The sequence below is a fragment of the Bacteroides sp. 41_26 genome (assembly GCF_949740115.1).
Classification (GTDB): Bacteria; Bacteroidota; Bacteroidia; order Bacteroidales; family Bacteroidaceae; genus Bacteroides; species Bacteroides nordii.
On sequence record NZ_CATJGZ010000070.1, the window covers coordinates 1 to 115,343 of the forward strand.

The window sequence follows — 115,343 nt, forward strand, 5'->3', positions numbered from 1 at the left end:
ATAAAAGTTAAACAGGCTGCTACACTAGATAGCAACCCATTTAACTTATTTAACTGTTTTTTCTTGCACAAATATTTGTGCAGGTCTTAGAATTCTGCGTTTCAATAGCTCTGCATCCATCGCCTGTCGCACCTCCCCGTGCGGGAAGCACAAGCACTAATACATCAGTTCCACTTTTACCGGGAAGTGATCAGAGGGTGTGCGTGCCTCGTAGCTTTCAATAGAAATCTCTTCCGGACAATCCTTTGCATTGGCTTTTTCTATTCCTGTAGCTTTTGCGCTTCTATAAGTATCTGTCAGTACCCCGTATTTTTTTACTTTGAACAGCGGAGATATAAAAACATGATCTATCCGGCTTTCCGTGAAGTTATTCGGGTCAAAGCTGTTGAATGTTCCATTGGTAGCGTAGCGGAAGTCTGCTGTTTCATAAGAGTCAACAAGTACTCCCTTTTCGGTTAATGCTTTGTAAGAACTGTGTGTCTGATCTACATTAAAATCTCCTGTGAGGATAGCAGGGAGATTAGCTCCCAGTTCTTTCATCTTCTCTTGTACGAGGAAGGCACTTTCTACACGGGCTTTTTTACCAATGTGATCCATATGGAGGTTAAAGAACAGAAATTCGAATCCGGAATCTTTGCATTTAAAATGTCCCCAACTACAGATGCGAGGTAATACGGCATCCCAACCTATACTTGCTGTATCGGGTGTTTCCGACAGCCAGAAATCTCCTTTCTTGAGAAGATCAAATTTATCTGTACGGTAGAAAATAGCAGAATGTTCTCCTGCCTCTTTGCCATCGTTACGGCCTACACCAATGTAGGTATAACCGGGTAATGCCGCTTTCAGATCTTCCAATTGGCGAATGTATCCTTCCTGTGTTCCAAAGATATCGAAGTCGTGGTATTGTATGAGTTTGGCAATAACCGGATAGCGCGTTCCCCAACCGTTTCCGGCAATAGAGTCGCCTTCATTAGCATAACGAAGGTTATAAGATGCTGTTGTAAATGCTCCGTGTTCAATCGGTTTTTGACTTTGGCAACTGAGTAAACCTATGAGCAGGACGGCTAAAATTAAAAGATTCTTTTTCATAATAATGTATTTAAAGTAGGTTTGTTGTGTTATCTTCTCATGAAGTCTCCTTTCCCCCGATAGAAACGATAGAGTTTGAATTTGAGAGTCTGAAGGGGTTGTAACAGGTCAAATACAGGAAGAGAAAAATAATAGCGTCGGTTGTCTCCTTGTTCTGTCGCTGTCTTATTGATCACAATGGCTTGTGTAATATAGCGTATTAACCATATAAATAGAGCAATGCCGGCTGCCAACCAATGAAGGTTTAGTATTCCGAATATAATACCGGCTATACAAACGATATAAAACAACAGGCGTGAGAAGGTTTCAAAACCAAGAAAGTAGCGCTGGACACCTTTAAAATAACGTGCAGTAGCCATATAGCTCACTTTCTCCTCTTTCCAGTCTTTGTATCTTTCTACGGGTTGCATCTGTATTACAGCATTGCTATTTGTTTCTACCCGTGTATTATCAGGAGTCGCAATCTGGTTAATGAACAAGTCGTCTTCGCCCCGTTGCAGATTCAGGTGGGTAGAGTATCCTTTTTCTTTGAAAAACATCTCTTTCCGGTATGCCAGATTACGTCCCAGTCCCATATATGGTTTTCCGGCAAGAGCAAATCCCAGATAACGCAGTGATGTAAATAAAGCATCGAATGATATGCGTTTATGCAACCATCCCTTGCCACGTTCGTATCCGCTGTATCCCAATACAATCTGGGTATGAGGGGTAAAATTGCGTGCCATTAGTCGTAACCATTGGTTACTTGTAGGTTGACAGTTGGCTTCGGTGAATACCAGCCAATCGTATTTACTCGCTTTGATACCTAGTGTTAATGCCAGCTTTTTACGACTGATATACCTGGCACTTTCCGGAGTGAAACTATGATATAGATGTTGATATTTCTCTTCAAAGGCAGAGAGTACTTCTTCGCTTTCATCCGTAGAACCATCGTTGATGACAATCACTTCAAATTGTGGATAGTCTTGTTCAAGGATAGCAGGCAGAAACTGGCGTAGATTAGACGATTCATTGCGTGCACAGATAATGACCGATAGAGGAGGAAGCTCTTTGGTAAAGTGCAGTTCGTTTTTTTTATCTGCGATATTTCGTGTATGTATCCGGTTATAGATGCCCAGATAATAGAATAACTGAATCACGAGAAGAATTCCGGCTGCTGATAGTAGAATCAGTTCGAAAGTATTGAATGTAAATGCTTCCATTGATTTTTATGTCGTTTTGGTCTTGCAAAAGTACGCAATTTTTCGGGAGATTCACTGTTTTACCATTCGGTTATTTTCGTCCATCCAGATATTCCCGCTTGAACATATCAACAAAGAGGAAAAATAAGGATAAAAGTAAAGGACCGAAGATGACTCCCATGAATCCAAATAGAGAGAGGCCAATGACTACTCCGAAAATAGTAATGAGCGGATGGATGTCTGCCATTCGTTTTTGCAGGATGAAACGTATCAGGTTATCAAGCTGCGAAACAATAATGCCTCCGTAGGCTGCCAGTCCGATGGCATTGAACCAATCACCTGTAACTGCCATATATACAGCTACAGGAAACCATACCAGAGCCGTGCCTACCATTGGGATAACTGTGGCAAAACAGGTTAAGAAACCAAGTAACAAGGCATCGGGAGCTCCGAAAATGAAATAACCAATCATAGCCACTCCTCCTTGTATGATTGCAAGAAGTGGAATTCCAATGGCATTGGAGCGTACAATCATATTAATTTCATGTATCACATGTTTCGTATTTGTGGCATTGAATGGAAGAATATCGTTGATATAGGCTTCCATTCTGCTGCCACCTATCAACATGAAATATAGTACGAATACCAGTACGAACAGATTGATGGCAAAACTACTGATGCCCCCCATTACAGCTTGCCCGATGCGGGGAAGAGCCGAAACAATAAACGACACAGTATCACTGCCCAATACATCATAACCTGTTTTGGCTTTGATAATACCTGCCATCTCTTCAATGGGAGCAATGATAGATTGTGGGTCCAGATTGAAATTCTGCAATTTGTTGACTATGAGCCACACGGTAAGTGAAATAGGGACCAGAAAACATAAAATAGCTTCGGCAGTGATCAACAGAGCCGAAATGCTTCGTTTTATCTTTCGTATTTCAGTGAGGTGCATCATCTGTTTTCTAACAAGAATATAGATAGTCAATGCTCCCAGAAGACCACCCAGGAAAGGAGTGATCTGTTTGAACAGGATGATTCCTAATCCAATAATAATAGCGATAAGTGAAAATTTCCAATATTGCTCTTTTGTACTCATAGTTTAATGTTTTATCATAAATATAAACGCAAAATGAGCTATAAAGGTTTGAGATTATGGAGGTTCTATGACGAATATTGTTTTCCCGGCTGGTTTGTGGTAATAAAATAGGGGGATACTAACCATCTGTCATTTATAGATATGGGGAAGATATCAATCCATATCTGCTTTTACCCAATCTTCTATCATTGTGGGAAGCGGACCATAAGGTTGTACGCTTTCTGTTCGTAAAGGTTTCATTGTACCAAAATCTACTTTGTAGTTTTTACCTTCGGGGGTTACATAATAGACATTGTCTTTTTCTCTTTCATTAAAGGGAATATAAAACATACTTTCTTCCTCTTTAGAAACAGGATACCAGCCGGTGACAAACGGTCTGTTTTTTATATTCAGCGGATAAGTTATATAGTTGAAAAGATAGCAATAGGTATCGAAATCAATATCGTAAGGAAAGCTTAGTACATGCGCTTTGTTAGTGAATTTTTGTATCTTGATAATAGCTCTGTCCTTTTCTTTATTATACATGGCGCAGAAATCTTTTACTAATGTTTCAATTTCGTTGCTATCCACCTTCTCTACTAATATTATTTTGTTATTGGATACTTTATTCTGTGTGAGTATACAGTTTCTTCGTGTTCTTTCTGTTTGTCTTTTTTGTTTCCTTAGTCTCATTTTGTATAAGTCCCAGTACAGAAAGAGGATAAATGCGGCTATTGATGTAAAATATGCTATGGCTGCATGAGAATATTGTGTCTCTGCAAACATAAGCATACAGATTGCCATTCCCAATGAGCCTACAGGTAATCCGATGTTGTCATTCTTTTCCGAGTTACGGTACAATTCTTTGAAGTGAGGACAGTAAATCCATAAGAAGCTGATGAGTGCACTGATCCCAAATAAAATGAGAGTCCCATATTGTTTCGATAAACTTGAGGGAATTTCCAATCCACTCATTCTGAACAGAGTTACCAGAATGATCCAGCTGCCTGTCATTAACGTGTTGACACGTATGAATGGCAATACATATTGCTTTAATGTATTTAGTTTTTCCATATATACTGTTTGGCTTGTCTTGTGGGTAAAGTTAAATATTTTTGTTCTATATCCAATTGATAAAAGAAAAAATATTCATATATGTTGATTCTAATGTCTCTTGACATTCTCTCCTTGTCTACAAAATAACACTGTATGTCTCATTTCCGAAGATCAGTTTTTATCTTGCTTTACCTTCGCAGCAGAATTAAAAAAACAAAAAGAATGAATAAGACAGAATTACTGGCGGCTATGTCCACACAGTCTGATATGAATGTAGACGATTGTAGCCGGATGTTGAAATCTTTAAAAAAGGTTGTAAGTGATGAATTATCACAGAAACTTCGACGGAGTGGCAGCTGGATTTTATTAGGAATAGCTTTATTGGTGTCTGTTTGTGTGTTTGGTCAGGAGAAGGCAATGCGGGCTCCTGTACAGATCATCCGTGGAATAGTTATTGATGGTGCATCCCGTCATCCCATTCCTTATGCTACGGTTCAATTGACAGATAAACCGGAGATGGGTACTGTAAGTGATTTCAAGAATACATTGTTTATTCTTTTTGGCCACAAATAAAAGCGTCACAACCCTTTTTTACTGTAATCATGTTGATAGATTATATTTCTGCACTCTTGATGACTACACTTTGTATGGTAGGAGGTTCTATGACTGTTTTATTGAAACTATGGATAGTTAATAATCAGCGTATTGCACAGTTGGAGAAAGCACATGTTTTATCAGAGGTAGAACAACTGAAAGAACAAGTCAGCCCCTCACTTTTATTTAAAATATTAAACCGTTCGGGGCATCTGGCTCTTACTGATCCGATCAAAGCTTCAAAGATGTTAATGAAACTTAGCCAATTACTACGTTATCAGCTGTATGATTGCAGTAGAGAAAAGGTGCTGCTTGGAAGTGAAATAAGTTTTCTCACTAATTATCTGACGTTGGAACAATTAAGTTCGGAGCGGTTTGAGTATAGCCTCTCTTCGGATGGAGATGTGAATTGTACCTTTGTTCTTCCTTTGCTTTTCATTCCTTTTGTGCAATATGCGGTAGAGCAGATGTGTGAACAGGGCATTTCATTTATATCTGTACATATCCGTCTGAAGGCTGATGTCGACGATATTATATTTGTCTGTTCCTGTCCGGGCATTGATTTCTTTGTAGGTGACGAACGAGGATTAGAGCGAATCAGACAAAGGCTTGATCTCCAATACGGGCAGTATTATGATCTGCAATTAGAAAAGGAAAATATTCATCTGGAGTTGAGAGGAGGTGAGGTATGGAGAAGAAAATAGATGATGGGGTTGTTTCCGATTTCTTGTTAGGTCCTCGTTGTAGGCTTTACCGGCATCTGCTACTACAGCTTGTGGTTTTACTGATAACCGTAAATGTACTTTGGTACGAACCTTTGCAGTCTCTTACGATCCTGCATCGTTTATTGGGATGGGTTATTTATTGGGCTACAATCGATTTTGTAATTTATACTAACATATATTGGCTGGTTCCCCGATTTTTGCAAAAGAATCGCTTAGGACTTTATTTGCTCACGGTCCTGGGAGTGATTTTTCTTGCTATACTTATCACGGTTGTTTATCAGGATATACTATATGCTTCTGCGATGCCCAGTCAGTATCCCGGTAGTTTTGCTATGTTCGTCAATGCTTTTTCCGGAATTCTCACAATTGGTTTTATTACTGCCGGTACGGCTGCTATTATGCTATTTCGGCATTGGATACTTTTTAAATTGGAGGATTTATTGCGTTATCAGATGAATGATAGCTCTCGTGAGAATGTTTCTCTTAGCTCTGATATTCGTTTTTTGAATGATTATCTGAATCTTGAAAAGATACGTCGTGACAAGTTTGAGTATACCCTTATCCAAGAGGGAGACATCGATTCTGTCTGGCTTCCGCCTTTATTGTTTATTCCTTTTGTAGAAAATGCAGTGAAGCACAATTCAGACAGTGAGAATCCTTCTTATGTTCATGTTTCTTTTAAAGTTTGTGACGCGCATCTGGAGTTTCAGTGTGAAAACTCAAAGCCGGTTATAGTGAAAGAGAAAGGTAGGGTAGGAGGTATCGGACTTGCAAATATCCGTCGCCGATTGACTTTGTTATATCCCGGGCATTATCTTTTAGAGAGAAAAGAAACCAAAGAAAACTATACTGTAATTTTATATTTGGATTTATGAATTGTATTATTGTAGATGATGAACCACTGGCGCGAGAGGCGATGGAATTGCTGATTGCAGATACCGGCGTACTCAATCTTATGGGAACTTTCAACAGCGCGGTGTCTGCTTCCCGTTTCATGGAAGAGTATTCGGTTGATCTTATCTTTCTGGATATTCAGATGCCCGGTATTACCGGTATTGAGTTTGCCCGTACCATCTCCAGGAAGACACTTGTTATTTTCACTACTGCTTATACAGAATATGCCCTTGATAGTTATGAGGTAGATGCTGTTGATTATCTTGTCAAACCCATTGAACCGGAACGCTTTAGAAAAGCTGTTGACAAAGCCGTTTCCTATCACTTACTTTTATTGAAAGAAGAAAAAGAGGCTATTGAAACCATTAAAGCTGCTGAATACTTCTTTGTCAAGGCAGACCGCCGTTACTTTAAAGTGAACTTTGCTGATATTCTTTTTATTGAAGGGCTAAAAGACTATGTAATTCTACAACTTAACGACCAGCGTATTATTACCCGCATGACTCTGAAAGCAGTTTTTGACCTTTTACCGGAAAACACTTTTATTCGGGTAAATAAGTCTTATATAGTTAATACCCGGCATATTGATTCTTTTGATAATAACGATATCTTTATTAAATCCAACGAGATAGCTATCGGTAATAGTTACCGTGATGCTTTTTTTGAAGAGTTTGTATTACGAAAGAGAATCAGATAAGTTTGTTTGTATATTGTTTCTTTGAAAAGGTGATACGTTTAGACGATATTGGATAATAAAATAACTAAATTAGAACATATAAGCAGGTAAAGTATCATAATTTTGTCAGAACAAAAATAGTATACTATGAAGAATAAGTTTTTGATAAGTTCTTTACTGTTGTCTTCAATAGGAGGTAGTACAGTTGCCGGCACTGTTCCGGACAAGGAATATCCTAATATTATTGAAAGTAAGAGCTTTGGAAAAGAAGTGGAACCGATGGGCAGAACAACAACACGTTTTTCCTTTTGAATACCGTCCTTGGGGAGAACGTATTAAATACTATAAAACATTGAATCCTGATCAAAGCGGGAAATAACATTAGGGTCTATAGATGGAATTATTTTTTTTGAAGTGCATCTTTTGCAGAGAGATGTATTGGTACTGAGCACCCCATTGTTATGTATTCACATTCTTCCATGATTAATTCAGCCAACGAATGTTATAAAAGAACAATAATCAACACATTATGGTATTTACTGTTTTAATCACCGTATCTTGCAGGATATGAAGAATAGACTCCCGCCTATTTTATCCCGCCTCAGTATAAACTATTCTAAAAAAATGAATCATGAAAGGTAAAGAAAGAAAAAAAGAAGCCAAGAAAGAGAAGTCAGACAAAGCAGGCTCAAAAGTTCTGACTGAGTATCAGAGAGAGAAACAAAGTAAGAGTGAAAGCAAAACGTTCGTAATGCCCAAAACTTAATGGTAAAAATCAAAAGGGAAGGCGTAATACTTGAAACGACTTCTCTTGAGTTTGAAAATGAAAGTGTGATGAATCCGGCAGTAATTGCCGAAGGAAATACGGTACATATGTTCTATCGTGCCGTGAGAGAGGGTAATCATTCCACCATTGGTTACTGTCGTCTTGAGGGCCCCTTGAAGGTGGTAGAAAGGAATACAGTTCCATTGCTGGTGCCTGAGTTTCCGTATGAATGTCAGGGGGTGGAAGATCCCCGTATCGTACAGATTGAAGACATTTATTATTTAACCTATACAGCTTATGACGGTTTCAGTGCTGTAGGTGCTTGGGCTGTCTCTTCTGACCTAAAACATTTTGAGAAAAAAGGAGTTCTCACTTCTCAGATTACGTATCCTCGTTTTAAGGAGTTACTTCGTTCGCAACCGGCTGTTATAGCCAAGTATTATCGTTCCTATAACAAACGGGAAGCCGTAAATGACAAAGGGAAACCTTTGTATCTAATGGATAAAAATTTGGTGTTTTTCCCCCGTAAGATAAACGGGAAGTTTTATTTTATGCACCGGATCCGTCCCGACATCCAGTTTGTAGCTGTAGAGCAATTGGAAGAACTTACTGTAGCCTTCTGGAAACAATACTTCTTGAATTTTGCATCTCATATATTGCTGGCTCCTCTCTATGAGCATGAGTCAAGTTATATTGGTGCAGGATGTCCTCCCATAGAAACACCTGTCGGCTGGCTGCTGATATACCACAGTGTATATGATACTCCTGCCGGATATGTGTACTCTGCTTGTGCTGCCTTGCTGGATATAAACGATCCGTCCGTTGAACTGGCACGCTTGCCGTATCCTTTATTTTCTCCTACAATCGGATATGAACTTTCCGGTGTAGTCAGCCGGGTGTGTTTCCCTACGGGTACAGCTTCGTTTGGCGATACACTTTATATCTACTATGGAGCGGCTGATAAACAAGTGGCTTGTGTGTCGGTACAACTGACTGAGTTATTGAATGAGTTAATAAGTCAAATTAAATGAAAAAGATAATATGCATAACTACTTATCCTCCTCGTGAATGTGGTATTGCTACTTTTGCACAAGACCTGATTCGGAATATAATGACTAAATTTGGTGATTCTTATTCTATAAAAGTGTGTGCGGTAGAATCCGATACAGAAAAGCATGTTTATTCAAAAGAGGTGGAATATACGTTGGATACATCAGACGCTGCTGCCTTTGGTGCACTTGCTGTACAACTGAATACAGAGCGGGAAGTGGAGATGATACTTGTACAACATGAGTTCGGACTGTTTCATGAGAATAGAATGGCCTTCCTGCAATTGTTGGAACAATTGTGTAAACCGGTAGTTTTAATTTTCCATACGGTGCTATCCCATCCTTCTTCTGGGTTGTACGCCTATATAGGGCGTATGGCGGTTGCCTGTGATTCTCTTGTGGTGATGACGTATACTTCTTATAGTATTCTTGAAAGAGAATACCATGTTCCTACCGGGAAGCTGACAGTTATCCCCCATGGTACTCATTTGGTTTCACTTCGCGATAAGAAGAAATTAAAGGAAATATATTATGTTTCCGGTAGGAGGATACTCTCTACCTTTGGTCTGCTGAGTGCCGGAAAGAGTGTTGAAACTACGCTGAAAGCCCTGCCGGAGATTGTGAAAAAGAATCCCACTGTATTGTTTCTCATCATAGGGAAAACACATCCTATGGTGCTTAAGGCAGAAGGAGAGGCATATCGTGAAATGCTTAAAGCGCAGGTTGCCAATCTGGAACTGGAAGAGTATGTCCGGTTTGTCAATTGCTATCTTGAGCTTCCGGTACTATTGGAATATCTGCAACTTACTGATATTTATCTCTTCACCTCCAGCGATCCTTGCCAGGCGGTAAGCGGCACTTTTGTTTATGCACTGAGTTGCGGATGCCCTATTGTGGCTACGCCTATACCGCACGCACTGGAATTGTTGAGTGATGAATCCGGTGTCATCTTCGATTTCAAAGATTCTGCTCAACTGGCCATTGCGGTTAATCGTTTGCTTGCCGATGAGGCATCGCGTTCGGAGATGCAGATTGCCGGCTTGCAAAAAACAGCCGGTACTGCCTGGGAAAACTCAGCCATTGCCTATGCTTTATTATTTCGTACTATCGGTGAAAAAGAGAGAGAACCTCTTGTCTACTCTTTGCCGCCGATTAATATTCGTCATATATTGCGGATGACCCGTCAGTGGGGAATTGTACAATTTGCAAAGGGAAACCGTCCCGATTTAAAAACGGGTTATACACTGGACGACAATGCGCGTGCGTTGATTGCACTGTGCCAGATTGTCGCTTCCGGGATAAACGGATCTTGTACTCGGTATATTAAAACTTATCTTGAACTTATCTGCTACTGCCAGCAACCGGATGGTTCTTTTCTGAATTATATAGATAAGAATCATACCTTCACAAATCAGAATAAAGTGGTAGGACTTGAAGATTCCAATGGCCGGGGTATTTGGGCACTGGGATACTTTATTTTTTATGGCAGGCTTTTTCCGGACTCTTGGGTAGAAGAAGCTCGGGTAGTGCTTCAAAATACTTTTCAGCAAATCAGATGGATGAAGTCTCTCCGTAGCATAGCTTTTGCACTCAAAGGTTTGTATTATTATAACCTGATGTACCCCTCTGATGAGGTACAAGAACTGATCCGGTTATCGGCAGATAAGCTGGCTCGGTGTTACCGGTTGACGGCAAAGGGCAAATGGAACTGGTTTGAGACTTACCTCACTTATGATAACAGTATTCTGCCCGAGGCGATGTTACTGGCTTATCTGGCAACGGAAGACGACACATATAAGACGATAGCACGAAAGTCGTTCGATTTTTTATTGGAGAAACTATTTCCTGAAGATCATATCCGGGTAGTTTCCAACCAGGGCTGGATGCATAAGGAAAAGGAATGCCATAAATATGGTGAACAGCCGGTGGATGTGGCAGGGTGTGTCATTGCATTATCTGTTTTTTATCGGGTATTTCCGGAAGAAGAATACCTAATTAGACAGCGAATTGCCTTTAATTGGTTTTTGGGGCACAATCAACTGCATCAGATAGTTTACAATCCTGCTACAGGAGGCTGTTATGACGGGTTGGAAGAGAATAATGTTAACTTGAATCAGGGAGCCGAATCTACTACTTGCTATCTCATGGCAAGGATGTCTTTGGAGTGAGGAGTAATGCTCTGTTACCATATATATGGTGCCTCATTATAATATATTTTAACGAGGCACTATATATGGGCGTTTTTATTTACAGATGATTATTTCTATATAGCTTCCATTTTTTATTTCTTTTCTAATAGAAACTCGTCTACTATTTTAATCAGCTGATCTTTGGGCATTGCTCCTTGTAAAATTTTTGGTTCTCCTTTTACTGGAATCATTAATAAGGTGGGGATACTTTGGATACCGAATGTTCCGGCGAGTTCAGACTCTTTATCCACATCTATTTTATATACATCTATTTTCCCGGCATAGTCTTTACTTATATTATCCAAAATGGGTGCCATTGCTTTACAAGGACCACACCATGTCGCGTAAAAATCGATGATCGCAGGACGATTGCCTTCAAATTTCCACTCATTGGGATTGGCTTCGTAATTATATACTTTTTTTAAAAAGTCTGCTTTAGTTAATGCTATTACTTCCATATTGCTTTGTTCTTTTTGAAAATTAGCACTTTTATTGTCTTTATTACCTGCACAGGCTGTTGCTATAAAAGTCAGTGTGAGGGCAAAAATTGCAGTTAAGGTTTTAATTGATTTCATATACTTCCTTTTTTTATTGTTTTTACTGTTGCAAAGATAGTGCTGTCAAACATATATATAAATGACAATTTAGCTGAAATGTTTGGCGATTTTTCCCTTTTAACGCTCTTCATAAAAACTTTTCTCAAGAATTATCCTGTTATTTTACTTCCACCAGACTCTTGTAGGATATTTCATCAGAATTGAGTAATAGTTTTAAAAGCATACGTAAACGTTTTGAGGTGGGGATTATAAACGCTTATAAACTATTTATGTATATAAAAAAGACTAATGAGTCGCTTTGTACCACGCAGTCTGATATTTTTCAGTGGCATAAGGGTTAGTACTTGGATCTGAGATTGTTGCACCGGAGAATGTATTGATTTTAATCTTTCCCTTGTTCATGGTGTAATAATAATCGGTATGCCTTTTATAGGGGATAGTGCGTTCCAGTTGTTCTTCAAATCGTGCCAATAGGCCGGCGTCTGTACAGAGTTTTGCTACATAGTCCCCACAGTCGAAAAAGAGGGTGGGGGTATACCCGTCCATTGTCTGTATGGTATATAATGAAGAGGAAGGAAGAGTATATTGGTTATTTATCTCTTTCATTGTAACAGCTAAATTTTCCAACTCGGAACATACCGTTACTCCGATTGTCCCGCAAGGCATTTCTTCGTAGTTCTTATAGAACTCGTAAAATGCATCACATATGCTTTCATAATCGACTTTACCCAACAGATGCGGACCAATCTCAGCATAAGGCATACCGTAAGCCATAATCTCACAAGGGGAAGCAATCAGATAGTCGGTAACTTCTTTCAGATCATAGGCAACTTCTACAGAAGCCATGTAGCAGTCATCAAAGAGAATATACTCCATTTTTATTCCGGCATTTGCAATCCCTTCTGCAAGAGTGGTGGTGTTAGTCTGATATTCAGGACTTAATCCACCGAAATAGCGTGTCATAGGTACGCCTTCATATTCCCAGTGTTTCTTTTGGCCTATACTTCGCGCCTGTGTGGTTGGTACAGGAATCCATCCCATTCCGTGACAACCGATTGTCATGGCATAGCGGTTGGCAGGAGCGAGGGTTTTAACATCATTCAGAATGGAAGTAATGCCTGTGGCCGTAGTGAAAGCGGGGTTATGATAAATTTTCAGGGGTTTGCGTATGCATTTGCCATTATCATATGCCAACTCAAAGAGTACTGCTTCAGTGGGCGAAGTACAGAAGAATACTACAACCCTTTCGTTCTTGAGTATGTTTCGTTGTACTACACTCTCAAAGTCCGATATATTGGTTTCGAAGTAAGATTTAAGATTGCTGGACCATGGAAGATACATGAGTACGGTCTGATCCGTTTTGACAGGCCAATCCTCCTGTTCGCATGATGTAAATGCCAAGGGAATGATTAACAGTATAAGGAGCAAAAAACGTTTCATTACTTTCAGTGGGCAGGTCATTATCTTCTTCTTTTTATAACAATACATTTGTCTTTCAGATACAAACGTAAGAAATATTTCTCTAATAAGGAAAATATAGGGAGGGAATGTGGGTTACTATTCTATTTATTCATTTATATTTGCTGTTCCTATACAAGTTTCCCACAAATCACGAAGTATAAAGAAATGAAAACAGATAAAGAAAAAATGCTGGCAGGTGAACCCTATCTGGCTTTCTGTGACGAGTTGGTAGAAGATCGTGCCCGGGCAAAAGACGTTTTGTTTGAATACAACAATTTGCGTCCGTCGGACATGGAAAGACGTACTGAAATACTGAAGCAATTCTTGGGTGCAACCGGAAAGCAATTGCTGGTCGAACAACCCTTCCGTTGCGATTATGGCTATAATATTCGTGTCGGCGAGAATTTTTATGCCAATATGGGATGTACGATATTAGATGAGGCTTTGGTGACCTTTGGAGATAATGTACTGTTGGCTCCTAATGTGAGTATTTATACGGCAGGACATGCTGTAAATGTGACACGGCGCATAGCCGGTTGGGAGTATGCCTGTCCGGTAGCAATAGGGCATAATGTGTGGATTGGTGGTAATGTAGTGATACTTCCGGGAGTTTCGATTGGTGATAATAGCATAATAGGTGCCGGAAGTGTGGTGACAAAGAACATTCCTGCCAATGTCGTTGCTGTGGGAAATCCCTGTAAAGTGATTCGGGAACTTACCGAAGACGAACGGAAATAAAATACTTTAGATAAAACGGAATATGAAGAAACATTTTTTACTTGCAGCTGGTCTGTTTATGACATTTGCTGTGCAATATCAAACAATTATGGCACAAAGTCTTGAAAAGATGAATTGGTTTAATGAACCTGATAAATGGGAGATACGGGATGCACGTACTTTCTCAATGATAGTCCCTCCGAAAACGGATTATTGGAGAATATCCCATTATGGTTTTACAGTAGATGATGCACCTTTTTACTATGCTCTTTACGGTGGGGAGTTTGAAGCGAAAGTTAAAATAACGGGAAACTATGTGACTACTTTTGACCAAATGGGACTGATGATTCGTGTGGATCATGAGAACTGGATAAAAGCAGGTGTGGAGTATGTGAATGGTAAACAGAATGTAAGTGCTGTGGTGACACATAAAACAAGTGACTGGAGTGTGGTAGAGTTGGATAAAGCTCCTCGTTCTATCTGGATAAAAGCTGTCAGAAAGCTGGATGCCGTAGAAATATTCTTCTCATTGGATGATAAGAAGTATACGATGATGCGTACCTGTTGGCTGCAGGATAACTGCCCGGTAATGGTGGGATTAATGGGAGCATGTCCTGATGGTACGGGATTTGAAGCTATCTTTGAAGATTTTCAGGTGAAACAATTGCCTGATACACGTCGGTTGGAATGGGCAAAGAAGCAAAAGTAAAACTTTAATAGACTCCACTGCAGAGTAGCACGGAGCAACTGAGCTAATATTGTGCTGTGTTTTCATCGGCACACAGGATGAAACGGATAATGCGGATGACGGCGGATCGAATCTTCTTTTTCACTGATTATCAGTAAATAGAATAAAAAGATCCGTTGTCATCCGTATTGTCCGTTTCGTCCGTTGCCATAGAAGATATTTTATTTCCGGAGCTTTATTTCCGGCACAAGTATAAACCGGGTGTCCGGGAAGTATTTCTCCATATACTTTCTGATAAAGCTTTGCGTATCCTCTTGTATTGTTTTATCTTCTACTGTGGGATACAGATTATACATCACAGTATCAAGACGGATCCCCCGGTTACGTATGGCTTCAAAGCTGAGTAATGTGTGGTTGATGCTTCCCAACTTGCCGGAGGTTACAAAAATGAGCGGGTAACCCTTTTGGGCTACATAGTCGATAGTCAGCAACTCTTCGGTCAACGGCACCATCAGTCCGCCGGCACCTTCGAGCAGAACGATGTCATAACGGCGGCTGAGTTCGGCGGTGGCTTGTTCCATCTTGTTGAAGTTTATGGGGCGCTTGTCCAATTGCGAGGCAAGATGCGGCGAAGCCGGATAGGAGAAAATCTCCGGCATAGTGAGTCCTTCATGATCTTCTTCGGTGTGAGGAACTCCCATGATACGGCGGTGCAGGTCAATATCTTCGGAATAACCTACATTGCCGGTCTGAATAAATTTCTGGGTAATAGTACGCTTTCCGTTCTTATTGAGTTCGCGGGCCAGGAAACCGGTGGCATAGCTCTTTCCGGCATCAGTGTCAATGCCGGATACAAAAAATACATTCTGTTTCATTGTTTCTTCTTTTTTGCGATAATATAAATAGGGTGATAAGTAAGTGTCACGGAGCGGTTGTTACCGGATTGACGGGGATAGTCCTCGCAGAAGCGGTTTAGTTCGCGCCGTGTCCAATGGTGTTTACCGATACCCGTAACTCCTGTTTCTTTCAGATGATAGAGCACTTGCAGCGGAGTGGTAAAGGTACGGGGGACTACCTCTTCTTCTGCATAAATGATATCGTACATAGGAGCGAGCGAAGCCTTCAGGTCGTGGAGCGAACGGTAGGTAAGTCCGTGTCCGGTGACACTGCGTATCTCTTCCATGTTCTTTTGCCCGAAAGTGGTGAAAGCGAAATACCCGTTTCTACTCAGATAGTTCGTACAACGGTGAAAAAAGTGTTCCGGGTTTTCAAACCATTGAAGGGTAGAACAGGAGGTGATAAGTTCCGTATCTTCGGGAAATGCGAGTGTTTCGGCATCTCCGGCAAGGAAGGCTACGCCCTGATTGAGCAGGTCTTCACAGCAGGTCTGCATGTTGTGGCAGATATCATTCAGGAGAAGCTGTTTCGGTTGCAGGGTATGATAGAGCAGCCGGGAGTAATTGCCTGTGCCGCAACCAAATTCTACCACTTTCCCCAACGGAGTTGGAGGGAGATATTGCTGTAAGAGGCGAATCATTTTTTCGGCTATCTGTTGCTGTATATTTGCTTCCCGCGTATAAGTACCGATTGCTTTAGAGAAGCGTTCGGCTATCAGATTCTTGTCCATATTCATTTCAGGTATTGTGTAAAGAGTGGTTCGTCATAATGAGCTTCGTTACCATGGAGGATGGAAGCGGAAGTCTCTTCCCAGGCAGTATGTTGATTGGCGGGAGGGAAGATACGGTCGTTTTCACCGATGATGGCTTTCTTCCAGGAGAAGCTGGCAGGAGGAAGTGCCCGATATTGCCGGGCGATGGCGGCGAGTTCCTCTTTCAGGTCTTCTGCTGACCGTTGGGGGGCAATGTGGCGGAAGCTGTCAAAAGCACTTCCATTGGCGCACATCCGGCGCTGGAATTTCCGAAGGGATGCTTCGTTCAAACCCTCTAATGTTCCTTTGAAAATGGCAGGAGGAATACCCCGTTTCTCGTCGATAGGGAAGGGGGTGCCGTTGATCGCGACACTGCTGTTGACGGGAAGTGCAATGCGTGAGAGTACTTGTGAGGCCGCCCAGACCCCCATAGACCATGCCACAACGTCGATATGGGAGTAACGGGCTGTCGGGGAAGTGTCGAAATCGAGTGTATGATAATCGTAGCAAATCATAAAATCGCTTTCACGGGGTGTATATTGTATGAAAGGGCGTTCATCCATTCCCCAGCCTGCGAAGAACAGGAGAAGGCGATCTCGTTTCTGATTCGTTGACGTATGGATATATTGGTTCATAGGTAGATGTGATACTTAAAATAATGTTGTGTAATATTACTATTGTTGCACTGCTCGGAATACTAAAGTCTGTCTTTGTAAAGCACTGATTATTAAAGGGCTTACGGAACGCTTTTCTCCCCGGAGCCGAACAGCCTGTTCCCCGGAGCCGAAGAAGCTCTTCCCCGGAGCCGGGCTACCTCCTCCCCGGAGCCGGGCAAGGCGTACGGCTTGGGGAGAAAACTGTATGTAAAATAATGCGACTCTGCTTGAGGTGGATTCCATATTGTTTAAACTTATATATTCAGACAAAACGGAAGTAACGGTTGGCATCTTAGTATCTTCTTTTGAGGAAAATTTAAACAGGTTCTTCGACTTTTGATATTTCATTTATTAATTTCTCCATTTCACTTTCTCTGATCTCTGCCGTCAGCGAGAACCGGATACGTGAGGTGCCTTCCGGTACCGTAGGCGGGCGTACGGGCAAAGCATAGAATCCTTTGCGTTGTAGTTCTTCCGCCTTCCGGATGGCCACACAGCTTTCTCCTGTTATCAACGGCACGATGTGACTGGTTGAAGGGCAGTCATATCCTTTGTTTTTCAGGGCTTCCCTGAGTTGATTACTAAGGAACCGCAGGGTTTCACGTCTTTGCCGGAAGCCTGCCAGACGTTCCAGCATGAAGGAAGTCCACTGTACTGTCACCGGAGGCAATGCCGTGGTGAAGATGAAAGTACGCATCTTGTTAATAAGGTATTCCCGTATCACTTTCCGGCAGACGATATAGGCTCCTGCCGAAGCCAGTGCCTTACCGAATGTACCTACCAGAAAGTCGATATCGTTGATGCAATCCTGCTCTTCTGCACATCCCAGTCCTCTCTGTCCGCGTACTCCGAAGGCATGAGCCTCATCTACATACAACAGTACATTGGGATATTGTTTTTTCAAACGAACCAGTTCCCGGAGATCGGCTTCGTCACCATCCATACTAAAGATACTTTCGGTGACGACGATAATGCGTTCGTATTCCGAATGATTCACCTGTAAAAGACGTTCCAACTGGTTGTATTCATTGTGGCGGTACCGGATACATTTTGCTGCCGATAGGCGTATGCCGTCTATCAGGCTGGCATGTACCAGTTTGTCTGCTAAGATGAGCGTGTGCGTATTGCTTACTGCCGGCAGGATACCTGTATTGGCATGATATCCGCTGTTGAATGTCAATGCCGCTTCGGTGCCGAAGCTATCGGCAAGTTGCTGCTCCAACCGATCATAAATACTGAAGTTCCCCGTCAGCAGACGTGAAGAGGAAGAGGTGGGCAGAAAAGTCTCCGTGGTCAGGGTTTCCCGGAACTCCTGGCGCAGTTTCCTATCGTTTGCCAATCCTAAATAGTCGTTTGAAGAGAGGTTCAGCATCCGTCGCCCGTCTACAATAACGTTTCTGCCTTCGTGTGTAATGGCAGGAAGCTTTCGTAGATTGCTTTTCTCTTTCAGTTCCTGCAACTCTTGTTGCATCTGTTCGATGGTGGTCATAATTCTTTAACTTATTTATTAATTAGTAGTAAGTAGTCAAGTAGTCAAGTAGAAATGACTCGCCTAATGTATTCTACTTACTACTTGACTACTTAACTACTCAATTACTCATTATTTTGATAACTCCACTCGTAAGTTTACTTAATTGTTCCGGCGTGATGATAAACGGGGGCATGAGGTATACCAGCTTTCCGAAAGGACGCACCCAGATACCCTCTTCGACAAACCTCCGTTGCATGTATGCCATGTCTACCGGCTGACGTGTCTCAATAACTCCGATAGCACCCAGTATCCGTACATCTGCTACGGCCGGAAGTGAACGTGCCGGAGCCAGTTCCCGCTTCAGTTGCTCTTCGATACGGCGCACATTTTCTTGCCAACCGGACTCTAATAACAGGCGTACCGAAGCACAAGCTACGGCACAAGCCAGCGGATTCCCCATAAATGTAGGGCCGTGCATAAAAGCTCCCGGTGCATGATTGGAAATCATATCCGCCACTTCATTGGTTGCCAATACGGCAGACAGTGTCATATATCCTCCGGTCAGTGCCTTGCCGATGCACATGATATCCGGTTCTACTCCGGCATGTTCCCAGGCAAAGAGCTTTCCTGTACGTCCGAAGCCGGTAGCTATTTCATCAAAGATAAGTAACAGATTGTGCTCATGGCAAAGTTTAGCTGCCTCCTGTAAATACCGGGGATGGTAAAACCACATACCGCCTGCCCCCTGTACAATCGGTTCAAGGATAAGTGCGGCGAGCTCGTCGGAACGTGTTTCTATCAGTTCTTTCAGAGGGAGAATATCTTCCGGATTCCACTCGCCATCGAAACGTGAGGCGGGTTGAGGTACAAAATAACGTACCGGCAGTGCTGATCCGAACAGCGAGTGCATCCCTGTTACGGGGTCACAAACAGACATTGCATTCCATGTATCACCATGATATCCGCTGCGTATGGTAATGAAATTATTCTTTTCTGCCTTCCCGGCGGCATACCAGTATTGCACGGCCATTTTCAGTGCTACCTCTACTGCCACCGATCCGGAGTCTGCATAAAATATCTTCTGCATCGAGGGAGGAACCAGAGGGAGCAACAGCTTTCCCAATTCAATGGCCGGATCGTGTGTCAGTCCGCCAAACATTACGTGCGACATTTTCTCCAACTGCTCCCGTACCGCTTCATTCAATACCGGATGATTGTATCCATGTACCGCACACCACCACGACGACATTCCTTCTACAAGCACCTGCCCGTCACTCAGTGTAATTGTAGCCCCTTCTGCCCGTTCTACCTTATATACCGGCAATGGATTCGTGGTCGAAGTATAAGGATGCCACAAATGTTCCCGATCGAACCCATCCTCCCTCTCTTTCCTTCTCCCTTCTCCCTTCTCCCTTCTCCCTTCTCCCATCCCGTATCCTGCTGCACAAATCATCTGCTTGTCTTCCGATACTTTTGAGCCGAGTGTAGTTAGTAAATCTCCCACGATAGCCGAGTTGATACCGATATGTAAAGCCCGTTTCATAGCTTCCGGAGAGAGTTGTGAACGTCCTCCGGCAAAGCGCAGATAGGCTGTCGGGTTGATAAAGCGGAAAAGTGCGATAGCGGTTAATACCTCTTCTTCTGTCAGCGGTGTTGCGTGTTCCAGTGGGGTACCTGGGATCGGGCTGAGCAGGTTGATCGGGATGGACTGTACCCCAAGTTCCCGGAGGGTGAAAGCAAATTCAATACGCTGTTCCAGTGTTTCTCCCATACCGATAATGCCGCCGCAACAGATATCCATACCTACCCGGCGTGCAGCATTGAGTGTAGCCAGTTTCTGCTCTTGCGTATGCGTAGAGCAAAGTTTCGGAAAATAGGAAGGTGCCGTTTCTAAGTTACAGTGATAACGGGTGATACCTGCGTCATAGAGTACCTGTAATTCATCTTCTTCGAGGAGTCCTAAGGAGGCGCATAGCTGAATGGAAGTATGCCTGCGCATGTAGCGGGTGGAGTCACGAAGTTGAATAAGTTGTTTCGGGGAAGGTTTTCGTCCGCTGGTGACGAGTGAGAACCGGGCTATGCCCTGTGCTTCGTTGTATTGTGCCTGTCGGAGGCATTCATCTTTACTGACGAGGTCGTAAACCTCGGCTTTTGTCTGGTAGTGAGAAGATTGTGCACACCATTTACAGTTTTCCGGGCAACGTCCGGACTTGGCATTAATGATGGAACACATGTCGAATTCGCGCTGTGCACGGGCGACGGTAATCTCATGGGCAGCCGCATATAGCGCCTCCCTGTCGGCTGTATTAGCCAGCCAGGCCGCTTGTTCGGGCGTGATATCAACGCCTTGCAGCACCTGGTCTTTAAGTTCTTCAAGTGTCATAAATGTATGATAAGGGATAGTTTGAGCAGCTTTTTGCTTGGCGAGCGAACGTTCCGTCACGTTGAGATGCAACTGCCCGATGGTAACCTGGTGTCCCAGGCTGGCAAAGGCAGCATATCCCTTCCGGCTCCAACAGCGGAAACGGATGGCAGGTCTATGGATCGGACGGTTCGTTTTCATTCTTTTTTCAGGTTTTGAACGGGGCAAATGTACAAAGAAATTTTGAGTATGTGAACATAAAGACCTATCTTTGCGTACTACTAATGTCATACCTAGAATAATAGCCTTATGATTGATTTAAGCCGTAAACTCCCCATCGGGATACAGACTTTCGAGAAGTTGCGTAAAGAGGGATATCTCTATGTGGATAAGACTGCGCTTGTCTGGCAGATGGTAAGTACCAGTACTCCTTATTTTCTGAGCCGTCCCCGCCGCTTTGGGAAAAGTTTGTTGCTGTCTACTTTCGAGGCTTATTTTGAGGGGAAGAAAGAACTTTTCAAGGGGTTGGCTATCGAAGATTTGGAGAAAGAGTGGATCACCTATCCTGTGCTGCACCTCGACTTGAACGCCGAGAAGTATGATACTCCCGAAAGACTGAACAGCATTCTCAGTAACCACTTAACTCAATGGGAACTGAAATACGGAAAAGGAGTTGACGAAACTACCCTGTCGAGCCGTTTCATGGGAGTTATTAGACGTGCTTCCGAATTAACCGGGCGCAATGTCGTTGTCCTGATAGACGAATACGACAAGCCCTTGCTTCAGGCCATGCAGAATGAGGCTTTGCTGGATGAGTATCGCACGACCCTGAAAGCTTTTTATGGCGTACTGAAAAGCTCCGATCGTTACCTGCGTTTCGCTTTCCTTACCGGAGTGACCAAATTTGCCCAGGTAAGTGTATTCAGTGATTTGAACCAATTGCAGGATATCAGCCTGTGGTATGACTATGCTACTGTTTGTGGTATTACCCGGGATGAGTTAATTTCGATTTTCCAGCCTGAGCTGGAAGTGCTGGGCAGAGCTAACGATACCACTTATGAAGAAACGGTGGATGAGATGACCCGGATGTATGATGGTTATCATTTTCATCCTGCGGGAGAGGGCGTTTTCAATCCGTTTAGTGTGCTCAATGCGCTGAAAGCAAAAGAATTTAATGATTATTGGTTCCAGACCGGGACACCTACTTTTCTCGTTGAACTGCTTAAAAAGAGTGACTACGATCTTCGTATTTTGATTGATGGCGTGGAAGCATCTTCTACCGCTTTTACTGAATATCGGGTAGAGGCACGTAATCCTATCCCGTTAATCTACCAGAGTGGATATCTCACGATAAAAGAGTATGATAAGCGTTTCAAGATGTATCGTTTGGCTTTTCCGAATGATGAAGTGAAGTACGGTTTTATGAATTTCATATTGCCTTTTTATACACCAATACCGGACGGAGAACGACGTTTCTACATTGGCAAGTTCATCAAGGAACTACAGGCAGGTGATGTATCAGCTTTCCTCACTCGTCTTCAATCGTTTTTTGCCGATTTCCCTTATGAGTTGAACGAAAACAAAGAACGCCATTATCAGGTTGTGTTTTATCTGGTGTTCAAGTTGATGGGGCAGTTCACCGAGGCAGAAGTGCGTAGTGCCCGTGGAAGGGCGGATGCTGTGGTAAAGACTCCCGATCAGGTTTATGTCTTTGAGTTTAAGCTGAATGGTACGGCAGAACAAGCCTTACTGCAGATTGATGACAGGGGCTATCTGATACCTTATCTGGCGGATGGACGTGAAATAGTGAAGGTGGGAGTAGAGTTCAGTGCCGAAACACGAAATATCAGTCGTTGGCTGGTGGAGTAGTTGTTGTCAGATTATTACTTAGTGCTTTTTCCTGTATTGCTTCTTCAGATAAAAATTGAATCCTGCATATACCTGCAGTGTACCAAAGCCATTGTTTAGTGAGAAATTATTCCGGTAGTAATCATAGGTTCTGCCCACAAAGGAGGTCCCGGCAAAATATTTGCTGTTGTTGTAAACTACCCCTGCACGCAGTATGAAATCTATGTTGAAGTTTTGGTACCAGTCGTTTGTTTCTGTTTGTACTTTTTCAATCCGTGAGGTTTTGTAGGCTATGGCAGGTGTCAGTGAGAGGCAGGCGAGCCAGTTGCGTGCAAACACCCAGTTGTAGGCATAACCGAGAGTGAGGCTGATATTTGTGTATTTGATGTGTTCCACTCTCATATCTTCATTCAGGCTTTCCTGAATAGTTTGCGGCAATTTGGTAGGATCGAAGTTCAGATGATGTGTTGAGATAGAGAACCCTGCAATCATCGATCCGGCACTGCGCCTTTGGTTAGTGCTTTGGCTGAAAGCTGCCGGATAGGAAAAGCGGCGATAGTTGAATACGTAAAATGCATTCAGCCCTTTTATATCTACTTTCAATCCATCAAAACTTTCGGAATAATTATCGGGCATGTCATCAAAACCGTCCGCTTTGTGTATCCGGTAGTCGTTACCGGTGCGTCGATAGAAAATATCCACCCCTAATTTGGAACTGTAAAGACTTAAATCAAACTCCGTTCCTTTTCTTTTTCCTTTCTGTTTGCCATAAAGCCCGTCGGTGTCTATAGACCATCCCAGGAATATCCAGCGCCAACCGAAGTAGGGACCTATCTTATTGCGGGGGTTGGGAGAGAACCGTAACCGTTGTGACTGAGGAGTACTACTGCTTAAACTATAATATTCGTAGTTGGTGAAGTGGTCCAGCATCAGTGCATAGTTGTAACGGTTGGGGCTGATATAAGTAGTATCGATATCACTGGGGTTGAACAGATAGTTGAAAGCTCTTATAAATCCGTTGGGACGTTTGGTTGTCTTCACACTGTCCGGCATGACGATGTTGCTCTCTTCATTCTGAGCGAACAAAGAGAGAGGCAATATCACCAACAGACAAATTACAAGTTGTTTCATACTATTTTAATAAGTAGTTAGAATTTAGTAGTAAGTAGTTAGAATCCTTTCGGAATGACAACGCTGATATGCTACATAGATTCTAACTACTAACTACTGACTACTAACTACCAACTTCAACCTCATCATTCGCGAAATTAATACTTCCTTCCCGTTTGTGCAATCTTCCTTTAAATTTTGTTTCGTATCTTAAACAAAACAAGGCCATGTAATGTTAGATACCTCACGTAAATAAATCCTAAACCACAAGAAAATATGAGAATCAATCTACGTCTATTAGTAGCGTTTCTGGTCTTTGTTGTATCTGTATCGTTGCAGGCGGCCATACAACAGGAGAAACGTGTTTCGGGCACCGTAATATCCGACGGAGAACCATTACCCGGTGTTTCCGTACAGGTAAAAGGTGCCACTACCGGTACCATTACCGATATCGATGGAAAATATTCTATATCTGCCCCTGCCGATGGGATACTTGTTTTCCGCTTTGTAGGGTTAAAGACGGCAGAGAAGCCTGTGAACGGACGGAGTACCATTGATGTTACTCTTGAATCCGACAGTAAGGAACTGGACGAGGTCATGGTAGTAGCTTATGCCACAGCCAAAAAATATAGCTTTACCGGAGCCGCTTCTACTGTAAAAGGAGATGAGATAGCCAAACTACAGGTAGCCAGTGTTTCGCGTGCTCTTGAAGGTACTGTTTCCGGTGTGCAGGCAAGTGCTTCCAGCGGGCAACCCGGTACGGATGCCGAGATACGTATCCGTGGTATCGGGTCTATCAATGCTTCCAGTGCACCGCTCTATGTAGTGGATGGTGTGCCTTTTGATGGTTCCGTCAACGCTATCAATCCGGATGATATTGCCTCCATGACAGTGCTGAAAGATGCTGCTTCGGCTGCTCTTTACGGCTCACGTGGTGCCAATGGAGTCATTATTATCACCACTAAACAGGGACAAACAGACTCTAAAACAACCGTCAATGTAAAAGCCTCCTTCGGTGGTTCCAATCGTGCCGTACGTGATTATGACCGTATAGGCACAAATGATTATTTCCAACTCTATTGGGAAGCCTTGCGCAATCAATATGCCAAGGATACGCAGAACTATACTCCTGCTACAGCCGCCGCACAGGCGTCAAAAGATCTGGTAACCAAACTTATGGGAGACGGTCCCAACCCTTATGGACCCAATTATTCACAACCTGTAGGCACGGATGGCAAACTTGTAGACGGTGCTACCCCTCTGTGGGATTTTGATTGGAGTGATGCTATGGAACAGCAAGCTTTGCGTACGGAGCTTAACCTCAATGTATCCGGAGGCGGACAGAAGAATCAGTATTTCTTTTCCGCCGGTTATCTGAATGATAAGGGTATTGCGCTTGAATCCGGATATCAGCGTTTCAACCTGCGTTCCAACATCACCAGTGAAATGACCTCCTGGCTGAAGGGTGGTGTTAACATGAGCTTTGCGCATTCCATGCAGAACTATCCGGTATCTTCGGATACGAAGACCAGTAATGTGATCAATGCAGGACGTACGATGCCCGGTTTCTATCCCATCTACGAGGTAAACCCCAATGATGGAAGTATCATTTATAAGGATGGAAGTCCTGTTCCTGATTTCGGGCCCTATCGTCCTTCCGGTTCTATGGCAAACTGGAACCTGCCCGCTACTCTTCCGCTCGATAAGTCCGAACGGATGAAAGATGAGTTTTCGGGACGTACTTTTCTGGAAGTTACCTTTATTCCCGGTTTGAAGTTCAAGACGAGTTTTAATTTCGACCTTATCAATTACAATTCTCTCGATTTCACAAATTCCCTTATCGGTCCTTCGGTCACTACCGGAGGTGGCTCAAGTCGTGTCAACACCCGTACCTTCTCCTGGACGTGGAACAATATTGCAACTTATGATAAGACGATTGGTGAGCACCACTTCAATATACTTGTTGGGCAGGAAGCTTATTCCTACCGTTATGATGAACTTTCTGCTTCCCGTACGAAAATGGCGTTACCTAATATGCCCGAACTGGTAGTTGGTTCGCAACTCACCGGAGGTTCCGGTTATCGGATTGATTATGCCCTGGTGGGTTATTTCTCTCAGTTCCTGTATGATTACCAGGACAAATACTTCTTTTCTGCCTCTTACCGCCGTGACGGTTCTTCCCGTTTTGCACCGGAGACCCGTTGGGGTAATTTCTGGTCGGTAGGAGCTTCCTGGCGTATCGATCGTGAAGACTTCATGGTTTCTACTTCCGATTGGCTTTCGGCTTTGACTTTAAAAGCCAGTTACGGAGCACAGGGAAATGATAACTTAGGTACTTACTATGCCAGCAAAGGACTTTATGCCATTGTATCCAACCTGGGGGAGAATGCACTTGTATCCGACCGCATTGCCACTCCGAAGCTGAAGTGGGAAACCAATCTCAACTTCAATGTGGGTGTGGATTTCTCTTTATGGAACAACCGTGTATCCGGTTCGTTTGATTTCTTCCAACGCCGTTCCAAAGACTTGCTCTATTCACGTCCTGTAGCTCCTTCTATGGGATATAGTTCGGTTGATGAAAATGTGGGGGCACTGAAAAATACCGGTATCGAACTGACGCTGAATGGTACGGTGATCCATACAAAGGATTTCATGTGGAAACTTGGTTTCAACCTGACACATTACAAGAACGTAGTCACCGAACTACCTTTGAAAGACATGCCTCCGGTAGGGGTGAACAAGCTAAAAGAGGGGCGTTCCGTCTATGATTTCTACACGAAGGAATGGGCTGGGGTAGACCCGGAAAACGGAGATCCGTTGTGGTATATGGATATACTCGATAAGGATGAAAATGTGATAGGTCGCGGTACGACCAATGTGTATAAAGATGCTACTGATTATTATGTCAACAAGTCATCTTTGCCCAAGATATATGGTGGTTTCAATACAGCGTTTTCTTATAAGGGCATCGAGCTTTCGGCGATCTTTGCCTATAGCGTAGGTGGGTATATCATGAATCGTGATATCACTATGATTCTGCATAATGGTAGTGCCGAAGGGCGTTCATGGTCAAAAGAGATATTGGATCGCTGGACACCGGAGAATCGGTATACGGATGTTCCGGCATTGGGTACTACTTCCAATAACTGGACTTCCTACTCTACACGTTTCTTACAGAACAATTCCTACATGAGGCTGAAGAACCTTACACTCTCTTACACATTGCCGAAACAGCTTGTCAACCGGGCGTCGTTGAGTAATGTACAGGTTTTCGTACAAAGTGATAACTTGTTTACTATTCATCGTAATCAGGGGCTCGATCCGGAACAAGGCATTAGCGGACTGACCTATTATCGTTATCCTGCAATGAGAACTTTCTCGGGAGGAGTGAATGTGACGTTTTAGGATTCTAACTCCCAACTACTAACTACTAATTAATTTATGGTTTATGAAAAAATATATCTATCCTTATATTGCTTTCCTGCTTTTATTGGCGGGATGTAGTGGTGACTTTCTTGATAAAGAACCCACGGACTCTGTTAGTTCCGATGAGGTTAGTGTACCCGGTAATGCCGAACGATTGTTTAATGGTGCCTGGTATAATCTGTTTGAGTATGGCACAACCTATGCCAATATTGGTTATCGTGCTCTTCAGTGCCAGGACGATATGATGGCGGATGATGTCGTTTCCCGCCCTGCTTATGGGTTTAATTCATCTTATCAGTTCAATGATATAGCAATACCGAACAATAGCCGAACCTCTTTTGCCTGGTATCTCATTTATAAAACGATTGATAACTGTAATACCGCCATTGCTATTGATGGTGATTCGGAAGAATTTCTTCAGGCAAAAGGACAGGCACTTGCTTTGCGGGCGTTTTGTTACCTTCATCTGGCGCAACACTATCAGTTCACTTACCTGAAAGATCCCGCGGCTCCCTGTGTACCTATTTATACAGAACCCACTACAAGTGAAACGGTACCTAAAGCGAAATCTACTGTAGCCCAGGTGTATCAACGCGTTTTTGATGATCTTAACCTGGCACAGAGTTATTTGAAGAACTATACCCGCAAAGGGGATGGGCAGAAATTCAAGCCGAATACCAATGTTGTCAATGGACTGCTTGCCCGTGCCTATCTGTTGACCGGACAATGGGAGGAGGCTGCAAAGGCCGCCGCCGCTGCCCGTCAGGGATATTCGCTGATGACAACGACTGCCGAATACGAAGGATTCAACAACGTATCTAATAAAGAATGGATCTGGGGGCATCCGCAGACACTTGCCCAATCCGATGCTTCCTATAACTTTTATTACCTGGACGCAACCTATGTAGGTGCTTACAGTAGTTTCATGGCCGATCCTCATTTCAGGGATACATTCTCCGAAGGAGATATTCGTTTGGGATTATTCCAGTGGATGCGTGAGGGATATCTGGGTTATAAAAAGTTCCATATGCGTGCAGATGATACTGCCGATATCGTGTTGATGCGTGCCTCCGAGATGCTTCTGATAGAGGCTGAGGCTCTTGCCCGTGAAGGCTTCCCGGAGAAAGCGGTAATACCATTAAATGAATTGCGCCATGCCCGCGGATTGGGTGACTATGATTTAACAGGTAAATCACAGGACGATGTTGTCGATGAGATCCTGATGGAGCGTCGTCGTGAACTTTGGGGAGAGGGTTTCAGTATTACTGATATCTTGCGTACACAGCAGTCTGTGAAGCGTGTTGCACTTTCCGTCGAAGAGCAGGCGCAGCAAGTAGATGCCTGGCAGGAAGGAGGAGGATTTGCCAAACGCACTCCGTTAGGGCATTGGTTCCTTACATTCTCCGGAGGAGATGCATTTGTGCCAAACAGTATCAACTATCTGTATGCTATCCCGAAAGCTGAGATCGATGCCAATCCGAATTTGTAGGCTTTCGGGTGCTTCCCGCACGGGGAGGTACGACAAGCGATGATTAATTATTGAAACGCAGATGATCGCAGATTTTCGCAAAGAATATAAAGAGGAAGAACAACTGTCTCTTAATTTGCGTTAATCTGCGATCATCTGCGTTTTAATAAAACGCTGTTATAGTATGAATTAACTACTTAAACAAATAACTCTGTGGTGAAATATATTCATTACTTTTCAGCCAATAACCATGTCCATTTATGCCAGACACTTTCCAAAGGTCCTTGTTTATGTTTAGATAGCCACCATTTACAGAACCGGACTTGCAGTAAGAAAAGGACAATACCGATAATCAGACTGACTGTATAGCCACAGTAAGGAGCCAGGTAAAATCCGAACGGAAAATAAATGATAGCTCCCATGATAGATTGACTGATATAATTGGTAAGACTCATTTTTCCATAAAAACGTAGGTTTGTTACCGCCTTTCTGAATTTTTCTTTTTGATACAGGATCACAAAGGAGGCAACCAGGACAAACGTAAATGCAAACTTTTGCCACATATCAAAAGCAGTACCAACTGTCTGTTTGACTATGTCACTTTCGCTTTGCATAATCAACTCTTTTAGTGAATAGAGGGGGGCAAAACATATGGCAGCAACAATGAGCGTTTTAATCCAAAAACGAAGATGCGAGTCGGTGGTTACGAACAACTCTTTTCTGCCGATGTACAGGCCCATTAAGAAAAGTCCGGCTGTTTGCAGAAAACGTCCTGCTCCGATAGCCCAAAACAGACTGGCTTTTTGTCCCAGAGTGACATTACCTGCAATGAAATCCCAAAAGTTACCTGCTTTGGTATAATCGGCCACTTCCTGATACATTGCACCCACACCCAAATCGGGCAACGTATATGACGGATTGAATAAACTCATCAGATAATGGTACCACTCAATGGGCTGTAACAGGAAAAAGATTGCTGTGATCAGAATAGCTTTATTACTCCATTTCCGCACTAAGAACAATACAATCCCCACAATAGAGAAAAGCAGTAATACATCTCCCGCAGGAAAGAATGCGGCGTTTATGGTAGCAAAACCAACTAATAATACTAACCTCCAAAGAAAGCGATAACCAAAATCTTTTCCCTTCTTCTCTTGATTGTGGCATTGGATATAAAATGTAAATCCGAAAAGTAAAGCAAATATTGCGTAAGACTTTCCGGCAAAGAGTGAGAATACTACATTAAGTGTTCCGTTATCAAGAATGTTCAGCCATTCGGGCGAATCGGTCGGATAGACAGGAAATATAAAATGTTCTAAACTGTGTACCAATAAAATTGCCATTACGGCAAATCCTCTCAAGGCATCTATCACTTCAATACGTGGTGTTTTATTTACTGTTGGTTGCATAAAATAGTTTTTTATCTTCGTTAAATATCTTGTTGCAAACATAGTAATTAATTGTCATTCATCAGGTTCATTTTGATAAATATTTATTTTCGAACAGTTTTTTCTATTCGTTCTCAGTTATCAAAACAGTACTTATTGACTGATAATTGTCGTTGAAGGTTATGGATGGTAAAGAGTAAATATGAATGTAAATTATTGAATGACAGTGTGGTTAAATAATGTGTTCTTTATGCTGTAAAAGTACGTATTTAAGTGTGTGTTAAATACGTACTTTTATATAAGAAGAGTACGTACTCTTATCTATAAAAAGTACGTACTCTTGTTAGACTAAAATTTATGATTAAGAAACGCTGTTAATGTTGTTAATTTATTATTTCCAATGATTTCTTCGATACATAATAGCTATGCTTCATTCGATAAATGTATAGTTACCAAAAAAGTAATTATAAAGATCCTTTCAGAGGAAATATTAAGATGGAGTATGGATTCTTGATCTTATGTAATTGCTTGATTTATAACGAATATAAACCTCTTTTTAGAGGTAGGCAAAAGTGTACATTTCTGTGAGTGTTAATTGTACACTTTTGCCATACTTAACTGTACATTCCTGATGTACTAAATAGTACACTTTTGTAAAGCAAAAAATAGAGTGTTAAAAAACGTGTTAACAATATTAACAAGCCCTGTGTTTGATGAATGCATCATTTTCTTCTTTTCCTTGCCGAGCGGGCTATTTCTTTTTTTATCCATAGATAATATCCTGTCAGGGGTAAGGTAGCACCTAACAGTGAAGCTATAAAACTCAGAATCCGGGTAAACATACCTCCCCAGCTACCTACATGTACAGAGAAAATCCAGCCACGTATCTTGCCAGAATTATCCAGGTCTTTATAAAGTGTAGCCTCAGTTATTTCTCCATTTCTCGGATTAAAACTGTAACGGTCTGATGCACGTTGATTACCGAAACGGTTGAAAGAGACGTTTGCTGTACCGTTTGATACAGTGATTTGTTTATAATCGGGATTTTGAACTTTCAGTTGTTCGTATACTTTTTGCCACAAGGCGTAAGGAGAATATTCTCTGTTTCCTCTTCTTTCTTCACGATCTTCACCACGATTGTGACTTTCGCTTCGATTACGGCCTTCGCTCCGGCTATATCTTTTTTCGTCTCCTCTGTGACGTCCATCTTTGTTGCTTTCTTTGTTTCTTTCTCCCTGTCGTTCTTTATTTGATGTCTGAGAGGTCGTTTCCTGAGAAGAGGTTCCTTGTGTGGCTTCTACGCCAAATGCTTTATAGAATCCAGTGCGATACCAACCGAAAGACCAGGTCAGTCCGGTGAGAGCCAGTACGAGTAAGAAGATAAATGTGTACAGTCCACCTGCTATATGCAAATCATACCAGAATCTTCTCCAGCCTTTATTCACTGAAATTTTAAGGCTGTTTTTCAGAGCTTTGGCATTACGTGGAATCCAGATAATAATTCCGGATATCAGCACAAAGACAAACATCAACGTGCTGACGCCAACAATCATCTTACCCCAAAAGATGCCTCCATCTGGTTTCATGCTATCCAGCAACCATCTGTGTAGCTTGAACATGGTCGTAAAAAACGGAGCACGTTCATATTTTCCTTTTATTTCACCTGTATACTGATCAATATATACAGATGCCCGTCTGGGTTTGGAGAGGTTGACCTGATATGCTTTTGCCGGATCGGATGAAATGCTGATTCCCGTCACTGATATACTATCAGGCAGAGTTGCTGCTACTTTCTGTACCAGTTCTCCAGCGGGTAGGGGAGTCTCTTCTACTTTACTGACATAATAAAAGTCGTGCCGGCACAATTCCATAATTTCATTCTCGAAAACTAAAGCTGCTCCGGAGAAGCAGATGACAGTAATGATTAAGCCGAAAGGAATAGAAAGCCAGAGATGTATTTGGCGAAATATCTTCTTCATATATCTTCTTTAGTAAGGTCATGAAAGGAGCCTGCAGTACATAAGGCTTGCAGGCTCTTCAATCTGTTTATTTTATGCTATTATTTATTTTACCTTCAATCTACCAACACCGCTGACTTGTGTTGCTTCTACTGCTATACCCATTGTTGCGGTAGCATTTGTCGGGTCAATCTTGTAGATAGCAGGATGGCCGGTAGTAGTTGTAACTGTGATATAAGTGAAACCGTTTTCTGTATACGGGGTATTACCGAAACCAGAGATCTGATCAGCTGATGGCAGGCCATCTACATAAGTAAGTTTTCCGGTTGTTCCTTTGTAAATAGCCAGTTGGTTGGCAACAAAATCTTCTTCACTTAAAGGACGGTCGTACATCAACATCAGGAAATAATCTTCTGTGAGGTGCCAGCAACGGAGGAAAGACTTCCCGCCGCTTTGTGCTTCAATGCTATAATAGTAGTTCGGATCAAATTCTTCTGTTCCGGCTTTGATACGTACCACTCCGGCATCCAGTGTAGTCCGTTGACGGGCATCACTCATTGTCTTGGCATAGCTAGGGGAGAATACATAGATATCGCCGTTATCTGCGCTCCAGATGGTCTGGTAGTACTGAGACTTCATACGGCCACAGGCATAACTGATCTGTTCTGTTTTGATAAGCTTCTTAGTTGTAAGCGTCTCGTCATCAAAAATTGCTACCCAGCATTCGTTAGGGTATTGTGTCCACTGTAGTTCTCCCTTTTTATAGCTGCTACTGTTCGAACCACCATCTTCAGTTTTTACCAGATCTTCGTTACCCGGCAATATCCATTGACCCCCGTTGGCTTTTCCACCATATTGGCTCAAACCCATTGGAACTGCAGCACTATAAATTTTATTGTTATGTTCCAGGATACCTGCAAGTGTTACAAATTCGCCATTACCCAAAAAGTTTTCTGACATGTATGCTTTATTTTGGGTATTATTGGTCGTAAATGTTTCGGCTGCTACATCCAGATAAGATAATAAAAACATCTTTGGCAAATATCCATTCTCGTCAGCATATTCCGTAGGTCCGTCGCCGGTGGAAGAAGTCATGATATACTTGTCATAGATACCGTAGGTGGTAAATCTCTTGACGGCATATTCTCCTGAGCGTGCCTGTACCTCATAGTTGGCATTCATGAAATACGACCGGGTTGTGCCGGCATTTCCCTGATTGTATGTCAACCCATACAGATATTGGTCTTTATAAAATACCCATTGGGTTGCACCATCGTTCACAAGGCCATTATTTATAGTAGAAACAGTTCCTCCGTTTAAAGTTTCGGAAGTCAGCAGAACGTTAGTTGTATTTCCGGAGGCAGTGACAGAGGCTGCGATTACATATTCACCTTTGCCTACAGTACCTGCTCCATTACCCTGTTCGTCATCTGAGCAGGCTGTCAATGTCACCCCGACCATTGCTGTTGCAAATAGTCCATTCAAAAAGAAGTTTTTCTTCATGTTATTTTTAATTTAAAACGATTTGTTATTTATTTTTATCTAAGTAGTACTTCAAATTTAGTTCATACAATGATAGTGTTTTATTGAAACGCAAATGATCGCAGATTTTCGCAGATTAAATGGCTGCGCTATACTTGAGCGATGATATGCTTTGCGTGAATCTGCGACAATCTGCGTTTCAATAATAGTATCATATAATTTTGAACCATTACTTATTGTTTTTTAGTTTCCAAAATGTATGCGAACCTTTCCATAGAATGCACGTCCGGCTTTTTGAAGGCTGAAGTTATCATACAATTTCTCGTTCGTGAAGTTACGGCACTCAAACGATATATTATACCGGCCATTCTGAAGGCTATATGAGAGTGCCAGATTGTGTGAGAATTGATTGGGTACCACATAATCACCTTTATTTGAACCAAGATTGGATGAATAATAAGTGAAACTATGCAAATACTGATTGTCATAAGACATGGTCAGTGTATTGCCTTTCTTCCAGAGATTCCGCCAGTAGAAGGATACATCCGAATCGGCAAACATATAGGGTAGGTTGGGCATACGTTCACCATAGGCAAGATTGGCTGCGTTGCTGGAAATGGAGGTTTTCATGTTGTCACGTACATTCATTTGTGTGAAATTACCTCCTATACTCAACCATTTTCCGAACCCATAACGGGCGGAGATGTTATATCCTTTTGTCAATACTTTGCCATAGTTAATATAAGTAGCGGCATATTTCCCTCCACTCAGATCTGCAATATTACGTTGGATATAATCTTTTGTATTACGATATATCAACCCTCCGTCTACGTATACGGAATGCTTACCGAAAGTTTTATTATAACTCAGATTAAGGTTTAGGTTATCACTGCTCTCCGGTTTGATACCGATGTCTCCCATCTCCAGGTCTTCATCACCGAACATCTCTTCGATGGTGGGCAGACGGTAGGCTTTCTCATAAGATACCTTCACCTGTAAACCGGATAGAATGAAATAGGTACCTGCTGCTCCGTAACCCATGGAATTGATGCTACGGGTGGTACGTACATATTTATCTTGGTTGGTAGTCGTAGCTATCGGACCTGCCACAAACTGGTCGTAGTATTTACCAAATACGGAGAGATTCCATTTTTCAGATGGCATCAGGCGATAAGACAAACCGGAAATATTTTTACGGGTCTCTTTGGCAATGGCATCTTTTTGTTCTTCTTTGGCAAGCAGAGATGTATTAGAGCGATGGAAGGTATTTAACACATGATTGAAAGTCAGCATATGAGCCTTGCCGATACGATAATTAAGGGTTAAAGTACCGTTCCAGTTATTGTTATCCGCTTTTGAATACTGATTGGATTGTTCTCCCGGTGAATTCAGTAACTTCTTATCTCCATACCAGTTGTACTTATACGAAGCGGTATCCACATTCGTTGTCATATTTTTGTTGTAATTGGCCGTTAACACAACATCCAGACCTCTTGTAAACAGGTTACGCTTGTTGTACTCCAACGAGGGCATCAGCGAATGTCCTTTACGATGCTTCTGGCCATATACAATCTCCTGACGTACGCCTGTCTGGATATCTTTGTACATATTGGAGTAGGTAAAACCAAACATCAGCCGATCTGCCCATTTCTTGTCTACTACTCCGAGTTTACCGATAACGGCTTCATTATGATAGGTATCGTTGAAACGCTTCACACGCATCTTCTTATCTCTGTCAATTCTGCCGGTTTCGAAATCTTCTACAGGAGAATCCACATAGTAGTCGTTATCCGAATAGTTCTGGAAAGCATTGATTTCATAAGTAAATCCATTTTTGAAAGTCTGTCCGAAGTTGGCGTATGATTTGTGAGTATTGAACGATCCGTAAGAATAAGATGCATCCAGAAACCAACGCTGGCGTTTTTTGTTGGTGACAATATTAATGACACCACCAATGGCGTCAGTTCCAAAACCTACCGGTACTACCCCTTTATATACTTCGATGCGATCAGCAAAGTTCACGGGGATATTATTCAATCCAAAAGAGCTTCCCACACCCTCCTGAGGTACGCCATCAATAAATACCTTGACGTGTTTACCGCTGAAACCGTCAAGCATGAGTTGCATATCCGAACCTACACCACCCGATTCACGGAGTTTCATTCCCGGTGCTTTGGTTAGTGCGTCACTTAGATTCTTTGTGGTATTCTGAAGTTCTTTCGTATCTACTGCTACAGCATTAAATGCCGATCTTTTTATTCGGCTTACACCCGTAGAGGTCACTACTACTTCATCCAGTTCGGTAGTAGCCGGATTGATCATAATATTTAGTTTGTTTCTCTCATCTTGTGTCAGTTCTACTTTTTTCTCTACTGTTTCAAAACCCACAGCAGACACAACCAATGTATAATGACCGGCCGGAGCCTTTAAGTGATAAATGCCTTTTTCGTTGGTGGTACAGCCAAAGGTGGTACCTTTTAAATAGACGGTGGCAAAGTCAATGGTTTCTTTGGTTTCGGTAGATATAATTTTCCCTGACAACATTGCTCTCTGTTTTTGTGCAGAGACAGAAAACAGGCTGAGAGTTATTAAAAATAGGAGAACCAGTTTAAATCTTTTTGTTTTCAATGTGCTTTTATTATTATTTGTTTTTAAAACTTTGCAAAGGTCTTTATTATTTAGATTCTGCACAATCACTATGATTAGGTAATCTATGCATGGAAAATGTCGTGGATGTAATACGCTGCAATCACCATTAAGAGGTATATTACTTAAAATAGAATAAAACAGGTTGAAGAATAACGAACCAATATATCAACCGATTATACTATTATAGTTTAACGAAAGCTAAACTTAAGTTCTTTATATGTTTGACAACATATTCTTATTCGTTGATGTTGCTTTAATTTGCTGAATTATAGATATATAACTTTTTATATGCGCAACGTGTGTGCGCACACATTGTTGCTTATTCAGATTATTCATCTTACTTTTGCAGAAGAAAAATAGAGTTTAAGCTATTTATCCTATGAATAAAGAATCTTCAAATATTCGTATTATAGACATTGCCGAAATGGCAGGGGTATCCGTTGGTACGGTAGATCGGGTGATCCACAATCGTGGGCGTGTATCCGAAGAGAATGAGAAAAAAGTAAAGGCCATCCTTGAAAAGGCAAACTACCAGCCCAATCTGATGGCACGTTCTCTCGCTTCCAAGAAACAATATCATTTTATTGCTATCACTCCCTCTTTTGAGCCGGGAGAGTATTGGGAAGCCATTTCCGAAGGGATAGATAAAGCCGCTTCCGAGACGGAACTTTATAATATCAATGTAACCAAACTCTTTTTTAATCAGTACGATAATAATACCTTTGATGTGATTGTACGCAATCTCTTTGATGAAGAAGAGATAGATGGAGTACTGATTGCTACCTTATTTACCGATTCTGTGAGTCGCCTTTCCCGTATGCTCGATATCAGAAATATCCCTTATGTCTATGTGGATTCCAATATCGCGGGTGAGCACCAATTGGCCTATTTTGGTACAGAATCTTTTGATGCAGGATTTATTGCAGCCAAGCTACTGACGAGTCAGATTGGCAATCAACCGGACATTCTGATATCCCGGATCATTCATAATGGAAAGAATGATTCCAATCAGGGGAGGAACCGTAAAGAAGGCTTTTTACAATACCTGAACGAGAATGGATTTGGAGGAAAACTGCATGAGGTTGAGCTAAAGATTGCTAATTCTGAATATAATTTTGCAAAACTGGATAAGATATTTTGTGATAACCCCCGGATAGAAGGAGCTGTTATATTCAATTCAACCTGTTATATTTTAGGGAATTATCTCAAAGAAAGAGGGCTGAAAAATATAAAACTGGTGGGATACGACTTGATTGATAAAAACACAGAATTACTCTCCGAGGGAGTGATTACTGCTTTGATAGCCCAACGTCCCGAACAACAAGGATATAACGGCATTAAGTCTTTGTGTAATCATCTTGTGTTGAAACAAGACCCTGAAAAAGTAAATCTGATGCCGATAGATATTCTCATTAAAGAGAATCTGAAATATTATTTGAACAATAAATTATAACTTAATAAAACAGAGAATCATGAACGAATTATTTAGTGTAAAAGACAAAGTTGTTGTAATCACCGGTGGTGCCGGTATTTTAGGTAAAGGTATTGCCGCCTATCTGGCAAAAGAAGGTGCTAAGATTATAATTCTTGATCGTAGTGAAGAAGCTGGAAATGCACTTGTACAGGGCATTAAAGCCGATGGAGGGGATGCAATGTTCCTTTATACTGATGTGATGAATAAGGAAGTACTTGAAGGGAATAAAGCTGAAATTATGAAAGCTTACGGACGTATCGACGTATTGCTGAATGCTGCCGGAGGAAATATGCCGGGAGCTACCATTGCGCCGGATAAGACTTTCTTTGACCTTGAGATCGATGCTTTTAAAAAGGTGGTAGATCTGAACCTCTTCGGAACAGTTTTGCCTACGATGGTATTTGCCAGTATCATGGTTGATCAGAAGAAAGGTAGTATTGTAAACTTCTGTTCAGAATCGGCTCTTCGTCCGTTGACTCGCGTAGTAGGTTACGGAACGGCCAAAGCTGCTATCGCTAATTTTACTAAATATATGGCTGGTGAACTGGCTTTGAAATTTGGTGATGGTTTGCGCGTAAATGCAATTGCGCCGGGATTCTTCCTGACTGAACAGAATCGTACTCTGTTGACCAATCCCGATGGTTCTCTGACTGACCGTGCAAAGACTATCATTGCTCATACTCCGTTTGGTCGTTTTGGTGAACCGGAAGATTTGTACGGAACCATCCAGTATCTTATTAGTGATGCCTCCAAATTCGTAACCGGTACAGTAGCTGTTATTGATGGTGGCTTCGATGCTTTCTCAATTTAAATTAGAAGTTGGGAGTTAGTAGTTGGAAGTTGGAATGAGAGTAATCTCAATTGTAAATCGTAAATTGTCAAATCGTAAATAAATTAGTAGTTGGAAGTTGGAATGAGAGTAATCTCAATCGTAAATCGTAATTTGTCAAATCGTAAATAAAAATAGTATGTATTTATGTGAACAAACCTGGCGCTGGTATGGTCCTAATGACCCTGTGAGTCTGTGGGATATAAAGCAGGCTGGTGCCACCGGAATAGTGAATGCCCTTCATCACATCCCTAACGGAGAAGTGTGGACAGTAGAAGAAATCATGAAGCGCAAGCAGATGATTGAGGAAGTAGGTCTTACCTGGTCGGTAGTTGAAAGTGTACCTGTGCACGAACATATTAAGACCCAGACCGGTGATTACCTGAAATATATTGAGAATTATAAAGAAAGTATCCGTAATCTGGCCCAATGCGGTATTATGGTCGTTACTTACAACTTCATGCCTGTACTTGACTGGACACGTACTGATCTTGCCTATACAATGCCCGATGGTTCTAAAGCTCTTCGTTTTGAAAAGGCAGCTTTTGTAGCTTTTGACCTGTTCATCCTTAAACGCCCCAATGCTGAAAAGGATTATACGGATGAAGAGATAGCCAAGGCAAAAGTACGTTTCGAACAGATGAATGAGGACGATAAGAAACTTCTCGTTCGTAATATGATTGCCGGACTTCCGGGTTCAGAAGAAAGTTTCACCGTTGAGCAATTCCAGGAAGCTCTTGACAGATACAATGATATTGATGCGGAGAAACTTCGTTCCAACCTTATCTTCTTCCTGAAAGAGATAGCTCCGGTTGCCGATGAAGTGGGAGTGAAGCTGGTGATTCATCCGGATGATCCTCCTTATCCTATTTTAGGTTTACCCCGTATCATGAGTACGGAGGAGGATTTTGTTAAACTGATAGAAGCGGTTCCTAACGAATCAAATGGTCTTTGTCTATGTACTGGCTCTTTCGGTGTGCGTGCCGATAATGATCTTGCCGGAATAATGGAGCGTCAGGGTGATCGAGTAAACTTTGTTCATCTGCGTAGTACACAACGTGATGCTGAAGGTAATTTCTATGAAGCCAATCACCTGGAAGGAGACGTAGATATGTATAATGTGATGAAGAACCTGTTGAAGTTGCAGCAACGTCGCCAGTGCTCTATTGCCATGCGTCCTGACCATGGCCATCAGATGATTGATGATCTGAAGAAAAAGACGAATCCTGGATATTCATGCCTGGGACGTCTCCGTGGTCTGGCAGAGTTACGTGGTCTTGAGTTGGGTATTGCAAAGTCTATCTTTTAGTACTTCTTACATAAGTATATATGCCAAATGATGCATTTGAAATATATACTTTAAATAATGAATGAGATGTGTCTTCTTTAACACATCTCATTCTTTTTTTTGTTTGCTAAAGACTGTATTTATGCATTTATCGTCTATATTTGCTCCATCTATAGTTTTGAATTAAATAATAAGTAGCATTTCAAATTTAGTTCATACTATGACAGCGTTTTATTGAAACGCAAATGATCGCAGATTAAATGGCTGCGCTATACTTGAGCGATGATATTTTTTGCGTGAATCTGCGAGTTTCTGCGTTTCAATAATAATATCATATAATTTAGAACGATTACTTAGCCAATTGTGTATTACTATGAAACCACTTTATCAAGAACTTCCGTTTTCTGTGGAGAATTACATTAATTTTTATCGGGAAGATTTACCTTACTTTATTGTTCCGTGGCATTATCATCCCGAAATAGAGATTATGTGTATAGAACAAGGTAGTGGAACTCGTTTTGTGGGTGATCATATTGAGAGTTATGAAGTAGGGGATGTTTGTATTATTGGTCCTCAGCTGCCTCATGAGTGGAGAAACAATAAAGAGTTTTTTGGAGAAGAAACCGGATTGCGATCTGTATGTTTGTGTGTTTACTTCCGTAAAGAGCTATTTGAAGGAGTGATGATCAACTTGCCGGAATTTATGCATATCCGGAGTTTGATAGAACGTTCCCGACGGGGCATAAAGTTCACAGGAACGGCACGTGAGCGTATTGCCGATTTTATCCGTAATACTTTTGATTCAAATGGGGTAGTGAGGGTTACCAACCTGATCACTCTATTGGAAATGATGGCTAATACGGATGAGTATGAGTTGCTTGCTAGTGTTGGTTTTACCCAGTCAGTCAATTCTTCCGATTTTGAACGTTTTAATAAGATATACCAATATCTGGTGAAAAACTTTAATCAGCCGATAAAACTTGAAGATGTAGCCGGTTTAGTAGGACTTACCCCTACTGCTTTCTGCCGTTATTTTAAAGAACGGACAAAGAAAACTTTTGTACAATATCTGAATGATATGCGTATCGGGCATGCCAAGCGGCTCTTGATAGAAGGTAAGATGAAAATCTCTACCGTGAGTATGGAAGTGGGATTTAATAATCTATCCAACTTCATTGAGCAATTCAAAAAGACAGTTAATATGTTGCCCACTGAGTACCAGAAACAGTATGGTGTAAAAAACAAAAAGGCTATTTAACGCGTACTCTGTATTCTGGAATATTATCAATTAAAATCTATATACCTATATTAATGATAAGATAACATAATTATCGGGGAAAATAGGAGACAGGACGCCTGTGTCTATCACCTACCTTTGTTCCCATCGAATTACATGTGGAATCTTAAAATATAGGTGATTATGGAAAATAAAAAAATTATCTTTCCTGAACTGTTCTTTACCGATAAGAATTTAGTTGGACGTGATGTTTGTAAAATTTCCCGGAATTTATCTGATTTAAAAGGCATCTTTGCCGATGTGGAAGCTTTTGAGAAAATGCCTCAGGACAAGCTTGCCTACGAAGTCAGTAGTTTTTTACCCGAAAAGGAAGGGACTCCGGGAGGATTGTATTTCGGTATTACTTATTTGTATCCGGGAAAAGTCGGCAATGAGTATATGATGACGAAAGGACATTATCATGCGAGTATCGACCGGGCAGAATTTTATTGGGGCTTAGAGGGAGAAGGAATGCTTATTCTCATGGACGAACAACGCAATGTATGGGCAGAGCGGGTGTTTCCCGGCAGTTTGCATTATATTCCGGGAGGAGTGGCCCACCGGATGGCAAATGTAGGAAGTTCTCTTTTTTCATTTGCAGCTTGTTGGCCTTCGGATGCGGGACACAATTATGCCGAAATTGCCGAGAAAGGATTTTCCGCAAGGCTGATTGAAGTAAATGGTATTCCTCATTTAATCTGATTTGCGATGTTTTGTATAGCAATAGATTTAGGAGGGACGATTATTAAAATCGGTTTGGTAAAAGGAGATGAGATACTTGAATTCAGTTCATTTCCTGCCATAACTGGTAGTCTGGATAGTAATCTCCCTGCTATGGGAGGAGTAATAAACAGACTGCTGAACAAATGGAAAGTGCCGAAAGAAGAGCTCTCAGGTATTGGTCTCGCATTTCCGGGTATGGTAAATCCGAAGGAAAAGAGAGTAACTTCTACCAATGATAAATACGATGATGCTTGTGACATAGATCTGCCTTCCTGGGTTGACAGGAATTGGGGAACCTCATTTATTATCGATAATGATGCTCGTCTGGCACTTGCCGGAGAATGGTACATGGGGGCCGGGAAAAATAGCCGGAATATGGTAATGATGACTATCGGGACAGGTATTGGTACCGGAGTTGTTTTAGATGGACGGATTATTAAAGGGACTCACTATCAGGCTGGTTCATTGGGAGGACACATCGTTGTGGATTATCGGGGACGACGTTGTACCTGTGGTAATATTGGTTGTGTAGAAGCAATGGCTTCTTCTTTCTTTCTGCCGGAAATAATTCGTACCCATCCCAAAATCAGCAGTGAATATAAAGCAAAAGCTTCTTCTTATGATTTTAAGACCTTGTTTGACCTGATGAGACGGGGAGAGCCGGAAGCTACTCTGTTGTGTAAAGATTGTATGGATGTATGGGCGGCAGCCATCATCAATTATATTCATGCTTATGATCCTGAAATCGTTGTGATTGGTGGTGGCATTATGCGTAGTGCGGATATCATACTACCTTATCTCAAAGAACGGATTAATCGTCTGGTGTGGGCTCCGGAAAATAAAGTGGAAATAACAACTTCTTTATTAGGAGATAATGCAGCCCTTTTGGGAATTTCATGTACGTTGTCAACAATAAAAAAAGAAAAATGCTATGAACAGATATTTTAATGATAAATCTAATTATGATAAATATCCGGTGGTAAATGTACCGGGTATGGAAGAAGAATGCCGGGTGGGTTGGGAAGCTATTTCCGATTGTTTGAATAAAGACTTGTCGCAAATAGATAAAAAAGTAAAGATCGTAGTTCTGGAATGTTATCAGGGAGTGTTGGATGATGAGGTAGTAACGGCTTTACAGTCCTTTTTTTCTTCTTCTCACTGGTTCTTTTCGCAGGATGCTATGTTGTCACCGGAAAGGATAAATGCTCTTTTAAAACAGGATATTACAGACGATGAAATATTCGGTTATATGACTCGTCAGACAATGGATTGTTATTTTGACGAAGAGAAGTTGAAAGATGTCCGTTCGGAGATTGCTGCCGTTACCGAAGGTATTGTTTTTGTCTATGGAGTTGGAGCTGCTTATGTACAGCCGACATCCGACTTATTGGTTTATGCCGATATGGCCCGTTGGGAAATACAGATGCGTTTCCGTCGTAATGAAGTATCCAACGTTGGTGTTGAAAACAAAGAAGAACGTGCTTCTTTACAGTATAAACGTGCTTTTTTTGTTGATTGGCGTATCTGCGACCGGTTTAAGAAGAAATTGATGAAGAGATGGGATTACGTGCTCGATACGAATATAGCTGGTACTCCTAAGATGGCGACAGCAAAGGCAGTATGGAACGGATTGGAAAAAGCATCCCGTACGCCGTTTCGGGTAGTTCCTTTTTTTGATCCGGGACCTTGGGGTGGACAATGGATGAAAGAGGTGTGTGACCTGGACCGCGATGTTCCTAATTTTGCCTGGTGCTTTGATTGTGTTCCTGAAGAAAACAGCCTTTATTTCAGTTTTGGAGATGTTCGTTTTGAAATACCGTCTATTGATCTTGTTTTTGCTTATCCGGCACGTTTGCTGGGCAATCCGGTATATGGACGTTTTGGCGATGAATTCCCTATCCGCTTTGACTTTCTTGATACGATGGGAGGGGGAAATCTGAGTTTACAGGTACATCCTCTGACACAATATATACAAGAGAAATTTGGTATGCACTACACACAAGATGAGAGTTACTATATGCTGGATACCGCAGAAAATGCTACTGTCTATCTGGGTGTGAAAGAAGGCATTGATCCGCAAGAGATGATTAATGCTCTTAATGAGGCACAGGAGAGCGGACATTTTGATGCGGAGAAATATGTGGGTAATTACCCTGTTAAGAAGCACGATCATTTGTTGATACCGGCAGGTACGATACATTGTTCCGGAACAAACGGGATGGTACTTGAAATTAGTGCAACCCCTTATATTTTTACTTTCAAACTCTGGGATTGGGGACGTTTAGGATTGGATGGTCGTCCACGTCCTATCAATATAAAGCATGGTCAGGAAGTTATTCAGTGGAACCGTACAGAATCCTGGGTTAAAAAAGAAATATTCAATCGGATAGAACGAATCGCTGAAGGGGAAGGCTGGAAAGAAGAGCGAACCGGGTTGCATGAGAATGAGTTTATTGAAACCCGCCGGCATTGGTTTACGGTTCCTGTTTTGCATCGGACAGATGGTAGTGTGAATGTGCTTAATCTGGTGGAAGGAAGAGAAGCTATTGTAGAAAGTCCGACAGGAAAATTTGAGCCTTTTGTGGTTCATTATGCTGAGACTTTTATAGTTCCCGAATCTGTGAAGGAGTATACGATCCGTCCTTACGGAGAATCTGAAGGAAAGCAATGTGCTACTATTAAAGCTTTTGTCAAACATAATCCTTAATCTGCTTTTTGATATGATTTTTAATCCGGGTTTTAATATAGAACCTACAACGAACCCCATGGGGTTCGTTTATGGGGCCGATGTTTTTGGTCCTCAGGTAGAGAATCGTTTGTTGAAAGACATTCGCAAAAGTTTATCCGATCCTGATTGTGAGGGTCCGGAAGTAGTGTATGCCATTGCTATGGATGTTGGTAAAAAGATCCATGCAGAGTTATTGAAAGAGAGACATCTTCTTTATGGAGTAGTGACCTATGCAGCCGGAAAATTAGGCAAAGAACCGATACGTAGCCAGGGGCACATTCATTGGGTTTCAAAGTTCAGTCATTGGTCTACTCCGGAAGTTTATGAGATATGGTCGGGTGAAGCTATTATTTATATGCAGGAGTTTGCAGAAGACAATCCCGGACGTTGCTTTGCCGTTTATGCCCATCCCGGTGATGTTGTGATTGTACCTCCATACTGGGCACATGCCACTATTAGTGCCAATCCGGATAAACCATTGACGTTCGGTGCCTGGTGTGATCGTGATTATGGTTTTGAATATGATGGAGTCCGTAAGCATAAAGGCATCGCCTGGTTTCCCGTTTTCAACGATAAAAATGAGATAGAGTGGCAGGCAAATCCATTGTATGATAAGTCGGAGCTGATATGTAAATCTCCTGCCGGTTATTCAGAGCTGGGTATTGTAAAAGGTGAAGCAATCTATACAACTTTTGAAAAGAACCCGGATACATTTTTATATGTTCCCCGTCCGGAACTGAAAAAAGAAGTATGGGAGAATTATGAACCTTAATAAAGCAGAGAAACATTAATAAATAACCCAATTTAACTACCATGAAAACAGAGTATAATAGTAAGCTTATTTATGTCATAGCAGTAGTTGCTGCTACAGGTGGACTATTGTTTGGATTTGATACCGGAGTGATATCAGGAGCCATTCCTTTTTTCCAGAAAGATTTTGGAATCGATAATAGTATGATTGAAATAATTACGGCTTCCGGATTGTGTGGTGCTATTTTAGGAGCACTCTTTTGTGGAAAGATTACAGATACGCTCGGACGTAAAAAAGTAATATTGGTATCCGCTGTCATTTTTGCCATTGGTGCTTTATGGTCCGGATTTGCTCCCGATGTTTATCATCTGATTGCTTCACGTTTATTTCTGGGTATAGCTATCGGAGTTTCTTCTTTTGCCGTACCTCTTTATATTGCAGAAATTTCTCCTGCAAAAAAACGGGGAGCTTTGGTTTCGATGTTTCAATTGATGGTTACGATAGGAGTATTGGTTTCTTATCTTTCCGATTTATTTTTTGCCGATGAAAGTCAGATAGATTGTTGGCGGCCGATGTTTTACGTCGGGGTTATCCCGGCTATTGTTTTGTTTGTAGGTATGCTATATATGCCCGAAACTCCGCGATGGCTGATGAGTCGTGGAAGAGAATCGGAAGGATTGGCCGTTCTGTCACGTATCGAGAGTCCGGAATCGAGAGACGAGGCATTTGAAGCAATTAAGAGAGAAGTAGTCAAAAGTCGCGAGGAGAAAGCCGGGTATCGTGAATTGTTTAAACCCTGGTTACGCAACGCTGTGATCATTTGTATTGGCATTATGTTTTTTCAACAGTTTGTGGGAATTAATACAGTCATCTATTATAGCCCTAAAATATTTCTTATGGCTGGGTTTGACGGTACGGTTTCTGCTATCTGGGCTTCTGTGGGAGTGGGAGCCGTCAATCTGCTTTTTACCATCGTTTCTGTATATTTTGTAGATCGGTTGGGAAGGCGCAAACTTTTTTTCACTGGTCTGACAGGAATCACGGTTTCTCTGATTTTATTAGGTATTTGTTTCGCTTTCTCCGCTTCGTTAGGCGATGCGGGTAAATGGTTGTCCGTCACATTGGTCTTTTTCTATGTGGCTTTTTTCGCTATCAGCATTGGTCCGTTGGGGTGGCTTATCATTTCCGAAGTATTTCCTCAGAAACTCAGAGGGCTGGGTTCCTCCATCGGTTCTTTGTCCGTATGGTTTTTTAATAGTATTGTATCTTTTACTTTTTTCAAAATTGTGCATGCTTTCACTATCAGTGGCACCGAGATATATGTGGAAGGTGAGAATCTGGGAAATCCGGCCGGTGCATTCTGGTTTTATGCAGTAGTGGCTTTAGCAGCTTTGATATGGGGATACTTCTATGTTCCGGAAACCAAAGGAATCTCTTTGGAAAAGATCGAGGAGTATTGGCGCAAAGGTGGCAAACCACGCTTTCTGAAATAGAAAAACCGAACGAAATATTGGAATAATACCAATAAACAGACCTTGAAATGATTATTATGGTAAGATATCATAATTATCAGCTAAAATGGCGGAAAGAAGGTATGTTGCTTATCCGTACTTTTACATTCGTCATTCGATGCTAACCAAAACTCTTTTATTGATCGGGATATAAATAGACTATAATAAATGAAAACACAATGAATATGAAAACAGAGTATCTATGTAAGAGTCGTATGAAGCATATTTTGCTTATAGGGACTGCAATGTTTCTTATTTCTCCCATTACCCTTTATGCCGGTGTTACAGTAGACCTGAATACAAATACTGAAACCGGAATTATGAATGTGGCACAGCAACAACAGACTGTAAAAGGTATTGTAAAAGGGCCGGACGGATTGCCCGTTATTGCTGCCAATATCTCCCAGAAGGGAACTAATAATGCTACCATTACCGATTTGTATGGTAACTTTACACTGAATATTACAGGACAACACCCTGTTCTGGTTATTTCGTATATAGGATATGTCACTACGGAAGTAAATGTGTCAGGAAGGGCTTTTATTGAAGTAGTGTTACAGGAAGATGTCGAAGCATTGGATGAGGTAGTGGTAGTAGGATACGGAACCATGCGTAAGAAAGACGTTACGGGAGCCGTATCTTCAGTCCGGACAGAGGATATTACTAAGAATGCTACTTCTAATGTGATGCAAGCCATTGCAGGAAAGATGTCGGGGGTACAGGTTGTACAAAATTCCGGAACTCCGGGAGGTGATGTCTCTATTCTTATACGTGGAGTTGGTACCATAAATGATGCATCTCCTTTGTATGTTATCGATGGGGTGCCTGTCAGCGGCGGTATGTGGTATCTGAATCCTAATGATGTAGAATCTATCGATGTTTTGAAAGATGCTTCGGCTACGGCTATTTACGGTTCCCGGGGAGCCAACGGCGTAGTGATGGTTACTACTAAACAAGCACAGGAAGGGCATACGGAAATTAATTTTGATTATAGTTACGGCATACAACATACGGCAAAAACATATGACATGCTGAATGCATCACAATATGCCGCTTTACATAACGAAATGCGTACTAATGCCGGACCTGAATATTCTTTAAATCCGGCTTTCTCCGATCCGGAATCGTTAGGAACGGGTACCGACTGGATGGATGCCATTTTCCGTACTGCACCCATGCAAAAGGTGAATCTTTCCATGTTAGGTGGAAATCAGAAGATAAGCCATGCTACCTCATTGGGCTATTATACGCAGGATGGTATTATGAAGAATTCGTCTTATAATCGTTTGAGTCTGCAATCGAATATATCCTCTAAAATTGTATCAAATGTAACGGTAAGAGCAAACGTAAACCTGAGTGCGGAGAATCGTCGTACTCAACCGGTCAGCACAGTTATTCAAAATGCAATGCGTATTTTACCTTCTATTCCGATTCAGGATGAAAATGGTGAATATGCCGGTCCTACCGGTAATGCAGAATGGAATGGAAATGCACTAAATCCGGTGGCTATTATCAATGAGCAAAATTATCGGATGAAAGGATTCCGTATGTTATCCAATATTTCTCTTGAGTGGGAAATTATAAAAGGACTGAAGTTCAAAACCACAGGTGGAGCTGAGTTAGGGTATGATTATAATAATTCGTATATTCCTAAGTACAAATGGGGAATGAATGAATCGAAGAATACCATGCAAACTGTTTCTTCTGCTTATGAACAGTTGTATTTGTGGGATAATACTTTGAATTATGATAAGTCTTTCGGGAAACACCGGATAAATGCCATGGTAGGTACTTCTTATCAGGAATATAAAAAAGAGAGTGTATCTGCTTCTGGTTCCGGGCGTGCCAGCGAACTGACTACGGAACTGGATAATGCAACTAAAGCGACCGATGTAGGAGGTAATTCATTGCGCTGGGCGTTGATGTCGTACATGGCACGTTTACATTATTCGTATGATGACCGTTATTTAGTGACAGCAACTTTCCGGGCAGACGGTTCGTCGAAATTCGGTAAAGACAATCGCTTTGGTTACTTTCCCTCCTTTGCTGCCGCATGGAATATAGGCAACGAATCTTTTATGCAATCTGTGAAGCCCATCTCTCAACTGAAACTCAGAGCCGGTTACGGACAGACAGGTAATCAGAATATCGGTGCTTATGCTTTTGCCGATAAGCTGAGCGTGAACGGAGTTTACAATTTTGGTTCTCAACGTGGTTTCGAATCAAATCTGGTAAATTTGATATATCCTTATCTTTTATCCAACCCGTCAGTAAAATGGGAAGCTGTAGAACAGTATAATGTGGGTGTTGACATTGGTTTCTTAAAGAACCGTATTGTTGCAAATCTTGATTTTTACGTGAAAAACACACGTGATATGTTAACCAAAAAACCGGTTCCTCAAACAAGTGGTACTTCCTTGGAACAGGCAGATTGGCCACCGGTAAATATAGGTAAGGTACTGAATCGGGGTTTTGAATTTACCATCAATACAAAGAACTTTGTAGGAGAGTTTAAGTGGGAGACCAATCTTAATATGAGCTTCAACCATAATGAAGTTGTCTCTATTGGCGGTCCTGAAATTTTGAACGGTGTAAGCCTTATTCGGGAAGGACAACCTATAAACTCTTTCTATGGCTACAAACTGGGAGGAGTATACCAGACACTTGATGAAGTGTTCACCGGGCCTGTAATGGAAAATCGTGCAGCGGACAAAGCGTCTCACAACCCTTATAAAAACACCTCTCCCGGTGATATGTGGTTTGTTGATGTGGATGGAAACGGTGAAATTAATGATCTGGACCGTACGGTTATCGGTAATCCGTCTCCGGATTGTATTTTTGGTTTCAATAACACGTTCAGTTATAAAAACTTTGATTTGAGTATTTTCTTTCAGGGTGCTTTGGGCAATCAGGTTTGGAATGGTGTGAGAGCCAGCCATGAGAGTATGAACAGTACCTATAACCAACTGGCATCTACTTTAGAGAGATGGACGGGTGAGGGAACCAGCAGTTCTATGCCACGTGCCATATATGCCGACCCGAATAATAACTCACGAGCTTCTACCCGTTGGCTGGAAAATGGTTCTTATGCAAAGCTCAAAAATCTGACATTCGGTTATACGCTTCCGGAAAACTGGACAAACAGGGCAAAAGTAAAAGCGTTACGCCTTTATGTTAGCTTCGATAATCTCTGTACTATAACCAACTATTCAGGATTGGATCCGGAAGTCGGATTAAGTGGACTGGACTATGGAGTTTATCCTTCCGCCCGTACCTATATGTTTGGTGTATCCGTTAAATTCTAATATGATAAAGCCATGAAAAAGTATATTTATATATTCGCCTTTTTAGGACTGTCACTCTGTAGTCAGAGTTGTATGGATAAGCTGGAAATATTACCCAGTGACCAGATTATTACCGATAATTTCTTCGAGAAAGGTACGGCAGAAGAAATAGAAAGTGGAGTCAACTCCATGTACCAGCGTCTGCAAAGTTCGTATATGTACAATCTCCGTATGTGGACACTGGATATTGTGGCCGGAGAGGGTAGTGTAGGCAATGAAGCGGGAGGCAATGGGTTGGAAACTACCCAACTTGCCAATTTTATAACTACCAGTGATAACTCTGGTGCAAAAGAATTATGGCGGGGCCCTTGGGCAGGCATCAGTCGTACGAACTGGATTTTGAATAACATAGATGATGCTGTCCATGTAAGTCCGGATAAGATTACTCAATATAAGGGAGAAGCACATTTCCTTCGTGCTCTGTATTATTTCAATCTGGTACGTTTGTTTGGAGATGTTCCGCTGATTAAGACTCAGCAGACAGCAGGAGACGACTTACAGGTTCATCGTACACCCAAAGAAAAGGTTTATGAACTGATTATACAGGATTTGAAAGATGCTTCTACCATGCTGCCTGTGCAATATGAACAATCTTCCGACATTGGTCGTGCTACCAAAGGTGCTTCTTTAGGATTATTGGCAAAGGTTTATCTTACGCTGAAAAGATATGATGATACCATTCAGGCCATCGAAGAATTGAATGCTTTGAATGTGTATTCATTAAACAGAAGGTACGATTGGAACTTTGATTATTTGCGTGAGAATGGCCCCGAAAGCTTGTTTGAGGTACAGTACGAAAAAGATATAACTACCTATTCCGAATTTGACATACTTGGACAGGGAGCTTGGCACAATGACTATATGGCTCCTTTGGCTCCGGTAGCCATTGGTGGCAGATGGGGAAACTTTGGCTGGTTTGCCGTTTACCCGGAATTTGTGAATTCATATGAAGCCGGAGATTTGCGTAAGGTAGTATCTGTCTGGTGTCAGGGCGACCAGTATAAAGGATGGGCCTATAACCCTTCGGTTTCTCAAACCGGACATAATGTGAAGAAATTCTTGTGTGAAGATATTGGGCAGGACCGTGCAATGGATAGTCCTTTGAACTTTCCCGTATTGCGTTATGCCGATGTGTTGCTGATGTATGCCGAAGCTTTGAATGAAACCGGGCATACCGAAGAGGCATGTGCTCCTGCTGCTTCTTATGAAGAAGGAGGGCCGTTGAATCGTGTTCGTGTCAGGGCGGGATTACCTAATGTTACTACCGAAGACCAGGCAGAGTTGCGTGAAATCATTCGTCACGAGCGTCGTATGGAATTGGCTTTTGAAGGCGGTCACCGTTGGTTCGATTTGATTCGTTATGATGAAAACGGAGAGTATGCAAAGAATTTCTTTCATAGTATAGGCAAAACCAATTTCACTACTCCCAAACATCTGTTATTGCCTGTTCCAATGGATGATATTGATGCTAACCCCAATTTGAGACCGAATAATCCCGGATATTAATTTAAATCAGAAAAAGTATGAAAAAGAAATTTCTATTGTTAGTTGCCTTTGGGGCTCTGGCTTCCTGGATGAATGCACACGACGATTTGATTTACAGGACACAATCGGGATGGAGTTATGATATCGGCAATCAGTCTCATATTACTCAAACGGTGGATGCTGCTTTTATAGGGGGAGCTTGTGTGGGCGATTATAATGGCGATGGGTTGGTGGATATTTGTGAGGTAGAGATTAGCGGTGAAAATATAAAATGGGTATGGAAAATAAATGATGGTAAAAAAGATTGGATAACAAGCCCTTCGGTAAGTTTTGGTATCAGTGCTACCGATAAGTACGTGACTGGTGACTTTAATGGTGATGGAAAGACTGATATTGCCGTTATGCGTTCCGGAGCCGGAGGACTGGCCACCTGGTATATCGACTTTTCCCCTTGTGAGGGGAATGTCGATGCCAGAGGTCAATTCGGATTACCCGGAGATATCCCTTTATCGGGTGATTTTAACGGTGATGGGGTAGATGATCTTGCTGTTTATCGTCCTTCTACGGGAACCTGGTATGTTGCGTTCTCTTCTTTGACCGGTTATCCTGAATTCGATATGCCTTTGGCTATTAACGGAGTAGTGTTCGGTACGACAGAAGATATTCCTTTTACCGGTGATTTTAATGGCGACGGCTATACCGATATGGCTCTTTATCGTCCTTCTACCGGACAGGTTCTTATTAATTATTGGTCGGCAGACAAGCCTCGTTATGAACATTATGCCGATTCAAAAGGGTATGGTACTGTCGATGGTACTGTAATGGTACCGCTAACGGGTGTTCTTGCTGTCATGTCTGCTGATATGGATAATTCGCGTCCTGCGGCTTTGCCTTTGGCTACCTTTGAAGAAACGGGCCGGGAGGTGAATCTCCGTCACGGGTGGACCTGTATTTTTGATAATTCCTTGAATGTGGATAAATGGGCTCATAATCTGGAAGCTGTAGGAATTAATACATTGGAGTATCATCCCTGGATGAGAGCTCACGAAGAGATTGCTCCTCAAACGGAAACGTGGAACACCTATGTAGGAGACGATCGCCTTTGGACAAGCAAAGAGACAATGAAAAAGAAAATAGAGAAATTCCGCAGTATCGGAGGACGTTCTGTTTGCTATACCGGTATATATGCCGCCACTCCGGCTTTCGCTCATAATTATCCCGATTGGGCTATGCGGAATGTAGCTGACCGCAGTTTCATTACTTATGGCAACTCTTATCTTTACTTGATGTCTACCAACGAATCAGTCGATGCCTCCTATACAATAGGAGGGGAGACTTTTAAAAATTTCAATGATTATTTTGTATCTCAGGCTGTAAAGGCGCAGAAGGAGTATAACTGGGACGGATATCGTTGGGATTGGTATGGACTACCTGAGAACTATGTTTGTGACGGAACTTCTGCAGCTTGCAACTTTTCATCCGAAATGGCTCCATTGGTTAATCGTTTGGATTTGGCAGTGAAAGAGGTACGTGCAGATGTCACTACTACGGCTTTGCAACTGCCTTCTACAAGTGGAAATATTCCCCATTATACTACGGGAGCCGTAGCCAACCATCAGTTTATGGAGCTTTGGCCTTTTGGTACGGGAACCAAATATACAGACCTCTACCGTGATATTTATGAAGCAAAATCACGCTATCCGGATAAGCCTGTATTTGCCAATTTTTATCCGCCTGCTGAGATGAATTTAACGACTGGCTGGCCCAAACAGAATATCGATTATCAATTTGCTACCTGCCTTTCTGCCGGTGGTTATCCGGCTGCACAGGTCGTAGACGGAGTGGCAAGCTTTACAGATCCCGTACCTTTCCATGCTGTAAATTATCCGGTGGAAGTACTCGAACGGATAGCCAGCTGGAATAAGTTTACAGAAGCTTACGGAGCCTATCTGTATTATTCCAATCATGCCTATGTGATTGCCGATTATAATTATTCGGATTTATCATTGAGTAATGCCACCGGTATCTATGCCAAGTTAAAGAGACGCTGGGACAAACGAACTCGCCGGATGGATGCTTTGATTGTCGATTTGGTAAATTATGGTTCTACAGTAGATTTACGCTGGGATGCAGTTAATGCAGTCCCTCAGACAAAAACAGTAGAGGTATCTTTTACACTGCCGGACAATGTGACTCCGACAGACCTTTACTGCATTACTTTGGAAGAAAGCCGGAAAGTGGATTATACCCTGGAAGGTACTAAAATACGGGTGTCACTTCCTTCATTGGATACATTTGCCACCTTGGTACTGAATCTGAATAATACGGTTGGAATACCGCAGGAACCCGGAAAAGAGGCTGCTACATTTGATCTGTTTCCTTTCCAATACGATGCCAAAGGAGAAACCCTACGCTCCGGAAAAGTCAGTGCTATTACAGTTCTTGATGATCAGGAACCTCTCATCGTATCCAATGATTATAACGGTAATGTATCTCATGCCGATGGGATAACGGATGCATTTACAGGTGAGAGAGCATTGCAGGTAACTCCGGGAATGATTCGTTTCACCACCACTTCGGATGGTGCCATACGTGTACCTATTGATCAATTCAACCGCTTTAAAATAGCGATTCGTTCTCACAACACCACGGCTTGTTGGTTTGGTTTCCGTCTGATAAAACCGTCTGCCAGTTCTCCTGTATGGGAAACGAAAGACATATTCTATCGGGTAGGATATTCTCAACCGGGATTGGCTTACCTTACATTGACACCCGTAAAGCCCAAAGATGGTGAATGGGTGGAATATGAAAGGAATATCCAGCAAGACCTCATCGGATTGTGGGGAGAAGACTGGGCGGACGCTATCGTAATATCTGTTTTCATGGGACCGGTAGACAGGAATAGTGCCGACTATGATAATTTGATTTTCATGTCTGACGGGTATACAGGAATTGATTCTCTTAAAAAAAAAGATGAAATAAAAATCTGTTTTACTGACGAAGGTTCTCTGATGATTGTATCTGGTGGAATGCAACAGGAACATCTTTACGAAATCCGGTTAATGGATATGGGAGGCCGTATCTGTTACGAAGACAGACTCCGGTTTAATAACGGAATACTCTCTTGCAGCATTCCTCCATTGCCGAAGGGTGCTTATCTGCTGACTATTAATGATACTGAAGAGAAGAGTCTTAACTCTTTATATTCTTCAGTTGTATTTCGGTAAAGTTTTAAATAAATGTCGATGAATTACTATTGTATAATTTAAATTTAATGGTTATGAAAAAGTTAATACTTGCAACTCTGGCCTGTTTGATGGCTGTTTTTATGTATGCTCAAAAATCCGATGGTATCGTGTATTGGTCTTACGGGGCAGGTTATCAGTTCGATTTCGATTTGGATGGAAAGATTGACCTTACGGTTCCTACGCAGACTAAAGATTTGCAGATATCCGAAGTCTTTGTATATGATGCCAACGGTGACGGTTATTTTGATTTATGCGAGGTAGACCGTTCCTGTTCGGTAGACCAGCTTATTCATTGGAGATTCTATTATAACGATGGAAATAATAATTTTATTGATCCGCAGGATGTTGTGTATGGAATGGCAGTAGGCGATAAAGCACTCTCGGCAGATTTCAACGGTGACGGTGTGGGTGATGTTGCTATTCGCCGTGACAATGAGTACGGACTTTGGTGGCTTATGCATTTTATAGCAATGGCTCCGGATGTAAATCTTGCTTTTGGCATTACGGAAAGCGATTATTTGTTGGCTGGAGATATGAATAATGATGGACAGGCAGATGTTGTTTTATATGATAAAGGAAATTGGCTATGCTCTTTTACTCCTTCTGCTACAGAATATAAAACTCCGGATTTTGCAAATCAGGATATTGCGAATATGCAGTTTGGAACTAAAAATGACATTCCTTTACTGTTGGATTTTAATGGTGACGGATATGATGATATGGCAATCTGTTCGGTGAACGACGAAGAAGTAAATGTTAACCTTCGTAATCCGGCTACTAAACCAGAGAATAACGGATATAGTAAAAGTGGTCGTGGTTCTTTTGATGAAACCTTTTTTATGCCTGCCGGGATTAAGCCGACCTGTGTACGTGGTGTAAAACTTGGTAAGGGAAGTGGGACAGGCGTAAGCACGGAAAAGCAGGAAGAGGCTGTATCTGTTTATCCTGTAATCGTTGAAAAAGATGCTTCGTTTGCCGTAAAGACGAATTCTGATAATAATCGGATCTCTGTTTATAACGTGACCGGACAACTGGTTAGAACGATTGTTGCAGGTCCTACCACAGACATACCAGTGGATGGTTGGAGCAGCGGACATTATTTCGTTCGTGTAGAATGCGGAAATAATGTGGTTACTAAAAAATTGATTATAAAATAATTCCTTTAAGTACTGTATCCTCATTAAATGAACATTTTATTAAAACGCAAATGATCGCAGATTTTCGCAAATTAGAAGGTTTGCTGTACTTGAGGGACGATATTTTTTGCGTGAATTTGCGATAATCTGCGTTTCAATGATAGGTTGTCATAGTATGAATTAAATTTGAAGTACTACTTATATGAAATTACATTTATGTTTTAGTCTGATTGTATTATTGTCTTTGGTTTCCTGCCGTAATGATAGAGTTTATTCCGAGTGGAGCTTACAGAATCGTGATACCGGAGAGTACTTAGGCGAGAAAGAGGGAACTTTTTGTTTCGCTGCCGAGCCCTCAGGAGATGATTTCCTTTGGATTATTGAAAGTACTCCCGGAGAAGAGTTTCTGATCAAGAATAAGAAAAGCGGGAAATACCTGCAGTTTGACGGAGAAGAGGTTGTGTGCGTAACTTCTGATGGTAAGGGACAAGAAAATCTGAAATGGAAATATGGTGGATTTGATTTCTTGACTCAGAAGAATTGCGGTTGGTATACACTTGAGAACAAGGCTACTTCACGGGATTTACATCTGATGCGTCGGGGAGATGGAATCGCAATGGGAGCTTCCGATCGTGTAAAAGACTTTAAGTCACATTGGAATATTGTACGTGAAAAAGGTACAGACCTTTCTTTTATGATAACTCCGGAGGAAGTGATTGATGCTTCTTTCCTTGGGACAAGAGAAGCTGTTGCTATTTCTGATACGGAAATAGAGTCGAATTATCATGGAGAAAATCGTTGGAAGTTACAAAAAGATATTTCTACATTTCCTCGGTTTACAGCTGAAAACAACCGTATGTTGGTAGCCCTTTATAATATGGCCCTGGAAGAGATGCAGCTTGATATCCGCACGGACAGTACGTTTATGGCAGGCGCTTTATGGCCCGATACATGGACACGTGATGCTGTGTACAGTATCTATTTCTCTTATGCCTGGATACTGCCGGAGGTCTCGCGTAAGACATTAGAAAAACAGACTTTACAAAATCCGAAAGAAGCACTTCAGGATACAGGTAGTGGCGGATCCTGGCCTATTTCTACCGATCGTGTCGTGTGGGCAATGGCCGCCTGGGAATATTATTTGTACACAGGTGATAAGAGCTGGTTGGAATCTGTATACGATGGTCTGAAATACACGGCGTTGAAAGACATCCATGTGGCATTTGATGCCAATGTTGGCTTGTTTAAAGGAGAAACCTGTTCGATGGACTGGCGTACACATACCTATCCCAACTGGTTTATAAATTCTGTGATTGCTGATTCTTTTTCCAGTGGAACTAATGCATTACATAAATTCTTTTATCAATTTCTTGGAACTGCAGGGCGTATTATTCAGAAACCGGCAGAAGAGATTGCTATGTGGGAGAAATATTCCGGTCTTTTGAAGGAGAATATAAATAAGCACTTTTGGGATGAAAAACAAGGATGCTATACTTGCTATCTTTATCCGGAATACCTGGGTTACAGGCCGACTCAAAGAGTAGGGGTGATGTCCAATGGTCTGGCAGCTGTATTGGATATAGCGACTACCGGACAGAGTATACAAATGGTAGAGAACTTTCCGCTTTATCCTTATGGAGCTGCCGTACTATATCCGAGCATTCCGGATGACTTTTCTTATCACAACAAGAGTGTATGGCCGGTCTGGGAAACCCCTTATATGTATGCCGCCCGTGATGTGAAAAATACGAAAGTAGTGGAACATATGATAAAATCATTGGTCCGTGCCGGTGCATTATTTTTGACTCACAAAGAGAATATGACCTATGATACGGGTTATGATTGCGGTACGGCATTGAATTCTTCCCGTCAGTTGTGGTCGGTGGCATCTTATATCAGTATGGTTTACCGTGTATTGTTTGGCATGACCATGGAAGAAGAAGGGATTACTTTTACTCCGGTAGTACCCGATCTTGTGGCCGGTAAAATTTCATTGGAGAACTTCCGTTATCGGGATGCAGTACTGAATATCAATATTACCGGAAAAGGGAATACAGTCAAAAAAATTACAGTGAACGGACAAGACCAAAAATTACCTTATCTGTTGCCTGCTACGGCACAAGGAGACTATACAATTGATATTGTGATGACAGCAACACACGCGAGTGATAAAATGAATCTGGTTCAGCCGGGACCTCGTGAGGATTGGTCACCGATGGAACCTGTACTGGAACAGAAAGGACAGATTATTAACTGTCCGGTAGAATCCGGCTTGCGTTATTTCTTGTGTGGCACAAAGATAGAAGATAAAGAAATAACGTTCCCATATGATCTTAGCCGGGAATCTGCCGGCTTTTATTCTGTGTATTCGGTGGACAAACGAGGTTTTAAGTCCGACTGTTCCAATCCGGTGATTAAAACTGACTGGCGGGAAATTTTTGAAGCGGAAGATGCTGTATCGAAGGGAACGTTCAGTAATGTTCATTCCGGCTATTCCGGGAAGGGATTTGTAGTGGACTTATATACTAAACCGGCAGATGTGGCCTTTACAATTGATGTTCCTGCTGATGGTGATTATGCTCTTGTCCTTTCCGGCGCTAACGGGCACGGTCCGGATGGAAGCTACTGTACCATCCGTTCTGTCTTTGTCGATAATGTTGATTCCGGGACATTTATTCTGGAAGCTACAGGTGATTGGAACAAATGGACGAGGTCAAATTATATATTGAAGAATTTGAAAGCCGGACGTCATGTGGTCAGTTTGCGACTCAATCCGGAAGGAAAAGGATTTGATTCTAATATGTCTCATGGCAGGGAAGATGCCAATGATTGCAATCTGGATTACCTGGAGATAAGTCGGATACAGTGACATTGTAATGTCTTCCTGTATGACGTACATGCGTGTAAGCAAGATATGTTAAAAATGAAGGCTGTGCAGTATCTTCTACTGTGCAGCCTTCAATTTAAAACGATCTGCGAACCTGTCGCATTTTCATGCCTTCCGAACTTATACGTTCATCGCATTTGCCCCTAACGCTCCTAACACAGCCGAAGCTACTGCTATCACAATTTTTAGGATTTTATCCCAGATTGATTTCTTCATACTTATTTAATTGAAAATTGAAAGTTGAAAATTGAAAATGAGAAGAACTTAATTAATTGAAAATTGAAAGTTGAAAGTTGAAAGTTGAAAATTGGCTGCGCAGTGTAGTTGCATTATACCTGCTTTCTTAATTTTCTAAGCACTCTTTTCTTAATTGATCATTGCTTTTACACTGCATAGCCATTTTCAATTTTCAACTTTCAATTTTCCATTAAACTGAAGGGTCTTCTCCCTCTCCTTCGCCCCCTTCTTCCTCTTTCTTCTTCAGCAAGGCTTCCAGGTCATAGAAGTCTATTTTTTCTCCGGCGCGTGTGGTTGTAATATCCGGTCGGATGCTGGTTGAAGGTCGGAAATTTATTTTCACCGCTTTGATGTTCTTGGCGGTGCACTCTTTTACATCTTCCGTCCCTAAGGTCCGTGCTGAGAGGCTGAACACGCCGAAGTTCTTGATATTGACTGACTGTCCGCTGTACAACACTTCCCTCATCGCCTCTACGAAGTTGGTCAACACACTCTGTATGTCTCCTAATGTAAGCGAACTCTTCTCTTTCATTTTGAACGCTACTGCGTCCAGATCCGCATTGGGTCCTGTGGTCACCAATTGCGGGTAGAACTTCTCCACCGCATCCGCCTTTCTCGGGTCTTTTCTTGCAATCTTTTTAAAAGGTACTCCCATGATTTTTTAGTTTTAAAATTTGATTTACCGGTAGGAAACAGCGCTTCTTTTCCTTTCCGATGTGACAAAGATAACCTCTTCCATAAGAGTGGGTGAACGTACTTTTTTGTAGATTATTCTGTATTGCAAATACTTTGATTCATAGTTGTTTATATTGTGTTATAAGCTTGCTGATGTCCGTAATATTTGTTATATTTGAAGAACGAAAAAACAACTAAAAAGCATATTGTAATGAATGAAAATGAAGAAGAGACGAAGTTTGTCGTCAAGTCCTACCTCAAAGCCGACCTTGCCCATCTGTATCACCCTAACCTTCCCATTCCCTATGCCATGTGTAAGCTCCGGGGTTGGATCCGTAAGAACAAAGAGCTCCATAGCCTCCTTTATCAGGGTGGGGAAGGGAAGAACGACCACTCCTATACCCGCCGTCAGGTCAGCCTGATCGTCCGCTACCTCGATACCCCCTGATAAAATATTTGTAAATAAAACGCCCTAATATATTATGCCCCGTGACAATATATTCCATGCTACATTAGAATATACGTTACGGGGCATGATATGTATACTTATCTAATTGAAACGCAGATTAACACAGATTTTCGCAAAGAAAAACAGGTATAAGATAAAGAATAACAGGATTTTAATCTGTGATCATTTGCGTTAATCTGCGTTTTATCCGGATAATAAAAACTCTGTGAAACTCCGTGTTACTTTGTGGTGAATCCCCTTTCTCAAAACGGTAGCTCCTCCTGTCTCTCCCCCTTTCCTTCTCCCTTCTCCATTCTCCCTTCTCCCTTTTCTTCAACTCTCCTGCTGTTCGCACTCACCTGATCGGGTGTGAACTCTATCACCGCGTATTCCGTTATTCCGCTTTCGTTCATCCTTTTAGGGAATCCGTCCCTCTCCAACACCTGTACCAGTACCTGCTGTGTCTGCCTGTTTGCCTGTATACGTCCGTACAAACTGATGGTTCCCATCAGTGCTGCCGCAGGCCTCCATTTCACCTCAATGTCCGTGGGGGTAGCCGCCCGGTAATAGACGTACAGATTCTCCTCCACCGGCTCCTTCATGCGGTGCTGTTCGTTCCGTTTGTTCAGTCCTGTAATTTCATCTCCCTCGTACCAGTACCGGTATCCGTTCTGTAAGAGATATATTGCCTGTGCGTATACCCCTTCGTAGTCTACCGGTGTGTGGAAGTCAATCTCCGTGAGTACGGATAGCAGAAACCTGCGGTTTCCTCCCATGTCCTGCATGCATTGTCGGTTGTTGGTGCTGGCAATGAACGATGCTCTGCGGGTGTACCGTTCCGCCTGTACGTCGTACACTTTCCGCTCCGTCACGCTCTCCTGTGTGATGATCCGTTTCAATGCCGCTATGTCTCCCTGTTTCGCCCCTTCAAACTCCTCCATGTTGATGAGCAACCGGTTGGACAGCAGTAGCAGGTCATCCTTGTTTCCCGGGTCTATCATCCCGTTACGGTAATATTCTGCGAGTTCGGGTGGCAGCAACTTCCTGATCCAGGTGCTCTTTCCTTTTCCCTGTTCGCTGTATAGAATGAGCACATACTGGTTCACCGCCTCCTCCTTCAGTGCACACGCCACCATACCCACGATCCATCTTCTCAGGCTCTCCTTCCAGAAGTCCGTGTCCTTTGTTTTCACCGTATCCGCTAACTGTCCGATGTAGTCCGTAGTCCTGTTCCAGGGTTTCAGTCCGTAGAAATAACTCTCAAACGGGTTGAAGTTCTTCGCATAATTCGAGTCTATCACCGCTTTGAGATAGTTCTGGAAACAGGATATGCCCGCCATTTGGAGGTTTACGAATATCGAGTTGTAGTCCTTGTTTCTCAGTGGCCGGTATTTTCCTTTCATCCCGGACGCATTCTCCTCAAAGTCGATAAACTCCAACCGTTCCAATATCGTATTTCTGCGTATGTCATAATGTGCTTCCAGATATTCCAGTACCTGGGTGATGACCGGTTTCTTATCCTCCTTTTTCTTTTCCGCCTCTTCGGTCTTGTTCGTATAGAGGTATGCGTTGTGTATGGGGGTGGCTATATCTATCTCTGCCTCTGCGAGATCCTGCCGTACCAGCTGCTGAACGCTTTTCTCGCTCAATCCCTTCTTGTAGCATCGGTTGCCTAAGGTGTAGAGAAAAGTGTTTCTGTTTCCCGGTTCGAACTTCTCCGAGCGGCGGGTGGTTTGTAATGCCTTTCTGTACTCTAACTTCTCCCAGGGTTCTACTGTGCCCGTTTCTCCGTCTTCAGAAGCCTGCCCTTTACTCTTTTCCTTTTTCCTTCCGGGCTTTTTCTCCTTCTTTTCCGGAGGAATAATGCTCGTTTCCACCGTCTCTATCTTTTCCATCAGCTCTGTGTTCAGATAAGCCTGCGTATCGAACGATGTGAAGAAGCCCCGTCCGATGTCCTTTCCGCTTTTGTCCACGGGTATTCCCAACCGCATTTCAATGTGTTCCTGACATGCCTTGTACATCTGTGCGTGGTAATATTCCAACTGCTCGTATGTGATCTCCCGGGTTGAGAATGTTGCCTTTCTCATTTTGCAGGCCCATGCCGATTGCAGGTATACAAATACCTTGAATCCATGTCGTTTGGGAGTGAGAAAATCCGCCAGTACGTCCGGATCGCTTTCAATGCGTTCGCGTAGGGGGCCTATCTGCTCGTCTTTCAGTTTGTCTATATCGATGGTGATCACCGGGTTGTAGTTTTTGATACTGTACGCTAACCTCTCCTGGTGGTAATTGGCCGTCAGTGTGAGGTAGGGTAGCTGCTTCTTTGTCCGGTCCGCTTTCTCCGTCTCACCTTGCTGTACAAGCTTTTCTATCCGTTGTACGATTGCCAGGTTTTTCCCTTCCCGTATCTCTTTTATCACTTGCGTGAGGGTGGTTTCTCCTGCCACGGTGCTGTAACCGTTGTAGGTGGTGATTGTGATGTCTTTCATGGTATTCGTTTTTTTTAAGCTGTTTGTTTGTGCCCAATGTTTGTTTGTCTTGAGCGGTACAAAGGTAAACAGTAGATTTCAAAAAAAAGATTAGACTTTTCCGGTGAAAAAGCCTAATCTTCCAAGGTTGTTTTTAACTTTTTATTGTTTCGGATCGTTGAGTGCCTCTTCCTCCGCTTCGGCTATGTCCCGGATGGATTTATAGATTTCCGCCTCGGCACTTTCTTCTTTCAGATTGCCTTTCCCTTTTGTTTTCGGGAACTTGAAAAACAACGATAATATCCTTGCTATTTTTCTTACATTCTGATTCTTATCCTTTTTTTTCTGTTCATGCGCTTGCCTGGCAAATGCCTCTAAGATGTTCTCTTTCTGATCTTCTATCGGTATTTTTTCCGATAATGCCAGTTTCACGCTTGCAACTAAACGTTCCGTATCGATCTCCGTTCCTTCTGTGATAATAATGGACACTTTTCCCTCTATTACCGTCACTTTTTAAAATTTGTAGTTTTAATCATAAATGTCTAATAATGGTTTTAAAATAAAACATAAATTAATATTTACGATGCGAAATTAATGGTTATTAGCATGGAATACAAGTTTTATGAGAAAAACTTCAATATTTATAAAATATATCCCCGTGTATTAAATAGAGGGTAGGGTACCCTACCCTCTATTTAATACACGGGGATATATTTTATAAATATTGAAGTTTTTCTCATAAAACTTGTATTCCATGCTAATAACCATTAATTTCGCATCGTAAATATTAATTTATGTTTTATTTTAAAACCATTATTAGACATTTATGATTAAAACTACAAATTTTAAAAAGTGACGGTAATAGAGGGAAAAGTGTCCATTATTATCACAGAAGGAACGGAGATCGATACGGAACGTTTAGTTGCAAGCGTGAAACTGGCATTATCGGAAAAAATACCGATAGAAGATCAGAAAGAGAACATCTTAGAGGCATTTGCCAGGCAAGCGCATGAACAGAAAAAAAAGGATAAGAATCAGAATGTAAGAAAAATAGCAAGGATATTATCGTTGTTTTTCAAGTTCCCGAAAACAAAAGGGAAAGGCAATCTGAAAGAAGAAAGTGCCGAGGCGGAAATCTATAAATCCATCCGGGACATAGCCGAAGCGGAGGAAGAGGCACTCAACGATCCGAAACAATAAAAAGTTAAAAACAACCTTGGAAGATTAGGCTTTTTCACCGGAAAAGTCTAATCTTTTTTTTGAAATCTACTGTTTACCTTTGTACCGCTCAAGACAAACAAACATTGGGCACAAACAAACAGCTTAAAAAAAACGAATACCATGAAAGACATCACAATCACCACCTACAACGGTTACAGCACCGTGGCAGGAGAAACCACCCTCACGCAAGTGATAAAAGAGATACGGGAAGGGAAAAACCTGGCAATCGTACAACGGATAGAAAAGCTTGTACAGCAAGGTGAGACGGAGAAAGCGGACCGGACAAAGAAGCAGCTACCCTACCTCACACTGACGGCCAATTACCACCAGGAGAGGTTAGCGTACAGTATCAAAAACTACAACCCGGTGATCACCATCGATATAGACAAACTGAAAGACGAGCAGATAGGCCCCCTACGCGAACGCATTGAAAGCGATCCGGACGTACTGGCGGATTTTCTCACTCCCAAACGACATGGATTCAAGGTATTTGTATACCTGCAATCGGCATGGGCCTGCAAAATGAGAAAGGCAACATTCTCAACCCGGGAGATCACATACGAGCAGTTGGAATATTACCACGCACAGATGTACAAGGCATGTCAGGAACACATTGAAATGCGGTTGGGAATACCCGTGGACAAAAGCGGAAAGGACATCGGACGGGGCTTCTTCACATCGTTCGATACGCAGGCTTATCTGAACACAGAGCTGATGGAAAAGATAGAGACGGTGGAAACGAGCATTATTCCTCCGGAAAAGAAGGAGAAAAAGCCCGGAAGGAAAAAGGAAAAGAGTAAAGGGCAGGCTTCTGAAGACGGAGAAACGGGCACAGTAGAACCCTGGGAGAAGTTAGAGTACAGAAAGGCATTACAAACCACCCGCCGCTCGGAGAAGTTCGAACCGGGAAACAGAAACACTTTTCTCTACACCTTAGGCAACCGATGCTACAAGAAGGGATTGAGCGAGAAAAGCGTTCAGCAGCTGGTACGGCAGGATCTCGCAGAGGCAGAGATAGATATAGCCACCCCCATACACAACGCATACCTCTATACGAACAAGACCGAAGAGGCGGAAAAGAAAAAGGAGGATAAGAAACCGGTCATCACCCAGGTACTGGAATATCTGGAAGCACATTATGACATACGCAGAAATACGATATTGGAACGGTTGGAGTTTATCGACTTTGAGGAGAATGCGTCCGGGATGAAAGGAAAATACCGGCCACTGAGAAACAAGGACTACAACTCGATATTCGTAAACCTCCAAATGGCGGGCATATCCTGTTTCCAGAACTATCTCAAAGCGGTGATAGACTCGAATTATGCGAAGAACTTCAACCCGTTTGAGAGTTATTTCTACGGACTGAAACCCTGGAACAGGACTACGGACTACATCGGACAGTTAGCGGATACGGTGAAAACAAAGGACACGGACTTCTGGAAGGAGAGCCTGAGAAGATGGATCGTGGGTATGGTGGCGTGTGCACTGAAGGAGGAGGCGGTGAACCAGTATGTGCTCATTCTATACAGCGAACAGGGAAAAGGAAAGAGCACCTGGATCAGGAAGTTGCTGCCACCCGAACTCGCAGAATATTACCGTAACGGGATGATAGACCCGGGAAACAAGGATGACCTGCTACTGCTGTCCAACCGGTTGCTCATCAACATGGAGGAGTTTGAAGGGGCGAAACAGGGAGACATAGCGGCATTGAAACGGATCATCACACAGGAGAGCGTGACGGAGCGGAAAGTGTACGACGTACAGGCGGAACGGTACACCCGCAGAGCATCGTTCATTGCCAGCACCAACAACCGACAATGCATGCAGGACATGGGAGGAAACCGCAGGTTTCTGCTATCCGTACTCACGGAGATTGACTTCCACACACCGGTAGACTACGAAGGGGTATACGCACAGGCAATATATCTCTTACAGAACGGATACCGGTACTGGTACGAGGGAGATGAAATTACAGGACTGAACAAACGGAACGAACAGCACCGCATGAAGGAGCCGGTGGAGGAGAATCTGTACGTCTATTACCGGGCGGCTACCCCCACGGACATTGAGGTGAAATGGAGGCCTGCGGCAGCACTGATGGGAACCATCAGTTTGTACGGACGTATACAGGCAAACAGGCAGACACAGCAGGTACTGGTACAGGTGTTGGAGAGGGACGGATTCCCTAAAAGGATGAACGAAAGCGGAATAACGGAATACGCGGTGATAGAGTTCACACCCGATCAGGTGAGTGCGAACAGCAGGAGAGTTGAAGAAAAGGGAGAAGGGAGAATGGAGAAGGGAGAAGGAAAGGGGGAGAGACAGGAGGAGCTACCGTTTTGAGAAAGGGGATTCACCACAAAGTAACACGGAGTTTCACAGAGTTTTTATTATCCGGATAAAACGCAGATTAACGCAAATGATCACAGATTAAAATCCTGTTATTCTTTATCTTATACCTGTTTTTCTTTGCGAAAATCTGTGTTAATCTGCGTTTCAATTAGATAAGTATACATATCATGCCCCGTAACGTATATTCTAATGTAGCATGGAATATATTGTCACGGGGCATAATATATTAGGGCGTTTTATTTACAAATATTTTATCAGGGGGTATCGAGGTAGCGGACGATCAGGCTGACCTGACGGCGGGTATAGGAGTGGTCGTTCTTCCCTTCCCCACCCTGATAAAGGAGGCTATGGAGCTCTTTGTTCTTACGGATCCAACCCCGGAGCTTACACATGGCATAGGGAATGGGAAGGTTAGGGTGATACAGATGGGCAAGGTCGGCTTTGAGGTAGGACTTGACGACAAACTTCGTCTCTTCTTCATTTTCATTCATTACAATATGCTTTTTAGTTGTTTTTTCGTTCTTCAAATATAACAAATATTACGGACATCAGCAAGCTTATAACACAATATAAACAACTATGAATCAAAGTATTTGCAATACAGAATAATCTACAAAAAAGTACGTTCACCCACTCTTATGGAAGAGGTTATCTTTGTCACATCGGAAAGGAAAAGAAGCGCTGTTTCCTACCGGTAAATCAAATTTTAAAACTAAAAAATCATGGGAGTACCTTTTAAAAAGATTGCAAGAAAAGACCCGAGAAAGGCGGATGCGGTGGAGAAGTTCTACCCGCAATTGGTGACCACAGGACCCAATGCGGATCTGGACGCAGTAGCGTTCAAAATGAAAGAGAAGAGTTCGCTTACATTAGGAGACATACAGAGTGTGTTGACCAACTTCGTAGAGGCGATGAGGGAAGTGTTGTACAGCGGACAGTCAGTCAATATCAAGAACTTCGGCGTGTTCAGCCTCTCAGCACGGACCTTAGGGACGGAAGATGTAAAAGAGTGCACCGCCAAGAACATCAAAGCGGTGAAAATAAATTTCCGACCTTCAACCAGCATCCGACCGGATATTACAACCACACGCGCCGGAGAAAAAATAGACTTCTATGACCTGGAAGCCTTGCTGAAGAAGAAAGAGGAAGAAGGGGGCGAAGGAGAGGGAGAAGACCCTTCAGTTTAATGGAAAATTGAAAGTTGAAAATTGAAAATGGCTATGCAGTGTAAAAGCAATGATCAATTAAGAAAAGAGTGCTTAGAAAATTAAGAAAGCAGGTATAATGCAACTACACTGCGCAGCCAATTTTCAACTTTCAACTTTCAACTTTCAATTTTCAATTAATTAAGTTCTTCTCATTTTCAATTTTCAACTTTCAATTTTCAATTAAATAAGTATGAAGAAATCAATCTGGGATAAAATCCTAAAAATTGTGATAGCAGTAGCTTCGGCTGTGTTAGGAGCGTTAGGGGCAAATGCGATGAACGTATAAGTTCGGAAGGCATGAAAATGCGACAGGTTCGCAGATCGTTTTAAATTGAAGGCTGCACAGTAGAAGATACTGCACAGCCTTCATTTTTAACATATCTTGCTTACACGCATGTACGTCATACAGGAAGACATTACAATGTCACTGTATCCGACTTATCTCCAGGTAATCCAGATTGCAATCATTGGCATCTTCCCTGCCATGAGACATATTAGAATCAAATCCTTTTCCTTCCGGATTGAGTCGCAAACTGACCACATGACGTCCGGCTTTCAAATTCTTCAATATATAATTTGACCTCGTCCATTTGTTCCAATCACCTGTAGCTTCCAGAATAAATGTCCCGGAATCAACATTATCGACAAAGACAGAACGGATGGTACAGTAGCTTCCATCCGGACCGTGCCCGTTAGCGCCGGAAAGGACAAGAGCATAATCACCATCAGCAGGAACATCAATTGTAAAGGCCACATCTGCCGGTTTAGTATATAAGTCCACTACAAATCCCTTCCCGGAATAGCCGGAATGAACATTACTGAACGTTCCCTTCGATACAGCATCTTCCGCTTCAAAAATTTCCCGCCAGTCAGTTTTAATCACCGGATTGGAACAGTCGGACTTAAAACCTCGTTTGTCCACCGAATACACAGAATAAAAGCCGGCAGATTCCCGGCTAAGATCATATGGGAACGTTATTTCTTTATCTTCTATCTTTGTGCCACACAAGAAATAACGCAAGCCGGATTCTACCGGACAGTTAATAATCTGTCCTTTCTGTTCCAGTACAGGTTCCATCGGTGACCAATCCTCACGAGGTCCCGGCTGAACCAGATTCATTTTATCACTCGCGTGTGTTGCTGTCATCACAATATCAATTGTATAGTCTCCTTGTGCCGTAGCAGGCAACAGATAAGGTAATTTTTGGTCTTGTCCGTTCACTGTAATTTTTTTGACTGTATTCCCTTTTCCGGTAATATTGATATTCAGTACTGCATCCCGATAACGGAAGTTCTCCAATGAAATTTTACCGGCCACAAGATCGGGTACTACCGGAGTAAAAGTAATCCCTTCTTCTTCCATGGTCATGCCAAACAATACACGGTAAACCATACTGATATAAGATGCCACCGACCACAACTGACGGGAAGAATTCAATGCCGTACCGCAATCATAACCCGTATCATAGGTCATATTCTCTTTGTGAGTCAAAAATAATGCACCGGCACGGACCAATGATTTTATCATATGTTCCACTACTTTCGTATTTTTCACATCACGGGCGGCATACATATAAGGGGTTTCCCAGACCGGCCATACACTCTTGTTGTGATAAGAAAAGTCATCCGGAATGCTCGGATATAGTACGGCAGCTCCATAAGGATAAAGCGGAAAGTTCTCTACCATTTGTATACTCTGTCCGGTAGTCGCTATATCCAATACAGCTGCCAGACCATTGGACATCACCCCTACTCTTTGAGTCGGCCTGTAACCCAGGTATTCCGGATAAAGATAGCAAGTATAGCATCCTTGTTTTTCATCCCAAAAGTGCTTATTTATATTCTCCTTCAAAAGACCGGAATATTTCTCCCACATAGCAATCTCTTCTGCCGGTTTCTGAATAATACGCCCTGCAGTTCCAAGAAATTGATAAAAGAATTTATGTAATGCATTAGTTCCACTGGAAAAAGAATCAGCAATCACAGAATTTATAAACCAGTTGGGATAGGTATGTGTACGCCAGTCCATCGAACAGGTTTCTCCTTTAAACAAGCCAACATTGGCATCAAATGCCACATGGATGTCTTTCAACGCCGTGTATTTCAGACCATCGTATACAGATTCCAACCAGCTCTTATCACCTGTGTACAAATAATATTCCCAGGCGGCCATTGCCCACACGACACGATCGGTAGAAATAGGCCAGGATCCGCCACTACCTGTATCCTGAAGTGCTTCTTTCGGATTTTGTAAAGTCTGTTTTTCTAATGTCTTACGCGAGACCTCCGGCAGTATCCAGGCATAAGAGAAATAGATACTGTACACAGCATCACGTGTCCATGTATCGGGCCATAAAGCGCCTGCCATAAACGTACTGTCCGTGCGGATATCAAGCTGCATCTCTTCCAGGGCCATATTATAAAGGGCTACCAACATACGGTTGTTTTCAGCTGTAAACCGAGGAAATGTAGAAATATCTTTTTGTAACTTCCAACGATTTTCTCCATGATAATTCGACTCTATTTCCGTATCAGAAATAGCAACAGCTTCTCTTGTCCCAAGGAAAGAAGCATCAATCACTTCCTCCGGAGTTATCATAAAAGAAAGGTCTGTACCTTTTTCACGTACAATATTCCAATGTGACTTAAAGTCTTTTACACGATCGGAAGCTCCCATTGCGATTCCATCTCCCCGACGCATCAGATGTAAATCCCGTGAAGTAGCCTTGTTCTCAAGTGTATACCAACCGCAATTCTTCTGAGTCAAGAAATCAAATCCACCATATTTCCATTTCAGATTTTCTTGTCCCTTACCATCAGAAGTTACGCACACAACCTCTTCTCCGTCAAACTGCAGGTATTTCCCGCTTTTCTTATTCTTGATCAGAAACTCTTCTCCGGGAGTACTTTCAATAATCCAAAGGAAATCATCTCCTGAGGGCTCGGCAGCGAAACAAAAAGTTCCCTCTTTCTCGCCTAAGTACTCTCCGGTATCACGATTCTGTAAGCTCCACTCGGAATAAACTCTATCATTACGGCAGGAAACCAAAGACAATAATACAATCAGACTAAAACATAAATGTAATTTCATATAAGTAGTACTTCAAATTTAATTCATACTATGACAACCTATCATTGAAACGCAGATTATCGCAAATTCACGCAAAAAATATCGTCCCTCAAGTACAGCAAACCTTCTAATTTGCGAAAATCTGCGATCATTTGCGTTTTAATAAAATGTTCATTTAATGAGGATACAGTACTTAAAGGAATTATTTTATAATCAATTTTTTAGTAACCACATTATTTCCGCATTCTACACGAACGAAATAATGTCCGCTGCTCCAACCATCCACTGGTATGTCTGTGGTAGGACCTGCAACAATCGTTCTAACCAGTTGTCCGGTCACGTTATAAACAGAGATCCGATTATTATCAGAATTCGTCTTTACGGCAAACGAAGCATCTTTTTCAACGATTACAGGATAAACAGATACAGCCTCTTCCTGCTTTTCCGTGCTTACGCCTGTCCCACTTCCCTTACCAAGTTTTACACCACGTACACAGGTCGGCTTAATCCCGGCAGGCATAAAAAAGGTTTCATCAAAAGAACCACGACCACTTTTACTATATCCGTTATTCTCTGGTTTAGTAGCCGGATTACGAAGGTTAACATTTACTTCTTCGTCGTTCACCGAACAGATTGCCATATCATCATATCCGTCACCATTAAAATCCAACAGTAAAGGAATGTCATTTTTAGTTCCAAACTGCATATTCGCAATATCCTGATTTGCAAAATCCGGAGTTTTATATTCTGTAGCAGAAGGAGTAAAAGAGCATAGCCAATTTCCTTTATCATATAAAACAACATCTGCCTGTCCATCATTATTCATATCTCCAGCCAACAAATAATCGCTTTCCGTAATGCCAAAAGCAAGATTTACATCCGGAGCCATTGCTATAAAATGCATAAGCCACCAAAGTCCGTACTCATTGTCACGGCGAATAGCAACATCACCCACACCGTCACCGTTGAAATCTGCCGAGAGTGCTTTATCGCCTACTGCCATTCCATACACAACATCCTGCGGATCAATAAAATTATTATTTCCATCGTTATAATAGAATCTCCAATGAATAAGCTGGTCTACCGAACAGGAACGGTCTACCTCGCATAAATCAAAATAACCGTCACCGTTGGCATCATATACAAAGACTTCGGATATCTGCAAATCTTTAGTCTGCGTAGGAACCGTAAGGTCAATCTTTCCATCCAAATCGAAATCGAACTGATAACCTGCCCCGTAAGACCAATACACGATACCATCGGATTTTTGAGCATACATAAAAACAGCCATCAAACAGGCCAGAGTTGCAAGTATTAACTTTTTCATAACCATTAAATTTAAATTATACAATAGTAATTCATCGACATTTATTTAAAACTTTACCGAAATACAACTGAAGAATATAAAGAGTTAAGACTCTTCTCTTCAGTATCATTAATAGTCAGCAGATAAGCACCCTTCGGCAATGGAGGAATGCTGCAAGAGAGTATTCCGTTATTAAACCGGAGTCTGTCTTCGTAACAGATACGGCCTCCCATATCCATTAACCGGATTTCGTAAAGATGTTCCTGTTGCATTCCACCAGATACAATCATCAGAGAACCTTCGTCAGTAAAACAGATTTTTATTTCATCTTTTTTTTTAAGAGAATCAATTCCTGTATACCCGTCAGACATGAAAATCAAATTATCATAGTCGGCACTATTCCTGTCTACCGGTCCCATGAAAACAGATATTACGATAGCGTCCGCCCAGTCTTCTCCCCACAATCCGATGAGGTCTTGCTGGATATTCCTTTCATATTCCACCCATTCACCATCTTTGGGCTTTACGGGTGTCAATGTAAGGTAAGCCAATCCCGGTTGAGAATATCCTACCCGATAGAATATGTCTTTCGTTTCCCATACAGGAGAACTGGCAGACGGTTTTATCAGACGGAAACCAAACCAACAAGCCGTGGTGTTGTGAGAACGAATCGCTATTTTAAAGCGGTTGAATTGATCAATAGGTACACGTATGGCACCATCCGAAGTGGTGGTGAAACGAATCATTCCCGGAGTTACCTGCAATGCTCTCTCACCTGTAAATGCATCCGTTATCCCATCGGCATGAGATACATTACCGTTATAATCATTGGATACGATGAGAGGTTCCTGATCATCAAGAACTGTAATAGCACTGACTTTTCCGGAGCGTAGGGTTTCTCCTTTGGCATCGTATTGGAAAGGAAACAGATCAAATGTAGCAGCCTCTTTTCCGGGTTCCTGCGGTATTCCAACCGTATTATTCAGATTCAGTACCAAGGTGGCAAATGTATCCAATGAAGGAAGTGACACCCGTATTTTAGTACCTTCCAGGGTATAATCCACTTTCCGGCTTTCTTCCAAAGTAATGCAGTAAAGGTCTGTCGGAGTCACATTGTCCGGCAGTGTAAAAGATACCTCTACTGTTTTTGTCTGAGGGACTGCATTAACTGCATCCCAGCGTAAATCTACTGTAGAACCATAATTTACCAAATCGACAATCAAAGCATCCATCCGGCGAGTTCGTTTGTCCCAGCGTCTCTTTAACTTGGCATAGATACCGGTGGCATTACTCAATGATAAATCCGAATAATTATAATCGGCAATCACATAGGCATGATTGGAATAATACAGATAGGCTCCGTAAGCTTCTGTAAACTTATTCCAGCTGGCTATCCGTTCGAGTACTTCCACCGGATAATTTACAGCATGGAAAGGTACGGGATCTGTAAAGCTTGCCACTCCGTCTACGACCTGTGCAGCCGGATAACCACCGGCAGAAAGGCAGGTAGCAAATTGATAATCGATATTCTGTTTGGGCCAGCCAGTCGTTAAATTCATCTCAGCAGGCGGATAAAAATTGGCAAATACAGGCTTATCCGGATAGCGTGATTTTGCTTCATAAATATCACGGTAGAGGTCTGTATATTTGGTTCCCGTACCAAAAGGCCAAAGCTCCATAAACTGATGGTTGGCTACGGCTCCCGTAGTATAATGGGGAATATTTCCACTTGTAGAAGGCAGTTGCAAAGCCGTAGTAGTGACATCTGCACGTACCTCTTTCACTGCCAAATCCAAACGATTAACCAATGGAGCCATTTCGGATGAAAAGTTGCAAGCTGCAGAAGTTCCGTCACAAACATAGTTCTCAGGTAGTCCATACCAATCCCAACGATATCCGTCCCAGTTATACTCCTTCTGCGCCTTTACAGCCTGAGATACAAAATAATCATTGAAATTTTTAAAAGTCTCCCCTCCTATTGTATAGGAGGCATCGACTGATTCGTTGGTAGACATCAAGTAAAGATAAGAGTTGCCATAAGTAATGAAACTGCGGTCAGCTACATTCCGCATAGCCCAATCGGGATAATTATGAGCGAAAGCCGGAGTGGCGGCATATATACCGGTATAGCAAACAGAACGTCCTCCGATACTGCGGAATTTCTCTATTTTCTTTTTCATTGTCTCTTTGCTTGTCCAAAGGCGATCGTCTCCTACATAGGTGTTCCACGTTTCCGTTTGAGGAGCAATCTCTTCGTGAGCTCTCATCCAGGGATGATACTCCAATGTATTAATTCCTACAGCTTCCAGATTATGAGCCCATTTATCCACATTCAAGGAATTATCAAAAATACAGGTCCACCCGTGACGGAGATTCACCTCCCGGCCCGTTTCTTCAAAGGTAGCCAAAGGCAAAGCCGCAGGACGCGAATTATCCATATCAGCAGACATGACAGCAAGAACACCCGTTAGCGGTACCATTACAGTACCATCGACAGTACCATACCCTTTTGAATCGGCATAATGTTCATAACGAGGCTTGTCTGCCGACCAATAATTAATAAGAACCTGTCCGGTAGAAGGACGATAAAGAGCCATATCGGTATAGCCGTCGCCATTAAAATCACCGGTAAAAGGAATATCTTCTGTCGTACCGAACACTACTCCGTTAATAGCCAAAGGCATATCGAATTCAGGATAACCGGTCAAAGAAGAGAACGCAACATACCAGGTTCCCGTAGAAGGACGATAAACAGCAAGATCATCTACCCCATCACCGTTAAAATCACCCGATAAAGGGATATCTCCGGGTAATCCGAATTGACCTCTGGCATCGACATTCCCCTCACAAGGGGAAAAGTCGATATACCAGGTGGCCAGTCCTCCGGCTCCGGAACGCATAACGGCAATATCAGTCTTTCCATCACCATTAAAGTCACCAGTCACGTACTTATCGGTAGCACTGATACCAAAACTTACCGAAGGGCTTGTTATCCAATCTTTTTTACCATCATTTATTTTCCATACCCATTTTATATTTTCACCGCTAATCTCTACCTCACAAATATCCACCAACCCATCGCCATTATAATCGCCCACACAAGCTCCCCCTATAAAAGCAGCATCCACCGTTTGAGTAATATGAGACTGATTGCCGATATCATAACTCCATCCCGATTGTGTCCTGTAAATCAAATCGTCGTGTGCATTCATCCAGGAAGCCAGAGCCCCAAAGGCAACTAACAATAGAAATTTCTTTTTCATACTTTTTCTGATTTAAATTAATATCCGGGATTATTCGGTCTCAAATTGGGGTTAGCATCAATATCATCCATTGGAACAGGCAATAACAGATGTTTGGGAGTAGTGAAATTGGTTTTGCCTATACTATGAAAGAAATTCTTTGCATACTCTCCGTTTTCATCATAACGAATCAAATCGAACCAACGGTGACCGCCTTCAAAAGCCAATTCCATACGACGCTCGTGACGAATGATTTCACGCAACTCTGCCTGGTCTTCGGTAGTAACATTAGGTAATCCCGCCCTGACACGAACACGATTCAACGGCCCTCCTTCTTCATAAGAAGCAGCAGGAGCACATGCCTCTTCGGTATGCCCGGTTTCATTCAAAGCTTCGGCATACATCAGCAACACATCGGCATAACGCAATACGGGAAAGTTCAAAGGACTATCCATTGCACGGTCCTGCCCAATATCTTCACACAAGAATTTCTTCACATTATGTCCGGTTTGAGAAACCGAAGGGTTATAGGCCCATCCTTTATACTGGTCGCCCTGACACCAGACAGATACTACCTTACGCAAATCTCCGGCTTCATATGAATTCACAAATTCCGGGTAAACGGCAAACCAGCCAAAGTTTCCCCATCTGCCACCAATGGCTACCGGAGCCAAAGGAGCCATATAGTCATTGTGCCAAGCTCCCTGTCCAAGTATGTCAAATTCGGAATAGGTAGTTATATCTTTTTCGTACTGTACCTCAAACAAGCTTTCGGGGCCATTCTCACGCAAATAATCAAAGTTCCAATCGTACCTTCTGTTTAATGAATACACATTCAAAGCATTCAATTCTTCGATGGCCTGAATGGTATCATCATATCTTTTCAGCGTAAGATAAACCTTTGCCAATAATCCTAAAGAAGCACCTTTGGTAGCACGACCAATGTCGGAAGATTGTTCATATTGCACAGGCAGCATGGTAGAAGCATCTTTCAAATCCTGTATAATCAGTTCATAAACCTTTTCTTTGGGTGTACGATGAACCTGTAAGTCGTCTCCTGCTGTCTGCTGAGTCTTAATCAGCGGAACATCTCCAAACAAACGTACCAGATTGAAATAATACAGAGCACGAAGGAAATGTGCTTCTCCCTTATATTGAGTAATCTTATCCGGACTTACATGGACAGCATCATCTATGTTATTCAAAATCCAGTTCGTACGACTGATGCCTGCCCAAGGGCCCCGCCATAATTCTTTTGCACCAGAGTTATCACTGGTAGTTATAAAATTGGCAAGTTGGGTAGTTTCCAACCCATTGCCTCCCGCTTCATTGCCTACACTACCCTCTCCGGCCACAATATCCAGTGTCCACATACGGAGATTGTACATATACGAACTTTGCAGACGCTGGTACATGGAGTTGACTCCACTTTCTATTTCTTCTGCCGTACCTTTCTCGAAGAAATTATCGGTAATAATCTGGTCACTGGGTAATATTTCCAGCTTATCCATACAACTCTGACTACAGAGTGACAGTCCTAAAAAGGCGAATATATAAATATACTTTTTCATGGCTTTATCATATTAGAATTTAACGGATACACCAAACATATAGGTACGGGCGGAAGGATAAACTCCATAGTCCAGTCCACTTAATCCGACTTCCGGATCCAATCCTGAATAGTTGGTTATAGTACAGAGATTATCGAAGCTAACATAAAGGCGTAACGCTTTTACTTTTGCCCTGTTTGTCCAGTTTTCCGGAAGCGTATAACCGAATGTCAGATTTTTGAGCTTTGCATAAGAACCATTTTCCAGCCAACGGGTAGAAGCTCGTGAGTTATTATTCGGGTCGGCATATATGGCACGTGGCATAGAACTGCTGGTTCCCTCACCCGTCCATCTCTCTAAAGTAGATGCCAGTTGGTTATAGGTACTGTTCATACTCTCATGGCTGGCTCTCACACCATTCCAAACCTGATTGCCCAAAGCACCCTGAAAGAAAATACTCAAATCAAAGTTTTTATAACTGAACGTGTTATTGAAACCAAAAATACAATCCGGAGACGGATTACCGATAACCGTACGGTCCAGATCATTAATTTCACCGTTTCCATCCACATCAACAAACCACATATCACCGGGAGAGGTGTTTTTATAAGGGTTGTGAGACGCTTTGTCCGCTGCACGATTTTCCATTACAGGCCCGGTGAACACTTCATCAAGTGTCTGGTATACTCCTCCCAGTTTGTAGCCATAGAAAGAGTTTATAGGTTGTCCTTCCCGAATAAGGCTTACACCGTTCAAAATTTCAGGACCGCCAATAGAGACAACTTCATTATGGTTGAAGCTCATATTAAGATTGGTCTCCCACTTAAACTCTCCTACAAAGTTCTTTGTATTGATGGTAAATTCAAAACCCCGATTCAGTACCTTACCTATATTTACCGGTGGCCAATCTGCCTGTTCCAAGGAAGTACCACTTGTTTGAGGAACCGGTTTTTTGGTTAACATATCACGTGTGTTTTTCACGTAAAAATCAAGATTTGCAACAATACGGTTCTTTAAGAAACCAATGTCAACACCCACATTATACTGTTCTACAGCTTCCCATTTTACTGACGGGTTGGATAAAAGATAAGGATATATCAAATTTACCAGATTTGATTCGAAACCACGTTGAGAACCAAAATTGTAAACTCCGTTCACGCTCAGCTTATCGGCAAAAGCATAAGCACCGATATTCTGATTACCTGTCTGTCCGTAACCGGCTCTGAGTTTCAGTTGAGAGATGGGCTTCACAGATTGCATAAAAGATTCGTTGCCTATATTCCATGCGGCAGCAAAGGAGGGAAAGTAACCAAAGCGATTGTCTTTACCGAATTTCGACGAACCGTCTGCCCGGAAAGTTGCTGTCACTAAATAACGGTCATCATACGAATAATGTAAACGTGCCATGTACGACATCAACGCCCAGCGCAATGAATTACCTCCTACATCGGTCGCTTTAGTTGCATTATCCAGTTCCGTAGTCAGTTCGCTGGCACGCCCGGAACCAGAAGCAGATACACTCTCTTTTTTATATTCCTGATAAGAAGTACCTACCATGGCATTTATCCGGTGTTTCCCGAAAGACTTATCATAATTCAAAGTATTATCCCACAAATACAACTGTTCATAAGCAGAAGAAACAGTTTGCATGGTATTCTTCGATTCATTCATTCCCCATTTGTACTTAGGAATATACGAATTATTATAATCATACCCTAACTCAGCTCCACCTGTGGTTTTGAACTTCAGTCCTTTTATAATTTCCCACTCAAGAGAAATATTGGATAACATACGGAATCCTTTCATCCGATAATTTTGCTCATTGATAATAGCCACCGGATTTAGTGCATTTCCATTCCATTCTGCATTACCGGTAGGACCGGCATATTCACCATTTTCATCCTGAATCGGAATAGAAGGTAAAATACGCATTGCATTTTGAATAACTGTGCTGACCGGTTGAGTACGACGATTCTCCGCACTCAGGTTTACGTTTGCTCTTACCGTTACATTTGATACAATTTTAGAGGATATATTCGATTGCAGACTCAAACGATTATAAGACGAATTCTTCATAATACCATCCTGCGTATAATAGCCCAATGAGGTAGCATGGCTTATCTTCTGATTTCCACCTAACATGGAAAGATTCACCTTTTGCATGGGTGCAGTACGGAAAATGGCATCCATCCAGTCGGTACCCGTTCCTAACGATTCCGGATCGGAGAAAGCCGGATTTAAAGAATATTCAGGTCCGGCATTAGTACGCATTTCGTTATGTAAAGCGGCATATTGTGATGCATTCAGCATGTCATATGTTTTTGCCGTATGTTGTATGCCGTAACTATAATCAAAATTAATTTCCGTATGCCCTTCCTGTGCTTGTTTAGTAGTAACCATCACTACGCCGTTGGCTCCCCGGGAACCGTAAATAGCCGTAGCCGAAGCATCTTTCAAAACATCGATAGATTCTACATCATTAGGATTCAGATACCACATACCGCCGCTGACAGGCACCCCATCGATAACATACAAAGGAGATGCATCATTTATGGTACCAACTCCACGTATAAGAATAGAGACATCACCTCCCGGAGTTCCGGAATTTTGTACAACCTGTACCCCCGACATCTTTCCTGCAATGGCTTGCATCACATTAGAAGTAGCATTCTTAGTAATATCCTCTGTCCGGACTGAAGATACGGCTCCCGTAACGTCTTTCTTACGCATGGTTCCGTATCCTACTACCACTACCTCATCCAATGCTTCGACATCTTCCTGTAACACTACTTCAATAAAAGCCCTTCCTGACACATTTACTTCCGTAGTGACATATCCTATATACGAAATAACCAGAACAGGGTGTTGTCCTGTAATATTCAGTGTAAAGTTACCATACAAATCGGTAATGGTAGCATTATTAGTTCCCTTCTGGGAGATATTGGCAGCAATAACGGGCAATCCGTCCGGCCCTTTTACAATACCTTTTACAGTCTGTTGTTGCTGTGCCACATTCATAATTCCGGTTTCAGTATTTGTATTCAGGTCTACTGTAACACCGGCATAAAGGGTAATGGGAGAAATAAGAAACATTGCAGTCCCTATAAGCAAAATATGCTTCATACGACTCTTACATAGATACTCTGTTTTCATATTCATTGTGTTTTCATTTATTATAGTCTATTTATATCCCGATCAATAAAAGAGTTTTGGTTAGCATCGAATGACGAATGTAAAAGTACGGATAAGCAACATACCTTCTTTCCGCCATTTTAGCTGATAATTATGATATCTTACCATAATAATCATTTCAAGGTCTGTTTATTGGTATTATTCCAATATTTCGTTCGGTTTTTCTATTTCAGAAAGCGTGGTTTGCCACCTTTGCGCCAATACTCCTCGATCTTTTCCAAAGAGATTCCTTTGGTTTCCGGAACATAGAAGTATCCCCATATCAAAGCTGCTAAAGCCACTACTGCATAAAACCAGAATGCACCGGCCGGATTTCCCAGATTCTCACCTTCCACATATATCTCGGTGCCACTGATAGTGAAAGCATGCACAATTTTGAAAAAAGTAAAAGATACAATACTATTAAAAAACCATACGGACAAAGAACCGATGGAGGAACCCAGCCCTCTGAGTTTCTGAGGAAATACTTCGGAAATGATAAGCCACCCCAACGGACCAATGCTGATAGCGAAAAAAGCCACATAGAAAAAGACCAATGTGACGGACAACCATTTACCCGCATCGCCTAACGAAGCGGAGAAAGCGAAACAAATACCTAATAAAATCAGAGAAACCGTGATTCCTGTCAGACCAGTGAAAAAAAGTTTGCGCCTTCCCAACCGATCTACAAAATATACAGAAACGATGGTAAAAAGCAGATTGACGGCTCCCACTCCCACAGAAGCCCAGATAGCAGAAACCGTACCGTCAAACCCAGCCATAAGAAATATTTTAGGGCTATAATAGATGACTGTATTAATTCCCACAAACTGTTGAAAAAACATAATGCCAATACAAATGATCACAGCGTTGCGTAACCAGGGTTTAAACAATTCACGATACCCGGCTTTCTCCTCGCGACTTTTGACTACTTCTCTCTTAATTGCTTCAAATGCCTCGTCTCTCGATTCCGGACTCTCGATACGTGACAGAACGGCCAATCCTTCCGATTCTCTTCCACGACTCATCAGCCATCGCGGAGTTTCGGGCATATATAGCATACCTACAAACAAAACAATAGCCGGGATAACCCCGACGTAAAACATCGGCCGCCAACAATCTATCTGACTTTCATCGGCAAAAAATAAATCGGAAAGATAAGAAACCAATACTCCTATCGTAACCATCAATTGAAACATCGAAACCAAAGCTCCCCGTTTTTTTGCAGGAGAAATTTCTGCAATATAAAGAGGTACGGCAAAAGAAGAAACTCCGATAGCTATACCCAGAAATAAACGTGAAGCAATCAGATGATAAACATCGGGAGCAAATCCGGACCATAAAGCACCAATGGCAAAAATGACAGCGGATACCAATATTACTTTTTTACGTCCGAGCGTATCTGTAATCTTTCCACAAAAGAGTGCTCCTAAAATAGCACCACACAATCCGGAAGCCGTAATTATTTCAATCATACTATTATCGATTCCAAAATCTTTCTGGAAAAAAGGAATGGCTCCTGATATCACTCCGGTATCAAATCCAAACAATAGTCCACCTGTAGCAGCAACTACTGCTATGACATAAATAAGCTTACTATTATACTCTGTTTTCATGGTAGTTAAATTGGGTTATTTATTAATGTTTCTCTGCTTTATTAAGGTTCATAATTCTCCCATACTTCTTTTTTCAGTTCCGGACGGGGAACATATAAAAATGTATCCGGGTTCTTTTCAAAAGTTGTATAGATTGCTTCACCTTTTACAATACCCAGCTCTGAATAACCGGCAGGAGATTTACATATCAGCTCCGACTTATCATACAATGGATTTGCCTGCCACTCTATCTCATTTTTATCGTTGAAAACGGGAAACCAGGCGATGCCTTTATGCTTACGGACTCCATCATATTCAAAACCATAATCACGATCACACCAGGCACCGAACGTCAATGGTTTATCCGGATTGGCACTAATAGTGGCATGTGCCCAGTATGGAGGTACAATCACAACATCACCGGGATGGGCATAAACGGCAAAGCAACGTCCGGGATTGTCTTCTGCAAACTCCTGCATATAAATAATAGCTTCACCCGACCATATCTCATAAACTTCCGGAGTAGACCAATGACTGAACTTTGAAACCCAATGAATGTGCCCCTGGCTACGTATCGGTTCTTTGCCTAATTTTCCGGCTGCATAGGTCACTACTCCATAAAGAAGATGTCTCTCTTTCAATAACTCTGCATGGATCTTTTTACCAACATCCATAGCAATGGCATACACTACTTCCGGACCCTCACAATCAGGATCGGATAAACTTTTGCGAATGTCTTTCAACAAACGATTCTCTACCTGAGGACCAAAAACATCGGCCCCATAAACGAACCCCATGGGGTTCGTTGTAGGTTCTATATTAAAACCCGGATTAAAAATCATATCAAAAAGCAGATTAAGGATTATGTTTGACAAAAGCTTTAATAGTAGCACATTGCTTTCCTTCAGATTCTCCGTAAGGACGGATCGTATACTCCTTCACAGATTCGGGAACTATAAAAGTCTCAGCATAATGAACCACAAAAGGCTCAAATTTTCCTGTCGGACTTTCTACAATAGCTTCTCTTCCTTCCACCAGATTAAGCACATTCACACTACCATCTGTCCGATGCAAAACAGGAACCGTAAACCAATGCCGGCGGGTTTCAATAAACTCATTCTCATGCAACCCGGTTCGCTCTTCTTTCCAGCCTTCCCCTTCAGCGATTCGTTCTATCCGATTGAATATTTCTTTTTTAACCCAGGATTCTGTACGGTTCCACTGAATAACTTCCTGACCATGCTTTATATTGATAGGACGTGGACGACCATCCAATCCTAAACGTCCCCAATCCCAGAGTTTGAAAGTAAAAATATAAGGGGTTGCACTAATTTCAAGTACCATCCCGTTTGTTCCGGAACAATGTATCGTACCTGCCGGTATCAACAAATGATCGTGCTTCTTAACAGGGTAATTACCCACATATTTCTCCGCATCAAAATGTCCGCTCTCCTGTGCCTCATTAAGAGCATTAATCATCTCTTGCGGATCAATGCCTTCTTTCACACCCAGATAGACAGTAGCATTTTCTGCGGTATCCAGCATATAGTAACTCTCATCTTGTGTGTAGTGCATACCAAATTTCTCTTGTATATATTGTGTCAGAGGATGTACCTGTAAACTCAGATTTCCCCCTCCCATCGTATCAAGAAAGTCAAAGCGGATAGGGAATTCATCGCCAAAACGTCCATATACCGGATTGCCCAGCAAACGTGCCGGATAAGCAAAAACAAGATCAATAGACGGTATTTCAAAACGAACATCTCCAAAACTGAAATAAAGGCTGTTTTCTTCAGGAACACAATCAAAGCACCAGGCAAAATTAGGAACATCGCGGTCCAGGTCACACACCTCTTTCATCCATTGTCCACCCCAAGGTCCCGGATCAAAAAAAGGAACTACCCGAAACGGCGTACGGGATGCTTTTTCCAATCCGTTCCATACTGCCTTTGCTGTCGCCATCTTAGGAGTACCAGCTATATTCGTATCGAGCACGTAATCCCATCTCTTCATCAATTTCTTCTTAAACCGGTCGCAGATACGCCAATCAACAAAAAAAGCACGTTTATACTGTAAAGAAGCACGTTCTTCTTTGTTTTCAACACCAACGTTGGATACTTCATTACGACGGAAACGCATCTGTATTTCCCAACGGGCCATATCGGCATAAACCAATAAGTCGGATGTCGGCTGTACATAAGCAGCTCCAACTCCATAGACAAAAACAATACCTTCGGTAACGGCAGCAATCTCCGAACGGACATCTTTCAACTTCTCTTCGTCAAAATAACAATCCATTGTCTGACGAGTCATATAACCGAATATTTCATCGTCTGTAATATCCTGTTTTAAAAGAGCATTTATCCTTTCCGGTGACAACATAGCATCCTGCGAAAAGAACCAGTGAGAAGAAGAAAAAAAGGACTGTAAAGCCGTTACTACCTCATCATCCAACACTCCCTGATAACATTCCAGAACTACGATCTTTACTTTTTTATCTATTTGCGACAAGTCTTTATTCAAACAATCGGAAATAGCTTCCCAACCCACCCGGCATTCTTCTTCCATACCCGGTACATTTACCACCGGATATTTATCATAATTAGATTTATCATTAAAATATCTGTTCATAGCATTTTTCTTTTTTTATTGTTGACAACGTACATGAAATTCCCAAAAGGGCTGCATTATCTCCTAATAAAGAAGTTGTTATTTCCACTTTATTTTCCGGAGCCCACACCAGACGATTAATCCGTTCTTTGAGATAAGGTAGTATGATATCCGCACTACGCATAATGCCACCACCAATCACAACGATTTCAGGATCATAAGCATGAATATAATTGATGATGGCTGCCGCCCATACATCCATACAATCTTTACACAACAGAGTAGCTTCCGGCTCTCCCCGTCTCATCAGGTCAAACAAGGTCTTAAAATCATAAGAAGAAGCTTTTGCTTTATATTCACTGCTGATTTTGGGATGGGTACGAATTATTTCCGGCAGAAAGAAAGAAGAAGCCATTGCTTCTACACAACCAATATTACCACAGGTACAACGTCGTCCCCGATAATCCACAACGATGTGTCCTCCCAATGAACCAGCCTGATAGTGAGTCCCTTTAATAATCCGTCCATCTAAAACAACTCCGGTACCAATACCTGTCCCGATAGTCATCATTACCATATTCCGGCTATTTTTCCCGGCCCCCATGTACCATTCTCCGGCAAGTGCCAGACGAGCATCATTATCGATAATAAATGAGGTTCCCCAATTCCTGTCAACCCAGGAAGGCAGATCTATGTCACAAGCATCATCGTATTTATCATTGGTAGAAGTTACTCTCTTTTCCTTCGGATTTACCATACCCGGAAATGCGAGACCAATACCTGAGAGCTCTTCTTTCGGCACTTTCCATTTGTTCAGCAGTCTGTTTATTACTCCTCCCATAGCAGGGAGATTACTATCCAGACTACCAGTTATGGCAGGAAATGAACTGAATTCAAGTATCTCATCTCCTTTTACCAAACCGATTTTAATAATCGTCCCTCCTAAATCTATTGCTATACAAAACATCGCAAATCAGATTAAATGAGGAATACCATTTACTTCAATCAGCCTTGCGGAAAATCCTTTCTCGGCAATTTCGGCATAATTGTGTCCCGCATCCGAAGGCCAACAAGCTGCAAATGAAAAAAGAGAACTTCCTACATTTGCCATCCGGTGGGCCACTCCTCCCGGAATATAATGCAAACTGCCGGGAAACACCCGCTCTGCCCATACATTGCGTTGTTCGTCCATGAGAATAAGCATTCCTTCTCCCTCTAAGCCCCAATAAAATTCTGCCCGGTCGATACTCGCATGATAATGTCCTTTCGTCATCATATACTCATTGCCGACTTTTCCCGGATACAAATAAGTAATACCGAAATACAATCCTCCCGGAGTCCCTTCCTTTTCGGGTAAAAAACTACTGACTTCGTAGGCAAGCTTGTCCTGAGGCATTTTCTCAAAAGCTTCCACATCGGCAAAGATGCCTTTTAAATCAGATAAATTCCGGGAAATTTTACAAACATCACGTCCAACTAAATTCTTATCGGTAAAGAACAGTTCAGGAAAGATAATTTTTTTATTTTCCATAATCACCTATATTTTAAGATTCCACATGTAATTCGATGGGAACAAAGGTAGGTGATAGACACAGGCGTCCTGTCTCCTATTTTCCCCGATAATTATGTTATCTTATCATTAATATAGGTATATAGATTTTAATTGATAATATTCCAGAATACAGAGTACGCGTTAAATAGCCTTTTTGTTTTTTACACCATACTGTTTCTGGTACTCAGTGGGCAACATATTAACTGTCTTTTTGAATTGCTCAATGAAGTTGGATAGATTATTAAATCCCACTTCCATACTCACGGTAGAGATTTTCATCTTACCTTCTATCAAGAGCCGCTTGGCATGCCCGATACGCATATCATTCAGATATTGTACAAAAGTTTTCTTTGTCCGTTCTTTAAAATAACGGCAGAAAGCAGTAGGGGTAAGTCCTACTAAACCGGCTACATCTTCAAGTTTTATCGGCTGATTAAAGTTTTTCACCAGATATTGGTATATCTTATTAAAACGTTCAAAATCGGAAGAATTGACTGACTGGGTAAAACCAACACTAGCAAGCAACTCATACTCATCCGTATTAGCCATCATTTCCAATAGAGTGATCAGGTTGGTAACCCTCACTACCCCATTTGAATCAAAAGTATTACGGATAAAATCGGCAATACGCTCACGTGCCGTTCCTGTGAACTTTATGCCCCGTCGGGAACGTTCTATCAAACTCCGGATATGCATAAATTCCGGCAAGTTGATCATCACTCCTTCAAATAGCTCTTTACGGAAGTAAACACACAAACATACAGATCGCAATCCGGTTTCTTCTCCAAAAAACTCTTTATTGTTTCTCCACTCATGAGGCAGCTGAGGACCAATAATACAAACATCCCCTACTTCATAACTCTCAATATGATCACCCACAAAACGAGTTCCACTACCTTGTTCTATACACATAATCTCTATTTCGGGATGATAATGCCACGGAACAATAAAGTAAGGTAAATCTTCCCGATAAAAATTAATGTAATTCTCCACAGAAAACGGAAGTTCTTGATAAAGTGGTTTCATAGTAATACACAATTGGCTAAGTAATCGTTCTAAATTATATGATATTATTATTGAAACGCAGAAACTCGCAGATTCACGCAAAAAATATCATCGCTCAAGTATAGCGCAGCCATTTAATCTGCGATCATTTGCGTTTCAATAAAACGCTGTCATAGTATGAACTAAATTTGAAATGCTACTTATTATTTAATTCAAAACTATAGATGGAGCAAATATAGACGATAAATGCATAAATACAGTCTTTAGCAAACAAAAAAAAGAATGAGATGTGTTAAAGAAGACACATCTCATTCATTATTTAAAGTATATATTTCAAATGCATCATTTGGCATATATACTTATGTAAGAAGTACTAAAAGATAGACTTTGCAATACCCAACTCAAGACCACGTAACTCTGCCAGACCACGGAGACGTCCCAGGCATGAATATCCAGGATTCGTCTTTTTCTTCAGATCATCAATCATCTGATGGCCATGGTCAGGACGCATGGCAATAGAGCACTGGCGACGTTGCTGCAACTTCAACAGGTTCTTCATCACATTATACATATCTACGTCTCCTTCCAGGTGATTGGCTTCATAGAAATTACCTTCAGCATCACGTTGTGTACTACGCAGATGAACAAAGTTTACTCGATCACCCTGACGCTCCATTATTCCGGCAAGATCATTATCGGCACGCACACCGAAAGAGCCAGTACATAGACAAAGACCATTTGATTCGTTAGGAACCGCTTCTATCAGTTTAACAAAATCCTCCTCCGTACTCATGATACGGGGTAAACCTAAAATAGGATAAGGAGGATCATCCGGATGAATCACCAGCTTCACTCCCACTTCATCGGCAACCGGAGCTATCTCTTTCAGGAAGAAGATAAGGTTGGAACGAAGTTTCTCCGCATCAATATCATTGTATCTGTCAAGAGCTTCCTGGAATTGCTCAACGGTGAAACTTTCTTCTGAACCCGGAAGTCCGGCAATCATATTACGAACGAGAAGTTTCTTATCGTCCTCATTCATCTGTTCGAAACGTACTTTTGCCTTGGCTATCTCTTCATCCGTATAATCCTTTTCAGCATTGGGGCGTTTAAGGATGAACAGGTCAAAAGCTACAAAAGCTGCCTTTTCAAAACGAAGAGCTTTAGAACCATCGGGCATTGTATAGGCAAGATCAGTACGTGTCCAGTCAAGTACAGGCATGAAGTTGTAAGTAACGACCATAATACCGCATTGGGCCAGATTACGGATACTTTCTTTATAATTCTCAATATATTTCAGGTAATCACCGGTCTGGGTCTTAATATGTTCGTGCACAGGTACACTTTCAACTACCGACCAGGTAAGACCTACTTCCTCAATCATCTGCTTGCGCTTCATGATTTCTTCTACTGTCCACACTTCTCCGTTAGGGATGTGATGAAGGGCATTCACTATTCCGGTGGCACCAGCCTGCTTTATATCCCACAGACTCACAGGGTCATTAGGACCATACCAGCGCCAGGTTTGTTCACATAAATACATACTATTTTTATTTACGATTTGACAAATTACGATTTACGATTGAGATTACTCTCATTCCAACTTCCAACTACTAATTTATTTACGATTTGACAATTTACGATTTACAATTGAGATTACTCTCATTCCAACTTCCAACTACTAACTCCCAACTTCTAATTTAAATTGAGAAAGCATCGAAGCCACCATCAATAACAGCTACTGTACCGGTTACGAATTTGGAGGCATCACTAATAAGATACTGGATGGTTCCGTACAAATCTTCCGGTTCACCAAAACGACCAAACGGAGTATGAGCAATGATAGTCTTTGCACGGTCAGTCAGAGAACCATCGGGATTGGTCAACAGAGTACGATTCTGTTCAGTCAGGAAGAATCCCGGCGCAATTGCATTTACGCGCAAACCATCACCAAATTTCAAAGCCAGTTCACCAGCCATATATTTAGTAAAATTAGCGATAGCAGCTTTGGCCGTTCCGTAACCTACTACGCGAGTCAACGGACGAAGAGCCGATTCTGAACAGAAGTTTACAATACTACCTTTCTTCTGATCAACCATGATACTGGCAAATACCATCGTAGGCAAAACTGTTCCGAAGAGGTTCAGATCTACCACCTTTTTAAAAGCATCGATCTCAAGGTCAAAGAAAGTCTTATCCGGCGCAATGGTAGCTCCCGGCATATTTCCTCCGGCAGCATTCAGCAATACGTCGATACGTCCGTAAGCTTTCATAATTTCAGCTTTATTCCCTTCAAGTACTTCCTTATTCATCACATCAGTATAAAGGAACATTGCATCCCCTCCATCGGCTTTAATGCCCTGTACAAGTGCATTTCCAGCTTCTTCACTACGATCAAGAATTATAATCTTAGCACCTTCTTTTGCCAGATAGGCGGCAATACCTTTACCTAAAATACCGGCACCACCGGTGATTACAACAACTTTGTCTTTTACACTAAATAATTCGTTCATGATTCTCTGTTTTATTAAGTTATAATTTATTGTTCAAATAATATTTCAGATTCTCTTTAATGAGAATATCTATCGGCATCAGATTTACTTTTTCAGGGTCTTGTTTCAACACAAGATGATTACACAAAGACTTAATGCCGTTATATCCTTGTTGTTCGGGACGTTGGGCTATCAAAGCAGTAATCACTCCCTCGGAGAGTAATTCTGTGTTTTTATCAATCAAGTCGTATCCCACCAGTTTTATATTTTTCAGCCCTCTTTCTTTGAGATAATTCCCTAAAATATAACAGGTTGAATTGAATATAACAGCTCCTTCTATCCGGGGGTTATCACAAAATATCTTATCCAGTTTTGCAAAATTATATTCAGAATTAGCAATCTTTAGCTCAACCTCATGCAGTTTTCCTCCAAATCCATTCTCGTTCAGGTATTGTAAAAAGCCTTCTTTACGGTTCCTCCCCTGATTGGAATCATTCTTTCCATTATGAATGATCCGGGATATCAGAATGTCCGGTTGATTGCCAATCTGACTCGTCAGTAGCTTGGCTGCAATAAATCCTGCATCAAAAGATTCTGTACCAAAATAGGCCAATTGGTGCTCACCCGCGATATTGGAATCCACATAGACATAAGGGATATTTCTGATATCGAGCATACGGGAAAGGCGACTCACAGAATCGGTAAATAAGGTAGCAATCAGTACTCCATCTATCTCTTCTTCATCAAAGAGATTGCGTACAATCACATCAAAGGTATTATTATCGTACTGATTAAAAAAGAGTTTGGTTACATTGATATTATAAAGTTCCGTCTCGGAAGCGGCTTTATCTATCCCTTCGGAAATGGCTTCCCAATACTCTCCCGGCTCAAAAGAGGGAGTGATAGCAATAAAATGATATTGTTTCTTGGAAGCGAGAGAACGTGCCATCAGATTGGGCTGGTAGTTTGCCTTTTCAAGGATGGCCTTTACTTTTTTCTCATTCTCTTCGGATACACGCCCACGATTGTGGATCACCCGATCTACCGTACCAACGGATACCCCTGCCATTTCGGCAATGTCTATAATACGAATATTTGAAGATTCTTTATTCATAGGATAAATAGCTTAAACTCTATTTTTCTTCTGCAAAAGTAAGATGAATAATCTGAATAAGCAACAATGTGTGCGCACACACGTTGCGCATATAAAAAGTTATATATCTATAATTCAGCAAATTAAAGCAACATCAACGAATAAGAATATGTTGTCAAACATATAAAGAACTTAAGTTTAGCTTTCGTTAAACTATAATAGTATAATCGGTTGATATATTGGTTCGTTATTCTTCAACCTGTTTTATTCTATTTTAAGTAATATACCTCTTAATGGTGATTGCAGCGTATTACATCCACGACATTTTCCATGCATAGATTACCTAATCATAGTGATTGTGCAGAATCTAAATAATAAAGACCTTTGCAAAGTTTTAAAAACAAATAATAATAAAAGCACATTGAAAACAAAAAGATTTAAACTGGTTCTCCTATTTTTAATAACTCTCAGCCTGTTTTCTGTCTCTGCACAAAAACAGAGAGCAATGTTGTCAGGGAAAATTATATCTACCGAAACCAAAGAAACCATTGACTTTGCCACCGTCTATTTAAAAGGTACCACCTTTGGCTGTACCACCAACGAAAAAGGCATTTATCACTTAAAGGCTCCGGCCGGTCATTATACATTGGTTGTGTCTGCTGTGGGTTTTGAAACAGTAGAGAAAAAAGTAGAACTGACACAAGATGAGAGAAACAAACTAAATATTATGATCAATCCGGCTACTACCGAACTGGATGAAGTAGTAGTGACCTCTACGGGTGTAAGCCGAATAAAAAGATCGGCATTTAATGCTGTAGCAGTAGATACGAAAGAACTTCAGAATACCACAAAGAATCTAAGTGACGCACTAACCAAAGCACCGGGAATGAAACTCCGTGAATCGGGTGGTGTAGGTTCGGATATGCAACTCATGCTTGACGGTTTCAGCGGTAAACACGTCAAGGTATTTATTGATGGCGTACCTCAGGAGGGTGTGGGAAGCTCTTTTGGATTGAATAATATCCCCGTGAACTTTGCTGATCGCATCGAAGTATATAAAGGGGTAGTACCGGTAGGTTTTGGAACTGACGCCATTGGTGGTGTCATTAATATTGTCACCAACAAAAAACGCCAGCGTTGGTTTCTGGATGCATCTTATTCTTACGGATCGTTCAATACTCACAAATCATACGCCAACTTCGGACAGACTTTCAAAAATGGATTTACTTATGAAATCAATGCTTTCCAGAACTATTCGGATAACGACTACTATGTGGATTCTCCTGTAGAAGATTTCGAAACCGGCAGAATTGACAGAGATAAGAAGATGCGTGTGAAGCGTTTCAACGATACCTATCATAATGAAGCCGTTATCGGTAAACTCGGAGTAGTAGACAAGAAATGGGCAGATCGGCTGATGTTTGGTTTTACCTACTCCAATATGTACAAAGATATCCAGACAGGCGTACGTCAGGAGATTGTATATGGCCAGAAGCATCGTAAAGGACATTCGCTGATGCCCTCGTTGGAGTACAACAAGCGTAACCTGTTTACAAGAGGTCTGGATGTTGTGTTAACGGCCAATTACAACAAAAATATGACAACGAATGTGGATACCGCTTCGTATAAGTACAACTGGTATGGAGATAAGAAGTTACTGAATTCACCGGGAGAACAATCCAATCAGTATTCAAAAGCGGATAACAATAACTGGAACGGTACTTTAACCCTTAATTATCGTATCGGCAAGGCTCATATGCTGACTTTCAATCATGTGTTAAATACCTTCCATCGCTCTAATACATCTCTGCTTGCCAAAGAAGAACAAAAAGATGCCATTGCCAAAGAGACCCGTAAAAATATTTCCGGTTTGTCTTATCGCCTGATGCCATCTGAAAAATGGAATCTCTCCGTATTTGGTAAATACTACGACCAGTTTGTGGCAGGTCCGATAGCTACGACTACCAACCAAGATAAATATGTACGTACCACCCGTAGCATCAATTCCATGGGTTACGGAGCAGCAGGTACCTATTTCATTCTATCCGGTTTACAGGTGAAGGTATCTTATGAGAAAGCCTACCGTCTGCCCACCATCGAAGAGATGTTCGGTGATGAAGACCTGGAGATGGGAGACATCGGTATCAAACCGGAGAGCAGTGATAACCTAAACCTTAATCTGAGTTATAATAAAACTTTCGGTAAGCATTCCGTATACGTAGACGGAGGGTTGATATATCGTAATACAAAAGATTATATCCAACGTAATATTGCAGATCTGAGTGGAGGGAAATATGCCGCTACTTATATTAACTATGGCAAAGTATTGACAAAAGGATATAACATCTCCGCCCGTTATGGGTTCGGAAAATGGTTGAGTATAGGAGGTAATTTCACACAAATGAATGTACGTGACAACATGAAAACCTCCATTTCCAGCAACGCAGCCAATCTTGCCTATGGTGAACGTATGCCCAACCTACCCTATATGTTTGCCGATTCGGATGTATCCTTCTACTGGCGGAATCTCTGGAAGAAAGGCAATACACTGACCATGTCTTATGACAATCAGTATTTGCATAGTTTCACTTATTATTCATCCAATCTTGGTTCAAATAAAGGTGATTATGTGGTACCCAATCAATTCTCACACAATCTGGCACTCTCATATAGCCTTCAGAATGGCCGGTATAATATATCGTTTGAGTGCCGTAACTTCACGAACGAGAAATTGTATGATAACTTCAGCCTTCAAAAAGCCGGACGTGCATTCTATGGAAAGGTTCGCATACATTTTGGAAACTAAAAAACAATAAGTAATGGTTCAAAATTATATGATACTATTATTGAAACGCAGATTGTCGCAGATTCACGCAAAGCATATCATCGCTCAAGTATAGCGCAGCCATTTAATCTGCGAAAATCTGCGATCATTTGCGTTTCAATAAAACACTATCATTGTATGAACTAAATTTGAAGTACTACTTAGATAAAAATAAATAACAAATCGTTTTAAATTAAAAATAACATGAAGAAAAACTTCTTTTTGAATGGACTATTTGCAACAGCAATGGTCGGGGTGACATTGACAGCCTGCTCAGATGACGAACAGGGTAATGGAGCAGGTACTGTAGGCAAAGGTGAATATGTAATCGCAGCCTCTGTCACTGCCTCCGGAAATACAACTAACGTTCTGCTGACTTCCGAAACTTTAAACGGAGGAACTGTTTCTACTATAAATAATGGCCTTGTGAACGATGGTGCAACCCAATGGGTATTTTATAAAGACCAATATCTGTATGGGTTGACATACAATCAGGGAAATGCCGGCACAACCCGGTCGTATTTCATGAATGCCAACTATGAGGTACAGGCACGCTCAGGAGAATATGCCGTCAAGAGATTTACCACCTACGGTATCTATGACAAGTATATCATGACTTCTTCCACCGGCGACGGACCTACGGAATATGCTGACGAGAATGGATATTTGCCAAAGATGTTTTTATTATCTTATCTGGATGTAGCAGCCGAAACATTTACGACCAATAATACCCAAAATAAAGCATACATGTCAGAAAACTTTTTGGGTAATGGCGAATTTGTAACACTTGCAGGTATCCTGGAACATAACAATAAAATTTATAGTGCTGCAGTTCCAATGGGTTTGAGCCAATATGGTGGAAAAGCCAACGGGGGTCAATGGATATTGCCGGGTAACGAAGATCTGGTAAAAACTGAAGATGGTGGTTCGAACAGTAGCAGCTATAAAAAGGGAGAACTACAGTGGACACAATACCCTAACGAATGCTGGGTAGCAATTTTTGATGACGAGACGCTTACAACTAAGAAGCTTATCAAAACAGAACAGATCAGTTATGCCTGTGGCCGTATGAAGTCTCAGTACTACCAGACCATCTGGAGCGCAGATAACGGCGATATCTATGTATTCTCCCCTAGCTATGCCAAGACAATGAGTGATGCCCGTCAACGGACTACACTGGATGCCGGAGTGGTACGTATCAAAGCCGGAACAGAAGAATTTGATCCGAACTACTATTATAGCATTGAAGCACAAAGCGGCGGGAAGTCTTTCCTCCGTTGCTGGCACCTCACAGAAGATTATTTCCTGATGTTGATGTACGACCGTCCTTTAAGTGAAGAAGATTTTGTTGCCAACCAACTGGCTATTTACAAAGGAACAACCGGAAAACTTACTTATGTAGATGGCCTGCCATCAGCTGATCAGATCTCTGGTTTCGGTAATACCCCGTATACAGAAAACGGTTTCACTTATATCACAGTTACAACTACTACCGGCCATCCTGCTATCTACAAGATTGACCCGACAAATGCTACCGCAACAATGGGTATAGCAGTAGAAGCAACACAAGTCAGCGGTGTTGGTAGATTGAAGGTAAAATAAATAATAGCATAAAATAAACAGATTGAAGAGCCTGCAAGCCTTATGTACTGCAGGCTCCTTTCATGACCTTACTAAAGAAGATATATGAAGAAGATATTTCGCCAAATACATCTCTGGCTTTCTATTCCTTTCGGCTTAATCATTACTGTCATCTGCTTCTCCGGAGCAGCTTTAGTTTTCGAGAATGAAATTATGGAATTGTGCCGGCACGACTTTTATTATGTCAGTAAAGTAGAAGAGACTCCCCTACCCGCTGGAGAACTGGTACAGAAAGTAGCAGCAACTCTGCCTGATAGTATATCAGTGACGGGAATCAGCATTTCATCCGATCCGGCAAAAGCATATCAGGTCAACCTCTCCAAACCCAGACGGGCATCTGTATATATTGATCAGTATACAGGTGAAATAAAAGGAAAATATGAACGTGCTCCGTTTTTTACGACCATGTTCAAGCTACACAGATGGTTGCTGGATAGCATGAAACCAGATGGAGGCATCTTTTGGGGTAAGATGATTGTTGGCGTCAGCACGTTGATGTTTGTCTTTGTGCTGATATCCGGAATTATTATCTGGATTCCACGTAATGCCAAAGCTCTGAAAAACAGCCTTAAAATTTCAGTGAATAAAGGCTGGAGAAGATTCTGGTATGATTTGCATATAGCAGGTGGACTGTACACATTTATCTTCTTACTCGTACTGGCTCTCACCGGACTGACCTGGTCTTTCGGTTGGTATCGCACTGGATTCTATAAAGCATTTGGCGTAGAAGCCACACAAGGAACCTCTTCTCAGGAAACGACCTCTCAGACATCAAATAAAGAACGACAGGGAGAAAGAAACAAAGAAAGCAACAAAGATGGACGTCACAGAGGAGACGAAAAAAGATATAGCCGGAGCGAAGGCCGTAATCGAAGCGAAAGTCACAATCGTGGTGAAGATCGTGAAGAAAGAAGAGGAAACAGAGAATATTCTCCTTACGCCTTGTGGCAAAAAGTATACGAACAACTGAAAGTTCAAAATCCCGATTATAAACAAATCACTGTATCAAACGGTACAGCAAACGTCTCTTTCAACCGTTTCGGTAATCAACGTGCATCAGACCGTTACAGTTTTAATCCGAGAAATGGAGAAATAACTGAGGCTACACTTTATAAAGACCTGGATAATTCTGGCAAGATACGTGGCTGGATTTTCTCTGTACATGTAGGTAGCTGGGGAGGTATGTTTACCCGGATTCTGAGTTTTATAGCTTCACTGTTAGGTGCTACCTTACCCCTGACAGGATATTATCTATGGATAAAAAAAGAAATAGCCCGCTCGGCAAGGAAAAGAAGAAAATGATGCATTCATCAAACACAGGGCTTGTTAATATTGTTAACACGTTTTTTAACACTCTATTTTTTGCTTTACAAAAGTGTACTATTTAGTACATCAGGAATGTACAGTTAAGTATGGCAAAAGTGTACAATTAACACTCACAGAAATGTACACTTTTGCCTACCTCTAAAAAGAGGTTTATATTCGTTATAAATCAAGCAATTACATAAGATCAAGAATCCATACTCCATCTTAATATTTCCTCTGAAAGGATCTTTATAATTACTTTTTTGGTAACTATACATTTATCGAATGAAGCATAGCTATTATGTATCGAAGAAATCATTGGAAATAATAAATTAACAACATTAACAGCGTTTCTTAATCATAAATTTTAGTCTAACAAGAGTACGTACTTTTTATAGATAAGAGTACGTACTCTTCTTATATAAAAGTACGTATTTAACACACACTTAAATACGTACTTTTACAGCATAAAGAACACATTATTTAACCACACTGTCATTCAATAATTTACATTCATATTTACTCTTTACCATCCATAACCTTCAACGACAATTATCAGTCAATAAGTACTGTTTTGATAACTGAGAACGAATAGAAAAAACTGTTCGAAAATAAATATTTATCAAAATGAACCTGATGAATGACAATTAATTACTATGTTTGCAACAAGATATTTAACGAAGATAAAAAACTATTTTATGCAACCAACAGTAAATAAAACACCACGTATTGAAGTGATAGATGCCTTGAGAGGATTTGCCGTAATGGCAATTTTATTGGTACACAGTTTAGAACATTTTATATTTCCTGTCTATCCGACCGATTCGCCCGAATGGCTGAACATTCTTGATAACGGAACACTTAATGTAGTATTCTCACTCTTTGCCGGAAAGTCTTACGCAATATTTGCTTTACTTTTCGGATTTACATTTTATATCCAATGCCACAATCAAGAGAAGAAGGGAAAAGATTTTGGTTATCGCTTTCTTTGGAGGTTAGTATTATTAGTTGGTTTTGCTACCATAAACGCCGCATTCTTTCCTGCGGGAGATGTATTACTGCTTTTCTCTATTGTGGGGATTGTATTGTTCTTAGTGCGGAAATGGAGTAATAAAGCTATTCTGATCACAGCAATCTTTTTCCTGTTACAGCCCATTGAGTGGTACCATTATCTGATGAGTTTATTCAATCCGTCATATACGTTGCCCGATTTGGGTGTGGGTGCAATGTATCAGGAAGTGGCCGATTATACCAAAGCAGGTAACTTTTGGGATTTCATTGCAGGTAATGTCACTCTGGGACAAAAAGCCAGTCTGTTTTGGGCTATCGGAGCAGGACGTTTTCTGCAAACAGCCGGACTTTTCTTAATGGGCCTGTACATCGGCAGAAAAGAGTTGTTCGTAACCACCGACTCGCATCTTCGTTTTTGGATTAAAACGCTCATTGTTGCTGCCATATGTTTTGCCCCCCTCTATTCACTAAAAGAGTTGATTATGCAAAGCGAAAGTGACATAGTCAAACAGACAGTTGGTACTGCTTTTGATATGTGGCAAAAGTTTGCATTTACGTTTGTCCTGGTTGCCTCCTTTGTGATCCTGTATCAAAAAGAAAAATTCAGAAAGGCGGTAACAAACCTACGTTTTTATGGAAAAATGAGTCTTACCAATTATATCAGTCAATCTATCATGGGAGCTATCATTTATTTTCCGTTCGGATTTTACCTGGCTCCTTACTGTGGCTATACAGTCAGTCTGATTATCGGTATTGTCCTTTTCTTACTGCAAGTCCGGTTCTGTAAATGGTGGCTATCTAAACATAAACAAGGACCTTTGGAAAGTGTCTGGCATAAATGGACATGGTTATTGGCTGAAAAGTAATGAATATATTTCACCACAGAGTTATTTGTTTAAGTAGTTAATTCATACTATAACAGCGTTTTATTAAAACGCAGATGATCGCAGATTAACGCAAATTAAGAGACAGTTGTTCTTCCTCTTTATATTCTTTGCGAAAATCTGCGATCATCTGCGTTTCAATAATTAATCATCGCTTGTCGTACCTCCCCGTGCGGGAAGCACCCGAAAGCCTACAAATTCGGATTGGCATCGATCTCAGCTTTCGGGATAGCATACAGATAGTTGATACTGTTTGGCACAAATGCATCTCCTCCGGAGAATGTAAGGAACCAATGCCCTAACGGAGTGCGTTTGGCAAATCCTCCTCCTTCCTGCCAGGCATCTACTTGCTGCGCCTGCTCTTCGACGGAAAGTGCAACACGCTTCACAGACTGCTGTGTACGCAAGATATCAGTAATACTGAAACCCTCTCCCCAAAGTTCACGACGACGCTCCATCAGGATCTCATCGACAACATCGTCCTGTGATTTACCTGTTAAATCATAGTCACCCAATCCGCGGGCATGGCGCAATTCATTTAATGGTATTACCGCTTTCTCCGGGAAGCCTTCACGGGCAAGAGCCTCAGCCTCTATCAGAAGCATCTCGGAGGCACGCATCAACACGATATCGGCAGTATCATCTGCACGCATATGGAACTTTTTATAACCCAGATATCCCTCACGCATCCACTGGAATAATCCCAAACGAATATCTCCTTCGGAGAATGTATCCCTGAAATGAGGATCGGCCATGAAACTACTGTAAGCACCTACATAGGTTGCGTCCAGGTAATAAAAGTTATAGGAAGCATCGGATTGGGCAAGTGTCTGCGGATGCCCCCAGATCCATTCTTTATTAGATACGTTGTTGAATCCTTCGTATTCGGCAGTCGTTGTCATCAGCGAATATCCCTGACGGGCAGCGGCGGCGGCCTTTGCAGCCTCCTCCCATTGTCCGGTCAACAGATAGGCACGGGCAAGCAGTCCATTGACAACATTGGTATTCGGCTTGAATTTCTGCCCATCCCCTTTGCGGGTATAGTTCTTCAAATAACTCTGTGCCAGGTTAAGATCATCAAAAACGCGTTGATACACCTGGGCTACAGTAGATTTCGCTTTAGGTACCGTTTCACTTGTAGTGGGTTCTGTATAAATAGGTACACAGGGAGCCGCGGGATCTTTCAGGTAAGTGAACTGATAGTGTTGCGCCAGATGAAGGTAACAAAACGCCCGCAAAGCAAGTGCCTGTCCTTTTGCCTGAAGAAATTCTTCCGAATCACCATCAATAGCAATGGCGGTATTACAGTTATCAATCGTTTTATAAATGAGATACCAGGCAAAAGAGGTTCGGCTATTGTTCGGTATTGCTATATCATTGAACTGATAAGATGAATTAAACCCATAAGCAGGGCGGGAAACGACATCATCCGCCATCATATCGTCCTGGCACTGAAGAGCACGATAACCAATATTGGCATAGGTTGTGCCATACTCAAACAGATTATACCAGGCACCATTAAACAATCGTTCGGCATTACCGGGTACACTAACCTCATCGGAACTAACAGAGTCCGTGGGTTCTTTATCAAGAAAGTCACCACTACATCCCGCCAATAAAAGCAGGAAAGCAATATAAGGATAGATATATTTTTTCATAAACCATAAATTAATTAGTAGTTAGTAGTTGGGAGTTAGAATCCTAAAACGTCACATTCACTCCTCCCGAGAAAGTTCTCATTGCAGGATAACGATAATAGGTCAGTCCGCTAATGCCTTGTTCCGGATCGAGCCCCTGATTACGATGAATAGTAAACAAGTTATCACTTTGTACGAAAACCTGTACATTACTCAACGACGCCCGGTTGACAAGCTGTTTCGGCAATGTGTAAGAGAGTGTAAGGTTCTTCAGCCTCATGTAGGAATTGTTCTGTAAGAAACGTGTAGAGTAGGAAGTCCAGTTATTGGAAGTAGTACCCAATGCCGGAACATCCGTATACCGATTCTCCGGTGTCCAGCGATCCAATATCTCTTTTGACCATGAACGCCCTTCGGCACTACCATTATGCAGAATCATAGTGATATCACGATTCATGATATACCCACCTACGCTATAGGCAAAGATCGCCGAAAGCTCGATGCCCTTATAAGAAAACGCTGTATTGAAACCACCATATATCTTGGGCAAAGATGACTTGTTGACATAATAATCAGTAGCATCTTTATACACATTGGTCGTACCGCGACCTATCACATTTTCATCCTTATCGAGTATATCCATATACCACAACGGATCTCCGTTTTCCGGGTCTACCCCAGCCCATTCCTTCGTGTAGAAATCATAGACGGAACGCCCCTCTTTTAGCTTGTTCACCCCTACCGGAGGCATGTCTTTCAAAGGTAGTTCGGTGACTACGTTCTTGTAATGTGTCAGGTTGAAACCAAGTTTCCACATGAAATCCTTTGTATGGATCACCGTACCATTCAGCGTCAGTTCGATACCGGTATTTTTCAGTGCCCCCACATTTTCATCAACCGAACTATATCCCATAGAAGGAGCTACAGGACGTGAATAGAGCAAGTCTTTGGAACGGCGTTGGAAGAAATCAAACGAACCGGATACACGGTTGTTCCATAAAGAGAAATCCACACCCACATTGAAGTTGAGATTGGTTTCCCACTTCAGCTTCGGAGTGGCAATGCGGTCGGATACAAGTGCATTCTCCCCCAGGTTGGATACAATGGCATAAAGTCCTTTGCTGGCATAGTAAGTACCTAAGTTATCATTTCCCTGTGCTCCGTAACTGGCTTTTAAAGTCAAAGCCGAAAGCCAATCGGAAGTAGAAACCATGAAGTCTTCACGATCGATACGCCAGGAAGCTCCTACCGACCAGAAATTACCCCAACGGGTCTCCGGTGCAAAACGGGAAGAACCGTCACGGCGGTAAGAGGCAGAAAAGAAGTATTTGTCCTGGTAATCATACAGGAACTGAGAGAAATAACCCACCAGGGCATAATCAATCCGATAACCGGAACCTCCGGTGAGTTGCGAACCAACTACCAGTTCGGGCATATTAGGTAACGCCATTTTCGTACGGGAAGCAGAAAGTTCATCATAACGGTAGGAATAAGCTTCCTGCCCAACAAGTATATTGAAGTGGTGCTCACCAATCGTCTTATCATAAGTTGCAATATTGTTCCACGTCCAGGAGAAGGTACGGGTGTTGACACGACTTGAGCCACCTCCGGTAGTGACCGAAGGACCGATAAGGGAATTTGTGAAATCGAGAGAATTGTAATTGATAAGGTCGAAATTAAAACTCGTCTTGAACTTCAAACCGGGAATAAAGGTAACTTCCAGAAAAGTACGTCCCGAAAACTCATCTTTCATCCGTTCGGACTTATCGAGCGGAAGAGTAGCGGGCAGGTTCCAGTTTGCCATAGAACCGGAAGGACGATAGGGCCCGAAATCAGGAACAGGACTTCCATCCTTATAAATGATACTTCCATCATTGGGGTTTACCTCGTAGATGGGATAGAAACCGGGCATCGTACGTCCTGCATTGATCACATTACTGGTCTTCGTATCCGAAGATACCGGATAGTTCTGCATGGAATGCGCAAAGCTCATGTTAACACCACCCTTCAGCCAGGAGGTCATTTCACTGGTGATGTTGGAACGCAGGTTGAAACGCTGATATCCGGATTCAAGCGCAATACCCTTATCATTCAGATAACCGGCGGAAAAGAAATACTGATTCTTCTGTCCGCCTCCGGATACATTGAGGTTAAGCTCCGTACGCAAAGCTTGCTGTTCCATAGCATCACTCCAATCAAAATCCCACAGAGGGGTAGCACCGTCTACAAGTTTGCCATCCGTGCCTACAGGTTGTGAATAATTGGGTCCATAAGGGTTGGGACCGTCTCCCATAAGTTTGGTTACCAGATCTTTTGACGCCTGTGCGGCGGCTGTAGCAGGAGTATAGTTCTGCGTATCCTTGGCATATTGATTGCGCAAGGCTTCCCAATAGAGTTGGAAATAATCATTTGTGCCTATACGGTCATAATCACGTACGGCACGATTGGAACCACCGAAGGAGGCTTTTACATTGACGGTTGTTTTAGAGTCTGTTTGTCCCTGTTTAGTGGTGATAATAATGACTCCATTGGCACCACGTGAGCCGTAAAGAGCAGCCGAAGCAGCATCTTTCAGCACTGTCATGGAGGCAATATCATCCGGATTGATAGCGTTGACGGAACCATCAAAAGGCACACCATCCACTACATAGAGCGGTGCACTGGAAGCATTGATAGACCCGATACCACGGATACGTATCTCGGCATCCGTACCGGGTTGCCCGCTGGAAGCACTTGCCTGCACACCGGAAACAGTACCTTCAAGAGCACGCGAAACACTGGCTACCTGTAGTTTGGCTATCTCATCTCCTTTTACAGTAGAAGCGGCTCCGGTAAAGCTATATTTTTTGGCTGTGGCATAAGCTACTACCATGACCTCGTCCAGTTCCTTACTGTCGGATTCAAGAGTAACATCAATGGTACTCCGTCCGTTCACAGGCTTCTCTGCCGTCTTTAACCCTACAAAGCGGAAAACAAGTATCCCATCGGCAGGGGCAGATATAGAATATTTTCCATCGATATCGGTAATGGTACCGGTAGTGGCACCTTTTACCTGTACGGAAACACCGGGTAATGGTTCTCCGTCGGATATTACGGTGCCCGAAACACGTTTCTCCTGTTGTATGGCCGCCTGCAACGATACAGATACAACAAAGACCAGAAACGCTACTAATAGACGTAGATTGATTCTCATATTTTCTTGTGGTTTAGGATTTATTTACGTGAGGTATCTAACATTACATGGCCTTGTTTTGTTTAAGATACGAAACAAAATTTAAAGGAAGATTGCACAAACGGGAAGGAAGTATTAATTTCGCGAATGATGAGGTTGAAGTTGGTAGTTAGTAGTCAGTAGTTAGTAGTTAGAATCTATGTAGCATATCAGCGTTGTCATTCCGAAAGGATTCTAACTACTTACTACTAAATTCTAACTACTTATTAAAATAGTATGAAACAACTTGTAATTTGTCTGTTGGTGATATTGCCTCTCTCTTTGTTCGCTCAGAATGAAGAGAGCAACATCGTCATGCCGGACAGTGTGAAGACAACCAAACGTCCCAACGGATTTATAAGAGCTTTCAACTATCTGTTCAACCCCAGTGATATCGATACTACTTATATCAGCCCCAACCGTTACAACTATGCACTGATGCTGGACCACTTCACCAACTACGAATATTATAGTTTAAGCAGTAGTACTCCTCAGTCACAACGGTTACGGTTCTCTCCCAACCCCCGCAATAAGATAGGTCCCTACTTCGGTTGGCGCTGGATATTCCTGGGATGGTCTATAGACACCGACGGGCTTTATGGCAAACAGAAAGGAAAAAGAAAAGGAACGGAGTTTGATTTAAGTCTTTACAGTTCCAAATTAGGGGTGGATATTTTCTATCGACGCACCGGTAACGACTACCGGATACACAAAGCGGACGGTTTTGATGACATGCCCGATAATTATTCCGAAAGTTTTGATGGATTGAAAGTAGATATAAAAGGGCTGAATGCATTTTACGTATTCAACTATCGCCGCTTTTCCTATCCGGCAGCTTTCAGCCAAAGCACTAACCAAAGGCGCAGTGCCGGATCGATGATTGCAGGGTTCTCTATCTCAACACATCATCTGAACTTCGATCCTACCAAATTGCCGCAAACTATTCAGGAAAGCCTGAATGAAGATATGAGAGTGGAACACATCAAATACACAAATATCAGCCTCACTCTCGGTTATGCCTACAACTGGGTGTTTGCACGCAACTGGCTCGCCTGCCTCTCACTGACACCTGCCATAGCCTACAAAACCTCACGGATTGAAAAAGTACAAACAGAAACAAACGACTGGTACCAAAACTTCAACATAGATTTCATACTGCGTGCAGGGGTAGTTTACAACAACAGCAAATATTTTGCCGGGACCTCCTTTGTGGGCAGAACCTATGATTACTACCGGAATAATTTCTCACTAAACAATGGCTTTGGTACACTGCAGGTATATGCAGGATTCAATTTTTATCTGAAGAAGCAATACAGGAAAAAGCACTAAGTAATAATCTGACAACAACTACTCCACCAGCCAACGACTGATATTTCGTGTTTCGGCACTGAACTCTACTCCCACCTTCACTATTTCACGTCCATCCGCCAGATAAGGTATCAGATAGCCCCTGTCATCAATCTGCAGTAAGGCTTGTTCTGCCGTACCATTCAGCTTAAACTCAAAGACATAAACCTGATCGGGAGTCTTTACCACAGCATCCGCCCTTCCACGGGCACTACGCACTTCTGCCTCGGTGAACTGCCCCATCAACTTGAACACCAGATAAAACACAACCTGATAATGGCGTTCTTTGTTTTCGTTCAACTCATAAGGGAAATCGGCAAAAAACGATTGAAGACGAGTGAGGAAAGCTGATACATCACCTGCCTGTAGTTCCTTGATGAACTTGCCAATGTAGAAACGTCGTTCTCCGTCCGGTATTGGTGTATAAAAAGGCAATATGAAATTCATAAAACCGTACTTCACTTCATCATTCGGAAAAGCCAAACGATACATCTTGAAACGCTTATCATACTCTTTTATCGTGAGATATCCACTCTGGTAGATTAACGGGATAGGATTACGTGCCTCTACCCGATATTCAGTAAAAGCGGTAGAAGATGCTTCCACGCCATCAATCAAAATACGAAGATCGTAGTCACTCTTTTTAAGCAGTTCAACGAGAAAAGTAGGTGTCCCGGTCTGGAACCAATAATCATTAAATTCTTTTGCTTTCAGCGCATTGAGCACACTAAACGGATTGAAAACGCCCTCTCCCGCAGGATGAAAATGATAACCATCATACATCCGGGTCATCTCATCCACCGTTTCTTCATAAGTGGTATCGTTAGCTCTGCCCAGCACTTCCAGCTCAGGCTGGAAAATCGAAATTAACTCATCCCGGGTAATACCACAAACAGTAGCATAGTCATACCACAGGCTGATATCCTGCAATTGGTTCAAATCACTGAATACACTTACCTGGGCAAATTTGGTCACTCCGGTAAGGAAAGCGAAACGCAGGTAACGATCGGAGCTTTTCAGTACGCCATAAAAAGCTTTCAGGGTCGTGCGATACTCATCCAGCAAAGCCTCATTCTGCATGGCCTGAAGCAAGGGCTTGTCGTATTCGTCTATCAGGACAACGACATTGCGCCCGGTTAATTCGGAAGCACGTCTAATAACTCCCATGAAACGGCTCGACAGGGTAGTTTCGTCAACTCCTTTTCCGTATTTCAGTTCCCATTGAGTTAAGTGGTTACTGAGAATGCTGTTCAGTCTTTCGGGAGTATCATACTTCTCGGCGTTCAAGTCGAGGTGCAGCACAGGATAGGTGATCCACTCTTTCTCCAAATCTTCGATAGCCAACCCCTTGAAAAGTTCTTTCTTCCCCTCAAAATAAGCCTCGAAAGTAGACAGCAACAAACTTTTCCCAAAGCGGCGGGGACGGCTCAGAAAATAAGGAGTACTGGTACTTACCATCTGCCAGACAAGCGCAGTCTTATCCACATAGAGATATCCCTCTTTACGCAACTTCTCGAAAGTCTGTATCCCGATGGGGAGTTTACGGCTTAAATCAATCATAAGGCTATTATTCTAGGTATGACATTAGTAGTACGCAAAGATAGGTCTTTATGTTCACATACTCAAAATTTCTTTGTACATTTGCCCCGTTCAAAACCTGAAAAAAGAATGAAAACGAACCGTCCGATCCATAGACCTGCCATCCGTTTCCGCTGTTGGAGCCGGAAGGGATATGCTGCCTTTGCCAGCCTGGGACACCAGGTTACCATCGGGCAGTTGCATCTCAACGTGACGGAACGTTCGCTCGCCAAGCAAAAAGCTGCTCAAACTATCCCTTATCATACATTTATGACACTTGAAGAACTTAAAGACCAGGTGCTGCAAGGCGTTGATATCACGCCCGAACAAGCGGCCTGGCTGGCTAATACAGCCGACAGGGAGGCGCTATATGCGGCTGCCCATGAGATTACCGTCGCCCGTGCACAGCGCGAATTCGACATGTGTTCCATCATTAATGCCAAGTCCGGACGTTGCCCGGAAAACTGTAAATGGTGTGCACAATCTTCTCACTACCAGACAAAAGCCGAGGTTTACGACCTCGTCAGTAAAGATGAATGCCTCCGACAGGCACAATACAACGAAGCACAGGGCATAGCCCGGTTCTCACTCGTCACCAGCGGACGAAAACCTTCCCCGAAACAACTTATTCAACTTCGTGACTCCACCCGCTACATGCGCAGGCATACTTCCATTCAGCTATGCGCCTCCTTAGGACTCCTCGAAGAAGATGAATTACAGGTACTCTATGACGCAGGTATCACCCGTTATCACTGTAACTTAGAAACGGCACCTTCCTATTTTCCGAAACTTTGCTCTACGCATACGCAAGAGCAGAAACTGGCTACACTCAATGCTGCACGCCGGGTAGGTATGGATATCTGTTGCGGCGGCATTATCGGTATGGGAGAAACACTGGAACAGCGTATTGAATTTGCTTTCACCCTCCGGGAACTTGGGGTACAGTCCATCCCGATCAACCTGCTCAGCCCGATCCCAGGTACCCCACTGGAACACGCAACACCGCTGACAGAAGAAGAGGTATTAACCGCTATCGCACTTTTCCGCTTTATCAACCCGACAGCCTATCTGCGCTTTGCCGGAGGACGTTCACAACTCTCTCCGGAAGCTATGAAACGGGCTTTACATATCGGTATCAACTCGGCTATCGTGGGAGATTTACTAACTACACTCGGCTCAAAAGTATCGGAAGACAAGCAGATGATTTGTGCAGCAGGATACGGGATGGGAGAAGGGAGAAGGGAGAAGGGAGAAGGGAGAAGGAAAGAGAGGGAGGATGGGTTCGATCGGGAACATTTGTGGCATCCTTATACTTCGACCACGAATCCATTGCCGGTATATAAGGTAGAACGGGCAGAAGGGGCTACAATTACACTGAGTGACGGGCAGGTGCTTGTAGAAGGAATGTCGTCGTGGTGGTGTGCGGTACATGGATACAATCATCCGGTATTGAATGAAGCGGTACGGGAGCAGTTGGAGAAAATGTCGCACGTAATGTTTGGCGGACTGACACACGATCCGGCCATTGAATTGGGAAAGCTGTTGCTCCCTCTGGTTCCTCCCTCGATGCAGAAGATATTTTATGCAGACTCCGGATCGGTGGCAGTAGAGGTAGCACTGAAAATGGCCGTGCAATACTGGTATGCCGCCGGGAAGGCAGAAAAGAATAATTTCATTACCATACGCAGCGGATATCATGGTGATACATGGAATGCAATGTCTGTTTGTGACCCCGTAACAGGGATGCACTCGCTGTTCGGATCAGCACTGCCGGTACGTTATTTTGTACCTCAACCCGCCTCACGTTTCGATGGCGAGTGGAATCCGGAAGATATTCTCCCTCTGAAAGAACTGATAGAAACACGTTCCGACGAGCTCGCCGCACTTATCCTTGAACCGATTGTACAGGGGGCAGGCGGTATGTGGTTTTACCATCCCCGGTATTTACAGGAGGCAGCTAAACTTTGCCATGAGCACAATCTGTTACTTATCTTTGATGAAATAGCTACCGGCTTCGGACGTACAGGAAAGCTCTTTGCCTGGGAACATGCCGGAGTAGAACCGGATATCATGTGCATCGGCAAGGCACTGACCGGAGGATATATGACACTGTCTGCCGTATTGGCAACCAATGAAGTGGCGGATATGATTTCCAATCATGCACCGGGAGCTTTTATGCACGGCCCTACATTTATGGGGAATCCGCTGGCTTGTGCCGTAGCTTGTGCTTCGGTACGCCTGTTATTAGAGTCCGGTTGGCAAGAAAATGTGCGCCGTATCGAAGAGCAACTGAAGCGGGAACTGGCTCCGGCACGTTCACTTCCGGCCGTAGCAGATGTACGGATACTGGGTGCTATCGGAGTTATTGAGACACGTCAGCCGGTAGACATGGCATACATGCAACGGAGGTTTGTCGAAGAGGGTATCTGGGTGCGTCCTTTCGGAAAGCTGGTATACCTCATGCCCCCGTTTATCATCACGCCGGAACAATTAAGTAAACTTACGAGTGGAGTTATCAAAATAATGAGTAATTGAGTAGTTAAGTAGTCAAGTAGTAAGTAGAATACATTAGGCGAGTCATTTCTACTTGACTACTTGACTACTTACTACTAATTAATAAATAAGTTAAAGAATTATGACCACCATCGAACAGATGCAACAAGAGTTGCAGGAACTGAAAGAGAAAAGCAATCTACGAAAGCTTCCTGCCATTACACACGAAGGCAGAAACGTTATTGTAGACGGGCGACGGATGCTGAACCTCTCTTCAAACGACTATTTAGGATTGGCAAACGATAGGAAACTGCGCCAGGAGTTCCGGGAAACCCTGACCACGGAGACTTTTCTGCCCACCTCTTCCTCTTCACGTCTGCTGACGGGGAACTTCAGTATTTATGATCGGTTGGAGCAGCAACTTGCCGATAGCTTCGGCACCGAAGCGGCATTGACATTCAACAGCGGATATCATGCCAATACAGGTATCCTGCCGGCAGTAAGCAATACGCACACGCTCATCTTAGCAGACAAACTGGTACATGCCAGCCTGATAGACGGCATACGCCTATCGGCAGCAAAATGTATCCGGTACCGCCACAATGAATACAACCAGTTGGAACGTCTTTTACAGGTGAATCATTCGGAATACGAACGCATTATCGTCGTCACCGAAAGTATCTTTAGTATGGATGGTGACGAAGCCGATCTCCGGGAACTGGTTCGTTTGAAAAAACAATATCCCAATGTACTGTTGTATGTAGATGAGGCTCATGCCTTCGGAGTACGCGGACAGAGAGGACTGGGATGTGCAGAAGAGCAGGATTGCATCAACGATATCGACTTTCTGGTAGGTACATTCGGTAAGGCACTGGCTTCGGCAGGAGCCTATATCGTCTGCCGGAAAGTGATACGGGAATACCTTATTAACAAGATGCGTACTTTCATCTTCACCACGGCATTGCCTCCGGTGACAGTACAGTGGACTTCCTTCATGCTGGAACGTCTGGCAGGCTTCCGGCAAAGACGTGAAACCCTGCGGTTCCTTAGTAATCAACTCAGGGAAGCCCTGAAAAACAAAGGATATGACTGCCCTTCAACCAGTCACATCGTGCCGTTGATAACAGGAGAAAGCTGTGTGGCCATCCGGAAGGCGGAAGAACTACAACGCAAAGGATTCTATGCTTTGCCCGTACGCCCGCCTACGGTACCGGAAGGCACCTCACGTATCCGGTTCTCGCTGACGGCAGAGATCAGAGAAAGTGAAATGGAGAAATTAATAAATGAAATATCAAAAGTCGAAGAACCTGTTTAAATTTTCCTCAAAAGAAGATACTAAGATGCCAACCGTTACTTCCGTTTTGTCTGAATATATAAGTTTAAACAATATGGAATCCACCTCAAGCAGAGTCGCATTATTTTACATACAGTTTTCTCCCCAAGCCGTACGCCTTGCCCGGCTCCGGGGAGGAGGTAGCCCGGCTCCGGGGAAGAGCTTCTTCGGCTCCGGGGAACAGGCTGTTCGGCTCCGGGGAGAAAAGCGTTCCGTAAGCCCTTTAATAATCAGTGCTTTACAAAGACAGACTTTAGTATTCCGAGCAGTGCAACAATAGTAATATTACACAACATTATTTTAAGTATCACATCTACCTATGAACCAATATATCCATACGTCAACGAATCAGAAACGAGATCGCCTTCTCCTGTTCTTCGCAGGCTGGGGAATGGATGAACGCCCTTTCATACAATATACACCCCGTGAAAGCGATTTTATGATTTGCTACGATTATCATACACTCGATTTCGACACTTCCCCGACAGCCCGTTACTCCCATATCGACGTTGTGGCATGGTCTATGGGGGTCTGGGCGGCCTCACAAGTACTCTCACGCATTGCACTTCCCGTCAACAGCAGTGTCGCGATCAACGGCACCCCCTTCCCTATCGACGAGAAACGGGGTATTCCTCCTGCCATTTTCAAAGGAACATTAGAGGGTTTGAACGAAGCATCCCTTCGGAAATTCCAGCGCCGGATGTGCGCCAATGGAAGTGCTTTTGACAGCTTCCGCCACATTGCCCCCCAACGGTCAGCAGAAGACCTGAAAGAGGAACTCGCCGCCATCGCCCGGCAATATCGGGCACTTCCTCCTGCCAGCTTCTCCTGGAAGAAAGCCATCATCGGTGAAAACGACCGTATCTTCCCTCCCGCCAATCAACATACTGCCTGGGAAGAGACTTCCGCTTCCATCCTCCATGGTAACGAAGCTCATTATGACGAACCACTCTTTACACAATACCTGAAATGAATATGGACAAGAATCTGATAGCCGAACGCTTCTCTAAAGCAATCGGTACTTATACGCGGGAAGCAAATATACAGCAACAGATAGCCGAAAAAATGATTCGCCTCTTACAGCAATATCTCCCTCCAACTCCGTTGGGGAAAGTGGTAGAATTTGGTTGCGGCACAGGCAATTACTCCCGGCTGCTCTATCATACCCTGCAACCGAAACAGCTTCTCCTGAATGATATCTGCCACAACATGCAGACCTGCTGTGAAGACCTGCTCAATCAGGGCGTAGCCTTCCTTGCCGGAGATGCCGAAACACTCGCATTTCCCGAAGATACGGAACTTATCACCTCCTGTTCTACCCTTCAATGGTTTGAAAACCCGGAACACTTTTTTCACCGTTGTACGAACTATCTGAGTAGAAACGGGTATTTCGCTTTCACCACTTTCGGGCAAAAGAACATGGAAGAGATACGCAGTGTCACCGGACACGGACTTACCTACCGTTCGCTCCACGACCTGAAGGCTTCGCTCGCTCCTATGTACGATATCATTTATGCAGAAGAAGAGGTAGTCCCCCGTACCTTTACCACTCCGCTGCAAGTGCTCTATCATCTGAAAGAAACAGGAGTTACGGGTATCGGTAAACACCATTGGACACGGCGCGAACTAAACCGCTTCTGCGAGGACTATCCCCGTCAATCCGGTAACAACCGCTCCGTGACACTTACTTATCACCCTATTTATATTATCGCAAAAAAGAAGAAACAATGAAACAGAATGTATTTTTTGTATCCGGCATTGACACTGATGCCGGAAAGAGCTATGCCACCGGTTTCCTGGCCCGCGAACTCAATAAGAACGGAAAGCGTACTATTACCCAGAAATTTATTCAGACCGGCAATGTAGGTTATTCCGAAGATATTGACCTGCACCGCCGTATCATGGGAGTTCCTCACACCGAAGAAGATCATGAAGGACTCACTATGCCGGAGATTTTCTCCTATCCGGCTTCGCCGCATCTTGCCTCGCAATTGGACAAGCGCCCCATAAACTTCAACAAGATGGAACAAGCCACCGCCGAACTCAGCCGCCGTTATGACATCGTTCTGCTCGAAGGTGCCGGCGGACTGATGGTGCCGTTGACCGAAGAGTTGCTGACTATCGACTATGTAGCCCAAAAGGGTTACCCGCTCATTTTTGTAACCTCCGGCAAGTTGGGAAGCATCAACCACACATTACTCAGCTTTGAAGCCATACGTAACCGGGGGATCCGTCTTGATACTGTGATGTATAATCTGTATCCCACAGTAGAAGATAAAACAATACAAGAGGATACGCAAAGCTTTATCAGAAAGTATATGGAGAAATACTTCCCGGACACCCGGTTTATACTTGTGCCGGAAATAAAGCTCCGGAAATAAAATATCTTCTATGGCAACGGACGAAACGGACAATACGGATGACAACGGATCTTTTTATTCTATTTACTGATAATCAGTGAAAAAGAAGATTCGATCCGCCGTCATCCGCATTATCCGTTTCATCCTGTGTGCCGATGAAAACACAGCACAATATTAGCTCAGTTGCTCCGTGCTACTCTGCAGTGGAGTCTATTAAAGTTTTACTTTTGCTTCTTTGCCCATTCCAACCGACGTGTATCAGGCAATTGTTTCACCTGAAAATCTTCAAAGATAGCTTCAAATCCCGTACCATCAGGACATGCTCCCATTAATCCCACCATTACCGGGCAGTTATCCTGCAGCCAACAGGTACGCATCATCGTATACTTCTTATCATCCAATGAGAAGAATATTTCTACGGCATCCAGCTTTCTGACAGCTTTTATCCAGATAGAACGAGGAGCTTTATCCAACTCTACCACACTCCAGTCACTTGTTTTATGTGTCACCACAGCACTTACATTCTGTTTACCATTCACATACTCCACACCTGCTTTTATCCAGTTCTCATGATCCACACGAATCATCAGTCCCATTTGGTCAAAAGTAGTCACATAGTTTCCCGTTATTTTAACTTTCGCTTCAAACTCCCCACCGTAAAGAGCATAGTAAAAAGGTGCATCATCTACTGTAAAACCATAATGGGATATTCTCCAATAATCCGTTTTCGGAGGGACTATCATTGAGAAAGTACGTGCATCCCGTATCTCCCATTTATCAGGTTCATTAAACCAATTCATCTTTTCAAGACTTTGTGCCATAATTGTTTGATATTGCACAGCAAATGTCATAAACAGACCAGCTGCAAGTAAAAAATGTTTCTTCATATTCCGTTTTATCTAAAGTATTTTATTTCCGTTCGTCTTCGGTAAGTTCCCGAATCACTTTACAGGGATTTCCCACAGCAACGACATTGGCAGGAATGTTCTTTGTCACCACACTTCCGGCACCTATTATGCTATTATCACCAATCGAAACTCCCGGAAGTATCACTACATTACCACCAATCCACACATTATGCCCTATTGCTACCGGACAGGCATACTCCCAACCGGCTATGCGCCGTGTCACATTTACAGCATGTCCTGCCGTATAAATACTCACATTAGGAGCCAACAGTACATTATCTCCAAAGGTCACCAAAGCCTCATCTAATATCGTACATCCCATATTGGCATAAAAATTCTCGCCGACACGAATATTATAGCCATAATCGCAACGGAAGGGTTGTTCGACCAGCAATTGCTTTCCGGTTGCACCCAAGAATTGCTTCAGTATTTCAGTACGTCTTTCCATGTCCGACGGACGCAAATTGTTGTATTCAAACAAAACGTCTTTTGCCCGGGCACGATCTTCTACCAACTCGTCACAGAAAGCCAGATAGGGTTCACCTGCCAGCATTTTTTCTTTATCTGTTTTCATTTCTTTATACTTCGTGATTTGTGGGAAACTTGTATAGGAACAGCAAATATAAATGAATAAATAGAATAGTAACCCACATTCCCTCCCTATATTTTCCTTATTAGAGAAATATTTCTTACGTTTGTATCTGAAAGACAAATGTATTGTTATAAAAAGAAGAAGATAATGACCTGCCCACTGAAAGTAATGAAACGTTTTTTGCTCCTTATACTGTTAATCATTCCCTTGGCATTTACATCATGCGAACAGGAGGATTGGCCTGTCAAAACGGATCAGACCGTACTCATGTATCTTCCATGGTCCAGCAATCTTAAATCTTACTTCGAAACCAATATATCGGACTTTGAGAGTGTAGTACAACGAAACATACTCAAGAACGAAAGGGTTGTAGTATTCTTCTGTACTTCGCCCACTGAAGCAGTACTCTTTGAGTTGGCATATGATAATGGCAAATGCATACGCAAACCCCTGAAAATTTATCATAACCCCGCTTTCACTACGGCCACAGGCATTACTTCCATTCTGAATGATGTTAAAACCCTCGCTCCTGCCAACCGCTATGCCATGACAATCGGTTGTCACGGAATGGGATGGATTCCTGTACCAACCACACAGGCGCGAAGTATAGGCCAAAAGAAACACTGGGAATATGAAGGCGTACCTATGACACGCTATTTCGGTGGATTAAGTCCTGAATATCAGACTAACACCACCACTCTTGCAGAAGGGATTGCAAATGCCGGAATAAAAATGGAGTATATTCTCTTTGATGACTGCTACATGGCTTCTGTAGAAGTTGCCTATGATCTGAAAGAAGTTACCGACTATCTGATTGCTTCCCCTTGTGAGATTATGGCTTACGGTATGCCTTATGCTGAGATTGGTCCGCATCTGTTGGGTAAAGTCGATTATGAAAGCATATGTGATGCATTTTACGAGTTCTATAAGAACTACGAAGAAATGCCTTGCGGGACAATCGGAGTAACGGTATGTTCCGAGTTGGAAAATTTAGCTGTTACAATGAAAGAGATAAATAACCAATATACTCTTCCTTCCTCTTCATTATATACCATACAGACAATGGACGGGTATACCCCCACCCTCTTTTTCGACTGTGGGGACTATGTAGCAAAACTCTGTACAGACGCCGGCCTATTGGCACGATTTGAAGAACAACTGGAACGCACTATCCCCTATAAAAGGCATACCGATTATTATTACACCATGAACAAGGGAAAGATTAAAATCAATACATTCTCCGGTGCAACAATCTCAGATCCAAGTACTAACCCTTATGCCACTGAAAAATATCAGACTGCGTGGTACAAAGCGACTCATTAGTCTTTTTTATATACATAAATAGTTTATAAGCGTTTATAATCCCCACCTCAAAACGTTTACGTATGCTTTTAAAACTATTACTCAATTCTGATGAAATATCCTACAAGAGTCTGGTGGAAGTAAAATAACAGGATAATTCTTGAGAAAAGTTTTTATGAAGAGCGTTAAAAGGGAAAAATCGCCAAACATTTCAGCTAAATTGTCATTTATATATATGTTTGACAGCACTATCTTTGCAACAGTAAAAACAATAAAAAAAGGAAGTATATGAAATCAATTAAAACCTTAACTGCAATTTTTGCCCTCACACTGACTTTTATAGCAACAGCCTGTGCAGGTAATAAAGACAATAAAAGTGCTAATTTTCAAAAAGAACAAAGCAATATGGAAGTAATAGCATTAACTAAAGCAGACTTTTTAAAAAAAGTATATAATTACGAAGCCAATCCCAATGAGTGGAAATTTGAAGGCAATCGTCCTGCGATCATCGATTTTTACGCGACATGGTGTGGTCCTTGTAAAGCAATGGCACCCATTTTGGATAATATAAGTAAAGACTATGCCGGGAAAATAGATGTATATAAAATAGATGTGGATAAAGAGTCTGAACTCGCCGGAACATTCGGTATCCAAAGTATCCCCACCTTATTAATGATTCCAGTAAAAGGAGAACCAAAAATTTTACAAGGAGCAATGCCCAAAGATCAGCTGATTAAAATAGTAGACGAG

At 42.3% G+C, this 115,343-nt stretch carries 84 protein-coding genes (1 of these 84 running past the window's edge); 44 read left to right on the forward strand and 40 right to left on the reverse strand.

Annotated elements, in window-relative coordinates:
- Nucleotides 1–156: 156 nt before the first annotated feature.
- The 4 genes from QX565_RS09640 to QX565_RS09655 form a co-directional block, all read right to left on the reverse strand.
- Nucleotides 157–1,089, reverse strand: coding sequence for an endonuclease/exonuclease/phosphatase family protein (locus tag QX565_RS09640; protein WP_289292658.1), 933 nt, complete (start codon nt 1,087–1,089; stop codon nt 157–159).
- A 29-nt stretch (nt 1,090–1,118) separates the two neighbouring features.
- Entirely contained in the window at nt 1,119–2,291 is a 1,173-nt protein-coding gene (locus QX565_RS09645) for a glycosyltransferase (protein ID WP_289292659.1), read from the reverse strand.
- 70 nt (nt 2,292–2,361) lie between these two features.
- Entirely contained in the window at nt 2,362–3,372 is a 1,011-nt protein-coding gene (locus tag QX565_RS09650) for an AI-2E family transporter (RefSeq protein ID WP_289292660.1), read from the reverse strand.
- Between the two features lie 153 nt (nt 3,373–3,525).
- Complete coding sequence (locus QX565_RS09655) at nt 3,526–4,425, reverse strand: hypothetical protein (RefSeq protein WP_255585498.1); 900 nt, start codon at nt 4,423–4,425, stop codon at nt 3,526–3,528.
- Between the two features lie 204 nt (nt 4,426–4,629).
- Between QX565_RS09655 and QX565_RS09660 the strand changes: the two genes are divergently transcribed.
- The 8 genes from QX565_RS09660 (at nt 4,630) to QX565_RS09695 (ending at nt 11,279) form a co-directional block, all read left to right on the forward strand.
- Nucleotides 4,630–4,980, forward strand: coding sequence for a peptidase associated/transthyretin-like domain-containing protein (locus QX565_RS09660; protein ID WP_221649446.1), 351 nt, complete (start codon nt 4,630–4,632; stop codon nt 4,978–4,980).
- Between the two features lie 29 nt (nt 4,981–5,009).
- Nucleotides 5,010–5,705 (forward strand): sensor histidine kinase, encoded by a 696-nt coding sequence (locus QX565_RS09665; protein WP_221649445.1) that lies wholly within the window; start codon nt 5,010–5,012, stop codon nt 5,703–5,705.
- On the forward strand, nt 5,690–6,601 hold the full coding sequence (locus QX565_RS09670) for a sensor histidine kinase (RefSeq protein ID WP_221649444.1): 912 nt from the start codon (nt 5,690–5,692) through the stop codon (nt 6,599–6,601). Before QX565_RS09665 ends, QX565_RS09670 begins: the two co-directional genes overlap by 16 nt.
- Nucleotides 6,598–7,317: a LytR/AlgR family response regulator transcription factor gene (locus QX565_RS09675; RefSeq protein WP_289292661.1), complete on the forward strand. Its 720-nt coding sequence runs from the start codon at nt 6,598–6,600 to the stop codon at nt 7,315–7,317. The genes QX565_RS09670 and QX565_RS09675 overlap by 4 nt, the downstream gene beginning before the upstream one ends.
- A 126-nt stretch (nt 7,318–7,443) precedes the next feature.
- Nucleotides 7,444–7,608 (forward strand): hypothetical protein, encoded by a 165-nt coding sequence (locus QX565_RS09680; RefSeq protein WP_289292686.1) that lies wholly within the window; start codon nt 7,444–7,446, stop codon nt 7,606–7,608.
- Nucleotides 7,609–7,927: 319 nt separating this feature from the next.
- The gene (locus QX565_RS09685) at nt 7,928–8,062 is read left to right on the forward strand and encodes a hypothetical protein (RefSeq protein WP_255585496.1); all 135 of its coding nucleotides are present in this window, start codon (nt 7,928–7,930) and stop codon (nt 8,060–8,062) included.
- Nucleotides 8,062–9,093 carry a glycoside hydrolase family 130 protein gene (locus QX565_RS09690; protein ID WP_289292662.1) on the forward strand — a complete coding sequence of 344 codons (1,032 nt, stop codon included), beginning with the start codon at nt 8,062–8,064 and terminating at the stop codon, nt 9,091–9,093. The genes QX565_RS09685 and QX565_RS09690 overlap by 1 nt, the downstream gene beginning before the upstream one ends.
- On the forward strand, nt 9,090–11,279 hold the full coding sequence (locus QX565_RS09695) for a glycosyltransferase (RefSeq protein ID WP_289292663.1): 2,190 nt from the start codon (nt 9,090–9,092) through the stop codon (nt 11,277–11,279). Before QX565_RS09690 ends, QX565_RS09695 begins: the two co-directional genes overlap by 4 nt.
- 113 nt (nt 11,280–11,392) lie before the next feature.
- On the opposite strand, the gene trxA (QX565_RS09700) is transcribed toward QX565_RS09695, so the two are convergent.
- Nucleotides 11,393–11,875, reverse strand: a complete 483-nt coding sequence (gene trxA / locus QX565_RS09700) for a thioredoxin (RefSeq protein WP_289292664.1) — start codon at nt 11,873–11,875, stop codon at nt 11,393–11,395.
- Nucleotides 11,876–12,142: 267 nt separating this feature from the next.
- Nucleotides 12,143–13,318 (reverse strand): clostripain-related cysteine peptidase, encoded by a 1,176-nt coding sequence (locus tag QX565_RS09705; RefSeq protein ID WP_221649438.1) that lies wholly within the window; start codon nt 13,316–13,318, stop codon nt 12,143–12,145.
- Between the two features lie 165 nt (nt 13,319–13,483).
- On the opposite strand from QX565_RS09705, the gene QX565_RS09710 reads away from it, so the two are divergent.
- Both QX565_RS09710 and QX565_RS09715 read left to right on the forward strand, forming a co-directional pair.
- Nucleotides 13,484–14,056, forward strand: a complete 573-nt coding sequence (locus QX565_RS09710) for a sugar O-acetyltransferase (protein WP_221649437.1) — start codon at nt 13,484–13,486, stop codon at nt 14,054–14,056.
- Between the two features lie 58 nt (nt 14,057–14,114).
- Entirely contained in the window at nt 14,115–14,744 is a 630-nt protein-coding gene (locus tag QX565_RS09715; protein ID WP_369880842.1) for a DUF1349 domain-containing protein, read from the forward strand.
- Nucleotides 14,745–14,944: 200 nt separating this feature from the next.
- On the opposite strand, the gene bioD (QX565_RS09720) is transcribed toward QX565_RS09715, so the two are convergent.
- The 5 genes from bioD (QX565_RS09720) to bioA (QX565_RS09740) form a co-directional block, all read right to left on the reverse strand.
- Nucleotides 14,945–15,598 carry a dethiobiotin synthase gene (gene bioD, locus QX565_RS09720; protein ID WP_289292665.1) on the reverse strand — a complete coding sequence of 218 codons (654 nt, stop codon included), beginning with the start codon at nt 15,596–15,598 and terminating at the stop codon, nt 14,945–14,947.
- The gene (gene bioC, locus QX565_RS09725) at nt 15,595–16,350 is read right to left on the reverse strand and encodes a malonyl-ACP O-methyltransferase BioC (protein ID WP_289292666.1); all 756 of its coding nucleotides are present in this window, start codon (nt 16,348–16,350) and stop codon (nt 15,595–15,597) included. The genes bioD (QX565_RS09720) and bioC (QX565_RS09725) overlap by 4 nt, the downstream gene beginning before the upstream one ends.
- Nucleotides 16,351–16,352: 2 nt before the next feature.
- Complete coding sequence (locus QX565_RS09730; RefSeq protein ID WP_289292667.1) at nt 16,353–17,006, reverse strand: DUF452 family protein; 654 nt, start codon at nt 17,004–17,006, stop codon at nt 16,353–16,355.
- A 337-nt stretch (nt 17,007–17,343) separates the two neighbouring features.
- Complete coding sequence (locus tag QX565_RS09735) at nt 17,344–18,516, reverse strand: 8-amino-7-oxononanoate synthase (RefSeq protein WP_289292668.1); 1,173 nt, start codon at nt 18,514–18,516, stop codon at nt 17,344–17,346.
- 100 nt (nt 18,517–18,616) lie between these two features.
- Nucleotides 18,617–21,061 (reverse strand): adenosylmethionine--8-amino-7-oxononanoate transaminase, encoded by a 2,445-nt coding sequence (bioA, locus tag QX565_RS09740; protein ID WP_289292669.1) that lies wholly within the window; start codon nt 21,059–21,061, stop codon nt 18,617–18,619.
- 108 nt (nt 21,062–21,169) lie between these two features.
- On the opposite strand from bioA (QX565_RS09740), the gene QX565_RS09745 reads away from it, so the two are divergent.
- Nucleotides 21,170–22,729: a PD-(D/E)XK nuclease domain-containing ATP-binding protein gene (locus QX565_RS09745; protein ID WP_289292670.1), complete on the forward strand. Its 1,560-nt coding sequence runs from the start codon at nt 21,170–21,172 to the stop codon at nt 22,727–22,729.
- 18 nt (nt 22,730–22,747) lie between these two features.
- On the opposite strand, the gene QX565_RS09750 is transcribed toward QX565_RS09745, so the two are convergent.
- Nucleotides 22,748–23,839, reverse strand: coding sequence for a DUF4421 domain-containing protein (locus QX565_RS09750; RefSeq protein ID WP_289292671.1), 1,092 nt, complete (start codon nt 23,837–23,839; stop codon nt 22,748–22,750).
- Nucleotides 23,840–24,094: 255 nt separating this feature from the next.
- Between QX565_RS09750 and QX565_RS09755 the strand changes: the two genes are divergently transcribed.
- Nucleotides 24,095–27,223, forward strand: coding sequence for a SusC/RagA family TonB-linked outer membrane protein (locus tag QX565_RS09755; protein WP_289292672.1), 3,129 nt, complete (start codon nt 24,095–24,097; stop codon nt 27,221–27,223).
- A gap of 43 nt (nt 27,224–27,266) precedes the next feature.
- Nucleotides 27,267–28,733, forward strand: a complete 1,467-nt coding sequence (locus tag QX565_RS09760; protein ID WP_289292673.1) for a RagB/SusD family nutrient uptake outer membrane protein — start codon at nt 27,267–27,269, stop codon at nt 28,731–28,733.
- A 209-nt stretch (nt 28,734–28,942) separates the two neighbouring features.
- Here QX565_RS09760 and QX565_RS09765 read toward each other — a convergent pair whose 3' ends face one another.
- The 4 genes from QX565_RS09765 to QX565_RS09780 form a co-directional block, all read right to left on the reverse strand.
- Nucleotides 28,943–30,121, reverse strand: coding sequence for a DUF418 domain-containing protein (locus QX565_RS09765; RefSeq protein ID WP_289292674.1), 1,179 nt, complete (start codon nt 30,119–30,121; stop codon nt 28,943–28,945).
- A gap of 701 nt (nt 30,122–30,822) precedes the next feature.
- Entirely contained in the window at nt 30,823–32,079 is a 1,257-nt protein-coding gene (locus QX565_RS09770) for a PepSY-associated TM helix domain-containing protein (protein ID WP_289292675.1), read from the reverse strand.
- Nucleotides 32,080–32,163: 84 nt separating this feature from the next.
- Nucleotides 32,164–33,561: a DUF4374 domain-containing protein gene (locus QX565_RS09775; RefSeq protein WP_289292676.1), complete on the reverse strand. Its 1,398-nt coding sequence runs from the start codon at nt 33,559–33,561 to the stop codon at nt 32,164–32,166.
- Between the two features lie 222 nt (nt 33,562–33,783).
- A complete protein-coding gene (locus QX565_RS09780) occupies nt 33,784–36,084 on the reverse strand; it encodes a TonB-dependent receptor (protein WP_289292677.1) in 2,301 nt (766 codons plus the stop codon).
- A 484-nt stretch (nt 36,085–36,568) separates the two neighbouring features.
- Here QX565_RS09780 and QX565_RS09785 point away from each other — a divergent pair, with 484 nt between their 5' ends.
- From QX565_RS09785 to QX565_RS09850, 14 genes are all read left to right on the forward strand, one after another.
- Entirely contained in the window at nt 36,569–37,642 is a 1,074-nt protein-coding gene (locus QX565_RS09785; RefSeq protein WP_221649422.1) for a LacI family DNA-binding transcriptional regulator, read from the forward strand.
- A gap of 19 nt (nt 37,643–37,661) precedes the next feature.
- The gene (locus tag QX565_RS09790; RefSeq protein ID WP_289292678.1) at nt 37,662–38,474 is read left to right on the forward strand and encodes an SDR family oxidoreductase; all 813 of its coding nucleotides are present in this window, start codon (nt 37,662–37,664) and stop codon (nt 38,472–38,474) included.
- A gap of 157 nt (nt 38,475–38,631) precedes the next feature.
- Entirely contained in the window at nt 38,632–39,801 is a 1,170-nt protein-coding gene (uxuA, locus tag QX565_RS09795) for a mannonate dehydratase (RefSeq protein ID WP_221649421.1), read from the forward strand.
- Between the two features lie 352 nt (nt 39,802–40,153).
- The gene (locus tag QX565_RS09800; RefSeq protein WP_002561484.1) at nt 40,154–41,038 is read left to right on the forward strand and encodes an AraC family transcriptional regulator; all 885 of its coding nucleotides are present in this window, start codon (nt 40,154–40,156) and stop codon (nt 41,036–41,038) included.
- 162 nt (nt 41,039–41,200) lie between these two features.
- Nucleotides 41,201–41,758 (forward strand): glucose-6-phosphate isomerase family protein, encoded by a 558-nt coding sequence (locus tag QX565_RS09805; protein WP_007486685.1) that lies wholly within the window; start codon nt 41,201–41,203, stop codon nt 41,756–41,758.
- Nucleotides 41,759–41,764: 6 nt separating this feature from the next.
- A complete protein-coding gene (locus QX565_RS09810; protein ID WP_221649420.1) occupies nt 41,765–42,727 on the forward strand; it encodes an ROK family protein in 963 nt (320 codons plus the stop codon).
- A complete protein-coding gene (locus QX565_RS09815) occupies nt 42,711–44,486 on the forward strand; it encodes a class I mannose-6-phosphate isomerase (RefSeq protein WP_289292679.1) in 1,776 nt (591 codons plus the stop codon). Before QX565_RS09810 ends, QX565_RS09815 begins: the two co-directional genes overlap by 17 nt.
- Before the next feature lie 13 nt (nt 44,487–44,499).
- Nucleotides 44,500–45,279, forward strand: a complete 780-nt coding sequence (locus QX565_RS09820) for a glucose-6-phosphate isomerase family protein (protein ID WP_025867622.1) — start codon at nt 44,500–44,502, stop codon at nt 45,277–45,279.
- A gap of 41 nt (nt 45,280–45,320) precedes the next feature.
- The gene (locus tag QX565_RS09825) at nt 45,321–46,751 is read left to right on the forward strand and encodes a sugar porter family MFS transporter (protein ID WP_289292680.1); all 1,431 of its coding nucleotides are present in this window, start codon (nt 45,321–45,323) and stop codon (nt 46,749–46,751) included.
- 203 nt (nt 46,752–46,954) lie between these two features.
- Nucleotides 46,955–50,074: a SusC/RagA family TonB-linked outer membrane protein gene (locus tag QX565_RS09830; RefSeq protein ID WP_289292681.1), complete on the forward strand. Its 3,120-nt coding sequence runs from the start codon at nt 46,955–46,957 to the stop codon at nt 50,072–50,074.
- Nucleotides 50,075–50,086: 12 nt separating this feature from the next.
- Nucleotides 50,087–51,619 (forward strand): RagB/SusD family nutrient uptake outer membrane protein, encoded by a 1,533-nt coding sequence (locus tag QX565_RS09835; protein ID WP_025867619.1) that lies wholly within the window; start codon nt 50,087–50,089, stop codon nt 51,617–51,619.
- A gap of 17 nt (nt 51,620–51,636) precedes the next feature.
- Entirely contained in the window at nt 51,637–54,825 is a 3,189-nt protein-coding gene (locus QX565_RS09840) for an FG-GAP-like repeat-containing protein (RefSeq protein WP_289292682.1), read from the forward strand.
- 53 nt (nt 54,826–54,878) lie between these two features.
- Nucleotides 54,879–56,003, forward strand: a complete 1,125-nt coding sequence (locus tag QX565_RS09845; RefSeq protein ID WP_289292683.1) for a T9SS type A sorting domain-containing protein — start codon at nt 54,879–54,881, stop codon at nt 56,001–56,003.
- Between the two features lie 181 nt (nt 56,004–56,184).
- Entirely contained in the window at nt 56,185–58,851 is a 2,667-nt protein-coding gene (locus QX565_RS09850) for a carbohydrate-binding protein (protein ID WP_289292684.1), read from the forward strand.
- Between the two features lie 138 nt (nt 58,852–58,989).
- Here QX565_RS09850 and QX565_RS09855 read toward each other — a convergent pair whose 3' ends face one another.
- The gene (locus tag QX565_RS09855) at nt 58,990–59,085 is read right to left on the reverse strand and encodes a smalltalk protein (RefSeq protein ID WP_007486699.1); all 96 of its coding nucleotides are present in this window, start codon (nt 59,083–59,085) and stop codon (nt 58,990–58,992) included.
- Nucleotides 59,086–59,296: 211 nt separating this feature from the next.
- The gene (locus QX565_RS09860; RefSeq protein WP_025867616.1) at nt 59,297–59,761 is read right to left on the reverse strand and encodes an HU family DNA-binding protein; all 465 of its coding nucleotides are present in this window, start codon (nt 59,759–59,761) and stop codon (nt 59,297–59,299) included.
- Between the two features lie 195 nt (nt 59,762–59,956).
- On the opposite strand from QX565_RS09860, the gene QX565_RS09865 reads away from it, so the two are divergent.
- Nucleotides 59,957–60,229 (forward strand): DUF4248 domain-containing protein, encoded by a 273-nt coding sequence (locus QX565_RS09865; protein WP_394357053.1) that lies wholly within the window; start codon nt 59,957–59,959, stop codon nt 60,227–60,229.
- 263 nt (nt 60,230–60,492) lie between these two features.
- Here QX565_RS09865 and QX565_RS09870 read toward each other — a convergent pair whose 3' ends face one another.
- On the reverse strand, nt 60,493–62,718 hold the full coding sequence (locus tag QX565_RS09870) for a VapE domain-containing protein (protein WP_289292685.1): 2,226 nt from the start codon (nt 62,716–62,718) through the stop codon (nt 60,493–60,495).
- Nucleotides 62,719–62,859: 141 nt separating this feature from the next.
- Entirely contained in the window at nt 62,860–63,207 is a 348-nt protein-coding gene (locus QX565_RS09875) for a hypothetical protein (protein ID WP_007486706.1), read from the reverse strand.
- Nucleotides 63,208–63,549: 342 nt separating this feature from the next.
- Between QX565_RS09875 and QX565_RS09880 the strand changes: the two genes are divergently transcribed.
- The gene (locus QX565_RS09880; protein WP_007486706.1) at nt 63,550–63,897 is read left to right on the forward strand and encodes a hypothetical protein; all 348 of its coding nucleotides are present in this window, start codon (nt 63,550–63,552) and stop codon (nt 63,895–63,897) included.
- Nucleotides 63,898–64,038: 141 nt separating this feature from the next.
- Nucleotides 64,039–66,264, forward strand: a complete 2,226-nt coding sequence (locus QX565_RS09885) for a VapE domain-containing protein (RefSeq protein WP_289292685.1) — start codon at nt 64,039–64,041, stop codon at nt 66,262–66,264.
- 263 nt (nt 66,265–66,527) lie between these two features.
- Here the strand turns inward: QX565_RS09885 and QX565_RS09890 are convergent, their stop codons facing one another.
- A complete protein-coding gene (locus tag QX565_RS09890; RefSeq protein ID WP_394357053.1) occupies nt 66,528–66,800 on the reverse strand; it encodes a DUF4248 domain-containing protein in 273 nt (90 codons plus the stop codon).
- A 195-nt stretch (nt 66,801–66,995) separates the two neighbouring features.
- Between QX565_RS09890 and QX565_RS09895 the strand changes: the two genes are divergently transcribed.
- Both QX565_RS09895 and QX565_RS09900 read left to right on the forward strand, forming a co-directional pair.
- Entirely contained in the window at nt 66,996–67,460 is a 465-nt protein-coding gene (locus QX565_RS09895) for an HU family DNA-binding protein (protein ID WP_025867616.1), read from the forward strand.
- A 211-nt stretch (nt 67,461–67,671) separates the two neighbouring features.
- The gene (locus tag QX565_RS09900) at nt 67,672–67,767 is read left to right on the forward strand and encodes a smalltalk protein (protein WP_007486699.1); all 96 of its coding nucleotides are present in this window, start codon (nt 67,672–67,674) and stop codon (nt 67,765–67,767) included.
- Nucleotides 67,768–67,905: 138 nt separating this feature from the next.
- On the opposite strand, the gene QX565_RS09905 is transcribed toward QX565_RS09900, so the two are convergent.
- From QX565_RS09905 to QX565_RS09970, 14 genes are all read right to left on the reverse strand, one after another.
- Nucleotides 67,906–70,572: a carbohydrate-binding protein gene (locus QX565_RS09905; protein ID WP_289292684.1), complete on the reverse strand. Its 2,667-nt coding sequence runs from the start codon at nt 70,570–70,572 to the stop codon at nt 67,906–67,908.
- A gap of 181 nt (nt 70,573–70,753) precedes the next feature.
- Nucleotides 70,754–71,878 (reverse strand): T9SS type A sorting domain-containing protein, encoded by a 1,125-nt coding sequence (locus QX565_RS09910; RefSeq protein ID WP_289292683.1) that lies wholly within the window; start codon nt 71,876–71,878, stop codon nt 70,754–70,756.
- Between the two features lie 53 nt (nt 71,879–71,931).
- On the reverse strand, nt 71,932–75,120 hold the full coding sequence (locus QX565_RS09915; RefSeq protein ID WP_289292682.1) for an FG-GAP-like repeat-containing protein: 3,189 nt from the start codon (nt 75,118–75,120) through the stop codon (nt 71,932–71,934).
- 17 nt (nt 75,121–75,137) lie between these two features.
- Nucleotides 75,138–76,670: a RagB/SusD family nutrient uptake outer membrane protein gene (locus QX565_RS09920; RefSeq protein WP_025867619.1), complete on the reverse strand. Its 1,533-nt coding sequence runs from the start codon at nt 76,668–76,670 to the stop codon at nt 75,138–75,140.
- A gap of 12 nt (nt 76,671–76,682) precedes the next feature.
- The gene (locus QX565_RS09925; RefSeq protein ID WP_289292681.1) at nt 76,683–79,802 is read right to left on the reverse strand and encodes a SusC/RagA family TonB-linked outer membrane protein; all 3,120 of its coding nucleotides are present in this window, start codon (nt 79,800–79,802) and stop codon (nt 76,683–76,685) included.
- A gap of 203 nt (nt 79,803–80,005) precedes the next feature.
- A complete protein-coding gene (locus QX565_RS09930) occupies nt 80,006–81,436 on the reverse strand; it encodes a sugar porter family MFS transporter (RefSeq protein WP_289292680.1) in 1,431 nt (476 codons plus the stop codon).
- Nucleotides 81,437–81,477: 41 nt separating this feature from the next.
- Nucleotides 81,478–82,257 (reverse strand): glucose-6-phosphate isomerase family protein, encoded by a 780-nt coding sequence (locus QX565_RS09935; RefSeq protein WP_025867622.1) that lies wholly within the window; start codon nt 82,255–82,257, stop codon nt 81,478–81,480.
- 13 nt (nt 82,258–82,270) lie between these two features.
- Complete coding sequence (locus QX565_RS09940; RefSeq protein ID WP_289292679.1) at nt 82,271–84,046, reverse strand: class I mannose-6-phosphate isomerase; 1,776 nt, start codon at nt 84,044–84,046, stop codon at nt 82,271–82,273.
- Entirely contained in the window at nt 84,030–84,992 is a 963-nt protein-coding gene (locus QX565_RS09945) for an ROK family protein (protein WP_221649420.1), read from the reverse strand. The genes QX565_RS09940 and QX565_RS09945 overlap by 17 nt, the downstream gene beginning before the upstream one ends.
- A gap of 6 nt (nt 84,993–84,998) precedes the next feature.
- Nucleotides 84,999–85,556 (reverse strand): glucose-6-phosphate isomerase family protein, encoded by a 558-nt coding sequence (locus tag QX565_RS09950; RefSeq protein ID WP_007486685.1) that lies wholly within the window; start codon nt 85,554–85,556, stop codon nt 84,999–85,001.
- 162 nt (nt 85,557–85,718) lie between these two features.
- Nucleotides 85,719–86,603, reverse strand: coding sequence for an AraC family transcriptional regulator (locus tag QX565_RS09955; RefSeq protein WP_002561484.1), 885 nt, complete (start codon nt 86,601–86,603; stop codon nt 85,719–85,721).
- Between the two features lie 352 nt (nt 86,604–86,955).
- The gene (gene uxuA, locus QX565_RS09960; RefSeq protein ID WP_221649421.1) at nt 86,956–88,125 is read right to left on the reverse strand and encodes a mannonate dehydratase; all 1,170 of its coding nucleotides are present in this window, start codon (nt 88,123–88,125) and stop codon (nt 86,956–86,958) included.
- A 157-nt stretch (nt 88,126–88,282) separates the two neighbouring features.
- Nucleotides 88,283–89,095 carry an SDR family oxidoreductase gene (locus QX565_RS09965; protein WP_289292678.1) on the reverse strand — a complete coding sequence of 271 codons (813 nt, stop codon included), beginning with the start codon at nt 89,093–89,095 and terminating at the stop codon, nt 88,283–88,285.
- Nucleotides 89,096–89,114: 19 nt separating this feature from the next.
- Nucleotides 89,115–90,188 (reverse strand): LacI family DNA-binding transcriptional regulator, encoded by a 1,074-nt coding sequence (locus QX565_RS09970; protein ID WP_221649422.1) that lies wholly within the window; start codon nt 90,186–90,188, stop codon nt 89,115–89,117.
- A 484-nt stretch (nt 90,189–90,672) separates the two neighbouring features.
- Here QX565_RS09970 and QX565_RS09975 point away from each other — a divergent pair, with 484 nt between their 5' ends.
- The 4 genes from QX565_RS09975 (at nt 90,673) to QX565_RS09990 (ending at nt 97,814) form a co-directional block, all read left to right on the forward strand.
- A complete protein-coding gene (locus QX565_RS09975) occupies nt 90,673–92,973 on the forward strand; it encodes a TonB-dependent receptor (protein WP_289292677.1) in 2,301 nt (766 codons plus the stop codon).
- A gap of 222 nt (nt 92,974–93,195) precedes the next feature.
- Nucleotides 93,196–94,593, forward strand: a complete 1,398-nt coding sequence (locus QX565_RS09980; protein ID WP_289292676.1) for a DUF4374 domain-containing protein — start codon at nt 93,196–93,198, stop codon at nt 94,591–94,593.
- 84 nt (nt 94,594–94,677) lie between these two features.
- The gene (locus tag QX565_RS09985; protein WP_289292675.1) at nt 94,678–95,934 is read left to right on the forward strand and encodes a PepSY-associated TM helix domain-containing protein; all 1,257 of its coding nucleotides are present in this window, start codon (nt 94,678–94,680) and stop codon (nt 95,932–95,934) included.
- 701 nt (nt 95,935–96,635) lie between these two features.
- On the forward strand, nt 96,636–97,814 hold the full coding sequence (locus tag QX565_RS09990) for a DUF418 domain-containing protein (RefSeq protein WP_289292674.1): 1,179 nt from the start codon (nt 96,636–96,638) through the stop codon (nt 97,812–97,814).
- 209 nt (nt 97,815–98,023) lie between these two features.
- On the opposite strand, the gene QX565_RS09995 is transcribed toward QX565_RS09990, so the two are convergent.
- Complete coding sequence (locus QX565_RS09995) at nt 98,024–99,490, reverse strand: RagB/SusD family nutrient uptake outer membrane protein (protein ID WP_289292673.1); 1,467 nt, start codon at nt 99,488–99,490, stop codon at nt 98,024–98,026.
- Between the two features lie 43 nt (nt 99,491–99,533).
- Nucleotides 99,534–102,662, reverse strand: a complete 3,129-nt coding sequence (locus QX565_RS10000; RefSeq protein WP_289292672.1) for a SusC/RagA family TonB-linked outer membrane protein — start codon at nt 102,660–102,662, stop codon at nt 99,534–99,536.
- A gap of 255 nt (nt 102,663–102,917) precedes the next feature.
- Between QX565_RS10000 and QX565_RS10005 the strand changes: the two genes are divergently transcribed.
- Complete coding sequence (locus tag QX565_RS10005; protein WP_289292671.1) at nt 102,918–104,009, forward strand: DUF4421 domain-containing protein; 1,092 nt, start codon at nt 102,918–102,920, stop codon at nt 104,007–104,009.
- 18 nt (nt 104,010–104,027) lie between these two features.
- Here QX565_RS10005 and QX565_RS10010 read toward each other — a convergent pair whose 3' ends face one another.
- Nucleotides 104,028–105,587: a PD-(D/E)XK nuclease domain-containing ATP-binding protein gene (locus QX565_RS10010; protein WP_289292670.1), complete on the reverse strand. Its 1,560-nt coding sequence runs from the start codon at nt 105,585–105,587 to the stop codon at nt 104,028–104,030.
- A gap of 108 nt (nt 105,588–105,695) precedes the next feature.
- Between QX565_RS10010 and bioA (QX565_RS10015) the strand changes: the two genes are divergently transcribed.
- The 5 genes from bioA (QX565_RS10015) (at nt 105,696) to bioD (QX565_RS10035) (ending at nt 111,812) form a co-directional block, all read left to right on the forward strand.
- Nucleotides 105,696–108,140 (forward strand): adenosylmethionine--8-amino-7-oxononanoate transaminase, encoded by a 2,445-nt coding sequence (bioA, locus tag QX565_RS10015; RefSeq protein WP_289292669.1) that lies wholly within the window; start codon nt 105,696–105,698, stop codon nt 108,138–108,140.
- 100 nt (nt 108,141–108,240) lie between these two features.
- Nucleotides 108,241–109,413, forward strand: coding sequence for an 8-amino-7-oxononanoate synthase (locus QX565_RS10020; RefSeq protein WP_289292668.1), 1,173 nt, complete (start codon nt 108,241–108,243; stop codon nt 109,411–109,413).
- Nucleotides 109,414–109,750: 337 nt separating this feature from the next.
- Nucleotides 109,751–110,404, forward strand: coding sequence for a DUF452 family protein (locus QX565_RS10025; protein WP_289292667.1), 654 nt, complete (start codon nt 109,751–109,753; stop codon nt 110,402–110,404).
- A gap of 2 nt (nt 110,405–110,406) precedes the next feature.
- Nucleotides 110,407–111,162: a malonyl-ACP O-methyltransferase BioC gene (gene bioC / locus QX565_RS10030; RefSeq protein WP_289292666.1), complete on the forward strand. Its 756-nt coding sequence runs from the start codon at nt 110,407–110,409 to the stop codon at nt 111,160–111,162.
- Entirely contained in the window at nt 111,159–111,812 is a 654-nt protein-coding gene (gene bioD / locus QX565_RS10035) for a dethiobiotin synthase (protein WP_289292665.1), read from the forward strand. Before bioC (QX565_RS10030) ends, bioD (QX565_RS10035) begins: the two co-directional genes overlap by 4 nt.
- 200 nt (nt 111,813–112,012) lie before the next feature.
- On the opposite strand, the gene QX565_RS10040 is transcribed toward bioD (QX565_RS10035), so the two are convergent.
- Complete coding sequence (locus QX565_RS10040) at nt 112,013–112,642, reverse strand: DUF1349 domain-containing protein (protein WP_369880842.1); 630 nt, start codon at nt 112,640–112,642, stop codon at nt 112,013–112,015.
- 58 nt (nt 112,643–112,700) lie between these two features.
- The gene (locus tag QX565_RS10045; RefSeq protein WP_221649437.1) at nt 112,701–113,273 is read right to left on the reverse strand and encodes a sugar O-acetyltransferase; all 573 of its coding nucleotides are present in this window, start codon (nt 113,271–113,273) and stop codon (nt 112,701–112,703) included.
- A 165-nt stretch (nt 113,274–113,438) separates the two neighbouring features.
- Here QX565_RS10045 and QX565_RS10050 point away from each other — a divergent pair, with 165 nt between their 5' ends.
- A complete protein-coding gene (locus QX565_RS10050) occupies nt 113,439–114,614 on the forward strand; it encodes a clostripain-related cysteine peptidase (protein ID WP_221649438.1) in 1,176 nt (391 codons plus the stop codon).
- Nucleotides 114,615–114,881: 267 nt separating this feature from the next.
- Nucleotides 114,882–115,343: the 5' portion of a thioredoxin gene (trxA, locus tag QX565_RS10055; RefSeq protein ID WP_289292664.1), read on the forward strand. Its footprint extends 21 nt past the window's final position; the window shows 462 of its 483 coding nt (coding positions 1–462); it begins with the start codon at nt 114,882–114,884; its stop codon lies off the right edge, out of view.

Bases quoted from the DNA above. Each gene is read 5' to 3' on its own strand.
- QX565_RS09640 (WP_289292658.1), bottom strand. From the start codon at position 1,089: ATGAAAAAGAATCTTTTAATTTTAGCCGTCCTGCTCATAGGTTTACTC.
- QX565_RS09645 (WP_289292659.1), bottom strand. From the start codon at position 2,291: ATGGAAGCATTTACATTCAATACTTTCGAACTGATTCTACTATCAGCA.
- QX565_RS09650 (WP_289292660.1), bottom strand. From the start codon at position 3,372: ATGAGTACAAAAGAGCAATATTGGAAATTTTCACTTATCGCTATTATT.
- QX565_RS09655 (WP_255585498.1), bottom strand. From the start codon at position 4,425: ATGGAAAAACTAAATACATTAAAGCAATATGTATTGCCATTCATACGT.
- QX565_RS09660 (WP_221649446.1), top strand. From the start codon at position 4,630: ATGAATAAGACAGAATTACTGGCGGCTATGTCCACACAGTCTGATATG.
- QX565_RS09665 (WP_221649445.1), top strand. From the start codon at position 5,010: ATGTTGATAGATTATATTTCTGCACTCTTGATGACTACACTTTGTATG.
- QX565_RS09670 (WP_221649444.1), top strand. From the start codon at position 5,690: ATGGAGAAGAAAATAGATGATGGGGTTGTTTCCGATTTCTTGTTAGGT.
- QX565_RS09675 (WP_289292661.1), top strand. From the start codon at position 6,598: ATGAATTGTATTATTGTAGATGATGAACCACTGGCGCGAGAGGCGATG.
- QX565_RS09680 (WP_289292686.1), top strand. From the start codon at position 7,444: ATGAAGAATAAGTTTTTGATAAGTTCTTTACTGTTGTCTTCAATAGGA.
- QX565_RS09685 (WP_255585496.1), top strand. From the start codon at position 7,928: ATGAAAGGTAAAGAAAGAAAAAAAGAAGCCAAGAAAGAGAAGTCAGAC.
- QX565_RS09690 (WP_289292662.1), top strand. From the start codon at position 8,062: ATGGTAAAAATCAAAAGGGAAGGCGTAATACTTGAAACGACTTCTCTT.
- QX565_RS09695 (WP_289292663.1), top strand. From the start codon at position 9,090: ATGAAAAAGATAATATGCATAACTACTTATCCTCCTCGTGAATGTGGT.
- trxA (WP_289292664.1), bottom strand. From the start codon at position 11,875: ATGAAATCAATTAAAACCTTAACTGCAATTTTTGCCCTCACACTGACT.
- QX565_RS09705 (WP_221649438.1), bottom strand. From the start codon at position 13,318: ATGACCTGCCCACTGAAAGTAATGAAACGTTTTTTGCTCCTTATACTG.
- QX565_RS09710 (WP_221649437.1), top strand. From the start codon at position 13,484: ATGAAAACAGATAAAGAAAAAATGCTGGCAGGTGAACCCTATCTGGCT.
- QX565_RS09715 (WP_369880842.1), top strand. From the start codon at position 14,115: ATGACATTTGCTGTGCAATATCAAACAATTATGGCACAAAGTCTTGAA.
- bioD (WP_289292665.1), bottom strand. From the start codon at position 15,598: ATGAAACAGAATGTATTTTTTGTATCCGGCATTGACACTGATGCCGGA.
- bioC (WP_289292666.1), bottom strand. From the start codon at position 16,350: ATGGACAAGAATCTGATAGCCGAACGCTTCTCTAAAGCAATCGGTACT.
- QX565_RS09730 (WP_289292667.1), bottom strand. From the start codon at position 17,006: ATGAACCAATATATCCATACGTCAACGAATCAGAAACGAGATCGCCTT.
- QX565_RS09735 (WP_289292668.1), bottom strand. From the start codon at position 18,516: ATGACCACCATCGAACAGATGCAACAAGAGTTGCAGGAACTGAAAGAG.
- bioA (WP_289292669.1), bottom strand. From the start codon at position 21,061: ATGAAAACGAACCGTCCGATCCATAGACCTGCCATCCGTTTCCGCTGT.
- QX565_RS09745 (WP_289292670.1), top strand. From the start codon at position 21,170: ATGATTGATTTAAGCCGTAAACTCCCCATCGGGATACAGACTTTCGAG.
- QX565_RS09750 (WP_289292671.1), bottom strand. From the start codon at position 23,839: ATGAAACAACTTGTAATTTGTCTGTTGGTGATATTGCCTCTCTCTTTG.
- QX565_RS09755 (WP_289292672.1), top strand. From the start codon at position 24,095: ATGAGAATCAATCTACGTCTATTAGTAGCGTTTCTGGTCTTTGTTGTA.
- QX565_RS09760 (WP_289292673.1), top strand. From the start codon at position 27,267: ATGAAAAAATATATCTATCCTTATATTGCTTTCCTGCTTTTATTGGCG.
- QX565_RS09765 (WP_289292674.1), bottom strand. From the start codon at position 30,121: ATGCAACCAACAGTAAATAAAACACCACGTATTGAAGTGATAGATGCC.
- QX565_RS09770 (WP_289292675.1), bottom strand. From the start codon at position 32,079: ATGAAGAAGATATTTCGCCAAATACATCTCTGGCTTTCTATTCCTTTC.
- QX565_RS09775 (WP_289292676.1), bottom strand. From the start codon at position 33,561: ATGAAGAAAAACTTCTTTTTGAATGGACTATTTGCAACAGCAATGGTC.
- QX565_RS09780 (WP_289292677.1), bottom strand. From the start codon at position 36,084: ATGTTGTCAGGGAAAATTATATCTACCGAAACCAAAGAAACCATTGAC.
- QX565_RS09785 (WP_221649422.1), top strand. From the start codon at position 36,569: ATGAATAAAGAATCTTCAAATATTCGTATTATAGACATTGCCGAAATG.
- QX565_RS09790 (WP_289292678.1), top strand. From the start codon at position 37,662: ATGAACGAATTATTTAGTGTAAAAGACAAAGTTGTTGTAATCACCGGT.
- uxuA (WP_221649421.1), top strand. From the start codon at position 38,632: ATGTATTTATGTGAACAAACCTGGCGCTGGTATGGTCCTAATGACCCT.
- QX565_RS09800 (WP_002561484.1), top strand. From the start codon at position 40,154: ATGAAACCACTTTATCAAGAACTTCCGTTTTCTGTGGAGAATTACATT.
- QX565_RS09805 (WP_007486685.1), top strand. From the start codon at position 41,201: ATGGAAAATAAAAAAATTATCTTTCCTGAACTGTTCTTTACCGATAAG.
- QX565_RS09810 (WP_221649420.1), top strand. From the start codon at position 41,765: ATGTTTTGTATAGCAATAGATTTAGGAGGGACGATTATTAAAATCGGT.
- QX565_RS09815 (WP_289292679.1), top strand. From the start codon at position 42,711: ATGAACAGATATTTTAATGATAAATCTAATTATGATAAATATCCGGTG.
- QX565_RS09820 (WP_025867622.1), top strand. From the start codon at position 44,500: ATGATTTTTAATCCGGGTTTTAATATAGAACCTACAACGAACCCCATG.
- QX565_RS09825 (WP_289292680.1), top strand. From the start codon at position 45,321: ATGAAAACAGAGTATAATAGTAAGCTTATTTATGTCATAGCAGTAGTT.
- QX565_RS09830 (WP_289292681.1), top strand. From the start codon at position 46,955: ATGAAAACAGAGTATCTATGTAAGAGTCGTATGAAGCATATTTTGCTT.
- QX565_RS09835 (WP_025867619.1), top strand. From the start codon at position 50,087: ATGAAAAAGTATATTTATATATTCGCCTTTTTAGGACTGTCACTCTGT.
- QX565_RS09840 (WP_289292682.1), top strand. From the start codon at position 51,637: ATGAAAAAGAAATTTCTATTGTTAGTTGCCTTTGGGGCTCTGGCTTCC.
- QX565_RS09845 (WP_289292683.1), top strand. From the start codon at position 54,879: ATGAAAAAGTTAATACTTGCAACTCTGGCCTGTTTGATGGCTGTTTTT.
- QX565_RS09850 (WP_289292684.1), top strand. From the start codon at position 56,185: ATGAAATTACATTTATGTTTTAGTCTGATTGTATTATTGTCTTTGGTT.
- QX565_RS09855 (WP_007486699.1), bottom strand. From the start codon at position 59,085: ATGAAGAAATCAATCTGGGATAAAATCCTAAAAATTGTGATAGCAGTA.
- QX565_RS09860 (WP_025867616.1), bottom strand. From the start codon at position 59,761: ATGGGAGTACCTTTTAAAAAGATTGCAAGAAAAGACCCGAGAAAGGCG.
- QX565_RS09870 (WP_289292685.1), bottom strand. From the start codon at position 62,718: ATGAAAGACATCACAATCACCACCTACAACGGTTACAGCACCGTGGCA.
- QX565_RS09885 (WP_289292685.1), top strand. From the start codon at position 64,039: ATGAAAGACATCACAATCACCACCTACAACGGTTACAGCACCGTGGCA.
- QX565_RS09895 (WP_025867616.1), top strand. From the start codon at position 66,996: ATGGGAGTACCTTTTAAAAAGATTGCAAGAAAAGACCCGAGAAAGGCG.
- QX565_RS09900 (WP_007486699.1), top strand. From the start codon at position 67,672: ATGAAGAAATCAATCTGGGATAAAATCCTAAAAATTGTGATAGCAGTA.
- QX565_RS09905 (WP_289292684.1), bottom strand. From the start codon at position 70,572: ATGAAATTACATTTATGTTTTAGTCTGATTGTATTATTGTCTTTGGTT.
- QX565_RS09910 (WP_289292683.1), bottom strand. From the start codon at position 71,878: ATGAAAAAGTTAATACTTGCAACTCTGGCCTGTTTGATGGCTGTTTTT.
- QX565_RS09915 (WP_289292682.1), bottom strand. From the start codon at position 75,120: ATGAAAAAGAAATTTCTATTGTTAGTTGCCTTTGGGGCTCTGGCTTCC.
- QX565_RS09920 (WP_025867619.1), bottom strand. From the start codon at position 76,670: ATGAAAAAGTATATTTATATATTCGCCTTTTTAGGACTGTCACTCTGT.
- QX565_RS09925 (WP_289292681.1), bottom strand. From the start codon at position 79,802: ATGAAAACAGAGTATCTATGTAAGAGTCGTATGAAGCATATTTTGCTT.
- QX565_RS09930 (WP_289292680.1), bottom strand. From the start codon at position 81,436: ATGAAAACAGAGTATAATAGTAAGCTTATTTATGTCATAGCAGTAGTT.
- QX565_RS09935 (WP_025867622.1), bottom strand. From the start codon at position 82,257: ATGATTTTTAATCCGGGTTTTAATATAGAACCTACAACGAACCCCATG.
- QX565_RS09940 (WP_289292679.1), bottom strand. From the start codon at position 84,046: ATGAACAGATATTTTAATGATAAATCTAATTATGATAAATATCCGGTG.
- QX565_RS09945 (WP_221649420.1), bottom strand. From the start codon at position 84,992: ATGTTTTGTATAGCAATAGATTTAGGAGGGACGATTATTAAAATCGGT.
- QX565_RS09950 (WP_007486685.1), bottom strand. From the start codon at position 85,556: ATGGAAAATAAAAAAATTATCTTTCCTGAACTGTTCTTTACCGATAAG.
- QX565_RS09955 (WP_002561484.1), bottom strand. From the start codon at position 86,603: ATGAAACCACTTTATCAAGAACTTCCGTTTTCTGTGGAGAATTACATT.
- uxuA (WP_221649421.1), bottom strand. From the start codon at position 88,125: ATGTATTTATGTGAACAAACCTGGCGCTGGTATGGTCCTAATGACCCT.
- QX565_RS09965 (WP_289292678.1), bottom strand. From the start codon at position 89,095: ATGAACGAATTATTTAGTGTAAAAGACAAAGTTGTTGTAATCACCGGT.
- QX565_RS09970 (WP_221649422.1), bottom strand. From the start codon at position 90,188: ATGAATAAAGAATCTTCAAATATTCGTATTATAGACATTGCCGAAATG.
- QX565_RS09975 (WP_289292677.1), top strand. From the start codon at position 90,673: ATGTTGTCAGGGAAAATTATATCTACCGAAACCAAAGAAACCATTGAC.
- QX565_RS09980 (WP_289292676.1), top strand. From the start codon at position 93,196: ATGAAGAAAAACTTCTTTTTGAATGGACTATTTGCAACAGCAATGGTC.
- QX565_RS09985 (WP_289292675.1), top strand. From the start codon at position 94,678: ATGAAGAAGATATTTCGCCAAATACATCTCTGGCTTTCTATTCCTTTC.
- QX565_RS09990 (WP_289292674.1), top strand. From the start codon at position 96,636: ATGCAACCAACAGTAAATAAAACACCACGTATTGAAGTGATAGATGCC.
- QX565_RS09995 (WP_289292673.1), bottom strand. From the start codon at position 99,490: ATGAAAAAATATATCTATCCTTATATTGCTTTCCTGCTTTTATTGGCG.
- QX565_RS10000 (WP_289292672.1), bottom strand. From the start codon at position 102,662: ATGAGAATCAATCTACGTCTATTAGTAGCGTTTCTGGTCTTTGTTGTA.
- QX565_RS10005 (WP_289292671.1), top strand. From the start codon at position 102,918: ATGAAACAACTTGTAATTTGTCTGTTGGTGATATTGCCTCTCTCTTTG.
- QX565_RS10010 (WP_289292670.1), bottom strand. From the start codon at position 105,587: ATGATTGATTTAAGCCGTAAACTCCCCATCGGGATACAGACTTTCGAG.
- bioA (WP_289292669.1), top strand. From the start codon at position 105,696: ATGAAAACGAACCGTCCGATCCATAGACCTGCCATCCGTTTCCGCTGT.
- QX565_RS10020 (WP_289292668.1), top strand. From the start codon at position 108,241: ATGACCACCATCGAACAGATGCAACAAGAGTTGCAGGAACTGAAAGAG.
- QX565_RS10025 (WP_289292667.1), top strand. From the start codon at position 109,751: ATGAACCAATATATCCATACGTCAACGAATCAGAAACGAGATCGCCTT.
- bioC (WP_289292666.1), top strand. From the start codon at position 110,407: ATGGACAAGAATCTGATAGCCGAACGCTTCTCTAAAGCAATCGGTACT.
- bioD (WP_289292665.1), top strand. From the start codon at position 111,159: ATGAAACAGAATGTATTTTTTGTATCCGGCATTGACACTGATGCCGGA.
- QX565_RS10040 (WP_369880842.1), bottom strand. From the start codon at position 112,642: ATGACATTTGCTGTGCAATATCAAACAATTATGGCACAAAGTCTTGAA.
- QX565_RS10045 (WP_221649437.1), bottom strand. From the start codon at position 113,273: ATGAAAACAGATAAAGAAAAAATGCTGGCAGGTGAACCCTATCTGGCT.
- QX565_RS10050 (WP_221649438.1), top strand. From the start codon at position 113,439: ATGACCTGCCCACTGAAAGTAATGAAACGTTTTTTGCTCCTTATACTG.